112 protein-coding genes (1 of these 112 running past the window's edge) are annotated in these 111,161 nt (G+C 72.9%); 85 read left to right on the top strand and 27 right to left on the bottom strand.

Annotation, left to right across the window (positions count from 1 at the left end; genetic code table 11):
• On the top strand, window positions 1-591 hold the 3' portion of the coding sequence (locus tag QQX09_RS07935; RefSeq protein ID WP_301133194.1) for an energy-coupling factor ABC transporter permease. Its footprint begins 135 nt before the window's first position; the window shows 591 of its 726 coding nt (coding positions 136-726); its start codon lies off the left edge, out of view; it ends in the stop codon at window positions 589-591.
• 533 nt (window positions 592-1,124) lie between these two features.
• Here QQX09_RS07935 and QQX09_RS07930 read toward each other — a convergent pair.
• From QQX09_RS07930 to QQX09_RS07895, 8 genes are all read right to left on the bottom strand, one after another.
• Window positions 1,125-1,691 (bottom strand): hypothetical protein, encoded by a 567-nt coding sequence (locus QQX09_RS07930; RefSeq protein WP_301133192.1) that lies wholly within the window; start codon window positions 1,689-1,691, stop codon window positions 1,125-1,127.
• Window positions 1,692-1,791: 100 nt separating this feature from the next.
• Window positions 1,792-1,989 (bottom strand): hypothetical protein, encoded by a 198-nt coding sequence (locus QQX09_RS07925; protein WP_301133190.1) that lies wholly within the window; start codon window positions 1,987-1,989, stop codon window positions 1,792-1,794.
• On the bottom strand, window positions 1,986-2,480 hold the full coding sequence (locus tag QQX09_RS07920; protein WP_301133188.1) for a hypothetical protein: 495 nt from the start codon (window positions 2,478-2,480) through the stop codon (window positions 1,986-1,988). Before QQX09_RS07920 ends, QQX09_RS07925 begins: the two co-directional genes overlap by 4 nt.
• Before the next feature lie 39 nt (window positions 2,481-2,519).
• Window positions 2,520-5,510 (bottom strand): AAA family ATPase, encoded by a 2,991-nt coding sequence (locus QQX09_RS07915; protein WP_301133184.1) that lies wholly within the window; start codon window positions 5,508-5,510, stop codon window positions 2,520-2,522.
• Window positions 5,507-6,694 carry an exonuclease SbcCD subunit D gene (locus tag QQX09_RS07910; RefSeq protein WP_301133182.1) on the bottom strand — a complete coding sequence of 396 codons (1,188 nt, stop codon included), beginning with the start codon at window positions 6,692-6,694 and terminating at the stop codon, window positions 5,507-5,509. The genes QQX09_RS07915 and QQX09_RS07910 overlap by 4 nt, the downstream gene beginning before the upstream one ends.
• Window positions 6,695-6,848: 154 nt before the next feature.
• Window positions 6,849-7,157 carry a hypothetical protein gene (locus QQX09_RS07905; RefSeq protein WP_301133180.1) on the bottom strand — a complete coding sequence of 103 codons (309 nt, stop codon included), beginning with the start codon at window positions 7,155-7,157 and terminating at the stop codon, window positions 6,849-6,851.
• Window positions 7,158-7,235: 78 nt separating this feature from the next.
• The gene (locus tag QQX09_RS07900; RefSeq protein WP_301133177.1) at window positions 7,236-8,078 is read right to left on the bottom strand and encodes an alpha/beta fold hydrolase; all 843 of its coding nucleotides are present in this window, start codon (window positions 8,076-8,078) and stop codon (window positions 7,236-7,238) included.
• Window positions 8,075-8,551: a CoA-binding protein gene (locus QQX09_RS07895; RefSeq protein ID WP_301133175.1), complete on the bottom strand. Its 477-nt coding sequence runs from the start codon at window positions 8,549-8,551 to the stop codon at window positions 8,075-8,077. The genes QQX09_RS07900 and QQX09_RS07895 overlap by 4 nt, the downstream gene beginning before the upstream one ends.
• Window positions 8,552-8,715: 164 nt before the next feature.
• On the opposite strand from QQX09_RS07895, the gene QQX09_RS07890 reads away from it, so the two are divergent.
• The 4 genes from QQX09_RS07890 (at window position 8,716) to QQX09_RS07875 (ending at window position 12,982) form a co-directional block, all read left to right on the top strand.
• Window positions 8,716-8,934 carry a hypothetical protein gene (locus QQX09_RS07890; RefSeq protein ID WP_301133170.1) on the top strand — a complete coding sequence of 73 codons (219 nt, stop codon included), beginning with the start codon at window positions 8,716-8,718 and terminating at the stop codon, window positions 8,932-8,934.
• A 140-nt stretch (window positions 8,935-9,074) separates the two neighbouring features.
• Window positions 9,075-10,835: a glycerol-3-phosphate dehydrogenase/oxidase gene (locus QQX09_RS07885; RefSeq protein WP_301133168.1), complete on the top strand. Its 1,761-nt coding sequence runs from the start codon at window positions 9,075-9,077 to the stop codon at window positions 10,833-10,835.
• A gap of 47 nt (window positions 10,836-10,882) precedes the next feature.
• Window positions 10,883-12,397 (top strand): glycerol kinase GlpK, encoded by a 1,515-nt coding sequence (gene glpK / locus QQX09_RS07880; protein ID WP_301133166.1) that lies wholly within the window; start codon window positions 10,883-10,885, stop codon window positions 12,395-12,397.
• Between the two features lie 54 nt (window positions 12,398-12,451).
• Window positions 12,452-12,982 (top strand): hypothetical protein, encoded by a 531-nt coding sequence (locus QQX09_RS07875; RefSeq protein WP_301133164.1) that lies wholly within the window; start codon window positions 12,452-12,454, stop codon window positions 12,980-12,982.
• A 33-nt stretch (window positions 12,983-13,015) separates the two neighbouring features.
• On the opposite strand, the gene QQX09_RS07870 is transcribed toward QQX09_RS07875, so the two are convergent.
• The gene (locus QQX09_RS07870; RefSeq protein WP_301133162.1) at window positions 13,016-13,600 is read right to left on the bottom strand and encodes an LbetaH domain-containing protein; all 585 of its coding nucleotides are present in this window, start codon (window positions 13,598-13,600) and stop codon (window positions 13,016-13,018) included.
• 349 nt (window positions 13,601-13,949) lie between these two features.
• Here QQX09_RS07870 and QQX09_RS07865 point away from each other — a divergent pair, with 349 nt between their 5' ends.
• The 4 genes from QQX09_RS07865 to QQX09_RS07850 all read left to right on the top strand — a co-directional run bounded on the left by QQX09_RS07865 (window position 13,950) and on the right by QQX09_RS07850 (window position 16,122).
• Window positions 13,950-14,243: a hypothetical protein gene (locus QQX09_RS07865; protein WP_301133159.1), complete on the top strand. Its 294-nt coding sequence runs from the start codon at window positions 13,950-13,952 to the stop codon at window positions 14,241-14,243.
• Window positions 14,244-14,329: 86 nt separating this feature from the next.
• On the top strand, window positions 14,330-14,791 hold the full coding sequence (locus QQX09_RS07860) for a heme-degrading domain-containing protein (protein ID WP_301133157.1): 462 nt from the start codon (window positions 14,330-14,332) through the stop codon (window positions 14,789-14,791).
• 28 nt (window positions 14,792-14,819) lie between these two features.
• A complete protein-coding gene (locus tag QQX09_RS07855) occupies window positions 14,820-15,326 on the top strand; it encodes an aminoacyl-tRNA deacylase (protein WP_301133156.1) in 507 nt (168 codons plus the stop codon).
• Window positions 15,327-15,348: 22 nt separating this feature from the next.
• Window positions 15,349-16,122, top strand: a complete 774-nt coding sequence (locus QQX09_RS07850; protein ID WP_301133154.1) for a DUF6226 family protein — start codon at window positions 15,349-15,351, stop codon at window positions 16,120-16,122.
• Between the two features lie 25 nt (window positions 16,123-16,147).
• Here the strand turns inward: QQX09_RS07850 and QQX09_RS07845 are convergent, their stop codons facing one another.
• A complete protein-coding gene (locus tag QQX09_RS07845; protein WP_301133152.1) occupies window positions 16,148-16,741 on the bottom strand; it encodes a dienelactone hydrolase family protein in 594 nt (197 codons plus the stop codon).
• Between the two features lie 122 nt (window positions 16,742-16,863).
• Between QQX09_RS07845 and QQX09_RS07840 the strand changes: the two genes are divergently transcribed.
• Window positions 16,864-18,558: a cation:proton antiporter gene (locus tag QQX09_RS07840; RefSeq protein ID WP_301133151.1), complete on the top strand. Its 1,695-nt coding sequence runs from the start codon at window positions 16,864-16,866 to the stop codon at window positions 18,556-18,558.
• A 7-nt stretch (window positions 18,559-18,565) separates the two neighbouring features.
• Here the strand turns inward: QQX09_RS07840 and QQX09_RS07835 are convergent, their stop codons facing one another.
• The 4 genes from QQX09_RS07835 to QQX09_RS07820 all read right to left on the bottom strand — a co-directional run bounded on the left by QQX09_RS07835 (window position 18,566) and on the right by QQX09_RS07820 (window position 22,117).
• A complete protein-coding gene (locus tag QQX09_RS07835; RefSeq protein ID WP_301133149.1) occupies window positions 18,566-19,342 on the bottom strand; it encodes an anti-sigma factor in 777 nt (258 codons plus the stop codon).
• A complete protein-coding gene (locus tag QQX09_RS07830; RefSeq protein WP_301133148.1) occupies window positions 19,339-19,995 on the bottom strand; it encodes a sigma-70 family RNA polymerase sigma factor in 657 nt (218 codons plus the stop codon). Before QQX09_RS07830 ends, QQX09_RS07835 begins: the two co-directional genes overlap by 4 nt.
• A gap of 31 nt (window positions 19,996-20,026) precedes the next feature.
• A complete protein-coding gene (locus QQX09_RS07825) occupies window positions 20,027-20,302 on the bottom strand; it encodes a hypothetical protein (protein ID WP_301133146.1) in 276 nt (91 codons plus the stop codon).
• 120 nt (window positions 20,303-20,422) lie between these two features.
• Window positions 20,423-22,117 (bottom strand): cytochrome c biogenesis protein DipZ, encoded by a 1,695-nt coding sequence (locus QQX09_RS07820; protein WP_301133144.1) that lies wholly within the window; start codon window positions 22,115-22,117, stop codon window positions 20,423-20,425.
• A gap of 81 nt (window positions 22,118-22,198) precedes the next feature.
• On the opposite strand from QQX09_RS07820, the gene QQX09_RS07815 reads away from it, so the two are divergent.
• The 6 genes from QQX09_RS07815 (at window position 22,199) to QQX09_RS07790 (ending at window position 26,865) form a co-directional block, all read left to right on the top strand.
• The gene (locus QQX09_RS07815; RefSeq protein WP_301133141.1) at window positions 22,199-23,029 is read left to right on the top strand and encodes a patatin-like phospholipase family protein; all 831 of its coding nucleotides are present in this window, start codon (window positions 22,199-22,201) and stop codon (window positions 23,027-23,029) included.
• A gap of 89 nt (window positions 23,030-23,118) precedes the next feature.
• Window positions 23,119-24,162: a 1-acyl-sn-glycerol-3-phosphate acyltransferase gene (locus QQX09_RS07810; protein ID WP_301133139.1), complete on the top strand. Its 1,044-nt coding sequence runs from the start codon at window positions 23,119-23,121 to the stop codon at window positions 24,160-24,162.
• Window positions 24,163-24,171: 9 nt separating this feature from the next.
• Window positions 24,172-24,648 carry a methyltransferase family protein gene (locus QQX09_RS07805; RefSeq protein ID WP_301133137.1) on the top strand — a complete coding sequence of 159 codons (477 nt, stop codon included), beginning with the start codon at window positions 24,172-24,174 and terminating at the stop codon, window positions 24,646-24,648.
• Between the two features lie 200 nt (window positions 24,649-24,848).
• The gene (locus QQX09_RS07800; RefSeq protein ID WP_301133135.1) at window positions 24,849-25,487 is read left to right on the top strand and encodes a DUF6318 family protein; all 639 of its coding nucleotides are present in this window, start codon (window positions 24,849-24,851) and stop codon (window positions 25,485-25,487) included.
• Between the two features lie 236 nt (window positions 25,488-25,723).
• On the top strand, window positions 25,724-26,338 hold the full coding sequence (locus QQX09_RS07795) for a hypothetical protein (RefSeq protein WP_301133134.1): 615 nt from the start codon (window positions 25,724-25,726) through the stop codon (window positions 26,336-26,338).
• Between the two features lie 158 nt (window positions 26,339-26,496).
• Window positions 26,497-26,865 (top strand): DUF952 domain-containing protein, encoded by a 369-nt coding sequence (locus QQX09_RS07790; RefSeq protein ID WP_301133131.1) that lies wholly within the window; start codon window positions 26,497-26,499, stop codon window positions 26,863-26,865.
• A gap of 67 nt (window positions 26,866-26,932) precedes the next feature.
• On the opposite strand, the gene QQX09_RS07785 is transcribed toward QQX09_RS07790, so the two are convergent.
• From QQX09_RS07785 to QQX09_RS07760, 6 genes are all read right to left on the bottom strand, one after another.
• Complete coding sequence (locus tag QQX09_RS07785) at window positions 26,933-28,102, bottom strand: PQQ-dependent sugar dehydrogenase (protein ID WP_301133128.1); 1,170 nt, start codon at window positions 28,100-28,102, stop codon at window positions 26,933-26,935.
• Window positions 28,103-28,241: 139 nt separating this feature from the next.
• A complete protein-coding gene (locus tag QQX09_RS07780; RefSeq protein WP_301133126.1) occupies window positions 28,242-29,879 on the bottom strand; it encodes a DUF885 domain-containing protein in 1,638 nt (545 codons plus the stop codon).
• Window positions 29,880-29,916: 37 nt separating this feature from the next.
• Window positions 29,917-30,318 carry a VOC family protein gene (locus QQX09_RS07775; protein ID WP_301133123.1) on the bottom strand — a complete coding sequence of 134 codons (402 nt, stop codon included), beginning with the start codon at window positions 30,316-30,318 and terminating at the stop codon, window positions 29,917-29,919.
• A 22-nt stretch (window positions 30,319-30,340) separates the two neighbouring features.
• On the bottom strand, window positions 30,341-30,715 hold the full coding sequence (locus QQX09_RS07770) for a VOC family protein (protein WP_301133121.1): 375 nt from the start codon (window positions 30,713-30,715) through the stop codon (window positions 30,341-30,343).
• A gap of 104 nt (window positions 30,716-30,819) precedes the next feature.
• Window positions 30,820-32,403, bottom strand: a complete 1,584-nt coding sequence (locus QQX09_RS07765; RefSeq protein ID WP_301133119.1) for an MFS transporter — start codon at window positions 32,401-32,403, stop codon at window positions 30,820-30,822.
• A 216-nt stretch (window positions 32,404-32,619) separates the two neighbouring features.
• Complete coding sequence (locus QQX09_RS07760) at window positions 32,620-32,955, bottom strand: YciI family protein (protein WP_301133117.1); 336 nt, start codon at window positions 32,953-32,955, stop codon at window positions 32,620-32,622.
• 177 nt (window positions 32,956-33,132) lie between these two features.
• Between QQX09_RS07760 and QQX09_RS07755 the strand changes: the two genes are divergently transcribed.
• The 8 genes from QQX09_RS07755 to QQX09_RS07720 all read left to right on the top strand — a co-directional run bounded on the left by QQX09_RS07755 (window position 33,133) and on the right by QQX09_RS07720 (window position 43,194).
• On the top strand, window positions 33,133-33,921 hold the full coding sequence (locus QQX09_RS07755) for a hypothetical protein (protein WP_301133116.1): 789 nt from the start codon (window positions 33,133-33,135) through the stop codon (window positions 33,919-33,921).
• A 92-nt stretch (window positions 33,922-34,013) separates the two neighbouring features.
• Complete coding sequence (locus tag QQX09_RS07750) at window positions 34,014-35,519, top strand: FAD-dependent monooxygenase (RefSeq protein WP_301133114.1); 1,506 nt, start codon at window positions 34,014-34,016, stop codon at window positions 35,517-35,519.
• An 88-nt stretch (window positions 35,520-35,607) separates the two neighbouring features.
• Window positions 35,608-36,441 carry a hypothetical protein gene (locus QQX09_RS07745; protein WP_301133113.1) on the top strand — a complete coding sequence of 278 codons (834 nt, stop codon included), beginning with the start codon at window positions 35,608-35,610 and terminating at the stop codon, window positions 36,439-36,441.
• A gap of 114 nt (window positions 36,442-36,555) precedes the next feature.
• A complete protein-coding gene (locus tag QQX09_RS07740; RefSeq protein ID WP_301133111.1) occupies window positions 36,556-37,371 on the top strand; it encodes a hypothetical protein in 816 nt (271 codons plus the stop codon).
• A 61-nt stretch (window positions 37,372-37,432) separates the two neighbouring features.
• Window positions 37,433-37,978 (top strand): sigma-70 family RNA polymerase sigma factor, encoded by a 546-nt coding sequence (locus QQX09_RS07735; protein WP_062526519.1) that lies wholly within the window; start codon window positions 37,433-37,435, stop codon window positions 37,976-37,978.
• The gene (locus QQX09_RS07730) at window positions 37,975-38,757 is read left to right on the top strand and encodes a hypothetical protein (protein WP_301133106.1); all 783 of its coding nucleotides are present in this window, start codon (window positions 37,975-37,977) and stop codon (window positions 38,755-38,757) included. Before QQX09_RS07735 ends, QQX09_RS07730 begins: the two co-directional genes overlap by 4 nt.
• 239 nt (window positions 38,758-38,996) lie before the next feature.
• On the top strand, window positions 38,997-42,233 hold the full coding sequence (gene ileS, locus QQX09_RS07725) for an isoleucine--tRNA ligase (RefSeq protein ID WP_301133104.1): 3,237 nt from the start codon (window positions 38,997-38,999) through the stop codon (window positions 42,231-42,233).
• A 136-nt stretch (window positions 42,234-42,369) separates the two neighbouring features.
• Window positions 42,370-43,194: a sulfurtransferase gene (locus QQX09_RS07720; protein WP_436969055.1), complete on the top strand. Its 825-nt coding sequence runs from the start codon at window positions 42,370-42,372 to the stop codon at window positions 43,192-43,194.
• Between the two features lie 149 nt (window positions 43,195-43,343).
• Here the strand turns inward: QQX09_RS07720 and QQX09_RS07715 are convergent, their stop codons facing one another.
• Window positions 43,344-44,234: an aminotransferase class IV gene (locus QQX09_RS07715; protein WP_301133102.1), complete on the bottom strand. Its 891-nt coding sequence runs from the start codon at window positions 44,232-44,234 to the stop codon at window positions 43,344-43,346.
• Between the two features lie 68 nt (window positions 44,235-44,302).
• Between QQX09_RS07715 and cysM the strand changes: the two genes are divergently transcribed.
• Complete coding sequence (gene cysM / locus QQX09_RS07710) at window positions 44,303-45,220, top strand: cysteine synthase CysM (RefSeq protein WP_301133100.1); 918 nt, start codon at window positions 44,303-44,305, stop codon at window positions 45,218-45,220.
• Between the two features lie 3 nt (window positions 45,221-45,223).
• Here cysM and QQX09_RS07705 read toward each other — a convergent pair whose 3' ends face one another.
• A complete protein-coding gene (locus QQX09_RS07705) occupies window positions 45,224-45,889 on the bottom strand; it encodes a DUF2510 domain-containing protein (protein ID WP_301133098.1) in 666 nt (221 codons plus the stop codon).
• A 436-nt stretch (window positions 45,890-46,325) separates the two neighbouring features.
• Here QQX09_RS07705 and QQX09_RS07700 point away from each other — a divergent pair, with 436 nt between their 5' ends.
• From QQX09_RS07700 to QQX09_RS07685, 4 genes are all read left to right on the top strand, one after another.
• Window positions 46,326-47,789, top strand: a complete 1,464-nt coding sequence (locus QQX09_RS07700) for a bifunctional folylpolyglutamate synthase/dihydrofolate synthase (protein WP_301133096.1) — start codon at window positions 46,326-46,328, stop codon at window positions 47,787-47,789.
• A gap of 67 nt (window positions 47,790-47,856) precedes the next feature.
• Window positions 47,857-49,254, top strand: a complete 1,398-nt coding sequence (locus QQX09_RS07695; RefSeq protein WP_301133094.1) for a bifunctional folylpolyglutamate synthase/dihydrofolate synthase — start codon at window positions 47,857-47,859, stop codon at window positions 49,252-49,254.
• The gene (locus QQX09_RS07690) at window positions 49,251-49,697 is read left to right on the top strand and encodes a DUF4233 domain-containing protein (protein ID WP_301133092.1); all 447 of its coding nucleotides are present in this window, start codon (window positions 49,251-49,253) and stop codon (window positions 49,695-49,697) included. Before QQX09_RS07695 ends, QQX09_RS07690 begins: the two co-directional genes overlap by 4 nt.
• A complete protein-coding gene (locus QQX09_RS07685) occupies window positions 49,694-50,143 on the top strand; it encodes a hypothetical protein (protein ID WP_301133090.1) in 450 nt (149 codons plus the stop codon). Before QQX09_RS07690 ends, QQX09_RS07685 begins: the two co-directional genes overlap by 4 nt.
• Window positions 50,144-50,170: 27 nt before the next feature.
• On the opposite strand, the gene QQX09_RS07680 is transcribed toward QQX09_RS07685, so the two are convergent.
• Window positions 50,171-50,680 (bottom strand): adenine phosphoribosyltransferase, encoded by a 510-nt coding sequence (locus tag QQX09_RS07680; RefSeq protein ID WP_301133088.1) that lies wholly within the window; start codon window positions 50,678-50,680, stop codon window positions 50,171-50,173.
• Between the two features lie 108 nt (window positions 50,681-50,788).
• Here QQX09_RS07680 and ndk point away from each other — a divergent pair, with 108 nt between their 5' ends.
• The 17 genes from ndk to QQX09_RS07595 all read left to right on the top strand — a co-directional run bounded on the left by ndk (window position 50,789) and on the right by QQX09_RS07595 (window position 69,081).
• Window positions 50,789-51,208: a nucleoside-diphosphate kinase gene (gene ndk / locus QQX09_RS07675; RefSeq protein ID WP_301133087.1), complete on the top strand. Its 420-nt coding sequence runs from the start codon at window positions 50,789-50,791 to the stop codon at window positions 51,206-51,208.
• 120 nt (window positions 51,209-51,328) lie between these two features.
• A complete protein-coding gene (gene smc / locus QQX09_RS07670; RefSeq protein WP_301133085.1) occupies window positions 51,329-54,907 on the top strand; it encodes a chromosome segregation protein SMC in 3,579 nt (1,192 codons plus the stop codon).
• A 161-nt stretch (window positions 54,908-55,068) separates the two neighbouring features.
• The gene (locus tag QQX09_RS07665; protein WP_301133083.1) at window positions 55,069-55,344 is read left to right on the top strand and encodes a hypothetical protein; all 276 of its coding nucleotides are present in this window, start codon (window positions 55,069-55,071) and stop codon (window positions 55,342-55,344) included.
• Between the two features lie 53 nt (window positions 55,345-55,397).
• Complete coding sequence (ftsY, locus tag QQX09_RS07660) at window positions 55,398-56,531, top strand: signal recognition particle-docking protein FtsY (protein ID WP_301133081.1); 1,134 nt, start codon at window positions 55,398-55,400, stop codon at window positions 56,529-56,531.
• Window positions 56,532-56,764: 233 nt separating this feature from the next.
• Window positions 56,765-58,036, top strand: a complete 1,272-nt coding sequence (locus QQX09_RS07655; protein WP_301133079.1) for an ammonium transporter — start codon at window positions 56,765-56,767, stop codon at window positions 58,034-58,036.
• Window positions 58,037-58,039: 3 nt separating this feature from the next.
• Window positions 58,040-58,378: a P-II family nitrogen regulator gene (locus QQX09_RS07650; RefSeq protein WP_042215355.1), complete on the top strand. Its 339-nt coding sequence runs from the start codon at window positions 58,040-58,042 to the stop codon at window positions 58,376-58,378.
• Window positions 58,379-58,446: 68 nt separating this feature from the next.
• Window positions 58,447-60,177 carry a [protein-PII] uridylyltransferase family protein gene (locus QQX09_RS07645; protein WP_301133075.1) on the top strand — a complete coding sequence of 577 codons (1,731 nt, stop codon included), beginning with the start codon at window positions 58,447-58,449 and terminating at the stop codon, window positions 60,175-60,177.
• Between the two features lie 29 nt (window positions 60,178-60,206).
• Window positions 60,207-61,817 carry a signal recognition particle protein gene (gene ffh, locus QQX09_RS07640; RefSeq protein ID WP_301133073.1) on the top strand — a complete coding sequence of 537 codons (1,611 nt, stop codon included), beginning with the start codon at window positions 60,207-60,209 and terminating at the stop codon, window positions 61,815-61,817.
• Window position 61,818: 1 nt separating this feature from the next.
• Window positions 61,819-62,892, top strand: coding sequence for an amidohydrolase family protein (locus QQX09_RS07635; protein WP_301133071.1), 1,074 nt, complete (start codon window positions 61,819-61,821; stop codon window positions 62,890-62,892).
• A gap of 70 nt (window positions 62,893-62,962) precedes the next feature.
• A complete protein-coding gene (locus QQX09_RS07630; protein ID WP_301133069.1) occupies window positions 62,963-63,541 on the top strand; it encodes an FMN-binding protein in 579 nt (192 codons plus the stop codon).
• A complete protein-coding gene (locus QQX09_RS07625) occupies window positions 63,538-64,953 on the top strand; it encodes a ferredoxin reductase family protein (protein WP_301133067.1) in 1,416 nt (471 codons plus the stop codon). Before QQX09_RS07630 ends, QQX09_RS07625 begins: the two co-directional genes overlap by 4 nt.
• Before the next feature lie 88 nt (window positions 64,954-65,041).
• Window positions 65,042-66,385 carry a ferredoxin reductase family protein gene (locus QQX09_RS07620; protein ID WP_301133065.1) on the top strand — a complete coding sequence of 448 codons (1,344 nt, stop codon included), beginning with the start codon at window positions 65,042-65,044 and terminating at the stop codon, window positions 66,383-66,385.
• Window positions 66,386-66,395: 10 nt separating this feature from the next.
• Window positions 66,396-66,815 (top strand): FMN-binding protein, encoded by a 420-nt coding sequence (locus QQX09_RS07615; protein ID WP_301133061.1) that lies wholly within the window; start codon window positions 66,396-66,398, stop codon window positions 66,813-66,815.
• Window positions 66,812-67,453: an FMN-binding protein gene (locus QQX09_RS07610; protein ID WP_301133058.1), complete on the top strand. Its 642-nt coding sequence runs from the start codon at window positions 66,812-66,814 to the stop codon at window positions 67,451-67,453. The genes QQX09_RS07615 and QQX09_RS07610 overlap by 4 nt, the downstream gene beginning before the upstream one ends.
• Window positions 67,450-68,226: an FAD:protein FMN transferase gene (locus QQX09_RS07605; protein ID WP_301133056.1), complete on the top strand. Its 777-nt coding sequence runs from the start codon at window positions 67,450-67,452 to the stop codon at window positions 68,224-68,226. The genes QQX09_RS07610 and QQX09_RS07605 overlap by 4 nt, the downstream gene beginning before the upstream one ends.
• A gap of 163 nt (window positions 68,227-68,389) precedes the next feature.
• Complete coding sequence (gene rpsP / locus QQX09_RS07600; RefSeq protein ID WP_301133054.1) at window positions 68,390-68,848, top strand: 30S ribosomal protein S16; 459 nt, start codon at window positions 68,390-68,392, stop codon at window positions 68,846-68,848.
• A 2-nt stretch (window positions 68,849-68,850) separates the two neighbouring features.
• Window positions 68,851-69,081: a KH domain-containing protein gene (locus QQX09_RS07595; RefSeq protein WP_062287270.1), complete on the top strand. Its 231-nt coding sequence runs from the start codon at window positions 68,851-68,853 to the stop codon at window positions 69,079-69,081.
• 91 nt (window positions 69,082-69,172) lie between these two features.
• Here the strand turns inward: QQX09_RS07595 and QQX09_RS07590 are convergent, their stop codons facing one another.
• Together QQX09_RS07590 and QQX09_RS07585 are read right to left on the bottom strand one after the other, a co-directional pair.
• A complete protein-coding gene (locus tag QQX09_RS07590) occupies window positions 69,173-69,583 on the bottom strand; it encodes a hypothetical protein (RefSeq protein WP_301133050.1) in 411 nt (136 codons plus the stop codon).
• A 38-nt stretch (window positions 69,584-69,621) separates the two neighbouring features.
• Window positions 69,622-70,029, bottom strand: a complete 408-nt coding sequence (locus QQX09_RS07585) for a hypothetical protein (protein WP_301133048.1) — start codon at window positions 70,027-70,029, stop codon at window positions 69,622-69,624.
• 75 nt (window positions 70,030-70,104) lie between these two features.
• On the opposite strand from QQX09_RS07585, the gene rimM reads away from it, so the two are divergent.
• The 16 genes from rimM to QQX09_RS07505 all read left to right on the top strand — a co-directional run bounded on the left by rimM (window position 70,105) and on the right by QQX09_RS07505 (window position 83,722).
• Window positions 70,105-70,638: a ribosome maturation factor RimM gene (gene rimM, locus QQX09_RS07580; protein WP_301133046.1), complete on the top strand. Its 534-nt coding sequence runs from the start codon at window positions 70,105-70,107 to the stop codon at window positions 70,636-70,638.
• Window positions 70,639-70,640: 2 nt separating this feature from the next.
• Window positions 70,641-71,351 (top strand): tRNA (guanosine(37)-N1)-methyltransferase TrmD, encoded by a 711-nt coding sequence (gene trmD, locus QQX09_RS07575; protein WP_301133473.1) that lies wholly within the window; start codon window positions 70,641-70,643, stop codon window positions 71,349-71,351.
• A gap of 182 nt (window positions 71,352-71,533) precedes the next feature.
• The gene (gene rplS, locus QQX09_RS07570; protein WP_301133044.1) at window positions 71,534-71,881 is read left to right on the top strand and encodes a 50S ribosomal protein L19; all 348 of its coding nucleotides are present in this window, start codon (window positions 71,534-71,536) and stop codon (window positions 71,879-71,881) included.
• 68 nt (window positions 71,882-71,949) lie between these two features.
• Window positions 71,950-72,591 carry a signal peptidase I gene (lepB, locus tag QQX09_RS07565; protein WP_301133041.1) on the top strand — a complete coding sequence of 214 codons (642 nt, stop codon included), beginning with the start codon at window positions 71,950-71,952 and terminating at the stop codon, window positions 72,589-72,591.
• A 1-nt stretch (window position 72,592) separates the two neighbouring features.
• Window positions 72,593-73,246: a ribonuclease HII gene (rnhB, locus tag QQX09_RS07560; protein ID WP_301133039.1), complete on the top strand. Its 654-nt coding sequence runs from the start codon at window positions 72,593-72,595 to the stop codon at window positions 73,244-73,246.
• 49 nt (window positions 73,247-73,295) lie between these two features.
• A complete protein-coding gene (locus tag QQX09_RS07555; RefSeq protein WP_062297270.1) occupies window positions 73,296-73,619 on the top strand; it encodes a DUF2469 domain-containing protein in 324 nt (107 codons plus the stop codon).
• 279 nt (window positions 73,620-73,898) lie between these two features.
• Entirely contained in the window at window positions 73,899-74,522 is a 624-nt protein-coding gene (locus QQX09_RS07550) for a TetR/AcrR family transcriptional regulator (protein WP_301133034.1), read from the top strand.
• A gap of 38 nt (window positions 74,523-74,560) precedes the next feature.
• Window positions 74,561-76,201: an MDR family MFS transporter gene (locus QQX09_RS07545; RefSeq protein ID WP_301133032.1), complete on the top strand. Its 1,641-nt coding sequence runs from the start codon at window positions 74,561-74,563 to the stop codon at window positions 76,199-76,201.
• 179 nt (window positions 76,202-76,380) lie between these two features.
• Window positions 76,381-76,929, top strand: a complete 549-nt coding sequence (locus QQX09_RS07540) for an RNA polymerase sigma factor (protein ID WP_301133030.1) — start codon at window positions 76,381-76,383, stop codon at window positions 76,927-76,929.
• A complete protein-coding gene (locus QQX09_RS07535; protein WP_301133028.1) occupies window positions 76,926-77,732 on the top strand; it encodes a hypothetical protein in 807 nt (268 codons plus the stop codon). Before QQX09_RS07540 ends, QQX09_RS07535 begins: the two co-directional genes overlap by 4 nt.
• Window positions 77,733-77,816: 84 nt before the next feature.
• A complete protein-coding gene (locus QQX09_RS07530) occupies window positions 77,817-78,632 on the top strand; it encodes a hypothetical protein (RefSeq protein WP_301133025.1) in 816 nt (271 codons plus the stop codon).
• Between the two features lie 204 nt (window positions 78,633-78,836).
• The gene (locus QQX09_RS07525; protein ID WP_301133022.1) at window positions 78,837-79,193 is read left to right on the top strand and encodes a YraN family protein; all 357 of its coding nucleotides are present in this window, start codon (window positions 78,837-78,839) and stop codon (window positions 79,191-79,193) included.
• A gap of 20 nt (window positions 79,194-79,213) precedes the next feature.
• Window positions 79,214-80,698, top strand: a complete 1,485-nt coding sequence (locus QQX09_RS07520; RefSeq protein ID WP_301133019.1) for a YifB family Mg chelatase-like AAA ATPase — start codon at window positions 79,214-79,216, stop codon at window positions 80,696-80,698.
• A complete protein-coding gene (gene dprA / locus QQX09_RS07515; RefSeq protein ID WP_301133017.1) occupies window positions 80,695-81,849 on the top strand; it encodes a DNA-processing protein DprA in 1,155 nt (384 codons plus the stop codon). The genes QQX09_RS07520 and dprA overlap by 4 nt, the downstream gene beginning before the upstream one ends.
• A gap of 105 nt (window positions 81,850-81,954) precedes the next feature.
• Entirely contained in the window at window positions 81,955-82,884 is a 930-nt protein-coding gene (locus tag QQX09_RS07510) for a tyrosine-type recombinase/integrase (RefSeq protein ID WP_301133015.1), read from the top strand.
• A 13-nt stretch (window positions 82,885-82,897) separates the two neighbouring features.
• Window positions 82,898-83,722: a FliA/WhiG family RNA polymerase sigma factor gene (locus QQX09_RS07505; RefSeq protein WP_301133012.1), complete on the top strand. Its 825-nt coding sequence runs from the start codon at window positions 82,898-82,900 to the stop codon at window positions 83,720-83,722.
• Here QQX09_RS07505 and QQX09_RS07500 read toward each other — a convergent pair.
• On the bottom strand, window positions 83,715-84,269 hold the full coding sequence (locus QQX09_RS07500; RefSeq protein ID WP_301133010.1) for a murein hydrolase activator EnvC family protein: 555 nt from the start codon (window positions 84,267-84,269) through the stop codon (window positions 83,715-83,717). The two genes, QQX09_RS07505 and QQX09_RS07500, sit on opposite strands and share 8 nt — an antisense overlap.
• A gap of 333 nt (window positions 84,270-84,602) precedes the next feature.
• Here QQX09_RS07500 and rpsB point away from each other — a divergent pair, with 333 nt between their 5' ends.
• The 14 genes from rpsB to QQX09_RS07430 all read left to right on the top strand — a co-directional run bounded on the left by rpsB (window position 84,603) and on the right by QQX09_RS07430 (window position 101,130).
• The gene (rpsB, locus tag QQX09_RS07495; protein WP_301133007.1) at window positions 84,603-85,460 is read left to right on the top strand and encodes a 30S ribosomal protein S2; all 858 of its coding nucleotides are present in this window, start codon (window positions 84,603-84,605) and stop codon (window positions 85,458-85,460) included.
• A gap of 37 nt (window positions 85,461-85,497) precedes the next feature.
• Complete coding sequence (tsf, locus tag QQX09_RS07490) at window positions 85,498-86,337, top strand: translation elongation factor Ts (protein WP_301133005.1); 840 nt, start codon at window positions 85,498-85,500, stop codon at window positions 86,335-86,337.
• A 70-nt stretch (window positions 86,338-86,407) separates the two neighbouring features.
• The gene (gene pyrH, locus QQX09_RS07485; protein WP_301133002.1) at window positions 86,408-87,154 is read left to right on the top strand and encodes a UMP kinase; all 747 of its coding nucleotides are present in this window, start codon (window positions 86,408-86,410) and stop codon (window positions 87,152-87,154) included.
• Window positions 87,155-87,186: 32 nt separating this feature from the next.
• The gene (gene frr / locus QQX09_RS07480; protein WP_436969060.1) at window positions 87,187-87,735 is read left to right on the top strand and encodes a ribosome recycling factor; all 549 of its coding nucleotides are present in this window, start codon (window positions 87,187-87,189) and stop codon (window positions 87,733-87,735) included.
• Window positions 87,736-87,766: 31 nt separating this feature from the next.
• A complete protein-coding gene (locus tag QQX09_RS07475; RefSeq protein WP_301132996.1) occupies window positions 87,767-88,927 on the top strand; it encodes a phosphatidate cytidylyltransferase in 1,161 nt (386 codons plus the stop codon).
• Window positions 88,924-90,036 carry a dual-specificity RNA methyltransferase RlmN gene (rlmN, locus tag QQX09_RS07470; protein WP_301132994.1) on the top strand — a complete coding sequence of 371 codons (1,113 nt, stop codon included), beginning with the start codon at window positions 88,924-88,926 and terminating at the stop codon, window positions 90,034-90,036. Before QQX09_RS07475 ends, rlmN begins: the two co-directional genes overlap by 4 nt.
• Window positions 90,036-90,599, top strand: coding sequence for a DivIVA domain-containing protein (locus QQX09_RS07465; RefSeq protein ID WP_301132992.1), 564 nt, complete (start codon window positions 90,036-90,038; stop codon window positions 90,597-90,599). The genes rlmN and QQX09_RS07465 overlap by 1 nt, the downstream gene beginning before the upstream one ends.
• Window positions 90,596-91,750 (top strand): 1-deoxy-D-xylulose-5-phosphate reductoisomerase, encoded by a 1,155-nt coding sequence (gene dxr, locus QQX09_RS07460; protein WP_301132990.1) that lies wholly within the window; start codon window positions 90,596-90,598, stop codon window positions 91,748-91,750. Before QQX09_RS07465 ends, dxr begins: the two co-directional genes overlap by 4 nt.
• A 5-nt stretch (window positions 91,751-91,755) precedes the next feature.
• Entirely contained in the window at window positions 91,756-93,069 is a 1,314-nt protein-coding gene (locus QQX09_RS07455) for a M50 family metallopeptidase (RefSeq protein WP_301132988.1), read from the top strand.
• 58 nt (window positions 93,070-93,127) lie between these two features.
• Complete coding sequence (gene ispG, locus QQX09_RS07450; RefSeq protein WP_301133471.1) at window positions 93,128-94,261, top strand: flavodoxin-dependent (E)-4-hydroxy-3-methylbut-2-enyl-diphosphate synthase; 1,134 nt, start codon at window positions 93,128-93,130, stop codon at window positions 94,259-94,261.
• Window positions 94,258-95,178, top strand: coding sequence for a GNAT family N-acetyltransferase (locus QQX09_RS07445; RefSeq protein WP_301132986.1), 921 nt, complete (start codon window positions 94,258-94,260; stop codon window positions 95,176-95,178). Before ispG ends, QQX09_RS07445 begins: the two co-directional genes overlap by 4 nt.
• A gap of 171 nt (window positions 95,179-95,349) precedes the next feature.
• Window positions 95,350-97,719, top strand: a complete 2,370-nt coding sequence (locus tag QQX09_RS07440) for an S-layer homology domain-containing protein (RefSeq protein ID WP_301132984.1) — start codon at window positions 95,350-95,352, stop codon at window positions 97,717-97,719.
• A 184-nt stretch (window positions 97,720-97,903) separates the two neighbouring features.
• Window positions 97,904-99,274 carry an S-layer homology domain-containing protein gene (locus tag QQX09_RS07435; protein ID WP_301132982.1) on the top strand — a complete coding sequence of 457 codons (1,371 nt, stop codon included), beginning with the start codon at window positions 97,904-97,906 and terminating at the stop codon, window positions 99,272-99,274.
• 62 nt (window positions 99,275-99,336) lie between these two features.
• Window positions 99,337-101,130 carry a proline--tRNA ligase gene (locus tag QQX09_RS07430; RefSeq protein WP_301133469.1) on the top strand — a complete coding sequence of 598 codons (1,794 nt, stop codon included), beginning with the start codon at window positions 99,337-99,339 and terminating at the stop codon, window positions 101,128-101,130.
• Between the two features lie 141 nt (window positions 101,131-101,271).
• Here the strand turns inward: QQX09_RS07430 and QQX09_RS07425 are convergent, their stop codons facing one another.
• The gene (locus tag QQX09_RS07425; RefSeq protein ID WP_301132980.1) at window positions 101,272-102,216 is read right to left on the bottom strand and encodes a hypothetical protein; all 945 of its coding nucleotides are present in this window, start codon (window positions 102,214-102,216) and stop codon (window positions 101,272-101,274) included.
• Window positions 102,217-102,310: 94 nt separating this feature from the next.
• Here QQX09_RS07425 and rimP point away from each other — a divergent pair, with 94 nt between their 5' ends.
• From rimP to QQX09_RS07380, 9 genes are all read left to right on the top strand, one after another.
• A complete protein-coding gene (gene rimP / locus QQX09_RS07420) occupies window positions 102,311-102,778 on the top strand; it encodes a ribosome maturation factor RimP (RefSeq protein ID WP_301132978.1) in 468 nt (155 codons plus the stop codon).
• A 3-nt stretch (window positions 102,779-102,781) separates the two neighbouring features.
• A complete protein-coding gene (gene nusA / locus QQX09_RS07415; protein WP_301132976.1) occupies window positions 102,782-103,789 on the top strand; it encodes a transcription termination factor NusA in 1,008 nt (335 codons plus the stop codon).
• A 141-nt stretch (window positions 103,790-103,930) separates the two neighbouring features.
• Window positions 103,931-104,092, top strand: a complete 162-nt coding sequence (locus QQX09_RS07410; RefSeq protein WP_301132974.1) for a DUF448 domain-containing protein — start codon at window positions 103,931-103,933, stop codon at window positions 104,090-104,092.
• Window positions 104,093-104,220: 128 nt separating this feature from the next.
• Window positions 104,221-106,944, top strand: coding sequence for a translation initiation factor IF-2 (infB, locus tag QQX09_RS07405; RefSeq protein ID WP_301132972.1), 2,724 nt, complete (start codon window positions 104,221-104,223; stop codon window positions 106,942-106,944).
• A complete protein-coding gene (gene rbfA, locus QQX09_RS07400) occupies window positions 106,944-107,381 on the top strand; it encodes a 30S ribosome-binding factor RbfA (protein WP_301132970.1) in 438 nt (145 codons plus the stop codon). Before infB ends, rbfA begins: the two co-directional genes overlap by 1 nt.
• Before the next feature lie 3 nt (window positions 107,382-107,384).
• Entirely contained in the window at window positions 107,385-108,329 is a 945-nt protein-coding gene (truB, locus tag QQX09_RS07395) for a tRNA pseudouridine(55) synthase TruB (protein WP_301132968.1), read from the top strand.
• 15 nt (window positions 108,330-108,344) lie between these two features.
• Window positions 108,345-109,319: a bifunctional riboflavin kinase/FAD synthetase gene (locus QQX09_RS07390; RefSeq protein WP_301132966.1), complete on the top strand. Its 975-nt coding sequence runs from the start codon at window positions 108,345-108,347 to the stop codon at window positions 109,317-109,319.
• Window positions 109,320-109,412: 93 nt separating this feature from the next.
• A complete protein-coding gene (locus QQX09_RS07385) occupies window positions 109,413-110,162 on the top strand; it encodes an amino acid ABC transporter ATP-binding protein (protein WP_301132963.1) in 750 nt (249 codons plus the stop codon).
• Between the two features lie 62 nt (window positions 110,163-110,224).
• Window positions 110,225-111,121: a glutamate ABC transporter substrate-binding protein gene (locus tag QQX09_RS07380; RefSeq protein ID WP_436969059.1), complete on the top strand. Its 897-nt coding sequence runs from the start codon at window positions 110,225-110,227 to the stop codon at window positions 111,119-111,121.
• Window positions 111,122-111,161 lie beyond the last annotated feature (40 nt).

Genomic DNA, 111,161 nt, shown 5'->3' with positions numbered 1-111,161 from the left:
GGCGCGGTGCTCGTCGCGCACCTGCTCGACGTGCCGCTCGGCATGGGCGGCACGCTGACCGCCCACGTCATCGGCGGCACGCTGCTCGCCGTCGCGCTCGGTCCATGGCTGGGGCTGCTCACGATGACCGGGGTGCTCGGCTTCGAGGCGCTGGTGCTCGGCGACGGGGGCGTGGGTGCCCTCGGGGCGAACGTGCTCGTCATGGGCGTCGCGGGGGTGCTGGTCGGATGGGCGGTCTACCGGGGCGTGCTGCGGGCGGTCGCGCGCTGGCGCGGCGAGCTCCCGGGGGACCGCTGGGTCGTGCTGGCGTCGGGCGTGGCCGCATGGGTGAGCGTCGTCGCATCGTCCCTGGTGCTGTGGGGCGTCTACGCGGCGGGGGCGCCGTCGCAGTTGGCGGCGCGCGCCTGGAGCGTATCGATCCCGCACCACCTCGCATGGGCGGTGCTCGAGGCGGCGGCCACGGCGGCGGTGGTCGCGGTGGGGCTGGCGTTGGCGGGGCATCGCGCCCGGGCGCTCGCGCACGCCGACACCATGGGCGCCGGCCACCGCCAGGTGCGCGTCATCGACGGCGACCTCGAGGCGCTGGGGTAGGGCAGGGGGTCGGGTCCGGGGTCCGGGGTCCGGGGTCCGGGGTCCGTGGGCCGGTCCCGTGCGCGGCCTGGCGTGGCCCCGCGTGTCGTCGCGTCCGCTTCCGCCCTCGGCGTGTCCCACGGGGAGACGCGCTCGCATCCCACTGTTTCAGGAATTCCTAGAACAGCGGTATGCGAGCGCGTCCTTCTCGGCCGACACGCCGCGGCGCACGCCACCCCGGACGGGCCATTTCAGCAATTCCTAGAACACTGCGGAGCAAGTAGCGCGCGCCGCGCCGCCACGCCCGCACCGCGCCGCCACGCCCGCACCGGTCCGCCACGCCCGCACCGGTCCGCCGCTTGTGCGTCGCCCCGCCGCTTCCGCACAGTCCCGCGACGCGCATCGTCCCTGCTCCGCCTCCATTGCCCGGGCCCTGCGGGGATGAGATAATGGAGGTAGCGAAGGGCAGTAGCTCCGAGCAGTGAACCCGGCAGCCTCCCGGATGGTTGGTCAGCCGGGTTTCGCGCTGTCCGGGGGCGTGCGCGCCGCGATGATCACGCGGCGTGCCTCCGGCCGCGGTTCTGCGGCTCCCTCACCACCTCGTGGTGGACGACGAGCGGCGCGATCGCGTCCCGGTACGCCCCGCCCTTGGACCACAGCCAGGCGGCGAAGTCGGCGATCCACAGCAGCGGCTCGGCGGGTCCGGCCTCGTGGCGGTACCTCATGCGGTGGATCTCGCCGGTGTGCATGAGCATGGCGATGGTCTGCCGGTCGCGGTACTCGACCGGCGCGTCCTGCTCGAGGACCCAGTGCGTCACCTCGTGGTCGGAGGCCCAGCGGGCGAGGGCGTCGACGCAGGCCTCGCGCGCGACGTACTCGGGGTGGGTCTTGGCGTGCTCGACGATCACGATGTCGACGCTGTCGCGGAGCCGCACGAGCCTGCGCAGCGCACGCTTGCGCGCCTCGGGCTTCTCCTTCGAGGTGTGCCAGCGCCGCGCGGTGCCCACGCGCCAGTCCATGACCTCACGGCGCAGCCGGTGCAGGTCGTCGGCGTCGACCACGGCGCCCGCGAAGCGGAAGCCGTCGACCTTCGACTCGTCGCTGAAGAGATGCCTGTCCATGCGCCGTCACCATCAACCCCTCACCTCGAGTCTGGCAGGCGCGGCGTGTGCGGCGCGCGGTGAGCTCGGGGGCGCGCGGCTCGCGTCAGCGCGTTCTCGGCTAGTAGCGCAGGAGCCGGCGAGGCCTGCGAAGCCTTCGGGGCGTGAACCGGATGCCGTCGCCGAGGTCGGTCTCGGCAAGCTTCTGGAGCCGAGGGTCCGGAGTCTCGCCGAGGTTGGTGAGCGCCTGGACGCGGATCCGCGCGAGCTCCACCTGCTCGCGCTCCAGCGGGCTGACGCGGATCTCAGACGTGCTCACGAATCGGCCCCTCCCCATCGACGCAGCGAGGTCCTGCGCCATCTGGATCCATTGTGCGGGTCAGAGTCCGACGCGTGCACCATCTCCGCAGCGGTGAAGGCCTCCAGGAACTGCGACTCGCGCGAGCCCTCGCCGCCCGCCAACGGGTCGGACGCGAGCGCCAGCAGCACGCCGCGAGCGACGCGTCGCTCATTCGGGTCAAGCGCGAGCTGACGCTCAGCCGCCCACTGCGCGCGCCTCCACCACTCGGCTCTCGCGTCTGCATAGGCGCGTTGGCGCAGCGTGGTGAGCCCCACGACGCCTGCAGCGACCGCTGCGAGCGCCGTCGCAATCGGACCGAGGTCGCCGACGTAGCCGATGATCCGCGCCCAATCGAGATCGACATCGCCGGCGTCGAGCGTCACCAAGGTGGCAGCGGCGCCCAGCATCGAGCCCAACGCGATCAGCGCGAGAGCTCCCAGAAGCGGGATGCGCACGTTCTGCTCGCTCATGCGCGGGCATCCGACACGACGCTTGGTTCGCGTTGCACCTCAGTCCACCTCGCCGACCTTCACCTCGACCCGGCTCGAGCCGTCCGCCGCCTTGGTGACCTCGAGGCGGGCCGGGATCGCGTCGTGCATCGCCTCGACGTGCGAGATCAGCCCCACCGTGCGGCCCGAGTCGCGCAGGTCGTTGAGCGTCGACATCGCCACCTCGAGGGTGTCGCCGTCGAGCGAGCCAAAGCCCTCGTCGATGAACAGCGTCGACAGCTCGATGCCGCCCGCCTCCGCCGTCACGGTCTCCGCGAGCCCGAGCGCGAGCGCGAGCGACGCAAGGAACGTCTCGCCGCCCGACAGCGAGCGCGTCGAACGCGCCTGGCCCGTGTGCGCGTCCGCGATCCTCAGCGCGAGGCCGGTCTCCTTGCCGCGGTACTGCGCCGAGTCGTCGTGCTCGAGCTGGTACTGGCCGCTCGACATGGTCCGCAGCCTCACGTTGGCGGCCGCCATGATCCGCTCGAGCTTGGACGCCAGCACGAACGACTCGAGCCGCAGCCGCCTCTCGTTCGGCGCCTTGCCCTCGAGGGCGTCCGCGAGGGTGGCGACCACGTCGCGTTCCGCGCGGGCGCTCGCGGTCGACTCGCCGAGCTCCCGGTACTCCGTCGCCAGCGCGTCCAAGTCCCGCGCGCGTCCGGCCGCAGCCGTGGCGGCCTCGATCGCGGCGTCGCGCGCACCCGCGGCTTCGGTGGCGGCCGCCGCCAGCGCCTCGAGATCCGCGGCCTCTTCCGGCAGCTCCCGGTCGGACAGCTCCGCGACCACCGCGTGCGCCGCCGCGAGGTCGCTCCGGTAGGACTCCGCCTCGGCCTCCAGGCGCGTCAACGCGGCGGGCTCGAGGCCTGCCCCGCGGGCCTCCTCGATGCCGGCTAGCCCAGACGATGCGAGCGCCTCGTCGAGCGCTGCCGTCGCCTTCGCGTGGGCCGCGGCGGCGTCGTCGGCTGTTCCGGTCGCGGCGATCAGCCTCGCGAGGAGGGAGCGCGCCGAGGCGAGGGCGTCGGCGTACGCGGCCACGGTGGCGTAGCCGTCGGGACGATGCGCGGCGAGGTCCCGCGCGGATGCGAGCTCGGTCGCGGCGCGGGTGACGGCCTCCTGGGCCGTCGCGACGGTGCGGGTCTGCTCCTCCCGGCGGGTGACGAGCGCCGCCTCGCGGGTGGCGAGCGTCTCGAGCTCTCGGGTGAGGCGGTCGCGCTCGGAGGCGGCGGCCAGGGCGGCGGCGTGCTCGGTCCGGGCCGTCTCGAGGGTCGCGGCCGCCGCCTCGGCATCGCCCTCGCCGGCCTTCTCGCGTGCCGCGGCGAGCGCGCGGTCGGCCTCGGCGCGGGCGTCGCGCGCGCCCGCGAGCGCGCGATCCGCCGCCTGCAGGGCCTCGTAGGCGGCGTCGACGGCCTCGTTGGTGACGTGGTCGTCGGACGGCCGCGCGGGGGAGGGATGGTCGGTCGCGCCGCACACGGGGCACGGCGCGCCGTCCTCGAGCTCGGACGCGAGGTGCGCGGCCTGCGAGCGGAGCCGGCGCTGGACGAGAGCGGCGTGGGCGGTCGCGGCGGCCGCGTGGGTCTCGGCGGCGCCCGCCTCGGAGGCGTGTGCCCGGTCGAGGGTGGTGGACAGGCGGTCGACGAGCCCGTGGGCCTCCACGGTCGTCCGCGCGCGCTCGACCGCGCCCGCGAGGTCCTCGACCCGAGCCGCCTGCGTGCCGGCGGCCTCGAGCGCTTCGCGCAGCTCCTGCTCGCGCTCGGGAAGCGCGTCGAGCGCGGCGCGCGTCGCCTCGACCGCATCGGCGGCGGCCGCGGCGGCCTCGGTCTTCCGCGCATGCGTGGCCTCGAGCGACGGGATCGACCGCTCGGCGGCTAGCGCTCCGGACAGCGCGCCGATCTCGCCCGCGAGCTCCGACTCCCGCTCCCGCAGGCCCGCCTCGCCCGCGTCGGTGAGATCGCCGGCGGGCCACGCGAGCCCGGCCGCAGGGTCCGCGGCCGCGACCTCGCGCGCCCGCTCCAGCGCGTCGGACGCCTCGGCGGAGGCGCGCTCGGCGCGCTCGGCCTCACGCATCGGCCCCAGCACGGGCACGGCCCGCCGCGCGGATGCGACGCGCGCCTCGCGCGCCGCCTGCTCGTCCGCGCGGGCCTCGAGGTCCGCGACGGTGACGCGTGCCCGGGAGAGCCGGTCGCGGGCACGCTCGACCTCGCGCGCCTCGTTCAGCGCGGCGGCGGTCGCCTCGGCGGCCGTGGTCGCATCCCCACGGGCCGCGGTCGCGGCATCGACGGCCCGGGCGGTCGACGCGGCGGCGTCCTGCCAGAACGGGTCCCGCTCGGCGACTGTCGGCGCGTCCACGCCCACGAGAACGGCGGCACGCTCGACGAGCCCCGCGAGCTGACCGTCCGCGGCGTCGACGGCGGCCTGCCGCGTCTTCGCGATCTCGCGGATGTGCTGCTCGAGATCCTCGAAGCGGCGCGTGCCGAACAGCGAGCGCAGCACGGTGCGCCGCTCCGACGTGTCGGCCTTGAGGAACTCCGCGAACCGGCCCTGCGCCAACAGGATCACCTGGAGGAACTGCTCGCCCGTGAGCGGCACCGTCGCGGAGACGTGCTCGCCCACCTCGCGCGGCATCGCGGCGAGGATCTCCCACTCGGCGCCGCGGCGGACGTACAGCTTCGCCTCGGCTCCCTTGGTGGTGGTGCCGGTGCCGCGCTTCTTGGCGCGCTCGTAGGCGGGGGAGCGCCACACCCGGTACTGCCGCGCGCCGACCTCGTAGTCGACGGCCACCGAGGTCGGGTCGTCCTCGCCGCAGAAGTGGCTGCGCAGGACGGGCTCGGCCTTCTCGTAGCGCGGCACCTTGTCGTACAGCGCGAAGCAGATCGCATCGAGGATGGTCGACTTGCCGGCGCCGGTCCTGCCGGTGATCGCGAACAGGCCCTCGGTCTCGAAGGCGGTGAGATCGATCTCCTGGCGGTCCAGGTAGGGGCCGAATCCCTCGAGCTCGAGGCGCAGGATCCTCATCGGGTCGCCTCCCTCGCCTCGAGCGAGCCCAGGGCCTCCGCGATCAGGCCCCTCTCCGCCTCGGACAGCGCGGCGCCGTTGCGCACGTACCCGAGGAACTCGTCGACCACCTCGAGGTCGCTGCGGCCCTCGACGCGCTCGGCGTAGGTGGCCTCGCCGTGGTCGTGGCGGGTGGCGGGACGATGCGTGAGGGTCACCGCGTGCGGGAAGCGCGTCTGAAGTGCGCGCATGGCGTCGCGGGGCAGCTGGTCGTCGGTGAGGACCACGTCGACCCACGCGTCCTCGGCCTCCGTGTGCGCGCCGGGCGCGAGCAGCTCCTCGAGCGTGCCGGTGAGGCGCACCGCCGAGCGGGGCGTGGGCAGCTCCAGCCACTCGACGACCGGCTCGGAGCCGGGCGCGCCGAGGTCGACGATCCACGCCCCCTTGGTCCCCGAGATCTCGCCGAAGCTGAACCGCAGCGGTGCGCCGGAGTAGCGGACGCGTGGCGCGAGCGTCGCGTGCGAGTGGATGTGGCCGAGTGCGACGTAGTCGGGCCCGTCGAACGTGCCGATCCCGACGATGTTGAGGCCGCCGCGCGAGATGTCGCGCTCCTCCGCGCGTCCCGACTCCTCCGTCGTGTCCGAGACCCCCGACGCGAAGCAGTGCGAGGCGACCACGTACCGCGCCGGACCGTCGGCGCCGCCCCGAGCCGCCGCATCGTCCCTGATCAGTCCCATGGCGAAGGCGAGGGCCTCCTGGTGGGTGGAGCCCTCGAAGCCGGGGAATGCGGCGCGCAGGAACTCGGGGTGGACGTACGGGATGCCGTAGAGGAGCACGTCGCCGTGCGCGTCGCGCAGCGCGACGGGGCTGGCGAGGTCCTGCAGACGCGTGCGGAGGTGGACGCCGCCGAACGCGGCGAAGTCGGCCATGTGGCCCAGGCGCGCGGGGCCGTCGTGGTTGCCGGAGGTGAGCAGCACCTCGGCTCCGGCCTCGCGGATGTCGCGCAGGGCACGGTTGAGCAGGGTGAAGGCGTCGGCCTTGGGGGTGGAGCTGTCGAAGACGTCGCCGGCGACGATCACGGCGTCGATGCCGCGCGCGCGCACCGCGTCCGCGATCGCGTCGAGCACGGTGGCGAGGTGCTCGTCGGTGGAGTGGCCGTGGAACGCGCGGCCGATGTGCCAGTCGGACGTGTGGAGCAGGCGCATGCCGCGAGGGTAGCGCCGACGTCCGACAGCCGGTCGCGCACCTGTTTCAGGGATTCCTTGAACAAGGGGGAGGGAATACTTCGTCCGGCGCGACACGCCTCGTCCGGCGCGACACGCCGCGGACCGGCGTCGCCCGGCAGCGGGACGATGCGCCTCAGGCGGCGGCGTGCTCCGAGCCGGCGTCGTCGGGCAGGGTCGCGGCGCCGGGGCCCGCGGCGGTCGGCCCGGACGCGTTCAGCAGCAGCGCGCGGAGCGTCCGGAACAGCACCATCAGCGGGATGGTCGACAGCGCGCCGAGCGCGGCCCCGACGAGGGCCGCCTTCCAGCCGAACGCGCCCCACGCGTCCGTGAAGATGCTGCCGGCGATCGCGCCCGCCGCGAGGGTCCACCCGACGAACCAGATCCACATCCACGCGTCCTCGTCGCCGAGGTCCAGCTGGATATCGTCCTTCAGTGCCTGCATGAGTCCGACCCTAGTGACGGGGGCCGACAGGCGCCTGCCCCCACTTGTGGGGATAGCAGGGGCGTCGATCCGTCCGATTCACTCCGCGGCGTCCCGGATGAAACCCGCGACGGCGGCCTCGACCTCGGTGGGGTGGGTGAGCGCCATCGAGTGGTCGGCGTTGGGAAGCGACACGTGAGCGACGTCGGGGAACCACGCGCGGATCGCCTCGATCTCCTCCTCGAACCAGTGCGCGCTCGCGGTGCCGCTCACCAGCAGCACCGGCGCCGTCACCTTCGCCGCATCCGCCTCCGTGTAGTCCCATGCCAGCAGCGCGGGGATGTCGGCGGTGAAGAAGGTCTCCGCGTCGGCCTCGGCCTGGGCGACCGCGCCGGGGAGCATGCGCTCCACGTCGAGCCGCCAGTGCGGGTCCATGAGGCGCGACAGGAAGCGGTCCGCGGCACGCACCGCGCCGAGGTGCTCGTACTCCGTCACCAGGCGCGTGTTCGCGACGCGGAACGCGGAGGCCGAGGCCGACTGCACCGGCGGCGGCTCGATCGCGACCACGCGCGCGCAGCGCTCCGGATGGTCCGCGGCGGCCTGCAGCGCGACGGCCCCCGAGTAGGACACGCCCACGATGACGGCGCGCGGGATGTCGAGCTCGTCCATGAGGGCGACGAGGTCGCCCGCGTCGAGCCGCACGGACCCGGACCCCGCGACGGTGCCCGCGGTGCCGTAGCCGCGGCGGCGGTACGCCAGCACGGGGCGCCCGAGGTCCGCGGCGAGCAGCCGGGCCACGGGCAGCAGCTCGTCGGCGGTGAGCGCCGTGCCGATGAGGATGACCGGCGGCTTGTCGGAGCGCACTCCGGTCTCCCACAGGTCGAGCTTCGCCCCGCCGACGTCGATCGCGCGCCAGCGCCCCTGCTCGACGACGCTGCTCATACCTGGCGTGGGACGTTGCCGGTGAGCTTCATGAAGGAGCACATGAACTTGTGCCCGCCGTCGGCGGTGGGGCCGAACATGCACGGGCAGCCGCCGTCGATGACGGCCATGCCGTGCTCGCGACCCCACGCGGCCGCCGCATCGTCGACGCTTCCCTGGCCCGGGCCGCGGTGCATCCACACGTCCTTGATGCCGAGCGACTCGGCCTCCTTGACCGTGTCGAGCGCGCGGTCGGGCCGCGTGCCGATGATCACCGCCTCCACGCCGCCCGGCACCGCCGCGAGGCTGGGGTAGGCGGGCCCGCCCTCGACGGACTCGGCGTTCGGGTTGATGGCGAAGGCCTCGTACCCGCGTTCACGAAGCCGCTGGTAGACCACGTTCGAGCCGTGCGATCCGGGCGTGCGTGACACGCCCGTGACGGCAATCCGCTTGTGCGCGAGGAAGGCGTCGGCGGCGTCCTTGATGGCAGTCATGATCCGCTCCCTGTGAGCTCGGAGTGGGGACCCTGCCTTCCATGGTCACGCGCGGGACGATGCGCGGCAAACGGAGCGGTGCCCCCACAAGTGGTGGCTTGAGGCTCGCGGGGCCCGCGGGGGAGCCTCGATGGTGGACGAGCACGGGAGCGGGGGCGCGCGAGATGAACAAGAACCACAGATCGATGGCCGCGGTGAACGGGTTCGCGGTGCTCGCGATCGCCGTCGTCGGCTGGTTCGTGTGGCTGTTCCGCGACCTTCCCCACGCCGGCGCCGGCCTGCCGCAGTTCGTCATCGCGCTCGGCGTGATCCTGCCGCTGTGGGGCGCCTTCGCCGCGAAGGCCGCGCACGACCAGCGCAACCGCCGCACCAAGCGTCGCTGAGCTCCCCGCAGGAGTCGCAGATCTCCTCAGACCGTCGCTGAGCTCCCCGCAGCGCGATCGGGCGGGGAGGCCCGGGGCGGCGACGATCGGGGACGGGTCATCTATTGCGCACCTGGCTGACACCTGCGCACCATGGCGGCATGGCCCCGCGCCGCAGCCCCGGGGGCCGGGACACGCGCCCGGCCTGGGCCGACCTGCGCGACCGCCCGGTCACGGACGTGCTCATCATCGGCGCGGGCATCAACGGCGTCGCGGCCTTCCGCGACCTGGCGCTGCAGGGCGTCGACGTCACGCTGATCGACCGCGGCGACGTCGCCGCCGCCACCAGCGCCGCCAGCTCGCGCATGATCCACGGCGGCCTGCGCTACCTCGAGAACGGCGAGTTCCGGCTGGTGCGCGAGGCGGTCGCGGAGCGCAACGCGCTGCTCGCGAACGCCCCGCACCATGTCACCCCGCTGCCCACCACCGTCCCGATCCACACGATCTGGTCCGGCCTGGCCTCGGCGCCGCTGCGCTTCCTCGCGGGCCGCGGCCCCGCCCGGCGCGCGCCGCGCGGCTCGATGCTCATCAAGGCGGGCCTCACGCTCTACGACGAGTACTCGCACGCCGGCCGCGCCGAGGACGGCACCGGCGTGCCCCGCCACACCTTCGCGGGCCGCACGCGGTCGCTCGAGGAGCTGCCCGACCTCGACCCCACCATCCGCTGCACCGCGACCTACTACGACGCCGCCGTCCGCGCCCCCGAGCGGCTCGCGCTCGAGATGGCGCTCGACGCGCTCGCCGCCCATCCCGGCGCCCGGCTCGCCACCTACGTCGAGGCGACCGGCGCATCGTCCACCACGGTCGACGTGCGCGACGTCGTCACGGGCGAGACCGCGCGCATCAGCGCGCGCGTGGTGGTGAACGCGTCCGGGCCGTGGACCGACCTCACCAACGCGACGCTCGGCGAGGAGACCGCCTTCATGGGCGGCACCAAGGGCAGCCACATCGTGCTCGACAACCCCGCGCTGCACGCCGCGTGCCGAGGTCGGGAGATCTTCTTCGAGAACCACGACGGGCGCATCGTCCTCATCCACCCCCAGCACGGCCGGGTCATCCTCGGCACCACGGACCTGCCGGCGGACCCGCGCGAACCCGCCGTCTGCACCGACGAGGAGATCGCGTACTTCCTCGAGCTCGCCGCGCGGGTGTTCCCGGGCATCCCGGTGACGCGCGAGCAGATCGTGCACCGCTTCGCCGGGATCCGGCCGCTGCCGCGTGCCTCCGATGCCGATCCCGGCCGCATCCCGCGCGACTACCGCCTCGAGCGGTCCACCCTGCCGGGCGGGGACGTGCCGCTGGTGAGCGTCGTCGGCGGCAAGTGGACCACGCACCGGGCGCTGGGGGAGCGCATCGCCGACGAGGTGCTGGGGATCCTCGGCCGCGAGCGGCGCGTCTCGACCGCCGCCCTCCCGATCGGCGGCGGGCGCGACTACCCGCGCCCCGACGACCGTGGCGACTGGATCGCCGTCCACCTGCCCGGGGACGATGCGCGGGCCGGGGTGCTGCTCGACCGGTACGGCACACGCGCGGAGGAGGTCGCGGCCATCGAGCGCCGCGGGCGATCGCGGTGGGACGAGGGGCGCCACCTGCGCCACGCGCCGTCGTACACGCGCGCGGAGATCGCGTGGATCGCGCGCGCCGAGCACGTGGTGCGGCTCACCGACGTGGTGGAGCGGCGTACCCAGCTGACGTTCCGTGGCGAGGTCGCACCGGCGCTGCTCGAGGAGGTCGCGAAGATCGTGGGACGCGAGCTCGGATGGAGCCGGCGGCGCCGCGCCGACGAGATCGAGCGCATCCTCGCCGCGCGGGAGGCGGTGCGGGTCGGCCGGGCGCCGTCGACCTCGGTCGCGCCCTCGTAGGGACTGCTAGCAGGCAGGATGAGCATGCCGCGGGTAGCGTGAGGCGCATGTCCTTTGTGATGGCGATCGACCAGGGCACCACCTCGACGCGCGCGATCGTGTTCGACCACGGCGGCCGGATCGTGTCCCAGGCCCAGCTCGAGCACCGCCAGCACCTGCCGCGCGCCGGCTGGGTCGAGCACGACCCGCACGAGATCTGGGACAACACCCGGCTCGTGATCGGTCAGGCGCTCGCGAAGGCCGACATCACGCGCCTCGAGATCGAGGCGCTGGGCATCACCAACCAGCGCGAGACCGTGATGATCTGGGACCGCGCGACCGGCGAGCCCGTCTACCCGGCCATCGTGTGGCAGGACACCCGCACCCAGCCCATGGTCGACGCGCTCGCGGACGAGGGCGGCGTCGACCGCTTCCGCGAGGCCACCGGGCTGCCGCTCGCGACGTACTTCAGCGCCACCAAGATCGCGTGGATCCTCGACCACGTGCCCGGCGCGCGCGACGCGGCCGAGTCGGGCGAGCTCGCCTTCGGAACGCCGGACACGTGGCTCGTGTGGAACCTCACCGGGGGCGTCGACGGCGGCATCCACGTCACCGACGTCACCAACGCCTCCCGCACGCTGCTCATGGACCTCCGCACGCTCGACTGGTCCGACGACCTCCTCGCCGCCTTCGGCATCCCGCGCGCGCTCCTGCCGGAGATCCGCAGTTCCTCCGAGGTCTACGGGCACGTGGGCGGCCGCTCGCTGCTGCGCGAGGTGCCGATCGCGGGCATCCTCGGCGACCAGCAGGCCGCCACCTTCGGCCAGGCCGCCTTCCACGAGGGCGAGACCAAGGGCACCTACGGCACCGGCACGTTCCTCCTGGTCAACACCGGTCTCGAGGCGATCATGAGCGAGCACGGGCTCATCACCACGGTCGCCTACCGGCTCGGCGACGCGCCTCCGCACTACGCGCTCGAGGGGTCGATCGCGATCACGGGCGCGCTCGTCCAGTGGCTGCGCGACAACTTCGGCACCATCCGTGACGCGAGCGAGATCGAGCCGCTCGCGGCGAGCGTGCCCGACAACGGCGGCGCGTACTTCGTGCCCGCGTTCTCGGGCCTGTTCGCGCCGTACTGGCGGCCCGACGCGCGCGGCGCCGTCCTGGGCCTCACGCAGTACGTCACCAAGGCGCACCTCGCGCGGGCCGTGCTCGAGGCCACGGCGTACCAGACCCGCGACGTGGTCAAGGCGGGGGAGGCCGACGCCGGCGTCCCGCTGCACACCCTCAACGTCGACGGCGGCATGACCTCCAACGAGCTGCTCATGCAGTTCCTCGCGGACATCCTGGGTGCGGACGTCATCCGGCCCGAGGTGGTGGAGACCACCGCGCTGGGCGCGGCGTACGCCGCGGGGCTCGCGGTCGGGTTCTGGGGCGACCTCGACGAGCTGCGCGACAACTGGCGGGAGGACCGCCGCTGGCACCCGACCATGCCGCGCGCCGAGGCCGACCGGCTCTACCGCAACTGGCAGAAGGCGGTCGCACGCTCGCTCGACTGGGTCGACGAGGACGTCGACGGCTGACTGTCGGACCCCCTCCATAGCGTGGTACCCACACCGATCCGCTGGGGGGACACCATGAAGGGAACGCACCGTGACGCGGGCCGCAGGCTCGTCGTCGTCGATCTCGAGAACCTGCTGGGCTGCGCGCCGGAGCTCGCCTCCGACGCCTGCTGGGCGCTCGCGCTCACGCGCACGCTGGAGGCCGTCGACTTCCGGGCCGGCCGCGACCAGCTCGTCATCGGCGTCGGCCCGGACTGGGTCTTCACCGCGGCGGACCTCGCGCCCGGCGCCCGCGTGGTGACGCGGCCGGGGGAGTCCGGCGCGGACCTCGCGCTGTGCGCGTGCCTCGAGGACGTGGACCTCGTCGCGGCACGGTACGGCTCCGTCGTGATCGCCTCGGGCGACCACGAGTTCGTGCGGCCGATGCTGCGCCTCCTGGGCGCGGGCGTCCCCGCCGTGGTCGCGGCGCTGCCGCTGTCCGCGTCGACCGAGCTGACGTACTACGCCTCGGACACCGTGTGGCTGGAGCGACCGGCCCGCACGCTGGGCGAGGCCGCGCGCATCGGCACCGCCGCGGGCATGGGAACGGTCGCGCTCGCGGCCTGAGAAGGGCGGCGCGATGCCGCCGGGAGGGAGGGGTCAGCCGCGCTTGGGCTGCGGCTGGAAGCGCGCCCCGGCGTCCTGGCCCGGGTTGCCGGCGACGATGCGTCCCGCGGGGACGTCCTTCATCACGACGGCGCCGGGGGAGACCAGGCACGAGCGGCCGAGCGTCACGCCGCCGGTGACGATGCACCGCGAGGTCACCCACGCGCCCGGCTCGATCACGACCGGACGGGTGATGAGCGCCATGTTGCGCCGGTGCGCGTGGCTGCCCGTGGTGATGAAGGTCTCCTGGGAGATCACGACATCGTGACCTACGACGACGCGGTCCTGGTTGTGGAACCACACGCCCTCGCCGATCCAGCAGTCGTCGCCCACCTCGAGGTTCCAGGGGAACTTCACTCGGGTGCGCTGACGGAAGATCACGCCGTCGCCGATGGTCGCGCCGAACGCGCGCAGCGCCGCGATCCGGATCCGCGACGACGGCTGGACCGCGTTCGTGACCAGCAGCCACTCGACGAGCATCCATGCGGCGATCACCAGGGGTGATCGTCCCCACGCGGCCCGTTCGCCGGGTGCCTCGCGCAGCGGGATGACCGGCGTCTCGTCGTCCTTGTCGCTCACGTGCGGCCCCCTCCGCTCGGTGTGCGCCCCGCCGGCGCATCGTCCTCCCCGCATCATGCCGTGACCCGCGCCCGTCGCGAAACCGGGGCCGGCACGAGAGTTCACACGACGTTAACCGTTCTTGGCACAACGCTTGGGCCGTTGAGGACGTCTTTACCGCAGATTGGAATATTCGTAACCGCGTTCCGGTTGCGCGAAGTGACCATCCGCGGTGCTATGGATTCGGGGGTAAACCATGACAGTTCCACACATTTCGGTCGGATCGTGGGGTCCGCGTCGGAGCAGGGACTTCCGGGTCCACTGGCCGGCTCGCGGCACGCGATCGCAGTCCGTCGCCGCGCCTCGCGCGGTGGGGTCGACCGGCATCGCGTGGATCGACGTGGTCATCCAGCTGCTGCTCGGCGCGGCGCTCGTCTACGGCATCTACTGGGTCGTGACGTTCGGCGTCTTCCACAAGGGCATCGACGTCTTCACCGACTGGTACGTGGGCGACATCGTCCCTGCGTTCTCGGTGGGCACGGGCCCCGTCATGGGCGGCACGGAGTTCCGCGACGGCTTCTTCACGCCGCACCCCGAGGTGCCGTCCGGCCTCCAGTGGAACGCCCCGTCGCTGCTGTCCTACGAGCAGCGCTTCGCCCGCTGAGCCGCTCTCGCCGAGCCTCGCGCGCTGAGCCTCGCACGCCGCGCCCGCCGCGGCGCTAGCGTGGAGCCACGCGAGGAAGGACACGGATGTTCACCGGACTGACCCCCGAGCTCTGCGCCGAGGCGTGGGAGCTCGTCATCCCCGCCATCGAGAGGGCGGCCGCGAACGGCGTCATCCGCGGCGCGGTCGGCGACCTCGTCGTCATGGACCCGGCCCGTCCCGGCACCCTCCTGTGGGCCGGCAGCATCGGCGACACCGAGGCCAAGACCTACGGCTACGCGGTCGCCAAGGCGAAGGTCGCGGAGCGCACCGGGATGGACACCTCGCGGGTGCGCATGGACCAGCCTCACCTCTACGCCGCGGGCGACATCGTCTACCCGGGAGGGGTGGTGCGCCACGGCGTGGTCGCCGCGTTCTCGGGCGTCGAGGGCGAGGCCGACGAGATGATTGCCGAGTGGTTCATCGCCGCCGTGCGTGGCATCGCGCGCCTCGCGTTCGTGTCGGCCCAGGGGCCCGACGCGACCGGCACGCGGTACCTCGGGGAGTAGACGGCGCCCGCGCCGCGTTCACCACGCCATGAGCACCCCCGACACCCCCGCGACCCGCGCGCTCGCGGACACCGGCATCGAGCACGAGATCACCGTCCACGGACCCGTGCGCTCCCTCGAGGAGGCGGCCGAGGCGCGCGGCCTCGAGCCGCGCCAGATCCTCAAGACCCTCGTGGTGCGCCGCGCCGAGGGCGAGTACCTGATGGTCCTCGTGCCGGGCGACCGCGAGATCAGCTGGCCCAAGCTGCGCGCGCTCCTCGGCGTGAGCCGCCTGTCGATGCCGGACAAGGACGTCGCGCGCGACGTCACCGGCTACGAGCGCGGCACCATCACCCCGTTCGGCGCGGCCCCGGACCCGGCGACCGGCCGGCCCTGGCCCGTCATCGCCGACGCGCTCATCGTCTCGCGCGAGGGGCCCGTGTCGATCGGCGGCGGAGCCCCCGGCGTCGCCGCGACGGTCGACACCCAGCAGCTCGTCGAGGTGCTCGACGCGCGGATCGCCGACGTCACGGAGGTGCTCGCACCCCGAGGTTGACCGGACCGGTACTCTGGCGCACGTGTACGAGAGGCCCGAGCTGCCGGAGCTGGTCTTCACCGACCCCGACGGCAACGCGATCCCGTACGGCCACCGCTGGGGAGCCGACGGGCCGCCCAAGCGCACCTACTCGCTGACGCGCCACCCCGAGCGGTTCGCGCCGCTCGCGGACGTCGCCAACGCCCTCATCGAGCACCTCGAGCGCACCTACGACGTCGACGTGCGCTACACGGACGGCATGCCCGAGGACGCCCCGGACACGGTCCGCAGCGCCGAGCAGGGCCAGGTCCGCATCGCCCGCGCCGCGACCCTGCTGCCGCGCCACGACGGCTGCGCGCCGCTCGTCATCGCGGAGACCACCTTCCCGTCGATCGTGGTCGCCATGGGCGCCGCCGGCGAGGCCCGCGCCCCCGCGTGCGGCTGCGACGCGTGCGACGAGTCCCTCGAGGAGAGCGCCGAACTGCTCGAGCGCCTCGTCTTCTCCGTGGTCGAGGGACGCTTCCAGGAGCGCTACTCGTGGACCGACGGCATCGAGATCACCCTCGGCGACCTCGGCGGCGCGAGCTACAGCCGCGAGCCGCGCCACGTCGCCGACAAGGAGCGCGTCGACGCCCTCAAGCAGAGCCAGCGCGAGCGTCACGGCCGCCGCTGGATGCCGTGGCCGCCGCGCCGGGACGATGAGGACGGCACCTGGGTGCCCGACCCCGAGCCGCTGCGCCTGTGGACCCGCGAGGAGCGCGAGGCCGCCATCGAGGCCGCGCTCGACCGCATCCGCCGCCGCCTGCGCAGCGCCTGACGCGAGGCGGCCCGGCGGGTCGCCGCTACGCCGGCTGGCGGGAGCGCTGGTGCTCGTCGAGCTCCGCGAGCCACGCGCTCGCGCGCTCCTCGAAGCGGTCCGCGGCGTCCGCGTCGTACTCGAGCGTCGAGTGGTCCATGAACAGGTGCCCCTTGCCCGAGTAGCGGAAGATGCGCGCGTGGGGCGCGTGGTAGAGCAGCGCGTCGATCTCCTCGGGCACCACCCACTCGTCCGGCTCGGCCACGTGGATCTGCAGCGCCACCTCGTGACGCCACACCCCGCCGAGCGCGGCCGGAGGCAGCGCCCCCGCGACCAGCAGGCACGCGCGGAACCGGCGCCGGTCCTGCGCGAGCAGCTGCGCCTGCATGGCTCCCAGCGAGTAGCCGATCACCACGTCCGCCCCGCGGTGACGGCGGGCCGCGCTGTGCGCGGCCTCCTGCAGCGCATCGTGCCCGATGCCCTGCGCGAACGCGACGCCCTCGTCGGTGTCGGTGAAGGTGCGTCCCGCGTAGCAGTCGGGGCAGTGGACCGTGTGGCCGTCCGCGCGCAGGCGCTCGGCGAAGGCCAGGAGCCCTTCGGTGAGCCCCAGTGCGTGGTGGAAGAGGAGGATCTCGGCCATGCCTCAGTCTCTCGCCACGCGCCCTCGCGCGCGACCCGAGCCGGTCGCGCCGCTCGCATCCGGCGCGGCTGAGGTGGTTGGCTGGGGGCACGGGACTCGGCCCGGAGCCAGGGAGGTCGTGCGTGGACGAGGTGCTTCTCATCGGGGTGGTGGCGGTCATCGCGATCGTCGGCGTGCACTCCATCGCACCGCGGGTCGGGGTCGCGGCTCCGCTGCTGCTCGTGCTGCTCGGCGTGGGGGTGAGCTTCGTCCCGGGCATGCCCGAGATCGAGGTCGAGTCCGAGTTCATCCTGCTCGGCATCATCCCGCCGCTGCTGTACTCCGCCGCCGTCGCGCTGCCCGCGACCGAGTTCCGGCGCGACTTCCGCGCGATCTCGAGCCTGTCGATCGTGCTCGTGCTCGTGAGCGCGGGCCTCATGGGCCTGTTCTTCATGCAGGTGATCCCGGGGATCGGCTTCGCGCTGGGCGCGGCGCTGGGCGCGGTGGTGAGCCCCACGGATGCGGTCGCGGTCCAGATCATCCGCAAGATGGGGGTGAGCCCACGCATCGTCACGGTGCTCGAGGCCGAGTCGATGTTCAACGACGCCACCGCCCTCGTGACGCTGCGCACCGCCGTCGCGGCGGCGGGCGCCAGCATGACGTTCGGCGAGGCGACCTGGGACTTCGCCTCCGCCGTGGTGATCGCCGTCATCGTCGGGCTGGTGACGGGCGAGCTGAGCGTGCGGCTGCGGCGCCTCGTGCCGGGCGCGGCCAACAGCACCGCCATCTCCTTCGTGGCGCCGTTCGCCGCCGCCGTCCCGGCGGAGCTGCTGGGCGCCTCGGGCCTGGTCGCCGCGGTGGTGGCGGGCCTGGTCGCGGGGTATCGCGCGCCCAAGTACCTGCGCCCCGCGGACCGCATCTCCGAACGCACCAACTGGCGCACCGCCGAGCTGCTGCTCGAGGGCGTGGTGTTCCTGCTGCTCGGCCTCGAGCTCACCACGCTCGTCGCCGACGTCGAGGAGACCCACGGCTCGGTGTGGGGCGCGGTGGGCATCGGCGCCGCGGCGCTGGGCCTCGTGCTGCTCATCCGCATCGCCTACATCGCGCCCGTGGTGATGGCGGCCGCGCGGCGCGCGCGCCGGGTGAGGGCGAGGCACGAGCGCGTCGAGGGCCTCGGCCAGCGGGCCGAGTCGCATCCCGACCCCGCGCATCGGGAGGCAGCGGCGCGCCGCGTCGAGCAGCACTCGGCGTACGCCGACTACCTCGAGAACCGCCCGCTGGGGTGGCGCGAGGGAGGCGTGCTCGTGTGGGCCGGCATGCGCGGCGCGATCACCGTCGCGGCGGCCCAGTCGCTGCCCGCGGACACGCCGCTGCGGTCCACGCTGGTGCTCATCGCCTTCGTGGTGGCGGTCGGCTCGCTCATGATGCAGGGGTCGACTCTGCCGTGGATCACCCAGCGCCTCGGGATCGCGGGGGAGTCCGTGCACGACGAGCGCGAGCGCGAGGAACTGCGCGACCTCCTGTCCGGCGTCGCCGACACGGTCCTCGCGGACGATGCGCTGCGCGCCCGGGACGGCGGCGCGTTCGCGCCGGGGGTGGTCGAGGCGGTGCGTCGCGCGCTGAGCCATGCGCAGGCCGAGGACGAGGAGACGGTCGGCCACGGCGCGCAGTTCCTCGAGCTGCGGCTCGCGATCATCGAGGCGCAGCGCGAGCGCATCCTCGAGGTGCGCGGGCTCGGCACGTACGGCTCCGAGACCCTGGGCGACGCCATGCGGATCCTGGACGCGGAGCAGATCTCGCTGCAGCTGCGCGCCGAGCACCCCGACGGCGACGACTGAGCGGCCGCTACAGCTCGACGACGGCGACCTCGGTGGAGGTCGGCTCGGTCGAGCCGCCCATGGGCTCCTCGGTCACCGCGACCGCCGCGACGCCCTCCATGTCCATGTGCACCATCGTCATGAAGGTGCCGTCGGCATCGGGCATGAAGGTGGGACCGGCCTCCTTGGAGCCGTCGTCCATCACCAGCCAAAGCTGGTAGGCCATGCCGTCCTTGGGGTGCGGGCAGTCGTCGCCCATCGCCACCACGGTCGACATCCTCTCGCTGACGACGAGGTGCGCGGTACCGAGCCCGAGGTCCATCGACTTCGCATCCGGCGCGCTCGTCACCATCATGACGTCCTTCTCGAGCGCGAGCTGGTCGTCCCGGTCGGCCATGAGGGTCGAGCCCACGAGCCCGCCGACCGCCAGCACCGAGGCCACCGCCGCCGCGACCGCGAGCCGCGGCCATCCGCGACGCGTCCGGGCATGGCGGTCCTGGCGGGCCTCGCGGGCCGCCTCGAGCGGCACGGGACCCTCAGCGTCCCGCGCGACCGCCGCATCGTCCTCCGTCAGGGGCGGCAGCTGCGCCGTGCGGCCGATCTCCTCGAGCACGCTCGCGCGCAGGCCCGCCGGGGCGGCGGCGACGTCCGCCTCGCCCAGCATCGCCGCGGTCTCGCGCAGGCCCGCGAGCTCCGCGGTGCAGTCCTCGCACGCGGACAGGTGCGCCTCGAAGTCGGCGCGCTCGTCGGGCGTGACCGCGTCGACGGCGTACGCGCCGATGAGGGAGTGCACGTTCTCGTTCATCGCGCCACCTCCCAGTGGTCGCGCAGCCGGATCATCGCGTCACGGATGCGGGCCTTCGCGGTGCCCAGCGGGATCCCGAGCGACTCGGCCAGCTGCCGGTTCGTGTAGCCCTTGTAGTACGTGAGCTCGAGCGCCTCGCGCTGGAGCGGGGTGAGCGCCTCGAGGCCCTTGCGGACGCGTGCCGCGCGCCACTGCGCGTCCATCGCGTCGACCACGTCGTCGGGCCGGTCGAGCTGCTCGGCGGCCGCGACCGCATGGCGCGGGCCGTGGTTCATGAGGCGGTCGGCGTGGGCCTGCTCGGAGCGGACCCGGTCGACCGCGCGGCGGTGGGTGATGGTGAGCACCCACGCGCGCGCCGACCCGTGCTCGGGCCGGTAGCGGGCCGCCGCGCGCCACACCTCGACGAGCGCCTCCTGGGCGACGTCCTCGGCGAGCTGCGGATCCCGGACGATGCGGAGGGCCAGGCCGTGCACCGTGCCGGCCAGGGCGTCGTAGACCCGCTCGAACGCGGCCTGGTCGCCCCGGCCGGTACGCACGAGCAGGTCGGCCAGCGCATCGGCATCCGTGCGGGCGCCCGGGTGCGCGTCGGGGGTCGCGTCGGCGCGGTCCGCGGGCACCGCCCGCAGCCGCCGCTCGCTCCCGTTCGCGCTCAACTCGCCCTCCGCATCGTCCGGTCCGAAGGCGTCAGCCCTCGTCCTCCATCATCTCGTCGCTGTCCATGGTGGAGTCGTCGTGCGACTCGTCCATCATCTCGTCGTCGGACTCCATGGTGGAGTCGTCCTCCATCATCTCGTCGTCGGACATCATCGACTCGGATTCCATGGGGGTGGACTCCATGGTCTCCTCCATCATCGAGTCGTCCGAGCTCGTCGAGGCGGGCTCCGTGTCGCCGCAGGCGGCGAGCGTGGTGCCGGCCAGCAGGATGAGACCCGGAACGGCGAGCGTGCGCATTCGGTACATGATTCCTCCCTGTGCCGGGCTTCTCGGGGATGTCGTGCCCGACGGTCGTAGTTCGTGGCGGCCGATGCGGTGGATGGGTGCGGGCTCCTCGGCCGCCTCGGCCTCGGGCGCAACCCCGGCTCACCCGAAGGTGAACGCGTACGCCTCGACGCCGTCGCTGAAGTCGAGGTGGATGGTGTCCGTGGTGGGGTCGCCGGTGTAGAGGTCGTACAGGTCCGGCGTGCCGCTCACCTCCACCACCTCGCGGTAGGACGGATCGCCCTCGAGGCTCACGGTGACGGTGCCCTCGCCCGCGAGCACGAGGTGCACGTCGGCGGCGTAGAAGCGCATCGCGAGCGACGCCTCGGCGCCCGCGGTGATGTTCTCCTCGCCCACGGTCCACGTGCCCGACAGCGACACCTCGTCGGTGCCCGGTACCGGACCCGTGCCGAAGTCGTGCGCCTCGTCGCGCGGGTAGTCGCCGTTCGCCTTCGCGTACCCGCGCCCGTAGCCCAGGTACGTCTCGTGGCTGCGGCCCACCGTGTGGTTGCCCGGATCCGCCACGACCGTGTCCTGCGGGGGAGTGTCGAGGAGCTGCTGGATGAGCATCTCGGTCTCCTCGTACGCGCCCTCGCCGTAGTGGACCTGGCGGACCATGCCGTTCTGATCGATGAGGTAGTGCGCGGGCCAGAAGCGCTGGTCCCACTCGCGCCACGTCTCGAAGTCGTTGTCGATCGCGATCGGGTAGTGGATCCCGTACCGGTCCGCGGCGTCCGAGACGTTGTCGATCACCTTCTCGAAGGCGAACTCGGGGGAGTGCACGCCGATGATGGTGAGGCCGTCGTCGCGGTAGCGGTCGTCCCACGCGGTCAGGTACGGGAACGTGCGCTGGCAGTTGATGCACGAGTACGTCCAGAAGTCGATGAGCACCACCTGACCCTGGAGCTCGTCGAGGTCGAGCGCCTCGCCGCCGTCGGTGTTGAGCCACGCCTCGATGCCGGGCAGGTCGCGCGCCGGTCCGCAGTTGTGGAGCGTGCCGCCGTCGTCGGCGCACTGGTCGAAGGTCAGCTGGTCGCCGCTGAGCGAGGTGTCGACGTCCTCGCGGCCGGCGAGGGTGTCGAGCTCGTCGCGCACGGAGTCGTTGTCCTCGATCGAGTTCTGCACGCTCGCGAGCCAGCCGGGCACCGCGCGCTGGAGCGGTTCGGCCACGTTGGTCGCGATGACGAGCGCGGTCGCGAGCAGCACCGCGCCCGAGATCGAGCGGATGAGCTGGAGGCGCTCGCGGACCGCCTTGATGCGGCCGAAGATCGCCTGCCCCGCGAAGCCGAACACCAGCAGCGGGATCGCGATGCCCGCGCTGAAGGCGAGCGTCAGCGCGACGAGCCCCCAGCTCACGCCGTTGGTGGCGGCGAGCACGGTGATCGACGCGAGGATCGGCCCGGCGCACGGCACGAAGACCAGGCCCAGCGCGAGGCCCATGACGAAGCCGTTGCCGTTGCGGTCCATCTGGATGGGGCGGATGCGCTCGAACGGCCGCTGCAGCAGCTCGCCCACCTGGGGGATCATCAGTCCGATACCGACGATCGCCAGCACGATGATCCCGATCCACCGCAGCAGGTCGTCGGGCAGGCCCAGGCTCGCCAGCAGGATGCCGCCGATGAGGGTGAACACCGCGAAGCTCGTCACGAGGCCCGCGACCACGACGAGCGGGCGGCGCCGGCTGCTCGCCCCGTCCTGGATCGCGCTGGTGAGGATCGCGGGAAGCACGGGCAGGACGCAGGGGCTGATCGCGGTGATGATTCCGGAGACCAGTCCGACGATGATGAGCGTGATCATGACCCGGGTTCGGAGCGACGATGCGGCGGGATGGGGCGCGCTGCCACCGCACCGACGCTAGCAGCCGCCTACCCTGGCCACATGACCGTCGCATTCGTCCTGGGAGGCGGCGGCGTCCGTGGCGCCACCGAGGTCGGGATGCTGCGCGCGCTGCTCGAGGCGGACATCGTCCCGCAGCTCGTCGTGGGCACGTCGATCGGCGCGATCAACGGCGCGGCCGTCGCGCAGGACCCCCACCTCGACGTGGTGGAGAGGCTCGAGCACACGTGGGCGTCGTCGACCGCGGGGGACATCTACGGCGAGTCCTGGTACCGCCAGGCGCGCAGGCTCGCGAAGCACCGCACGCACCTCAACGACCCGGACGCGCTGCGCGGGCTCATCGAGGACGTCATCGGCCACGACACGCGCTTCGAGGATCTCGCGGTGCCGCTCGCGGTATGCGCCGCGTCGATCGAGCGGGCGTCGGAGCACTGGTTCGACTCGGGTCCGGTGGTCGACGCGGTCATGGCCTCGGCGTCCGTGCCGGCGGCGCTGCCGCCCACGCAGATCGACGGCGAGCACTTCGTCGACGGCGGCATCGTCAACTCCATCCCGGTGGGGGAGGCGGTCGCGCGGGGCGCCACCACGGTCTACGTGCTCCAGGTGGGCCGCATCGAGGAGCCGCTCCACCCGCCGCGCACGCCGTCCGACGTCGCACGCATCGCGTTCGAGATCTCCCGCCGTCACCGCTTCCAGCGGGAGCGCGCCTTGGTGCCCGAGCACGTCGAGCTCCACGTGCTGCCGTACGGCGGGCGGCAGCCGGGCGACGAGCGGCTCGGCGCGTACCGCCGGCTCGACCGGACCCACGCACGCATCGAGGCGGCGCGTGCCGCCTCGGCCGCGTACCTCGCCGGCGTGAGGGCGGGCGCGTGACCGCCGCATCGTCCCCTCCCACCGGCGGACCCCGGACCCCGCGACGAACGCGCTGGTGGCGCCTGCCGCCGCGCTGGGTCCGCCGTGCGGTGCTCGCACCGCTGATCGTCGCGGTCGCGTTCGTGTGGCTGCCGCTCGCGGCCTGGCTGCTCGTCGCGGTCGCCGCGGCGGTGAGCTTCGCCCTGCCCGGGCGGCTGCGGCTCACGCGCATCGTGTGGCTGGCGGGCTTCTACCTGCTGTGGGACGCGGCGTGCGTGGTCGCGCTCACCGGGCTGTGGGTGTGGCACGGCTTCGGCACGCAGATCCACTCGGAGGCGTCGCAAAGGAACCACCTGGCGCTCGCCAGGACGATGCTCAAGGTCCTGTTCGCGCAGGGACGGTGGACGCTGCGCCTCGAGATCGACCTCGAGGATGCGAACCTCGACGAGATCGCCCCGGGGAGCCCGCTCATCGTCGTGTGCCGCCATGCCGGCCCCGGCGACTCGTTCATCCTGGTGGACGCGCTGCTCAACCGGTTCGGCCGGGCGCCCGCGATCGTGCTCAAGGACACGCTCCAGTGGGATCCCGCGATCGACATCCTGCTGCACCGGATCCCATCGCGGTTCCTCACCCCGCGCCGGCATCGGGCGCTGGGTGCACCGGGCGGGACCGAGGCGATCGCCGCGCTCGCGCGCGAGCTGGGCGACGAGGGCGCGCTGCTGATCTTCCCCGAGGGGGCCAACGCGACGCCCAAGCGGCGCGAGCGGCGGATCGCGGCGCTGCGGGAGCAGGGGCACGACGGGCTCGCCGACCGTGCCGAGGGCATGCCGCACGTGATGCCGCCGCACCCGGGAGGTGTGCTCGCGGCGATGGAGGCACGGCCGGACGCGCGCGTGGTGGTGGTCGGGCACACGGGCCTCGAGCGGCTGTCGACCGTCGCGGACGTGTGGCGCGAGCTCCCGGTCGACAAGCGCATCGTCATCAAGGGCTGGACCGCGGACCCGGAGTCCGTACCCGACGGTCGCGAGGCGCGCGAGACGTGGCTGTACGAGTGGTGGGAGACGGTCGACCGGTGGATCGACGCCCACCAGCCGGGCACCTCCGGCGCGGCCGAGGCACGCGAGCCTCACATCGCGCGCAAGCAGGGCGGGTAGCCTGGCCCGATGTCGTCACCTGCGCGCACCCGTCTGCTCGGGCTCCTGCTCGTCGGGCTGCAGGGGGTGATCTTCCTGGCAGTCGGCGTGACAGCGCTGCTGGACGGGCCGGGAGTCGAGGGCTCGCTGTGGCTCGGGAGCACGCTCGTGCTGCTGGGGCTGCTGGGCATGTTCTGGTCGGGCAAGGACCTGGGCCGTGCGCTCACCCCCATGCCCACGCCCAACGGCGCGGGGCTCGCCGCCGGCGGGATCTATGGTTTCGTGCGGCACCCGATGTACGCGGCGATCATCGTCGTCGCGTTCGGGATGGCGGTCGGGTCGGGGAAGCTGTGGACGCTGGTGTCCGCGGTGGTGCTGCTCGTGTTCTTCGATATCAAGACGCGGGTCGAGGAGGGCTTCCTGGTGCGCGCGTACCCCGGGTACGAGGACTACGCGGCGCGCACGGGCAAGTTCCTGCCCGGCGTGGGGAAGCGGCGCGCGCGGTAGCTGCGTGGTCGGGCTTCTTGGCCGCGTTGGGGACGATGCGGGCGGTGCGGCCGTCGGGCGCGCGGGGCTTCTCCGGCGTGTCAGCGCGGGGCGACGTGCTCTGTTCGCACTGTTCAAGGGATTCCTGAAATAGCCCGCCTCCATCCCCAAGTCTCGACCGAGGCCTTCTGCCAGGGGGTTTCGTCCGTTACCTTCGTTTCATGCGGTTCATCCCAGGGGGGCGGGTGGCGCGCCGCGCGGCCGCGGCGACGATGCTCGCGGGCGTGTGCGTCGCTCTTGCGGCATGCACAGGGGAGACCGAGCCGATCGTCACGGTATCGCCGACCTCCGTCGCCGCGGTGACGCCCACGCAGACGCCGTCGAGCACGCCGAGCCCGTCCTCCACCGCGCTGAGCGACGACGAGCTGCTGTCGATGATGCCCGAGGGTGCGGAACGCTCCGACGTCTACGGGGCGATGATGACGGCGACGTTCTATGCGGGGCTTGCTGGCTCGATCTTCGCGACCACAGACACGGCGGCTTGGGTCGGCCTCGCCGCCCCAGAATGCGACTACTGCTCAAGTCAAGCCGCCAACGTAGATGCGCTGGTAGCGAGTGGTGATACCGCCGAGGGAGGTGAGATCACAATCGATCAATCGTCGATCCGGGCTGCACTGGAGGACGACGGGATTGCGTTCGTCAAGCTCACAGGGCACGTTGATCCGCTCGATCGGATTTCCTCGAGCGGCCAGCGCACCGAGGCACAATCTGCGCTTGAGACCACCTTCACCATGAAGCTCGTGTTCATTGACTCGCTCTGGCGGGTGAGTGGCGTCGTCACAGAGTCGGCACCTGCATGAAGTGGGGCGTCGTCGTCGGTGTAGTGCTCGTGTTCGTGCTCGTCACTGTGGTCGGACCCGCCGCGCGTGCGGAGGAGGGCCCGGAGGAAATCGGTGTCGAAGCGGGAGTCGACGATGACGACTTCGATGTTGAGGCGAAGCGGGATTGGCTCGATGAGGGAGGTGGAGGAGCCACCCAGGTCTCCTCGACGCCGCGGGAGTACCTGCGCTCGCCCGCGTGCGCGGGCGGCACCCCCATGACCGCCGAGACCGAGACCTGCTCGCCCCTCGCCGCCGGCATGATCCCCGACTGCCCGGGCGGCATGGCGCCCATCGCGCCGCTGTGGATGCGCGAGCAGCTCGTCGACGGCACCTGGAGCGCATGGTCGGTCGCCGCCTGGTACTCGTGCCCCTCGGAAGCCGACCTCTTCGCCCTCATCGAGCGCGAGTGGACCGAGCTGCGCCCCGACCCCTCCGAGGCCTCGCTCCAGCCCGCGACCGGGGTCGTCTACGCGACCGTCCCCACCATCGCCATCGCCGAGGACGGCCTCCGCCACCACTCGGCGGTGCTGCTCGGCGCCGACGTCGACATCCGCGCCACCCCCGCCACCTTCACGTGGTCCTGGGGCGACGGCGACGAGACCACCACCTCCGACCCCGGCGCGCCCTACCCGGACGCCACCGTCACGCACGCCTACGGCCGTGCGCTCGACTCGGCGACGGTCACGCTCACCACCACATGGTCGGGGGAGTACCGGGTCGCCGACGGCACGTGGGCCCCGTTCGACACCACCATCGCGACGACGTCGCCCGGCATCACGCTCGCGGTGCTCCACCCGCGGGCCGTGCTCGTCGACGGCCCGCTCAGCTGACGCCCGCGAGGCTGTTCAAGGGATTCCTGAAACAGCGGGAAGGGAACAGGCCGACCCCGCCGACACGCCCGAGCGCACGGACAGCCCCGACACGCGGGAACGTCACCGGCCCGACGCTCCACACGGCGCCGGAGCCCCGCCCGTGCCACGCTGGGACCATGCTCGAGATCCCGCACCTCTACCACCTCGCCACCGCCGCGGAGTGGGATCCGGCCGCGACGGAGCCGTACACGGTCTCGACGCTCGGCCGCAGCCTCGAGGACGAGGGCTTCATCCACCTCAGCCTCGCGCGCCAGGTCGCCGGGGTGGGCGCGGCCTTCTACGGCGGCCAGGACGTGGTGCTGCTGCGGGTCGACCCCGCGAAGGTGCGCTCGCGCGTCGAGTTCGAGGCGGTGCTGGGCTCCGACGACAAGTACCCGCACCTGTACGGGCCGATCCCGCGCGAGGCGATCGTCTCCGCGACGCCCGTGCCGCGCGGCGAGGACGGTGTGCTCGACTTCACGGGGCTGCTGCCGGAACCGATCTAGGCGGCCGCCGCACGGGGTCGCGCGGAGCCGGGTAGGCCCGGGGTGGGGCCGGAGGGGTTCGGGAGGCTCAGCCGACGGTGAGGTGGACGATGCGGTCGTCGCCCTTGCGGGCGGTGCCGCGACCGTCGGTGTTGGTGGTGGCGACGTAGAGGCTGCCGTCGGCGCCGACCGCGACGTCGCGGATGCGGCCGATGCCGTCGAGGATCACCTCGGGCTCGCCCGTGCCGTCCGCCGTGAGGGGGATGCGCCACAGGCGCTCGCCCTTGAGCGAGGCGACGTAGAGCGCCTCGTGCGTGGCCGCGAGGCCCGACGGCGACGCATCGTCCGGCGTCCAGGTCTCGACCGGCGCGGTGATGCCGTCGGCCGGCAGGCCGTCCGTGCCCTCCGTCGACGGCCAGCCGTAGTCGCTGCCGGCGGTGATGAGGTTGAGCTCGTCCCACGCGTCCTGGCCGAGCTCGGTCGCGTAGAGGCGGCCGTCGGCGACGAAGGCCAGGCCCTCGACGTTGCGGTGTCCCATCGACCACACGCGGTTGCCCCACGGGTTGCCGGGCGCGGCCCTGCCGTCCTTGGCGCCGCCCTTGGCGACCACGCGGAGGATCTTGCCCGCCATCGAGCCGGGGTCGGCCGCCTTCGCGCCCTGGCCGGCGTCGCCGGTCGCGATGTACAGGAAGCCGTCGGGGCCGAACGCCATGCGGCCGCCGTCGTGGTTCTTCGCCGCCGGGATGCCCTCGACGATCGCCGTGGGCTGGCTCAGCAGGTCGCCGTTGAGCTCCATGCGCAGCACCGCGTTGTCGTCGGCGCGCGTGATGTAGGCGTACAGGTAGGTGGTGTCGCCCGGGAGGACCGCGATGCCGAGCAGCCCGCCCTCGCCCGCGTTGTTCACCACGCGGCGGAGCGTGTCGGCGCCCGGGCCGTTGAGGCTCGTCGCGATGCCGGCGCGGACGCGCTTGATGAGGGCCGTGTCGCGCTCCGACACGAGCAGCGAGCCGTCGGCCATCGTCGCGATCGACCACGGCGCGTCGAGCCCGGTCGCGACGACCTCCTGCGAGGTCACCGACGCGTGCGCGTCCCCGCCGATCTCGGCCGGCGTCGTCGGGGAGACCTCGGTGGTCGGGGTGGTGCCGGAGACGATGCGCTCGGCGCTCGCGGTGGGCGCGCTGTCCGACGACGACGAGCACGCGGCGAGCGTCAGCGGAAGCGCGCAGGCGAGCGCGATGATGCGGGGGTGGAGCGACATGACCGCTCCAGGTTAGGCATGCCTCGTAACGTTGTAAAAGTTGACATGTTGCGAAGCATGTGCCTACCCCGGGGGGTAGTGGCGACGACGCGAACGGTCGTCCTGGGAGCGCGCACGGCGGCGGGCGGCGCGCCCTCCATCATCCCAGGACGATGCGGCGCAGCGTGGTGAGCGGGACGGCGCCGTAGCCGAGCACGTCCGCGTGGAAGTCGCGGATGTCGAAGCCGGGTCGCCGCTGCGCCTCGTCGCGGATCGCGAGGATCTCGAGCCGGCCCACCATGTAGGCGAGGGCCTGGCCCGGCAGCCCGATGTAGCGGTCGACCTCCTGCTCGATGTGGTGGCGGTCGAGGGGGGAGTGGGCGAGGCAGTACTCGATCGCCTGCTCGCGGCTCCAGCCGAGCGCGTGGATGCCGGTGTCGACCACGAGGCGGCACGCGCGCAGCGAGTCGGCGCTCAGCATGCCCACGCGCGACAGCTCCGACGAGTACAGGCCCATCTCGTCGGCGAGCCGCTCGGTGTAGAGGCCCCAGCCCTCGGCGTACGCGGTGCTGAAGAGCTCGCGCTGGACGATGTGGAGGTCCTCGTTCTCGGCGTGCAGCGCGAACTGGAGGTGGTGGCCGGGGATGGCCTCGTGGAACGCGATCGCCTCGAGCTCGTAGGTGGCCCACGCGTGCGGGTCGGAGGTCTTGAAGTAGAAGTCGCCCTCCTTGCCCGTCGACGGCACGGGCGCGGAGTAGTAGGCCATCGCGCCGAAGTCGGTCGCGTGCCCGAGGCAGCGTGCGCGGGGCATGACGGAGAACCACGCGGGCGAGGCCTCCTCGGCGCGCGCGAGGGCGGCCTCGGCGTCCCGCACGATCGCGTCGGCGGACGTGTAGCGCAGCGCCTCGTCGTCGCGCAGCCGGGCGTAGATCTCGGCGATGTCGTCGGTGCCGAGCAGGGGGCCGGCCATCTCGCGGTACTCGTCCTCGAGGCGCGCGACCTGCGCGACGCCCAGCGCGTGGACCTCCTCCGGGGTGAGGTCCAGCTGGAGGTGCGACCACATCCGGTCGCGGTACACCGCGGCGCCGCCGGGCAGGTGGACCAGGCCGGGACGGTCGTCGGGCGTGCCGCGGTCGGCGAGGCGGCGCAGGCGGTCGGCGAAGCGGGCCACGCCCTCGTGCACCGCGGACGCGACCACGCGGTCGCGGTCGCGGACCCACTCGGCCCGCGCCGCATCGTCCACCTCGGTGGGGGCGGCCTGGGCGAGCATGCGGTCGTCGCCGGCGTGCGCGGCGCGAAGGTAGGACTCGGCGGAGCGTGCCGTGTCGAGCAGGTGACGTTCGAGGGCGACCCGGCCCGCGTCCGCGGCGTCCTCGGCCACGTCGAGCAGGTCGTCGAGGAACCGCGGCAGGCGCCGGAGCTTCGTGAGGTAGGCCTCGCCGTGCGCGGCCGTGCGCAGCGGGAAGGCGTCGATGAACGACAGGATGTTCTCCCACGCGCCCATCGTCGGGTTGAGGTGGAGCAGCTCGGGCTCCCACGCGAGGTGCAGCGCGGCCGAGCGCGCGTGCGAGCTGATGGTGTCCCGCAGCGCGCGTGCCTGGAGGTCGTCGCCGGGGTCGATCGCCTCGGCGGCGCGCGCGTAGCCCATGAGCCGCTCGTGCGCGGCGGCGCGCCCCTCCACGGACACGTCGTTCCACTCCGCGAGGTGCTCGAGCCGCCCGTCCCACATGAGGTCGAGCGGGCTGAGCCCGAGCGCGTAGGCGTAGTAGTCGTCGGCGAGCGCGGTCAGGTCGGTCATGGCTCGACCGTACCGGCGCCGCGGTCCCGCCGAGTGCTCAGGCCTCCTCCGTCATCGTCTCGCCGATGAGGATCCAGTTGCCGGCCGGGTCCTTGAACCACGCGGTCGCGGGCATGCGGCCCTCGATGTCGCGGGCGATGCCGGTCTCGTCGGTCCACTCCAGGACCTCGAACGTCACACCCTTGCCGCGGAGCGCGGCCACCTCGCCGTCGAAGTCGTCGACCTCGAAGTTGAGCACCGTGTGCGTCGCGGGCTGGTGGTCCTCCTTGTGATAGATGAAGAGCCGGCCGCCGCCGGGCAGCGGGATCCAGAGCATCTCGCCCATGCCCTCGTCGCCCCAGCGCTTGACGTCGAGCCCCAGGGTGTCGCCATAGAACTCCTGCGCCTTGTCGATGTCGTTCGTCGAGAAGCTCGCGAACGCCTTGCTATCGCTCAACATGTCGATGCCCGTCCGCGGCCGCTCAGGCGAAGTTCTCGCCGACGGCGACCCAGTTGCCGGCAGGGTCCTGGAACCACGCGGTCTTGGGCATGTTGTCCTCGCGCGCGATGCCGTCGTCGTCCGTGTACGGCAGGTCCGCGAACACCACGCCGCGGCTCTTGAGGTCGGCCACCTCGGCCTCCACGTCGGCGCCCGTGAGGATGAGGACGGTGTGGGCCGCGGGGACGTGGTCCTCCTTGAGGTAGATGAAGGCGGTGGTGCCGTTCGCGAACTGCAACGCGAGCGCACCTTCCTGCTCCATCAGGATCGGGACCCCGAGGGTCCCGGCGTAGAACTCCTTGGCCTTGGCCACGTCGTCGGTCGAGAAGCACGCCGTGGCGGTGCTGTCCTTGAGCATGATCCACTCCTGCGCGCCTTCCGGGGACGCGCGGCGTCGGGCGCGCGGAGCGGCGCCGCTCGCCTCCAGTGTGCGCCCGATGGGCGCGCGCCGCAGGCCGGGCGTCAGCTTAGCTCGGCCCAGTCGCGCACGTGCGACCTGAGGGCCGAGCCTGCGCGTCGCGCGCCGCGGTCGGCGGCCCGGGCGGCACCCTGTCCGGCGGTGCCGATCGCCTCTCCGACGGCGGCCCCGGTGCGGCGCTGCCACTCCTGGCGGCGCGCCCGCATCGCGTCGCGCGCCTCCAGCGCGAGGCGCACGTGACGGGGCACGCGCAGCCGCCGCAGCATCGTCCGGTCGACGCCGGCGGTCACGCCCGCGGCCAGCAGCGTCAGGGCGAGCGACACCACGGGCAGGTCGCGGAGCCCGTGCTGCTCGACCAGGAGGCCGCCCACGAGCGGACCCACGGCGGCGCCCGAGTTCATCGCGACCGTGTAGGTCGACGCGCCCACCTCGGAGCGCCACGGGCTGTGACGCATCGCCCAGTTGAGCAGCGCGGCGAGCAGCACCGCCCAGCCGGCGGCCTGAGCCACCTGGCCCGCGACCGCCGCCCAGCCGAGGCCGGTGGCGAGAAGCGTCCACGCGACGGACAGGACCACGAGCCCGAAGGCGACCGTGGGGACGGCGTGCGTCGCGAGGTACGGGGTGACAGCGAGCGTGGTGCCGACGGCCACCGTGCCGCCGAGCGCGAACAGGATGGGGACGGTCCTCGTGCCCACCTCGGCGACGTCCGTGTAGAACGGCACGATGTAGGTCCAGGTGGTCGTCATCGCGACGCTCGCCGCGAAGGTCACGACGAGGACCCGGACGAAGGCCCTCATGGACGGCAGGTCACCGGTCGCGTGGTGCTCGACGGGGGAGTCGGTGGGGTCCGAGGCGCCCCGACGCGCGGGCGCGGACCCGGGCAGCAGCAGCGCGAGGGCGACGGCGAGGAGCACGCCGAGCGCGGCGAAGGCCCAGTAGGGGGCCTGCCAGCCGAGCGAGCCTCCCGCGACCGTGATGAGCGGCGTGCCGACGACACCCGCGGCGGCCGCGCCCACCATGATCCGGGTGACGGAGCGGGCTCTCAGGTGCGGTGCGAAGAGGCTCGCCGCGGTGGGGGCGACGATCGCCCAGAACAGCGCGTGCGCGGCCGCGGACACGATGCGCCCCGCGGCCAGCTGCGGCAGGGCTGCGGCGCTCGCGGCGAGGACCAGGCCGACCGTCCACACGCCGAACGTGGCGGACAGCGCGACGCGCTTGCTGAGGCGTCGGGTCACCACGGTCAGCGGGATCGCGGCGAGCACCACGGTGAGGGCGAACGCGGTGGCGAGCAGCCCGACCTGGGACACCGGCGCGCCCAGGCCGCGCGCGATGTTCGCGCTGAGCGCGACGATCGACGCCTCGTTGGCGCCGGTCGCGAACGCCCCGAGCGCCAGCGCGGACAGGGCGAGGCCCGCGCGCCGGGGCGAGAGGGTGAGCGCGGCGGTGCTGCGGTAGCCCGCCTCGGGCTCGTCGACCACGATGGCCTCGCCGCCGCCCACCACGGGGATGGTGAGGGTGGTCGGCTCGGCCTCGAGGTGGAGGTCGTGGGTGGTCGTGGCCGGCTCCTCGCGGTCGAGGAGCGGACCCAGGGGGTCGAGTTCGAGGGTGCGGGTGAGGGGGTCGTTCACGGCGGGGCTCCCGTGTCGGTCGCGTGCAGGGTCAGACGCCGCGTCCGAGGGGAGGGGCGGCGTGCGAGGGCGACGCCGCCCGGCGGGATCCGCGTCCCGCCGCATCGTTCAACCGCGGGGGAGGCCGAATCCTTCCTGTGCCATGACAGCACGAAGGCGGGCCGGGTGGACGCACCCTGGCCCGCCTGTGCGGAAGCTGTGCGGGTCCTCCCAGGCTCAGGCGCCGGGGAGCGGCTCCGCCTCGTGCACCTCGATCGAGCATCCACCAGGCATGTTGAGGTGCGGATGCGACTGCGCGAGCTCGACCGCGGCCTCCATGCTGTCGGCCATGAGGATCGAGTAGCCCGCGACCTCCTTGGTCGATCCGGTCAGGCCGTCGGGCTCGACGTGGACGCCTCCCGAGAGCGGCGTGCCGAGGTCGATGAGGTTCTCGCCGACGCTGTTCGCCCACCCGTACCAGGCGTCCATCATCTCCTGGACCTGCTCGGGCTCGGGCGGCGCCGCATCGGCCGGCATCGGCGGCGCGTGGTAGATGAAGACGTACTTGGGCATGTCCCCTCCCTATGCCGGCCGCGTCGCCGGCTGTCCCACCAGTCTGCGCCGGGACGATGCGCGGCGCGCGGTGAGCGGCGAACCGCCCGCCGCCGTCGCACCCAACCGCGTGCGCGGCCCCGCTGTTCTGGGTTCGGGAGCGCGCGCCGCACCGGTGGCGTCGCGGAGGGGAGAGCCATGACCGAGGAGCTCGGGGACGTGCTCGATGAGGTCGCGGGGGACGAGGAGCGCGCGTTCGCCGCCGCGCACCGCGGCGACGAGACGGGCCTGTACGTCCGCGCGATCGTGCCTCGCCGCCGGGCGCGCTGGACCGTGCCGGCGCTCGCGGGCGTCGCCGCGGTCGGTGCGCTCGGCCTCGCGTTCGCGCTCGGGCCCGCGCGCGACGAGGCCGCGCCCGTCGGTGCCTCGGCCGAAGCGGCGGCCACGGTGGCGGCTGATCCCGACGCGGTGCCCGGCGAGGCCGGCTGGAGCGTCGGGGGGCTCGTCGTCGATCCCACGGCGAGCGCGGGTTCGCTGGCGGCGGCCGTCGGCGACGTGAGCGGCACGTCCAGCGCCTGCCCGGCCCTCGAGACCTTCGGAAGCCTCGAGGGCGGCTCGGACTGGTCGACCGGGGTGCACGTCGGCGCGTTCGTGCAGGACGACGGCGCCGCCAACGACCTGCACGTGCGCAGGTTCGAGAACGTCGAGGTCGCCTCGCGGTACCTCGGCGAGCTCAAGCGCATCGCCGACACCTGCGCGGCCGCCGTCGCGGAGTGGGGGACCACGGCCACCGTCCTGCGCCACCTGATCGAGGGCCTCGACGGCGAGGCGGTGGCCGTCGCCATGCAGGTGCGCGGCACGCGCGACGCGTGGCGCCTGTGGGTGCACGTCGACGGCACCGAGGCCGTCGCCGTGGTCGCGGACCCGGGAGCCCCCGACCTCGGCGCCGCGATCATCCGCGCCTGGATCCACGGGGCGCGCCGGTAGCGCCGTCGCGCCCGCCCGGTCCGTCTGGCTGAATAGACGCATCGTCCCGTGCGTTCCCGGCGGGGGCAGCGAGGACGGGAGGTGCGCGCGACGTGACGACCCTCGATGCCGACGTGGTCGTGGTGGGCGCCGGTCCCGTCGGGATGGCGACCGCGCTCGGCCTGGCCCACCACGGCGTCGCGAGCGTGCTCGTCGAGCGGCGTCCGGAGCCGACCCCCGAGTCGAAGGCCTTCGGCGTGTGGGGGAGGACGCTCGAGGCGCTCGACGCGTGGGGGCTCGCGGAGGGGCTCGTCGCGGCCGGCGACCCGCGGGACACGATCGCGCCGGTCGCGGTCGAGACCGGTCGCCCGATCTTCGCCGTCGACCTCGGCTCGCTCGCCGCCGCGAGCGCGATGCCCGGCTTCCTGGTGCTCCCGCAGTCCGCCACCGAGGCTGTCCTGCGTGAGGCCGTCGAGGCGTCGCCCCTGGTCCGGATGGTCCGCGGCGAGGTCACGGGCGTGCGGCAGGACGATGCGGCGGTCGCCGTGGCGGTCGCATCGCTCGACGGCGACTGGACGACGCTGCGCGCGGCCTACGCGGTGGGGGCCGACGGCGCGCGGTCGGTGGTGCGCGAGTCGCAGGGTGTGGGCACGCGGGGCCGCAGCCTCGCCGTCGGCCTGCTCGTGTGCGACGTCGAGGTCGACGGCGACGACGCCCTGCCGCCGGTGGTGCTCGCCGGGGAGCGGCCCGGCCTGCTGGCCGGGCTGCGGTTCGGGCGGCGCCGCTGGCGCGTGCTCGCCTCGCTCGAGGGGCGCGGGCCGGTCACGGGCGACGTGCGCGACGAGCTCGTGCGGGCGCTGTTCGGGGACCGTGCCGTACGGATCACGTGGCAGAGCGAGACGACGCCGTACCAGCATCGGGTGCCGAGCTTCCGGCTGGGGCGGCGCATCGTCCTCGCGGGCGACAGCGCCCACCTGGTCTCGCCCGCGGGCGGGCAGGGCATGAACCAGGGCATCCAGGACGCCGAGAGCCTCGCGTGGTCGCTCGCGGCGGCGCTGCGAGCCGACGCGGCGGGCGACCGCGCGGGCGCCGACGCGATGCTGGACGGCTACGCGCGGGAGAGGGAGCGCATCGCCGACGTGGTCGCCCGCCGCGCCCGGGTCAACTCGGCGCTCGAGTTCCGCACGCCCCCATGGCTGCGCCCGCCGGCCTTCCTCGCGATGCGTGTCGCGACCCGTGCGCCGTGGTTCACGCGCATGCTCGCGCGGCGGCTGTCGATGCGCGACCTGGCGAACCGGTCGCGCGACTCGGCCCGGCTGGCCGGCGGGCAGCGCAGCGGTCCCGTGGGCAGGCGCGTGCCCGACGTGACGCTGCCGGACGGGCGGCGCCTGTCCGGGGCGCTGGCGGGCCGGGCCAGTCTCGTGGCGGTGGGCTGCGAGCCGCCCGCCGCACCGCCCGGACTGACAGTGGTGCGTGTCGAGGCGCTCCCGCTCGGCGCGCGCCTGTACCGCGGCGACGTCGCCGTGGTGAGGCCCGACCGCGTGGTCGGCGCGGTGCTGCGGCGGCCGAGCGCCGAGGACCTGAGCGCCGCGGTCGCGCGGGCGCTCGGGCGGGAGTGATGGGTCTCCCGACTCGCGCACAACCATGCGGTGTGGTGGCCTGTTGAGGTGGTGAGGCGGCCGCGGGGCCGTCGGGGGAGAGGCCATCATGAGCCGATCAGCTCGAGCGGCCCGCCGGGCCCGGCTCGCCGTCCTGGGAGCCGTCGCGTGCGCGGCTCCGACGCTCGCGGCGTGCGAGGTGTCGTCCGCGGGGGAGGCCGAGCCGTCGGCCTCGGTCGCCGCCATGCGGACCGCCGCCGCCGATGCCGGTGCGTCGACAGATGAGGACGTCGCGCGCAGGCTCGAGGCGTTCGGTGCGGCTGTCGACATCGACGGGCTGGAGCTGGCGAGCGAGACCGACTCGCCGGTGGCCACCGCCTCCGAGCACTTCGACGAGACCTGGGTCGTGGAGCCTGCCTCCTGCACCGAGCTGCACGACGCCATAGGCCTGGGCACCGGTGACGATCATGGCGACGCCGCCGACGACCTGGTGGACGCGGTCGGCTTCTTCGTCGAGGGAGGCGTCATGCCGTCCGAGGCGGTCCATCACGTCTACGTCCAGACGCGCGTGTTCGGCGATGAGGAGGCCGCTGCGTCGCTCTACCCGAGCCTGCTCGAGGCGGACTGCTCCGCGTACACCTGGACATCGACGTGGGACGACGGCTCCTTGAGTGCCGAGCACAGCCTCGACGAGGTGGCCGAGGTCGAGCTCGAGGGGCTCGACCAGCCTTCCGTCCGGGTCGACTTCGCGGCCGGGTCGTGGGTGCTGTACGACGAGGGCGGCGAGGCCGTCGACGAGGGGTCGCGGGACGAAGGCTTGAGCATGTACGTGCATGTCGAGGGGCCCTACGCGATCGAGGTCGAGGTGATCGGCGAGGACGATCCGGAGGCGCTCGCGGCCCGGCTCATCGGCCAGTTCGTCGATCACATGAACGCGGGCTGAGCGCATGAGCACCGGACGGCAGGCGGCGGTCGCCGGCGGCGGCACAACCGATCCGCGCCGTCGCCTGTTCAGAGGGGGAGAGGCCCGCGCAGGGGCCTCGGGGGAGGTCGGGGCATGAGCACCGCAGAACGCATCATGTGGTGGGGCGCCGTGGGCGTGGCCGCCGGGGCTCTCGCCGCGTGCGACGCGACCGAGCCCGGCGACGCCGCGGCGGCCACGCCGTCAGCCTCCGTCGCGACGGTGACGACGGGTCCGGCGGACGACGCGGAGCTCAGCGCGCTGCTGGGCTCGTTCGAGCCGGAGATCGCGGGCTTCGACGTCCCGTCGCAGTTCGCCGGCAGAGGCGACGTCTACGCGGTGGAGGACTGGTACGCCGAGGAGTCCGGGGTGATCGAACCCGCCGCGTGCGCTCCCTTCGACGACGCGACGCGGCTGGCGACCGACCAGGACCTCGGCGCCGCCGGACGCGACCTCCGCTATGCGGTCGGATGGTACTTCCCGGACGGTGAGATGCCCGAGGAGCCTCCGTTCGAGCCGAGCATCGAGGTCCAGGTGCGCGTGTTCGGCGACGAGGTCCTCGCCGCCGCCGTCCCCGCCGCCGTGCTCGGCGCCCACTGCGAAGGGTTCACCTCGACCGCCACCTGGGACGAGGGCACGAACGTCCTCGAGCACGAGGTCGCGACGGTCGACGAGGTCACGCTCCCGGGCCTGGACGAGCCGACCGTGCGCATCGTCTGGGCCAAGGGTGTCGCCACCGACTACGACCTCGACGGCGAGGTGGTGGGCACGGACTGGCGGGACGGCTGGACCCAGTACGTGCACGTCGACGGCGTCGACGCCATCACGGTCGAGCTGCCCGGCGTCGACGACGAGGAGGCGGTCGCCGCGCAGGTCATCGCCGACTTCCTCGACCACATGGCCGCCGGGTGACGGCGACGGGGGCGAGAGGGATGATGGACGGACGGTGCGGGCAGCGGGAGGGCGGCTCACCATGAGGGCATGGCAGGGCGTGCTGGAGACCCTCATCCGCGAGCGCCGGAGCAGCCTCGTGGGTTACGCCTACCTGCTCGCGGGCGACCGTCCCACCGCCGAGGACCTCGTGCACGACGCGATCATCCGGACCTTCTCGCGGGCCCGCCGACTCGACGACGTCAACCGCGCGGAGGCCTACGTGCGACGGACCATCCTCACGCAGCTGCTCAACCGGCGCAGCTCGCAGGCCGTCGCGCGTTCGAAGCAGCACCTGCTGATCGAGCGCGACGGCCCGCCCGCCGACGAGCATGCGGGGGAGCACGATGCGGTGGTGCTCGCGCTGCGCGAGCTGCCCGCCCGGCAGCGCGCGTGCGTGGTCCTGCGCCACGTCGAGCAGCTCACCACCGCCGAGACCGCCGCCCGCATGGGCATCTCCGAGGGGGCCGTGAAGCGCTACCTGCACGACGCGATCGCCCACCTGCGGGAGACGCTCGGCGACCTGGGCTTCGCCGAGGAGCCTCGCGAGAGCATCGCCGTGGCGGCGCCGAGAAGGGGTGAACGATGACCGACGACCTCAGGGGCATGCTCCTCGACTCGCTCGACAAGGAGTCGCGCCGCTTCGCGGCCGAGCACCGGGGCGAGGAGAGCGCGCTGTACGAGCACGCGATCCGGCCGCGGCGCGCGTGGCGCCGCGCCGCCGAGGCGACAGGAGCGCTCGCCGTCGCCGGCGCCGTGGCGGTCGGCGCCGTCCTGGTCACCGGCCCCCGCGGCAGCATCGAGCCCGCCCCGCCCGCCGCGACCCCCACGGACGCGCTGCTCGCGCGCGACTGGATGGTGCTCGGCGCGGACGTGGACCCCGACGGCACCGCGGCGGCCCTCGCCGACGTGTGGGGCGCCGGGATCGTCGACGTGCCCGCGTGCGCCGAGCTCGACACCTACGCACGGCTCGCCGGACGAGCCGACCTGGGCGGTGAGCCGGTGCCGCTCGGCACCGTGGTGTCGTCCTCGGGACCCGCGGACGACCCCGTCAACGGGGTGTACGCCCGCTCGTTCGCCACCGCGGAGGACGCCGCAGCGTACCTCGACACGGTCGACTCGTCCGCGACCCTGTGCGCGCAGGCGGCCGCCGACGACGGCCTCGACGTCACGGTGGCGGACGTGGGCATCGCGGCCACCGCCGGGACCGGGGTGCGGATCGACGTCGCCGATCCGGGCGCGGAGGGCGCGTGGCGCCTGTGGGTGCACGTCCAGGGGTCGGAGGCCGTCGCCGTGGTCACCGAGCCTCACGCCGACGACCTCGCAGCCCAGGCCATCCGGGCGTGGTTCACCGCCGCTGCCGGGTGACCGTCCCGGGAGCCTCCCGGTACACTTCTACGCAGCAGCGTCGACCCGGCCATCACCGGCGAGCTTGCGGAAGAACGGGCCTCGGCCCCAGTAGAACCGCACGGGCAGCCCGTCACAGCGACAACGAGCGGCCCTCCACCCCGGTGGGAGGCAAGCGGGGTGGTACCGCGCATCGTCCCTCGGGACGGGGCGTCCTCGCAGTCGAGAAGAACGCCAGGACCACCACCGCAGAGGACCGCATGACCGCCGCGCGCTACCCCCTCCACCGCAGCTCCGACCAGGACGCGCATGTCGAGGTGCCCCCGTCGCCGCACTTCCCGTCGATCGAGACGGACGTGCTCGCCTACTGGGAGGCGGACAAGACCTTCCAGGCGTCCATCGACAACCGTCCCGCGCGCACCGAGGCCGGCAACAACGAGTTCGTCTTCTACGACGGCCCGCCCTTCGCGAACGGCCTGCCGCACTACGGCCACCTCCTCACCGGCTATGCCAAGGACGTGGTGCCCCGCTTCGAGACGATGCGCGGCAAGCGCGTCGAGCGCCGCTTCGGCTGGGACACGCACGGCCTGCCCGCCGAGCTGGAGGCCGAGCGCATCCTGGGCATCACCGACAAGTCCCAGATCGAGGAGATGGGCATCGCGGCGTTCAACGACGCGTGCCAGCAGTCGGTGCTGAAGTACACCAAGGAGTGGGAGCAGTACGTCACCCGCCAGGCCCGCTGGGTGGACTTCGAGAACGACTACAAGACCCTCGACGTGACCTTCATGGAGTCCGTCATCTGGGCCTTCAAGGAGCTCTACGACAAGGGCCTCGCCTACGAGGGCTACCGCGTGCTGCCGTACTGCTGGCGCGACGAGACCCCGCTGTCCAACCACGAGCTGCGCATGGACGACGACGTCTACGCGATGCGCCAGGACCCCGCCCTCACCGTGCTGTTCCCGCTGCTCGACGACGCGGGCCACGCCACCGGCGAGTCCCTCATCGTGTGGACCACCACGCCCTGGACGCTGCCCTCGAACCTCGCGGCCGCGGTCGGCCCGGACATCGAGTACGTCGTCGTCGAGCCCGGCTCGGAGAGCGCCTTCGCCGGCTCGCGCATCGTCCTCGCGAAGGCCCGCGTCGGCGCCTACGCCCGCGAGCTCGGCGCGCTCGCCCCCGAGGGCGAGGTGCCCGCGCCCGAGCACGCGCGCATCGTCGGCACCGTGCTGGGCCGCGACCTCGCCGGCCGCCGCTACAAGGCCCCCTTCGCCACCTACGCGGACCGCGACAACGTCCACCAGGTCCTCCCCGCCGACTACGTGTCGACCGAGGACGGCACCGGAATCGTCCACCTGGCCCCGGCCTTCGGTGAGGACGACATGCTCGTGTGCCAGGAGGCCGGCATCGAGCCGGTCATGCCCATCGACTCCAAGGGCCGCTTCACGTCCGAGTACCCGCAGTACGAGGGCCAGCAGGTCTTCGACGCGAACCCGCAGGTGATCACGGACCTCAAGGAGGCGGGCATCGTCCTGCGCCACGAGACCTACGACCACAGCTACCCGCACTGCTGGCGCTGCCGGAACCCGCTGATCTACCGCGCGGTGGGCTCGTGGTTCGTGCGCGTGACCGAGTTCCGCGACCGCATGGTCGAGCTTAACGAGGACATCACCTGGGTCCCCGAGCACATCAAGCACGGCCAGTTCGGCAAGTGGCTCGAGGGCGCCCGCGACTGGTCGATCTCGCGCAACCGCTACTTCGGCACGCCCATCCCCGTGTGGGTCTCGGACGACCCGGCGTTCCCGCGCACGGATGTGTACGGCTCGCTCGAGGAGCTCGAGCGCGACTTCGGCCGCCTCCCGCTGGACGACAAGGGCGAGCCCAACCTGCATCGTCCCTTCATCGACGACCTCACCCGCCCCAACCCCGACGACCCGTCGGGCAAGGCGACGATGCGCCGCATCAGCGACGTGTTCGACGTGTGGTTCGACTCCGGCTCGATGCCGTTCGCCCAGGTCCACTACCCGTTCGACAACCGCGAGTGGTTCGACACGCACAACCCGTCGGACTTCATCGTCGAGTACATCGGCCAGACCCGTGGCTGGTTCTACGTCATGCACGTCCTCGCGACGGCGCTGTTCGACCGGCCGGCCTTCAAGACCTGCGTGAGCCACGGCATCGTGCTCGGCTCGGACGGCCGCAAGATGTCGAAGTCGCTGCGCAACTACCCGGACGTCAACGAGGTGTTCCACCGCGACGGCTCCGACGCGATGCGCTGGTTCCTCATGTCCTCGCCCATCCTGCGCGGCGGCAACCTCATCGTCACCGAGGAGGGCATCCGCGAGGGCGTCCGCCAGGTGCTGCTGCCGCTGTGGTCGACGTACTACTTCTTCACGCTGTACGCCGGCGCCGCCCGCGGTGGGGAAGGGGTGCTGGGATCGCAGGTGGACGATGCGCGGGTCGCGTCGCTGCCGGTGATGGACCGGTACGTGCTGGCCAAGACCGCGGACCTCGTGTCCGAGGTGACCGCGCAGATGGAGGCCTTCGACGTGCCCGGGGCGTCCGAGTCGCTGCGCCAGTTCATGGACCTGCTGACCAACTGGTACGTCCGCACGCAGCGCGACCGGTTCTGGGACGAGGACCAGGACGCGTTCGACACGCTCTACACGGTGCTCGTCACCCTGACCCGCCTGGCCGCCCCGCTGCTGCCGCTCGCCACCGAGGAGATCTACCGCGGCCTCACCAACGAGCGCTCGGTGCACCTCACCGACTACCCGGTCGCGCCCGCGGCCTGGGCGGACGACTCGCTCGGCGCCGTGATGGACCAGGTCCGCGAGGTCGTGTCCTCCGCGCACGCGCTGCGCAAGAAGGAGCAGATCCGCGTGCGCCAGCCGCTCACCTCGCTCGAGGTCGCCGTCGCGTCGCCGGAGGCGCTGCAGGACTACGCGGCGCTCATCGCGTCGGAGCTCAACGTCAAGGCGGTCTCGCTGGTGACGGTCGAGGAGTTCACCGCCGCGAACCCCGTCGAGCGCCGCCTCACCGTCAACGCCCGCGCGGCCGGCCCGCGCATCGGCAAGGACGTGCAGGCTGCGATCAAGGGCTCCAAGACGGGCGACTGGTCAGATGCGTCCGGTCAGGTCGTGTCCGGCGGCATCGCGCTGGTCGAGGGCGAGTACGAGCTCGCGACCGTGATCGGCGGCGGCGAGGGCGGCGACACCGCCGCGGCCGTGCTGCCCGGCGGCGGCTTCGTGCTGCTCCACACCGCGATCACGCCGGAGCTCGAGGCCGAGGGCTTCGCGCGCGACCTCATCCGGGCGATCCAGGACGAGCGCAAGAACGCCGGGCTCAACGTCTCGGACCGCATCGTGCTGTCGCTCACCGTGCCCGCGGAGCGCGTGGCCGCCGTCGCGGCGCACCAGGAGCTCATCGCGGGCGAGGTGCTCGCGGTCGAGGTGAAGGTGGCCGAGGGCGCGCAGGCGGTCGAGGTCTCCAAGGCATGACTCCCGTTCGCCGCGTGGACCTCTCCACGCACGTGATGCGCTCCTCCACCTCGATGCGGGCGTGTCGTCGGAGTGTCGGGCGCGCATCGTGCCGCAGGAGGCTGTGCGACCCAGGCCTGCGTGGAGAGGTCGACGCGTGACCGTGCTCATCTCGCCCGCCGAGCTCGCCTTGGCCCTCGCATCGTCCACGCCGCCGCGCCTGCTCGACGTGCGGTGGGCGCTCACGAAGCCCAACGGCGCCGATGAGCACGCGGAAGGCCACCTTCCCGGTGCCGCGTACGTCGACCTCGACACCGAGCTCGCGGACATCGGCGAGCCGACCCGCGGCCGGCATCCGCTGCCCTCGCGGGACGCGCTCGAGGCCTCCGCCCGGGCGTGGGGTCTCAACGACGGCGACGCGGTCGTGGTCTACGACGCCGGCCACGGCTTCGGCGCCGCCCGCGCGTGGTGGCTGCTGCGCCACGCCGGGGTGGACGTGCGGATCCTCGACGGCGGCTACGCCGCGTGGGTCCTCGCCGGCCTGCCGGTCGAGACCGGTGCCGTCGCGCCCGAGCCCGGCTCGATCGGCCTGGGCTGGGACGGCATGCCCGTCATCGAGGCGGACGATGCGGCGGCCTGGCCCGCGCGTGGCCTCCTTCTCGACGCGCGGGCGGGGGAGAGGTTCCGCGGCGAGATCGAGCCGATGGACCCCGTCGCGGGCCACATCCCGGGAGCCGTCAACGCGCCTACCAGCGAGAACGTCGGCGCCGGGGGCACCTTCCTCGCGGCCGCGGAGCTCGAGGCGCGCTTCGCGCAGCTGGGTGTGGACGGCAGGTCCGAGGTGGCCGTGTACTGCGGCTCCGGCGTTACGGCGGCGCACCAGATCGCGGCGCTCGAGATCGCCGGGTTCACGGCCGCGCTGTACCCCGGCTCGTGGTCCGCGTGGGCGCACCAGGGCCGTCCCGTCGAGACCGGGGAGTAGCCACCCGGGGACCTCTCCACACGACACGCCCGCGACACGCCCCATCCCGACCATGTGCCCGCTCACATCGGGCGGTTCGTGTGGAGGAGTGCCTCACCCGCGTGGAGGGGTCAACGGGGTCAACGGGGTCAACGGGGTCAACGGGGGAGTCAGCCGGCGGCCAGCAGGTCGGCGTTGACGCCGTCCGTGAGGCCGCGGTCGACCACGAGCATGCGCCCGTCGAGCTCGCGGATCGGGCGCAGCAGCTGCACCGAGTCGGTGAGCCACACGTGGTCGGCCGCCTCGAGCTCGGCGACGGTCAGGTCGCGGTACGAGCACGCGAAGCCGCGGGCCGTGAAGGACTCGAAGGCCGCGCGCTGCGCGGTGCCGTGGAGCAGACCGCCCTCGGCCGCGGGCGTCACGATCTCGTCGCCGAGCCGGACGAGCACGGTCGCGCGGGGGGCCTCGAGCACGTACCCGTCGGTGGAGGTGAGGATCGCGTCGTCGAGCCCCAGCGCCTTGACGTGACGCTCGGCGGCCATGTTGACCGCGTAGGACAGCGTCTTCGCGCCCACGAGCAGCCACGGGGCCTTCGCCCCGATGGCGTGCGGGTAGCCGCGCGTGAGCGTGACGACCGCGACGCCCTCGGTGCGCTGCCGGGTGACGTCGGGGAATACGTCCGCGTAGACGTAGCCGGTGGGGCGTCCCGCCTGCGGGCCGTGCTCCGGTCCGCGCGTGTAGACCACCTTCGCCAGCGCGGTCGGGGGAGTCGCCGGCAGCGACTCGAGCAGCGACCGCACGGCGAGCGCGATGGCGTCGCGCATCGCGCCGAGGTCCGGCGCCGGCAGGTCGAGCATCGACGCCGACTGTGCGAGGCGCTCGAGGTGCGGCTCGAGATCGTGCATCCGACCGTCGTGCACGCCGACCGTCTCGAACACCCCGTCGCCGCGGGTGAGGCCCGCGTCGGTGGCGGTCGCGATGGGGGCGTCGGGGTCGACGAGCTCGGCGCGGCATCCGGGCATTCCTGCGACCGGAGCGGCGCAGACGACAAGCGTGGGCATGGGCACCTCCTCGGCCACCGTAGCGCGGGTGCGGGACGAAAGCGCAAGGTCACGGGCATGATGGGCGCATGGTGACCCCGTACGCGCCGCCGACCATCGCCGACCTCGTCGGACGCACGCCCGTCGTCCGCCTCCAGCGCCTGCCCGTCGACGGCGGCGGCATGGTGCTCGCCAAGCTCGAGGGGGACAACCCCGCCGGCTCGGTCAAGGACCGGCCCGCCTTCTCCATGATCGCCGCCGCCGAGCAGGACGGCCGCATCGCCCCTGGTGCGACGCTGGTCGAGGCGACCAGCGGCAACACCGGGATCGCGCTCGCCGCCGCGGCCGCCGTCAAGGGCTACCGGATGATCCTGGTGATGCCGGCGGGCTCCTCGCGCGAGCGGTCGCTGTCGATGACCGCCTACGGCGCCGAGGTGGTCGAGACCGACAAGGAGGGCGGCATGGAGCTCGCCCGCGACACCGCCGAGCAGATCTCGCGCGACACTGGCGCGGTGCGCCTCGACCAGTTCGCCAACCCCGCCAACCCCCGCGCGCACGAGCTCGCGACCGGCCCCGAGATCTGGGAGCAGACCCAGGGCACGGTCACCCACGTGGTGTCCTCGATGGGCACCACCGGCACCGTGACGGGGCTGTCCCGCGGGCTCCACGCGATCGCCCCGCGCGTGCGGGTCATCGGCATCCAGCCCGCGCCCGGCGCCGCCATCCCGGGGATCCGCGCGTGGCCGCCGGAGTACCTGCCCCGCGTGTTCGACCCCACGCACATCGCCGAGGTCCGGACCGTCACGCAGGAGCGCGCGGTCGAGACCACCCGCGCGCTCGCGCGCCGCGAGGGCCTGCTCGTGGGCATGAGCTCGGGAGGCGCCGCCGCGATCGCCCTCGAGATCGCCGCCGAGGAACCCGGCTCGACCGTGGTGTTCATCGCGTGCGACCGCGGGGACCGCTACCTCTCGACCCCGCTGTTCGACACGGCGGGGGAGCAGGCCTGACCGTCAGCGGACGACGTCCGCGCAGCCGCCCGAGCGGTCGACGCGCCCGTCCTCGTCCGCGACGTCCAGCGGCGACCAGTGCGCCACCTTGCCGTTGGCGGGGGTGGTGACCCAGACGCAGAAGGAGTCGGCGCCGCCTGCGACGAAGTCGCCGAGCTCGACGCCCTCCGCGACCTCGATGCGCGCGTACTCCGTGCCGTCGGCGAGCACCACGTAGTCGCCGTCCACCTGCGTGACGTCGACGGTCGCGTCCGGCCGGTCCGCGAAGGCCGTCACCACGGTGACGCCCAGCTCCTCGAGATCGCGCCGCGCGCGCTTGGCCAGGGTCCTGCCGCTCGGCGCGGCGGGCTCCGCCGCGGTCTGCGCGGTCGTGGTCTCGACCACGACGCGGTCGGTCGCATCGTCCGCGGCCATGGCCTCCCGCTGGGCGAGCGCGGCGATGGCGACGAGCGCGACGCCCAGCAGGGCGGTCGAGGCGATGATGCCGAGGACGGCGGCCAGCCCGAGCCGGTGCTTCGGGGCGCGCTCGGGCTCCGGCTCGTCCTCCACGGGCCGCGCGTGCGCGGTCCAGGCGGCGCCGTCCCAATAGCGCAGCACACCCGCATCCAGCGGGTCCACGTACCAACCCGCGACCGGCAGGCCGTGGGCAGGCTCCATCGACTCGGTCACGCAATCCCCCTCAGCATGTGCGACAACCGTCGGGACAAGATAATGCACCCGACGATGCGTGTCACGGGGAAACCTCACACGGTCCCGAATCTGCGTGTTGCCTGCTAGGTATGGGGATGTGCGATTGGTCCGGATCGTCGGGCCGACGGCCGGGGACGATGCGGTGCGCCGTGCGCGCTCTCAGGTGGAGGGCCGCGGCGCGTGAGGGGCGCCCCGGGCGCTCCCAGACGGCCTCCCGGCGGACGCCGCCGCGCCCGTCCCGCGACCCTTCCGACGCGCCGCGCGGCGTGTCGCGCCCGGGCGTGTCGCGCATCGTCCCGAAACACGGCCGAAATAGGGGTGATATGCCTGGTAGAGAGGCATGTCGATGGCTTCCGCGAGAAGGGCCTCGAAAGGTGTCACGAGCACCTCGGAACGTGCCGCACAATTGACCCTCGTGACAACGGATGTCTTCCCCGAACTGAGCCTCTCCGAGGCCGAGCGCGAGATCGACGCGCACATCTTCGCCCGCACCCCCGAGGCCGACCACGAGGCCAAGCTCCTGCGCGTCACGCAGGCGCTGTCGCTGCTCGGCGATCCGCATCGCTCGCTCGACATCATCCATGTCACCGGCACCAACGGGAAGACCTCGACCAGCCGCATGATCGAATCCCTGCTGCGCGCCCACGGCCTCAGCACGGGCCTGTTCACCTCGCCGCACCTCACCACGCTGCGCGAGCGCATCATGATCGACGGCGCGCCGCTGCCGCAGGACGCCCTCGTGCGCCTGTGGCAGCAGATCTCGCCCGCGATCCACGCGGTCGATCAGGCGTCGCTCCAGCGCGGCGGCCCGCGCATGAGCTTCTTCGAGGTGCTCACCGTCCTGGGCTTCGTCGCCTACGCGGACGCGGGCGTCGACGCGCTCGTCCTCGAGGTCGGCATCGGCGGACTCCGCGACGCCACCAACGTCGCGGACGGCCGCATCGCGGTGCTCACCCCGATGGCGCTCGACCACGACAAGTACTTCACCGGCGGCCTGCCCGGCGTCGCGCACGAGAAGTCCGGCGTCATCAAGCCCGGCGCGACCGTCGTGAGCGCGCTCCAGCGCGACGAGGCCGCCCAGATCATCGTCGCCGCGGCCGCCCAGCGCCAGGCCTCGGTGTTCTGGGAGGGCGCGCACATGTCGGTGTCCGACCGGCGCATCGTCCCCGGCGGCCAGGTGGTGACGATGCACACCGCGTCGCGCAACTATGTCGACGTGTTCGTGCCGCTGCACGGCGAGTTCCAGGCGCAGAACGCCCTCATCGCGCTGTCCGCGTGCGAGGCGTTCATCGGCGCCGGCGTGCCTCGCGCGCTCAGCCTCCCCGCGGTGGCCCGCGGCTTCGCCGGCGCGACCTCGCCCGGCCGCATGGAGGTCGTGTCCGCCGAGCCGACCGTCATCGTCGACGCCGCGCACAACCCTCACGGCATCGCCGCGCTCGCCGACACGCTCCGTGAGACCTTCGACTTCGACCGTCTGGTCGGCGTGGTCGCGGTGCTCGCGGACAAGGACTCCGAGGGCATCCTCACCGGCCTCGCGGGGCTCATCGACGAGGTGGTCATCACGCAGACCACGTCGCGTCGCGCCTCCGACGCGGAGGTGCTCGCCGAGCGCGCCCGCACCATCTTCGGGGCCGACCGCGTGCGCGTCGCGCCGTCCGTCCCCGACGCCGTGCAGATGGCGACCACGCTCGCCCCGGAGGCCGAGGGCGAGGGCGGCGTGCTCATCGCCGGCTCGATCACCCTCGTCGCCGAGGCGCGCCGCCACCTGCAGGCGACCCACATGCCCGCCACGGTCGACGCCGAGACCGTGGTCGCGGCGGCGGACGCCGCCGACGTCCCCGTCGAGGACACGGGCGACACGGGCGCGGTCCCGGCCTAGCGATCGGGCCGCCGCATCGTGCGGACGATGCGGCGGCGGGCCGGGCGCGGCGTGACACACTTGAGCCATGACCGACCTTGACCTCGGCGGCCTGAGCCTCGAGGAGGCCGAGCGCGAGATCTACGCGCACATCGTCTCCCGCAACCCCGAGCACGACTTCGAACCCACGATCGACCGCGTCCGCGACGCGTGCGACCTCCTCGGCAGCCCTCAGCAGGCGTACAAGGTGGTCCACCTCACCGGCACCAACGGCAAGACCTCGACCGCGCGCATGACCGAGTCGCTCGTGCGCGAGCACGGGCTGCGCACCGGGCTGTTCACGTCGCCTCACCTCACGACCGTGCGCGAGCGGATCCAGATCGACGGCGAGCCCATCGAGCGCGAGGACTTCGTGCGCCTGTGGCTCGACGTCGCGCCGATCATCCACATGGTCGACGCACGCTCGGTCGAGGCCGGCGGGCCACGCATGAGCTTCTTCGAGGTCCTCACGGTCCTCGCCCTCGCGGCCTTCGCGGACGCGCCGGTCGACGTCGCGGTCGTCGAGGTCGGCATGGGCGGCGTGTGGGACGCCACCAACGTGGTCGACGGCGAGGTGTCCGTCATCACGCCCATCGGCCTCGACCACCAGCAGTGGCTGGGCGACTCGCTCGTCGATATCGCGGCGGAGAAGTCGGGGATCATCAAGGACGGCGCCGCGACCGTCATCGCCGAGCAGTCCGACTCCGTGGTGCCCGTCCTCGAGTCCGCGATCGCCGAGCGCGGCGCGCGCGCCTACTGGGAGGGCGAGGCCCTCGAGGTGAGGGAGCGTCAGCCCGGCGTCGGCGGCCAGCTCGTCACGCTGCGCACGCCCGCCGCCACGTACGCCGACATCTTCGTGCCGCTCTACGGCGCCCACCAGGCTCACAACGCGCTGCTCGCCCTCGCCGCGGTCGAGCTGCTGCTCGCCGCGGGAGGCGAGCCCGCGGCCCTGTCGGGGGAGGCCGTCGAGGCCGGCTTCGCGCAGGTGAGCTCGCCCGGCCGCCTCGAGGCGGTCCGGACGTCGCCGCTCATCCTCGTCGACGCCGCGCACAACCCGCACGGCATCGACGCCATGGTGGACGCGCTCGACGAGTCCTTCGCGTTCGAGACGCTCGTGGGCGTCGTAGGCGTGCTCGCCGACAAGGACGCCGAGGGCATCCTCGCGGCGCTCGAGCCCGCGCTCGCGCACGTCGTCGTCACCGCCTCGCCGTCGCCGCGGGCCATCCCCGTCGAGGAGCTCGAGCGGATCGCCATCGCCGTGTTCGGCGAGGACCGGGTCACCTCGACCGACAGCGTGCCCGACGCGATCGACGCGGCCGTGCAGCGCGCCGAGCGCGACAACGACCTCGGTGCGGGCGTGCTGGTGGTCGGGTCGATCACCCTGGTGGCGGAGACCCGCATCCTCACCGGTGCCGACCGCCGCAAGGGCCAGGGGCAGGCCCGATGAGCGCACGTCCCCAGCGTCCCGCGACGCTGACCTTCTGCCAGGCCGTCCTCGCGCTCCAGTCGCTCGCCGCGTTCTTCGCGGTGCTCGCGCTGTGGGGCCTCTCCCGCGCCGGCGAGACCGACATCCCCGCCGGGCTGCTGTGGGGCGGCGGGCTCGGGCTCGTGGTCCTGCTCGGCTACGCGGTGGGGCAGCAGCGCAAGCGGTGGGGCCGCTGGCTCGGCTGGGCGCTGCAGGTGCCGATGCTGCTCGGCGGGTTCATCGACTCGACGATCGCGGTCATCGGGGCCACGTTCCTGGTGACCTGGATCATCGGGCTGCGCCTGGGCGCGCGCATCGACCGCGAGCGTGCCCAGCGGGCCGCCGCGGAGGACGCCGAGGCGCCCGCGGGCGACGTCGCCGACGGTGCCGCCGACCCGGCCACCGCGGAGGGCGACCAGGCGTGAGCAGGTTCCTCTGGCGCATGGGCGGCGCCCTCGCGCTCGGGGTGCTCGGCCTGACGCTGGTGTTCTGGCAGCTCGAGCACGCATCGCTCTACGCGTTCGCGGGGCTCGGGCGGCCGTCCGCCGCGGTCTACGCGCTGCTGTTCGCGGGGCTCATGCTCGTCAACGTGTCCGTGTTCTACATGCTCACGCGCTGGTCGCGCTTCCTGCGCGAGCACCCGGAGACGCGCCAGCTGCCGCCGTGGTTCCTGGTCGCGATCATCGTGCTGTCCGGCGCCGCGCTCGTCACCGGCATCGCGGTGCACGCCGGCTACCTGCGCTCGCTGGACCCGCTGCCCATGGACATCAGCCAGGGCTTCGTGGCGTTCGAGGTGTCCTTCGCGAGCCTCGTCCTCGTGCCGCTCGTGCTGCTCGCGGTGCGCTGGTCCACCGGCTACCGCAACGGCTGAGCGGCCCGCGACCCGCGCATCGTCCCGTCAGACGGTGACGACCGAGGTGATCTCGTAGCCCTCCAGCGCCTCCCGGCCGGGCAGCTCGCCGATCTCGATGAGGAAGCTGAAGCGCACCGACGCCGCGCCGCCTCGCTCGAGCATCTCGGCGACCGCGCGGGCAGTGCCGCCGGTGGCGAGGACGTCGTCGATGACGAGCACGTGCCTGCCCTCGACCGAGCCCGCGCTGACGGCGAGGTCGCGCGCGCCGTACTCGATCTCCGCGGAGGACTCGAGGAGGTCGACGCCGGGCATCTTGCCCTTCTTGCGGACCATCGCCATGCCGACGTCGAGCGTCTGCGCGACCACCGGCGCGAAGATGAAGCCGCGCGCGTCCACGCCCGCGACCACGTCGACGGGCGCGCCGCTCGGCGGCATGAGCTGGATGCACGCCTCGCGGAAGCGCTCGGGGCTCGCGAGGATCGGGGCGATGTCGTAGAAGAGGATGCCCTCGATGGGGAAGTCGGGATACGTGTCGAAGTCGTCGATCGTGATCACGGGTCCATCCTGACACGGGCGGGCCCGGGACCCTCGCCCCCGCCCCCGGCCCCGCCCCCGCCCCCGCCGGTGGACACCGCCCGCGGCACCCCCGCTAGGCTCCCCACCATGACGGAACGCACCCTCATCCTGGTCAAGCCCGACGGCGTCAAGCGCGGCCTCACGGGCGAGGTCCTCCGCCGCGTCGAGGCGAAGGGCTACACGCTCGCCGCCGTGGAGCTGCGCCAGGCCACCCCGGAGCTGCTCGCCGAGCACTACGAGGAGCACGTGGGCAAGCCCTTCTACGACCCGCTGGTCGAGTTCATGCTGTCCGGACCCGTCCTCGCGGTCGTGGCCGAGGGCGAGCGCGTCATCGAGGGCTTCCGCACCATCGCCGGCACCACGGACCCCACCACCGCGACCCCGGGCTCCATCCGCGGCGACCTCGCCCGCCAGTGGGACCTGCCGGTGATCCACAACATCGTGCACGGCTCGGACTCGCCCGAGTCAGCCGAGCGCGAGATCGGCATCTGGTTCCCCGGCCTCTAGGACGGCCGGGAGCGCCCACCGAGCCCCGGAGGCAGGCCTCCCACCAGGCAGAACGGCGGTCTGGGCGGGGGCGCTCGCGCCTCACCTGAGCACGCGCGCGCGTCCCCTACACTCGCACCCATGCATCTCAAGACGCTGACGCTGCGAGGCTTCAAGTCCTTCGCGTCGGCGACGACCCTCGAGTTCGAGCCGGGCGTCACGTGCGTCGTCGGCCCGAACGGGTCGGGCAAGTCCAACGTGGTCGACGCGCTCGCGTGGGTCATGGGCGAGCAGGGCGCCAAGACGCTGCGCGGCGGCCAAATGGCGGACGTGATCTTCGCCGGCACGTCGGGCCGCGCGCCGCTGGGCCGCGCCGAGGTGTCGCTCACCATCGACAACACCGACGGCGCGCTGCCGATCGACTACACCGAGGTGACGATCAGCCGCACGCTGTTCCGCAGCGGCGGCTCGGAGTACGCGATCAACGGCTCGGCGTGCCGCCTGCTCGACGTCCAGGAGCTGCTCTCGGACAGCGGCCTGGGCCGCGAGATGCACGTCATCGTGGGCCAGGGCCAGCTCGACGCGGTGCTGCGCGCGACCCCCGAGGACCGCCGCCACTTCATCGAGGAGGCCGCCGGCATCCTCAAGCACCGCCGCCGCAAGGACAAGGCGCTGCGCAAGCTCGACTCGATGCAGGCCAACCTCACCCGCGTCCAGGACCTCACCGGGGAGATCCGCCGCCAGCTGGGCCCGCTCGGCAAGCAGGCCGAGGTCGCGCGTCAGGCGCAGCGCATCCAGGTCGACGTCCGCGACGCCCGCTCGCGTCTGCTCGCCGACGACATCGCCACGCTCACCGAGTCGATGTCCAAGGACAAGGCCGACGAGACCGCGCTGCTCGAGCGCCGCGACACCGTCGAGAAGGCCCTCGCGGACGCCCGTGCGCTGCTCGCCGACCTCGAGCGCCAGAGCGCCGAGGCGGCCCCCGCGCTCACCCGCGCGAACGACACGTTCTACCGCCTCAGCGCCATCCGCGAGCGGCTGCGCAACCTCCACACGCTCGCCGAGGAGCGCGTCCGCATGCTCGGCAGCACGCAGAGCGAGGCGCCGCCCACGGACCTGGTGGACCTCGACGAGCAGGTGGAGCGCGCCAAGGCGGCCCGCGCCGAGCTCGAGTCCGAGGTCGAGGCCGCGGCGCGCGACCTCGAGGCCGCGATCGAGGCCCGCAAGGACGCCGAGGAGACGGCCTTCCAGTCCGACCGCCACCACGCCAACCTGCTGCGCTCCGTCGCGGACCGCCGCGAGGGCGTCGCCCGCCTCGCCGGCCAGGTCGCGGCCAAGCGCTCGCGCGTCGAGTCGACGGAGGCGGAGATCGGCCGCCTGCAGGAGCAGCTCGCGTCCGCCGAGAAGCGCGCCCACGACGCCAACGCCGAGTTCCAGCACGTCGAGACTTCCGTCGCCACCGTCGATGCAGGGGAGGAGGACCTCGACGTCCAGCACGAGTCCGCGACCGAGGCGTGGGAGCGTGCGAAGTCGGCGGTGTCCGAGCTCAAGGACGCCCTCCACGCCTCGATGCGCGAGCGCGACTCGTGGGCCGCACGCGGCGAGGCCCTCGAGCTGTCGCTCGTGCGCAAGGACGGTGCGGGCGCGCTGCTCGCGAGCGGCCTGCGCGCGATCACCGGCACCGTGGCCTCGCTCATCGAGGTGGGGGACGATGCGGAGGACGCCCTCGCGGCCGCGCTCGGCCCCCTCGCGGACGCCCTCGCGGTCGACTCCGTCGAGGACGCCGTCGACGCGATCCGCTGGCTGCGCGACGAGGACGCCGGCCGAGCCCGCTTCCTCGTGGCCGACGCGGCCGCGACCGCCGACAACCCCGCGGTCGACCTGCCCGCCGGCGCCCGATGGGCGACCGACCTCGTCGACGGGCCCGCCGCCCTCCTCGCGACCGTCCGCTCGCTCGTCGCCGGCGTCGCCGTGGTCGACGACCTCGCCGCCGCGCGCGCCCTCGTCGCCGCGCATCGCGACGTCACCGCCGTGACCCGCCGGGGCGACGTCCTCGGCGGGCGGACGGCCTCGGGCGGGGCCGGCGATGCACCCAGCGTCATCCACGTCCAGGCCGCGTTCGACGATGCGCGCGAGAAGCACGATGCCGCCGCCGCCCGCGTGGAGGGCACAGAGGAGCGGCTGCGTGCCGCGGAGGAGGTCGAGGCGGAGGCCCGCGGCCACCACGAGCGCACCCTCGCGCGCCTCAACGAGGCCGACGCGCGCATGGCGTCGGTCGCCGAGAAGCTGCACCAGCTGGGCGCGCAGGCGCGCGCCGCGAAGGCCGAGGCCGAGCGCTTCACCGACCAGCTCGACCAGGCGCACGGCCGCATGAAGGCGGACGAGGACGAGCTCGCGAGCCTCACCGAGCGCCTCGCCGCAGCCCAGGCCGAGCCCGAGCAGTTCGAGGCCGACACCCGTGCGGCGCAGGAGCGCCGCGACGAGGACGAGGTGAGCGCCCGCGCCGCCCGCGCCAAGGAGACCGAGGCGCGGCTCGCGCTGCGCACGTCCGAGGAGCGCGCCCGCGCCCTCGCGTCCCGCGCCGAGAGCCTCGAGCGCGCTGCTGTCGCCGAGCGCGAGGCGCGCGTCCGTGCCGAGGCCGCCGCCGCCCGCCGCGAGCGGCAGGCGCAGGCCGCGCGCGAGGTCATCGCCGGCAGCCAGGACGCCATCGCGCTCATCGACGTCTCCGTCCAGCACGCCGACGACAAGCGCGCCGCCGTCGAGGCCGAGCGTGCCGAGCGCACCGGCAGGCTCGCGGAGGTGCGCCGCAGCGTCGACGAGCTGTCGACCGAGCACGCGCGCCTCACCGACGACGCCCACCGCGACGAGGTGGCCCGCGCCGAGCAGAACGTGCGCCTCGAGCAGCTTCGCCAGCGCGCCGTCGACGAGCTCGGCATGGACCCCGACCGCCTGGTCGAGGAGTTCGGCCCGCACCTCGGCGTCCCGGTGTGGAACCCCGACGCGGCCGCGGACGCCGACGCGGGCGACGACGCAGCCGAGCCCGAGACCACGCCCTACGTGCGCGAGCAGCAGGAGAAGCGCCTGCGCCAGGCCGAGCGCGCGATGAACCAGCTGGGCCGCGTCAACCCGCTCGCGCTCGAGGAGTTCGCCGCGCTCGAGGAGCGCCACAAGTTCCTCACGGACCAGCTCGCGGACATCAAGCGCTCGCGCGAGGACCTGCTCACGATCGTCAAGGAGATCGACGAGCGCGTCGAGGTGATCTTCGCCGAGGCCTTCGCGGACACCGCCGCGCAGTTCGACCGCGTCTTCCCGCGGCTGTTCCCGGGCGGCGAGGGCAAGCTCGTGCTCACGGACCCCGCGCACATGCTCACCACCGGCATCGAGGTCGAGGCGCGCCCCGCCGGCAAGAAGGTCAAGCGCCTGTCGCTGCTGTCCGGCGGCGAGCGCTCCCTCACCGCGGTCGCGCTCCTCGTGTCGATCTTCAAGGCCCGCCCCAGCCCGTTCTACGTCATGGACGAGGTCGAGGCCGCCCTCGACGACGTTAACCTGGGGCGCCTGCTCGAGATCTTCCGCGAGCTGCAGGAGGACTCCCAGCTCATCGTCATCACGCACCAGAAGCGCACCATGGAGATCGCGGACGCGCTCTACGGCGTGACGATGCGCGGCGACGGCGTCACCACCGTCATCAGCCAGCGCCTGCGCGACGACGACGCCGCCTGACGGCCCTGGCAGACCGCCCATCGGCGGTCGCCCGGGAACACCAGCACGCCCGGCACGTTGAGAAGGCGGGGCCGTGCGCCCCTTTTTGTCAGCACTTGTCCGGTGCGCGTCGCCGGGCGAGGAGGCCGCGAGCCGACGGCCCGCGGCGTGGGGAGCGATGCATGTTCAGCTACATGGTGCAGACGCTGGTGGTCGGCGGGCTCATCGCCGCCATCGTGTTCGTGGCCGCCTTCGCGAGCGAAGGACGCGGCCGCCGCGTCGTGCGGATCCTGCTGGGCGCCGAGGAGCGCCGCCCGGTCCGCGAGCACCTGTTCGACGAGATCGAGCGCCCCGACGCTACGCTCGACGTCGTCGGCGAGCTCGGCCGCGAGACCTCGTCGCTCCCGATCGTGACCGCGCGTCCCGCGGCCCACCAGCCGGCCCGCCACCGCGCCTGATCCCTGGCGCCGGACCGGCGACGCCTCGCCGGTCGACCTGACAGACTGTGCCCGTGGACATCTCATGGATCCCTGGTGACAGCGACCTCCTGGTGACCATCGTCGCCGGGCTCGTGGTGATCGGCGGCGTGGCCGCCGCCCTCGTCGGCAAGGGCAGGCAGGCGCCTCCCCGCGAGGCGCCCCCGCGGCGGGACGATGCGGCGGCCACCGCCGCGCCGACCGTCGAGGAGGCCCCGGAGGAGGCCGTCGAGACCGCCGAGGCCGTCGAGACCCCCGAGGCCGTCGACCATCGCTTCGGCCGCCTGCGCCGCCGCGTCGGCACCACCTTCGGGCAGTCGCTGCTCGCGATCTTCCGCCGCGGCGCGCTGTCCCAGGACGACTGGGACGAGCTCGAGGAGACCCTCCTCATGGCGGACGTGGGCGCGGCCACCACCGACGAGCTCCTCGCGGACCTCAAGGCCCGCCTCAAGGCGGAGCCCGACGGCGACCCGCGCGCGCTGCTGCGCGCCGCGCTGCTCGACGTCGTGGACCCGTCGCTCGACCGCTCCCTCGCGCTCGGCGCACCCGGCGACGGCGAGCTCCACAGCGCGGTCGTGGTCGGCGTCAACGGCGTGGGCAAGACCACCACGGTCGGCAAGCTCGCGCGCGTCCTCGTCGCCGAGGACCGCACCGTGGTGCTCGGCGCCGCCGACACGTTCCGCGCCGCGGCTGCCGACCAGCTCGAGACCTGGGGCGCGCGCGTGGGCGTGCCCGTCGTGCGTGCCCACGTCGACGGCGCGGACCCCGCCTCCGTCGCGTACGAGGCCGCGGACCGCGCCCGCACCGACGAGGCCGAGGTGCTGCTCGTCGACACCGCCGGCCGCCTGCAGAACAAGCAGGGCCTCATGGACGAGCTCGGCAAGATCGTCCGCGTCGTGTCGAAGGTGAGCCCGCCCCAGGAGGTGCTGCTCGTCCTCGACGCCACGACCGGCCAGAACGGCCTCACCCAGGCGCGAGTCTTCGGCCAGGTCGCCCCGCTCACCGGCGTCGTCCTCACCAAGCTCGACGGCACCGCGAAGGGCGGCATCGTCCTCGCCGTGCAGCGCGAGCTCGGCGTGCCCGTGAAGTTCGTCGGGCTCGGCGAGGGCGCGGACGATCTCGCGCCGTTCGACCCCGCGGGCTTCGTCGACTCGCTGCTGGGGGAGTAGCCGCCGGGCGCCGCCCGCGCATCGTCCGGCTCCCGCGTCCACGACGCGCCGACGGCGGGCGACCTGCCTGGCACCCGGCTTGTCCGTTTGCGACACGCACCTTTTACCTGCGCACCCTCGATGTAACCGTTCGGAAACATGGGGGTCGTCCAGGTTTAACAGGAGTGCGGAAGTCTCTTCGATGACTAGCCGAAGGGCTAGCGAAAAGGAGAGACAAACCAATGGAAGACGCAATGGCATACGCCGACGGAGTGGGGGCCCTCGGCTGGCTCCTCGTGTCGGCTTCGCTGGTGCTGCTGATGACGCCTGCCCTGGCGTTCTTCTACGGCGGCATGTCGCGCAGCAAGTCCGTCCTGAACATGATGATGATGAGCTTCGGCAGCCTCGGCGTCGGCATGCTCGCGTGGGTCCTGTTCGGCTACTCGATCTCGGCCGGCCCCACCGTCAACAACCTCTTCGGTGAGCCGTTCTCGAACTTCGGCATGATCGACGTGGTCAACAACTACGCCGACGACCCGACCACGCTCATCTCGGCCGGCTTCGGCGCCACGTTCGCCATCATCACCGTCGCGCTGATCTCCGGTTCGGTCGCGGACCGCATGAAGTTCTCGGCGTGGCTGACCTTCGCCTTCATCTGGGTCGTCCTCGTGTACGCGCCCGTCTCGCACTGGGTCTGGGGCACCGGCACCAACGGTGAGGGCTTCGACGCGCTGCTCGGTGGCGGCGGCCCGCTCTTCGCGGACCTGCCCGGCCCGTACGACTTCGCCGGCGGTACCGTCGTCCACATCAACGCCGGTGTGGCCGGTCTGGTCCTCGCTCTCCTGCTCGGCATCCGCAAGGGCTTCGGCAAGGAGCCCTTCAAGCCCCACAACCTGCCGTTCGTCATGCTCGGCGCGGCCCTCCTGTGGTTCGGCTGGTTCGGCTTCAACGCCGGTTCGGCGTTCGCCGCCGACGGCTACGCGGCCCTCGCGTGGGTCAACACCACCACCGCGACCGCTGTCGCGATGCTCGGCTGGCTCCTCACGGAGAAGATCCGCGACGGCAAGGCCACCTCGCTCGGCGCCGCCTCCGGTGTGGTCGCCGGTCTGGTCGCCATCACCCCGTCGTGCGCGTCGGTCGACACCTGGGGCGCCATCGTCATCGGCTTCTTCGCCGGTGTCCTCTCGGCCCTCGCGGTCGGCCTCAAGTACAAGTTCGGCTACGACGACTCGCTCGACGTCGTGGGCGTCCACCTCGTCTCGGGCCTCTGGGGCACCCTGGCCATCGGCCTCGTCGCCTCGGGCACCATCAACGGTGACGCCGGTCTGTTCTACGGTGGTGGCGTGACCCTGCTCGGCGTCCAGGCTGCTGCCGCGGCGATCACGATCGTCTACTCGGCCATCATGACGCTGCTCATCGGTCTGGCCATCAAGTACACGATCGGTCTTCGCGTGAGCGAGGATGTCGAGGTGCAGGGCATCGACCTCGCCGAGCACGGCGAGACCGCTTACGAGGAGGCTGTGTAAACCATGAAGCTCGTGACCGCAATCATCCAGCCCCACCGCGTCGACGAGGTCCGTGCGGCCCTCGAGGCCGCGGGCGTCAAGGGCGTCACCGTCTCCGAGGCCGCCGGCTACGGCCGTCAGAAGGGTCACACCGAGGTCTACCGCGGTGCGGAGTACACCGTCGACCTGGTGCCGAAGACCCGCCTCGAGGTCCTCGTGGACGACGCCGATGCCGCGACCGTGACCGAGGCGATCGTCTCGGCCGCGCAGACCGGCAAGATCGGTGACGGCAAGGTCTGGGTCGTCCCCGTCGACGACGTGGCCCGTGTGCGCACCGGCGAGCACGGCGCGGACGCCCTCTAAGCAGGGAGACCGCCAGACATATGGAGAGCCGTGAAGGCTCCCGCGCTGAGGTCCCGCACCCCCGTGGGGTGCGGGACCTCAAGCGTCTGAGGAGAGAGCGCGCCGAGGAGCTGGCCGCCAGCGGCATGCCCGGCAGGCAGCGCCGCCAGGCGATGGCGGACTTCGTGTTCGCGCACCTCAAGGAGCATTGGGACGACCACGCGGACGGGCTGCGCGAGGGCATCGCCTTCGGTGCCGTCGGGTCGGTGGGCCGCGGCGACGCGGGACCCGCGTCCGACCTCGACCTCGTCATCCTCCACGACGGCTCCACGCTGAAGAAGGACGCCGTCGCGGAGCTCGCGCAGCGGCTCTGGTACCCGATCTGGGACGCGGGCCTCGAGCTCGACCACTCGATGCGCACCCTCACGGAGTGCCGCCAGGTCGCCTCGAAGGACCTCGCCGCCGCCGCGGGGCTGCTCGACCTCCACCTCATCGCGGGCGACGAGCAGCTGCTGCTGCAGGCCCGCACGCACATCTACCAGGACTGGCGCGCCGCCGCGCGCAAGCGCCTGCCCGATCTTCTCGCCGCCTCCCGCGCCCGCGCGGAGCGCCACGGCGAGCTCGCGTACCTCATCGAGCCGCACCTCAAGGAGGCCCGCGGCGGCCTGCGCGACTACGTGAGCCTCACCGCGCTGTCCGCGACGTGGCTCACCGACCGCCCGCACGGCGCCGTCGACGCCGCCGGAGAACTGCTGCTCGACGTGCGCGACGCCCTCCAGCTCGAGACCGGCCGCTCGGTCAACGTGCTCGGCCGCCACGTCGCCCCCGAGGTCGCCACGCGTCTCGGCTTCGACGACCCCGACGACCTGCTCGCCGCGATCGGCGAGGCGGGCCGCACGGTCGCGTTCGCGCTCGACACCACCGAGCGCGGCGCCCGCCGCGCCCTCGAGCGCTCGGGCGTCGGCTCGCGCGCCTTCCTCGCGCGCCGCCGCGCCTCCGCGCCCCGCCACGTCAAGGTGGCCGAGGGCCTCATCGACGTCGACGGCGAGCTCGCGCTCGCCCCCGGCCACGCCGCGGAGGACGATGCGCTGCTCCCGCTGCGCGCGGCCGCGACCGCCGCGACCACGGGGCTGACCTTCACGCCCACGCTGCTGGATTCGCTCCAGCGCTGCCCGGACCTGCCCGAGCCGTGGCCCACGGAGGCACGCCACCACCTGCGCGACCTGCTGCGCGGCAGCGCGCATCTCGTGGCCGTCTGGGAGGCCATGGACCTCCACGGCCTCGCGGTGCGCTGGATCCCCGAGTGGGAGGGCGTGCGCAACCGTCCGCAGCGCAGCCCGATCCACCTCTACACGGTGGACCGCCACATGCTGGAGTCCGTGACGATCGCGGCGAAGCACCGCCGCGGCGCGCATCGTTCGGACCTGCTCCACCTGGCGGCGCTGCTGCACGACATCGGCAAGCGCGCGGACGCCACCGACCACTCGGTGGACGGCGCGGCGCTCATCCCGGGCATCGCGGCCCGCATGGGCCTGTCCGAGGGCACCACGCACGACCTCGAGCTGCTGGTCCGCCAGCACCTCACGCTGTCGGTGCTCGCCACCACCAAGGACCCCGAGGACCCCGCGACCGTCGCCGCGCTGCTCGAGGCCGTCGAGCATCGTGCCGACCTGCTCGAGATCCTCCGCGCCCTCACCGAGGCCGACTCGAAGGCCGCCGGGCCCAAGGTGTGGACCGCGTGGCGCGCCCAGCTGGTCGACACGCTGACGGACCGCGCCCGCCAGGCCCTCGGCTCCGGGGGAGCGCCCCCGGCCCGGTAGTCTGGTGGGCACGCTGTGAAGGGATATCCGTGTTCGCCAACCTCTCCGATCGCCTGACAGAGACGTTCCGCAACCTGCGGGGCAAGGGCCGCCTCTCCGAGGCGGACATCGACGGCACCATCCGCGAGATCCGTCGCGCTCTCCTCGACGCCGACGTCGCCGTCCCCGTCGTCCGGACCTTCACCTCGAACATCCGCGAGCGCGCGCTGGGCGCCGAGGTCTCGGGCGCGCTCAACCCGGGCCAGCAGGTCGTCAAGATCGTCAACGAGGAGCTCATCGGCATCCTCGGCGGCGAGACCCGCGCGATGCGCTTCTCCAAGACCGGCCCGACGGTCATCATGCTCGCCGGCCTCCAGGGCGCCGGAAAGACCACCCTGGCAGGCAAGCTCGCGCACCACCTCAAGCAGCAGGGCCACACGCCGCTGCTCGTCGCGGCCGACCTCCAGCGTCCCAACGCCGTCACCCAGCTCAAGGTCGTCGGCGAGCGCGCCGGCGTGCCGGTGTTCGCCCCCGAGGCGGGCGTCACGCGCGAGGACGAGCGCCCCCGCGGCAACCCCGTCAAGGTCGCGAAGAAGGGCCTCAAGGAGGCCGAGCAGCGCCAGCACAGCGTCGTCATCATCGACACCGCGGGCCGCCTGGGCATCGACCAGGAGCTGATGCGGCAGGCCGCGGACATCCGCAAGGCCACCGAGCCCGACGAGGTCCTGTTCGTCATCGACGCGATGATCGGTCAGGACGCCGTCGCCACCGCGACCGCCTTCCAGGAGGGCGTCGACTTCACCGGCGTGGTCCTCACCAAGCTCGACGGCGACGCGCGCGGCGGTGCCGCGCTCTCGGTCGCCGAGGTCACCGGCCGCCCCATCATGTTCGCGTCGACCGGCGAGAAGCTCGACGACTTCGAGGTCTTCCACCCCGACCGCATGGCGTCGCGGATCCTCGACATGGGCGACATCCTCACCCTCATCGAGCAGGCCGAGCGCACGTTCGACCAGGCCGAGGCCGAGCGGATGGCCGAGAAGGTCACCAAGGGTGAGGACTTCACCCTCGCGGACTTCCTCAGCCAGATGCAGCAGCTCAAGAACATGGGCTCGATGAAGAAGATGCTCACCATGCTTCCCGGCATGGGGCAGGTCCGCGACCAGATCGAGAACTTCGACGAGCGCGAGCTGGTGCGCACCGAGGCGATCATCCAGTCGATGACCCCGCTCGAGCGCGACAACCCCAAGGTCCTCAACGGCTCGCGCCGCGCGCGCATCGCCAAGGGCTCGGGCATGCAGGTGTCCGACGTCAACTCGCTCATCAAGCGCTTCGAGCAGGCGCAGCAGATGATGCGTGCGATGTCGCGCGGCGGCGGCATGCCGGGGATGCCCGGGATGCCGGGCGCAGGCGGCGCCCCGGGAGCGTTCGGCGGTCTCCCCGGCGGCAAGAAGTCGAAGGGCAAGCAGGCCCCGCAGCGCAAGGTCAAGGGCAAGTCCGGCAACCCCGCGAAGAGGGCCCAGCAGGAGGCCGATGCGCGGACCAGGGCGGCGTCCGCGCCGGCGGCGTCGCAGGGCTCGGCCTTCGGGATCGGGCAGCAGGCGCCGCAGGACGTCGACAGGGACGCGCTCAACGCGGACCTCTCGAAGTACCTGGGCCGCTGACATGGCGCTCCACCTCACCGGGCCCGTGATCGTCGGGGACGACGACGTTCGCGACGAGGCCTGGGTGGTGGAGGGACGCATCACGTACACCGCGCCGGAGGTCGCCGCGCGGCACGAGGTCGACGGCGTCGTGCTGCCGGGGCTCGTGGACGTGCACTGTCACGTGGGCCTCGACAGCGGGGGAGCGGTCGACCCGGACCTCGCGCTCAAGCAGGCGCTCGTCGACCGCGACGCCGGCACGCTGCTCATCCGCGACGCCGGGTCGCCCACGGACACGCGCTTCCTTGACGACCTCGCGACGGCGCCGCGGCTCATCCGCGCGGGCCGCTTCATCGCGCGCCCGATGCGCTACCTGCGCCACTACGCCCGCGAGATCGACGTCGCGGACCTGCCGACCGCCATGGCCGAGGAGGCGCGCAAGGGCGACGGCTGGGTGAAGATCATCGCCGACTGGATCGACCGCGAGGTCGGCGACCTCACCCCGCTGTGGCCCGCCGACGTGCTCGCCGAGGGCGTCGCCGCGGCCCACGAGGCCGGCGCACGCGTCACCGCGCACACGTTCGCGACCGAGACCATGGACGGGCTGCTCGACGCCGGCATCGACTGCATCGAGCACGGCACCGGCATGACCGCGGACCACATGGACGAGGCGGCGCGGCGCGGCATCCCCGTGGTGCCGACGCTGCTCCAGGTCGCCAACTTCGAGCGGTACGCCGCGCAGGGCGAGGCCCGCTTCCCCGCGTACTCGGCCCGCATGCGGCCCATGCACGAGCGCCGCTTCGCCCATGCGCTCGCGCTCCACGAGGCCGGCGTGCCGCTGCTCGTCGGCACCGACGCGGGCGGCACCATCGGCCACGGCGCGCTTCCCGCGGAGGCCGCGCTCATGGCCGCCGCGGGCATCCCCGCCGCGGAGGTGGTCGCGATGGCCTCCTGGCGCGCGCGCGAGTTCCTGGGCGCCCCGGGCCTCGAGGAGGGCGCTCCGGCGGACCTCGTGGTGTACTCCGAGGACCCCCGCGAGAGCATCGCCGCGCTGTGCACGCCGCGCCACGTGGTGCTGCGCGGCGCGCTCGTCTGAGGCGCCGCTCCCAGCGAACTCCCAGCGGCACCGGGGGCAGGTCCCAGGCGGCGTGGCTGTGATGGGAGCCATGAAGCGTTCATCGGGCATCCTCGTCACCGGCATCTCCGCCACGCTCCTGTCGACCGGCGCCGTCATGGGCTCCGGCTTCCTGTGGCCGGACGATGCGTCGAGCCAGACCGTCGCGGAGGCGCAGCAGGGCGCCACGGCGGACACGTCGACCGGGACCGCGGACGCGGGCTCGACGTCCGACTCGTCGACCGCGACGGACTCGGGCACCACGGACTCCGGTTCGTCGGACACCGGCAGCACCGACACCAGCACCGCCGACCCGAGCGCCACGACCGACACCGCCACCGGCGACTCGGGCACCGCCGTGTACGACGGTGAGGCGGTCACCAGCCGCTACGGCGTCTTCCAGGCGGAGATCACCGTCGAGGACGGGCAGGTCACCGCGATCGACTGGCTCCAGTCCGGCGAGGCCGACCATCACTCGCAGGAGATCAACGACTACGCGATGCCGGTCCTCGAGGAGGCGATCCTCGAGGCGCAGGACGTCAACGTCGGCTACGTGTCCGGCGCGAGCTACACCTCCGAGGCGGTCGAGGACGCCGTCTACAGCGCGATGCAGGCCGCGGGGCTCGCATGACCGCCGTCGCTCCCCGTCCCGCCCGCCGGCCCCAGCCCTTCCGCCCGGCCGCGGACCCGCGCCTCCGTGAGCGCCGCGAGCACGCCGTCGCGCGCAGCCGCCGCCGCGACACCCTCGAGGCGTCCGCGTGGCTCGCCGGCGTGGGCGGGGTGTCGTTCATGCTCGCCTCTGGCACCGTCGACGTCACCTCCGTCGCCGGCCTGCTCACCACGCTCGGCCGGATCGCCGGCATCGCCGCGTCCACGATGATCATGGCCCAGCTCGTCCTCATCGCCCGGATCCCGCTCGTCGAGCGCGTGATCGGCCACGACCGCGCCGCCAGGATCCATTCCCAGCTGGGGCGCATCGGCTTCCTCGTCATCATCGCCCACATCGTGCTGCTGATCGCGGGCTACGCGATGCCCACGCAGACCGGCCTCCTGGCTCAGACCTGGGACTTCGTCGTGGGCTGGGGCGGACCCATGTTCATGGCCAGCGTCGGCTTCGTCGTGCTGTGCGCCGTCGTCGTCACCTCGTACGCGATCGTCCGCAGGCGCTGGCGGTACGAGAGCTGGCACGCGGTCCACGTGTTCAGCTACCTCGCGGTGGGGCTGTCGATCCCGCACCAGCTCACCGACGGCGAGAGCTTCATGAGCATGGGCCTCGCCTGGTGGTACTGGGTGGTGCTCTGGACCGTCGCGGTGGGCGGGCTCCTCGCGTACCGCGTCGTCCGCCCCCTCGCACGGTTCGCGCGCCACCGCGTCCGGGTCGCCGCGGTCGGCACGCTGCCGGACGGCTCCACCGTCGTCGCGATGCACGGGCGCCACCTGCGCCGCATGAACGCCCAGGGCGGCCAGTTCCTCCTCTTCCGCTTCCTCCAGGCCGGCATGTGGGGCCAGGCCCACCCGTACTCGCTGTCGCGCACCGTCCGCGACGGCTGGATGCGGATCACCGTGAAGCCGCTCGGCGACGGGTCCTCCGCCCTCCGCGACCTCAGGCCGGGCACGCGCGTCATGGTCGAGGGACCGCTCGGCACCTTCCACGACGGGTCCCGCTCGGGCGACCACCTGGTCCTCGCGGGGGCCGGGGTGGGCATCACGCCGATCCTCGCGCTGCTCGAGGACGCGGACATCGGCCCCGCCGGCTGCACCGTCATCGTCCGCGCGCACTCCGAGGCGGAGATCCCGCACCTCGACGAGTTCCGCGAGCTCGCCGCGGCCCGCGGCGCGGCCCTCCACGTCCTCACCGGCGGCCGCGGCGACGGCTGGGCCCCCGCCGCGCTCCCCGCCAGGCTGGCGGGGCTCGTGCCCACGATCGCCGGCGCCGACGTGTACGCGTGCGGCCCGCAGCCCTGGGTCGAGGCCGTGATGGACGATGCGGCGCGCGCCGGGGTGCCGGCCGAGCGCCGGCACGCGGAGGAGTTCGCCTGGTAGCAAGTACGATGCATGTGCGCGGGCCGGAACACCACGCCGCCCGCGCGCGTTGGCCCGACAAGCCCGTCCCCGAGCCCCCGGAGGCCCCGTGAGCACCCTCGAGGCGTACGCGAGACGCACCGCCCGCCGCGGCTGGTGGCGCGACGGCCTCGAGGCCTCGATCTACCTGGTGGCCGCCGTCGGGGTCGCGCTCTTCATCGCCTCGGGCGGGCTGCTCGTCACCTCGCCCGTGGACCACCTCTACGGGCTCGGCCGCGTCGCGGGCATCGTCGCCGCGGTGCTCGTGCTCGCGCAGATCACGCTGATCTCGCGCGCCCCCTACGTCGAGCGCGCGCTCGGCCACGACCGCGCCGCCGCGATCCACACGCGGGTGGGCAAGGTCGCGTTCATCCTCATGCTCGTCCACGTGGGGCTCGTCGTGGCGATGAACGCGAGCTACGACGGCCGCTCGTTCCTCGCCGAGGCCGTCGCGCTGTGGGACCTCGGGTGGTTCATGGTGGCCGCCCAGGTGGGGCTCGGCCTCTTCACCGTCGTGGTCGCCACGTCGCTCGTCGCGGTCCGCTCGCGGTGGCGCTACGAGCGGTGGCACGTCGTCCACCTGCTCGTCTACCTCGCGATCCTCGCGGTGGTGCCCCACCAGTTCCTCGAGGGGTCGACGTTCCGCGACGGGGGAGCGGCGTGGTGGTTCTGGCTGGTGCTCTACACGCTGGCCGTCGGCTCGTTCCTGGCCTTCCGCATCGTTCGCCCGCTCGTCCTGCTCGCGCGCCACGACCTGCGCGTCGCGGCGGTCGAGACGCACGCCGACGGCTCGACCAGCGTCGTGATGAGCGGCCGCGACCTCGACCGGCTCGGCGCGCGTCCCGGGCAGTTCCTGCTGTGGCGCTTCCTCGACCGCGAGCGGTGGACCCAGGCCCACCCGTGGTCGCTGTCGCGCGCGCCGCGCCCCGACTCGCTACGCATCACCGTCAAGCCGTCCGGCGACGCCTCGGCCGCGCTGCGCGGACTGAAGCCCGGCACGCGGGTGCTCGCGGAGGGCCCGCTGGGGATCTTCACCGACGTCGAGCGCACCGCGCCCGGCTCGGTGCTCGTCGCCTCCGGCATCGGCGTCACCCCCATCCGCGCGCTGCTCGAGGAGGCGCATGAGCCGTGCACGGTGGTGCTGCGCGTGCGCTCGCGCGACGAGGCGCCCCTCATCGACGAGGTCGAGGCGCTCGCCGCCGAGCGCGGCGCCGAGGTCGTCGTCGTCGCCGGCCCGCGCGGCAGCGGCTGGGGCACGACCGCCGGCGAGAGCCTGGGCGCGCTGGTGCCCGACGTCGCCTCGCGCGACGTGTACGTGTGCGGCCCCGTCCCGTGGGCCGATGCGGTCGAGCTCGACGCGCGCGCGGCCGGCGTGCCCGCGGCGAGCGTGCATCGCGAGAGGTTCGGATGGTGAGGGAGACCCGATGAGGACGATGACCAGGACCGTGGGCGCGCTGGCGTTCGCCGGGGCCGCGACCACGCTGCTCGCCGGCTGCGGCGGCGACGCCGAGGCGGAGCCCGCCGCCGCGACCACGGCGTACGACCCGCTGTACGCCGACGGCGTCTACGACGGTCCCGTCGAGACGAACCCGCGCGGCGACTACCAGGCGCAGGTCGCGATCGAGGGCGGCGTCATCACCGACGTGCAGGCGATCCAGGCGGGCACCCAGGACGCCGAGTCCGTCAGCATCAACGCCCGCGCGATCCCCGAGCTGCGCGAGAAGGTGCTCGAGGCGCAGAGCGCCGACATCGAGGAGGTGTCGGGCGCGTCGTACACGTCGCCCGCGTTCACCGACTCGGTCGCCGGCGCGCTGGAGGACGCCGCGGAGGCGTACTCGTCATGAGGGCGTCCCGAGCGGTGATGGTCGCCGGCGGGTGCGCCGCGATCGTCGGCGCGGGCTGGGCGGCCTCGCCCAAGGAGCTGCCGACGCTCGACCTGGTCGCGCCGTCGAGCCCCGAGGCCTCGCCGAGCGCGACCGCCACCGCCACCGCCGAGCCCGGCGGGTCCGCCGACCCGACGGAGGACCCGAGCCCGGCGCCCACGCCCTCGATCACGTGCGAGCCGGACGACAGCGGCGACGACGAGGACGACGACAAGGAGCGCGAGGACGACGACTGCGCGATCACGACGCCCGCGCCCGCCGCGACCACGCCGAGCCCCACGCCCACCGCGACGGCGACCGCGCAGGCCGACGAGGCGCCCGCATCGTCCACCCACGACGGCCCCGTCGTCAGCAACCTGCGCGGCGACTTCCAGGCGCGCATCACCGTGACCGGCGGCGAGGTCACCGACGTGCAGGCGATCGCGGCGGGCACGCGGGACTCGGAGTCCGTGCAGATCAACGCCCGCGCGATCCCCGTCCTGCGCGACGAGGTGCTCGCGGCGCAGACGTGGGACGTGGCCGCCGTGAGCGGCGCGTCGTACACGTCGCAGGGCTTCACCGAGTCGCTGCGCGGCGCGTTCGCGGAGGCAGGGCTGTGACCGACACGTTCCGCACGACCGTGCACGCGATGGCGATGCCGTTCGTGGTCGAGCTCGACGATGCGGACCCGGCCGAGATCGACGGCGCGCTCGCCCAGTTCCACGCGGGCCTGGTGTGGGCGGACGAGGTGTTCTCGCTGTGGAAGGAGGACTCCTACCTCAGCGGATACCTCCGCGGCGACCTCGTGCTCGAGGAGGCGCCGCACGAGCTGCGCGAGGTGCTCGAGGCGTGCGAGTGGTACCGGGAGGCCACCGGCGGCGGCTTCGACGCGCGCCGCAAGGACGGCGTGCTCGACCCCACGGGCCTCGTCAAGGGCTGGGCGGTGACGCGCGCGAGCCGCCACCTGCGCGCGGCCCGTGCCGCCGACTGGATGGTCGGCGCCTCGGGCGACGTGCTCGTGGCGGGGAACCGGCCGCGGCGCATCGGCATCGCCGACCCGCGCGTCACGGGCGACCCGACGGGCACCCCGGTGGTCGACGTGGTGGAGCTCGGCGGCGCGTTCACCGCGCTCGCGACCTCGGGAGGGGCGCAGGTGGTCGACCACATCTGGGACCCCGTCACGGGCGAGACCGCCCGCCACTACATGCAGGTGTCCGTCGCCGGCCGCGACCTCACCGAGTGCGACGCGTGGGCGACCGCGATCGCCGGCGGAGGGCCGCGCGTCGTCGCCGCCGCGCTCGAGCGCGACCTCGAGGTGCTGCTCATCACGGGTGGGCGCTTCGACGGCACGTACGATGCGCAGTCCTCGCCCGGATGGCCCAGCGTGAGGTGACCCGAGCGCACGGTTGGTCGCGCATCGTCCCATCTGGCACAATAGGGCGCTGGCGCGCACGGCCCTCTACCCGTGCACGCCGATTCGTCTTGCCAGGTCGAGGCTCCCGTGATTCCCCGGGGGCGGCGATCCGGCTCACACCGAATTCAGAAGGAGAACAGCCATGGCTGTCAAGATCCGCCTCAAGCGCTTCGGCAAGAAGCGCGCCCCGTTCTACCGCGTCGTCGTCATGGACTCGCGCACCAAGCGCGACGGCCGTGCCATCGAGGAGATCGGCAAGTACCACCCCACCGAGGAGCCCTCGGTCATCGAGATCGACTCGGAGCGCGCGCAGTACTGGCTCTCGGTGGGCGCGCAGCCCTCGGAGCAGGTCGCCGCGCTGCTCAAGCTGACCGGTGACTGGGCCACCTTCAAGGGTGAGAAGGGCGTGAGCACCGTCAAGGGTGCCTCGGCCAAGACCGACGCCGCCGACGCCATCAAGGCGCAGGCCGACGCCGCCGAGAAGGCGAAGGCCGACGCGGCCGCCGCCAAGGAGGCCGCCAAGGCCGAGGAGGCTGCCGCTGCCGCCGCCGACGCCGAGTCCGCCGACGAGGCCGCCGAGGCCCCCGCCGAGGAGAACTGACGATGGTCGTCGACGCTCTCGAGTTCCTGGTCCGCAGCATCGTCCGCAACCCGGACGACGTCCGTGTGACCGAGCGCTCCGGGCGTCGCGGCACCACCCTCAACGTGGTGGTGCACCCCGACGACCTCCCGCGGGTCATCGGTCGCCGCGGTCGTACCGCGACGGCGATCCGCACGGTCGTCGAGGCCATCGCGCGTGACGACGTCCGCGTCAACATCGTGGACGTCGCCTAGCCTCAGGCTCGACGCACGGCAGGCCCCCTTCCTCCGCTCGGAGGGAGGGGGCCTGCTGCGTGTCCGGGTGCCGGTGGGACGACGCGCGGGCTCAGACCCGCGTGCCGCGGAACCAGGCGGAGGCCCGCCTCGTCGACAGCAGCCCGATGACCGCGAGGGCGATGACGATCTCGATGGCGGCCTGCCAGGCGACCTCGCCGCCCACCTTGCCGAGGCCGTACGCCGCCCCGGCGATGCGCAGCACCATCACGATGATGACGAGCACGCGCGCGCCCTGCGAGCCCATCGCGAGCCCGGCGGCGACGGCGGCCGTGAACACGCCGACCACGAGCGTGGTGAGCCCGTACCAGAGCAGGTTGTCCGCGTTGATGCTCGTGCTGAGGTCGTCCGGGTTGTAGTACAGCCAGATCATCAGCGCGCCCACGACGAGGTCGAGCGCCGCGGCGATCCAGGTCAATGCCGAGACCAGCGTGACGGAAGCGGGACGACGTTCGCTGGCCATGGGACCCTCCTCGGTCGATGCGCGCGGCGCGCTCCCTCTCAGGATGCTCGGAAATAGGCGAACGCGCGAGGCGTGGACAGCGCCAGGACGATGAGCAGCGAGCCCGCGATCTGGCCGAGTGCCTGCCACTTCACCAGGTCGCCCAGGACGCTCCAGGCGTAGACCCCGCCCGCGATGCGCGCCGCCATGATGATCATCACCGCGATGCGGGACAGCTGCGAGCCCGCGGACACGCCGAGCGCGAAGGCGGACGTGAGGAGGCCGACCGCGAGCAGCACGAACGCGTACGCGCGCAGCTCGCTCGCCGTGAGCGCGATGTCGACGCCGCCCATGTTGAGGCTCAGCCACACGAGCGCCGCGCCCGTGACGAGGTCGCCGATGGCCGCGACCCACGTGAGGATCACGACGAAGGTGACGCCCGGCGGGCGTCCCGCGGCTTCTGCCATGGCCTCTCCCCAGGTGGATGACGGGACCACGCTAGCGCGCGCGGCGGCTCCCGCGCCGGAAAGTACCCTGGTGTCATGAGATTGACCGTCGCCCGCATCGGCCGCGCCCACGGGCTCAAGGGGGAGGTGTCGGTCGAGCTGCGCACCGACATCCCCGAGGACCGGCTGGTGCCCGGCGAGGTGTTCGACACCGAGCCCGCCTCCGCCGGCCCGCTCACCGTCGACCGCGTGCGCGTGCAGGCCGGCCGCTGGTACGTCCAGTTCGCAGAGATCCGCGACCGCGACGCCGCCGAGTCCGCGCGCGGCATCGAGCTCACCATCGACGGCGCCGAGTCCGACGAGGACGAGGCGTGGTTCGTCCACCAGCTCGTGGGCCTGGCCGCGGTGTCTCCCGACGGCGGGACGATCGGCGAGGTCGTCGACCTCGTGACGATGCCCGCGCAGGACCTGCTCGTGGTGAAGCAGCCGGGCGGCCACCGCGCGATGATCCCGTTCGTCGAGGAGTTCGTGCCCGAGGTCGACGTCGAGGGCGGCCGCGTGGTGCTCACGCCCCCGTACGGGCTGCTCGCCGGCGAGGAGCCCGAGGTGACCGGGGAGACGTCCGCATGAGGATGCGCATCGACGTCGTCACGATCTTCCCGGAGTTCTTCCGGGTGCTCGACGTGTCGCTGCTGGGCAAGGCGCGCCAGGCCGAGCTCGTCGAGACCCACGTCCACGACCTCCGCGACTACGCGGCCTTCAAGGCCGACGGCACCCCGGACGTGCACCGCACGGTGGACGATGCGCCGTTCGGCGGCGGCGCCGGCATGGTGATGAAGCCCGACGTGTGGGGCAAGGCGCTCGACGACGTGCTACGCCCCACGGGCGTCCTCGTCGTGCCCAGCCCCGCGGGCGTGCCGTTCACGCAGGCGCTCGCGCAGGACCTGTCGACCGCGCCGCAGCTCGTGTTCGCGTGCGGTCGCTACGAGGGCATCGACGCGCGCGTCGCCCAGCACTACGCCGACGCCGGCTACCGCGTGCTCGAGGTGAGCCTCGGCGACTACGTCCTCAACGGGGGAGAGGTCGCCGCCTACGCGATGATCGAGGCCGTCACGCGGCTCATCCCCGGCTTCATGGGCAACGCCCAGTCGATCGTCGAGGAGTCCCACTCCGACGGGCTGCTCGAGTACCCGTCGTACACGCGTCCGCAGTCGTGGCGCGGGCTCGACGTGCCGGAGGTGCTGCTCAGCGGCCACCACGCGCGCGTGGCCGAGTGGCGCCACGAGCAGCAGCTCGCCCGCACCCGCGAGCGTCGTCCCGACCTGCTCCCGCCGGAGGCGTGACGCGCCGGGACCGCCCAGCCCTCGCATCGTCCGGGCACGGTGTGGCAGAATAGTCCCTCGGTGCGCGCGGCGCCGTGACCTGCCACAGGGGGTCCGGCGGCATCCGTGACGCAGCTGAACACACCGATCGCCATCAGGCGGATACCGTGCGTGACCTGTGGCATGTGCGAGGAGAGAAAGTCATGCAGAAGCTTGACCATGTGGTTGCGGACCAGCTCCGCGACGACGTCCCGGCGTTCCGCGCCGGCGACACCGTGAAGGTCCACGTCAAGGTCATCGAGGGCAACCGCTCGCGTATCCAGGTCTTCCAGGGCGTCGTCATCGGCCGCCAGGGCCAGGGCGTCGGCGAGACCTTCACCGTCCGCAAGATCTCGTTCGGCGTGGGCGTCGAGCGCACCTTCCCGGTGCACGCCCCCACGATCGAGAAGATCGAGCTGGACCGCCGCGGCGACGTGCGCCGCGCGAAGCTGTACTACCTGCGCGGCCTTCGCGGCAAGGCTGCTCGCATCCGCGAGAAGCGCGAGAACTAGTCATCGCGACCAGTGCTGACGTGCCGGCGGACGGGAGACCGTCCGCCGGCCGTCGTGCATGGGGCTGGGTGAAGGAGCTCGTCCTCGTCATCGTGAGCGCGCTGCTGCTCTCGCTGGTCATCAAGACCTTCTTCTTCCAGTCGTTCTACATCCCCTCGCCCTCGATGGAGCCCACGCTCGTCGAGGGCGACCGCATCCTCGTCACCAAGTGGCGCCCGGACCCGCTGCCGCTGCGGCGCGGCGACGTCGTGGTGTTCAAGGACCCCGCGAACTGGCTCGGCCACGCGGGTGAGGAGGACAGCGGGCTCACGCTCGTCGTCAAGGACGTCCTCACGTGGACGGGCCTGCTGCCGGAGGACGCGGGCGAGCACCTCGTCAAGCGCGTGATCGGGCTGCCCGGCGACATCGTCGAGTGCACCGACCCGGACGGCCAGGTCACCGTCAACGGCGACGCGCTCGACGAGGACTACATCGCCGAGGGCTCCCGCCCGTGCGGCACCACCTTCCGCGTCGAGGTCCCCGCGGGCTACCTGTGGGTCATGGGCGACAACCGCGACGACTCCGCGGACTCCCGCGCCCACATGGGCGACCCCGGCGGCGGCACCGTCCCCGTCGACAACGTCGTGGGCACCACGTTCGCCGTCGTGTGGCCGTTCGACCGCTTCGGCGGCGTCGGCAACCCGTTCGACGACCAGGCCGCCCAGGAGTGACGTGACGGTCTCGCTCCTCCACGAGGCCGCCCTGTGGGACGCCGGCTTCGACGCCGTCGCCGGCATCGACGAGGCGGGCCGCGGCGCGCTCGCCGGTACCGTGAGCGTCGGCGTCTCCGTCGTCACCCGCTGCGACTCCTGGCCCGACGGCCTCACCGACTCCAAGCTGCTGAGCGCGGCCCGCCGCGAGGCGATGCTCGAGCCGCTCGCATCCTTCGGCGTCGCCCGGGCCGTGGGCCACGCCTCGTCCGCCGAGATCGACGAGGTCGGCATCGTCGCCGCCCTCCGCCTCGCCGCGCGTCGCGCGCTCGACGCGATCCCCGTGGCGGTCGACGCCGTCCTGCTCGACGGCACCCACGACTGGCTCACGCCGCCGCCCGCGGACCTCTTCTCCGACCATGCGGACGAGTGGGAGGCGCCTCCGGTCACGATGATCGTCAAGGGCGACCGCGCGTGCGCCTCGATCGCCGCCGCCTCCGTGCTGGCCAAGGTGGAGCGCGACGCGCTGATGGCGGCCGCCCACGAGGATCACCCCGAGTACGGCTGGGACTCCAACAAGGGCTACGGCGCCGCCTCGCATCTGGAGGCGCTGCGCACCCACGGCCCGTCGCCCCTGCACCGGGTCTCCTGGAAGCTGCCGTTCCGCGCCTCGTGACCCGGCGCGGCATTCGCCAAGCCGGGGGGTTTGCGGGCATCCTTGACGGGTGAGCCACGAAGACCTCGAGAACTACGAGACCGAAGCCGAGCTCGCGCTCTACCGCGAGTACCGCGACGTGGTGGGACTGTTCCAGTACGTCGTGGAGACCGAGCGTCGGTTCTACCTGTGCAACAAGGTGGACCTCCAGGTCAAGGCGTCCGGCGGTGACATCTACTTCGAGGTGACCATGGCCGACGCCTGGGTCTGGGACGTCTACCGCAGCGCGCGCCTCGTGAAGAACGTGCGCGTCGTGACGTTCAAGGACGTCAACATCGAGGAGCTCGCGCGCGACGACGACCTCCCCGACATCCGTCAGATCCGCGGCCGCTGAGCCGCACCCGTCCACGAGGCCCCCGGTGACAGCCGGGGGCCTCGTGCGTTCCGGGGCCGTGTCCGCGGCCCGCTGCACCGCCGGCGTCCCCCCCCCCCAGCAGCCGGCGTACCTCGCGCATCGTCCTCACCAGGACCAGGGACGATGCGCGCGAGCCTGGTCTCATGCGCCGGTTCGGGAGGGGGAGGGAGGGGTGCCCGTGCGTCACCCGCAGGCCTGCCTGCAGTCCGCGCAAATCTGCACTTGACGCAAAAGTGCAGAGACTGCAAGAATGTGAGCATGCCCACCGCCGCCCCCGTCCTCGGACTCCGTGAGCGCAACCGCCTCCGCCGCACCCGCCGCGTCGAGCGCGCCGCGCTCACGCTCGCCCTCGAGCTCGGCGTCGACAACGTGACGGTGGACATGATCTGCGAGGCGAGCGACATCTCGCCCCGGACCTACTTCAACTACTTCGGCACCAAGGAGGGGGCGCTCATCGGCCCCGAGCCGTCGGTGCCCGACGAGGCCTTCGTCGACGAGTTCGTGCAGGCGCGCGGCCCGCTCGTCGAGGACCTCATGCTGCTCATCGCCCGCGGCTTCTTCGCCACGGAGCCCGACCGCGACGTGTTCACCATGCGCCGCGAGCTGTACGCCAAGGAGCCCTCGCTTCAGGCCGTGCAGGTGGCGCGGATGGCCGGCAAGCGCCAGGCCACCGCCGAGCTCGTGCGCCGCCGCCTCGCGTCGCAGCACCCCGACATGCCCGAGACCGAGGCGCGCGACGAGGCCCAGCTCGTCATGAGCGTCGCCTTCGGCGCCTTCCCCGTCATCAGCCGGCTGTGGATCGAGCGGTCCGGCGAGGAGGCGGAGGTCGAGACCTACATCCACGCGGCGATCGCGCGCATCCGGCGCATCGTCTCACCTTGACGCGCGACCCGCGTCCGTCCCCGTTCGAAAGAGAGACCATGACCACCACCACACCGGCGCGCGCTGCCGAGGCGCCCGCCACCGACCGCAGGGGCATCCTGCTGGTCTTCGTGGGGCTCATGACGGCCATGCTGCTGTCGGCCCTCGACCAGACCATCTTCTCCACCGCGCTGCCGACCATCGTCGGCGAGCTCGACGGCGTCGACCACATGCTGTGGGTCACCACCGCCTACATCCTCGCGGCGACGATCATGATGCCGGTCTACGGCAAGCTGGGCGACCTCATCGGCCGCAAGTCGCTGTTCATGATCGCGATCGGCCTGTTCATGGTCGGCTCCGTCGTGGGTGCGCTGTCGGGCGGCATGACCGAGCTCATCGTCGGCCGCGCGATCCAGGGCCTGGGCGGCGGCGGGCTGATGATCCTGTCGCAGGCCGTCATCGCGGACATCGTCCCGGCGCGCGAGCGCGGCAAGTACATGGGCCTCATGGGCGGCGTGTTCGCGCTCGCCTCGGTCGTCGGCCCGCTGCTCGGCGGCTGGTTCACCGAGTCGATCGGCTGGCAGTGGTGCATGTGGATCAACGTGCCGCTGGGCCTGATCGCCATGGCGTCGGTCGCGATCTTCCTCCACCCCGCGCCGCGCGACCGCGCCAAGCCGCGCCTCGACGTGGCCGGCATGGCCCTCATCGCGGTCGCGTCCGCCTCGCTCGTCCTGTTCACCTCGTGGGGCGGCGGCCAGTACGCGTGGAGCTCGCCGGTCATCCTCGGTCTCGTCGCCCTCACCGTGGTCGCGGGCGTCGCCTTCGTCCTGGTCGAGCGTCGCGCCGCCGAGCCGATCATGCCGCTCGAGATGTTCAAGCACCGCAACTTCAACCTCACCACCGCGGCCGGCCTGCTCATGGGCATCGCGATGTTCGGCACCCTGGCCTACATGCCCACCTACCTGCAGATGGTGGCCCAGGTCGACGCGACCACCGCGGGCCTGCTGATGATCCCGATGATGGGCGCGATGCTGCCCACGTCGATCATCGTGGGCCGCACGGTCTCGCGCACCGGCCGCTACAAGGTCTACCCGATCGTCGGCGCGGTCATCATCGCGGTCGCGATGTTCCTGCTGTCGACCATGAGCGCCACGCAGCCCCTCTGGGTCACCTGCACGTACCTCGCGATCTTCGGCATGGGCCTCGGCCTCCAGATGCAGGTGCTCGTGCTGATCGTGCAGAACACGTTCCCGCTGTCGATGGTCGGCACGGCCACCGCCGCGAACAACTACTTCCGCCAGATCGGCGCCTCGCTCGGCGCCGCGGTCGTGGGCTCGATCTTCACCAACAACCTCATCGCGCTGCTGACCGAGCGCGTGCCGGGCGGCGTGTCCTCCCTGGGCGACGCCAACTCGCTCACGCCCGAGTCCGTCACGGAGCTCCCGCAGCAGGCGCAGGACATCATCGTGGGCTCGTACAACGACGCGCTCACGCCGGTGTTCCTCTACATCGTGCCGCTCGCGCTGCTGGCGCTCGTGCTGCTGATGTTCGTCACGGAGGTGCCGCTGCGCACCACCCTCGAGCGTGACGCGGTCCCCGAGGCGCTCGATGTCGAGGGTGTCCCCGTCGAGGAGGGCGACGCGCAGGCGGACGCCGGCGCCGACCGCGACGCCGATCGCCGCGAGCCCGCGGTCGTCTAGCGCGAGGTTCGTCCCGGAAGGGCGGGGAGGAGCGATCCTCCCCGCCCTTCGTCGTACCCGGGGACGATGCGGCGCGCGCCTCGCGCACCCGCCGCCGTGCAACCTTCGCGCCCCGCCTGGTGTGATGGGGACGGAAGGGGCAGGAGGCCGGGGCGGGGTCCCGGGGACGGGGGAGACGCGTGACTGCATGGGAGGGCGTGCTCGAGCGGCTGGTGGTCGAGAGGCGCAGCACGCTCGTGGGCTACGCCTTCGTGCTGTGCGCCGACCGCGCGGCTGCCGAGGACCTCGTGCACGACGCGATCATCCGCACCTTCTCCCGCGCGACCGGCCTCAAGGACGTCGCGCACGCCGAGGGCTACGTCAAGCGGACCATCCGCACGCAGTACCTCAACGGTCGGCGTCACGACGCCGTGCTCCGGCGCAAACGCCACCTGCTCGTCGCCGCGCCCGCGGCCGCCGCCGACGTCGGCGTGGTCGAGCAGGCGGATCTCAGGGCGGCGCTCGCGGAGCTGCGCCCGCAGGAGCGCGCCTGCGTGCTGCTCCGCTTCTACGACGGGCTCGCGCTCGCCGAGATCGCGGCGGAGCTGCAGATCGGCGTCGGCACCGTCAAGCGCTACCTGTTCAACGCCACCCGTCGCCTGCGAGGGATCCTCGAGGTCGATGACGCCGACCTGGAGGTCGAGACCATGAGCGCGCGAGTGACGTCGCCGGAACGGAGGACGCGATGAGGCCCGATGTGAGCGAGGGCATCCACGCGCTCGTCGAGTTCGAGGCGCAGACCTTCGACGCCGGTCACGCCTCGCCGGACCTGCGCCTGTACCGCCGGGCGATCGCGCCACGCCGCGCCGCGCGCCTCGCCGCCCGCACCGCGGCGGCGGTCACGGCGGTCGCGGGCGTCGTCGTCGTGGGCCTGCTCGTGGCCGACGATCCCGGTCCCGATCGGATGGTGGCGACCACCGTCGAGGCGCTGCGGGGCTTCGCGCCGGAGGCGCCGCCCCTGACCTTCGCGCCCGATGGGGCCGCGGTCGAGGCGGGCCGGTCCGATGCGGAGCCGGCGGGCCAGCGGGTGGGGTGCGCCTCGCTGGACGAGTACGCGGCGCTCACGCGACCGGCCGATGTCTGGTCCGGATCCCGTGACCCCGTGATCGCGGTGGGCTCGCTGACCGAGCCGGGTGCCGTCACGGGCGCCATCGTCACGGTGCGAGGCTTCGGCGCGGCGGACGAGGCGGGCGGATTCGTGGACGGCTTCGCCTCGCTCGCCACGGCGTGCGGCTCGGGGGTGCGGTCCGATGCGGGGCTGTTCGGGACCGCCTCGGAGGCGTCCGCGGTGAGGGTGGCCGCCGTTCCCGTCTCGGGATCGGAGGCACCCGCGGCGCACGCGACGGTCGCGCTGGCAGCGGGCGGCACCTACGAGGTCTACCTTGTCGCGGCGTCCGATGCCGCCGTCAGCGTGGTGGTGCCGCCAGGCGCACCCGACGTCGGACCCGAGGTGCTCGAGCAATTCGTGTCGTACGTGCGCGACCTCGGCTGAGGTCTCATGCAACCCGTACGGCGCCTCGGGTGTGTCGATCGTGGGACCGCCGCACCGGTGGCGGCTCGGGGGAGGGAAGGCATCATGATGATCTCGGCACGTGGGAGCGCGATGCTCGTGGCGATCGCGGCGACCGTCCTCGCCGGTTGCTCGGCATCACCGGACGACGATGCGGCACCGTCGTCCGAGGCTTGGCAGGCCGCGGACGACGGGTCGATCGACGGAGACGCGGACCTGGCGAGCTTCGAGCTCGATGTCGACGGGTACTGGCTCGAACCGCCGAACGGGGAGGGGACGAGCGCGCTGGAGATGTCGGTCGGGAGCCTGGCGCTCGGCAACGTCGAGGACGACTTCGACCCGACGGACTGCTTCCCGCTGTACCTCGCATCCACGCTCTCGACCGAGGACGACGCGGACGCCTTCGCCGACGACATCCGGATCGAGCACGGGTGGGTGCTCCCGGAAGGCCTCGACATCGAAGGGGTCTGGGAGGATCCCGAGAGCAGCGCGGCCGAGCTCATCACGCGCGGGTTCGGGACGTCGGAGCTGCCGGTGCAGATGGTGCAGGGTGCGCTCGATGCGGCCGGAGCCTGCGACGCGTACGTGGAGACGCACGACACGGGGGACGGCGGGCAGATCGTGACCCGGTGGTCGGGGACCTCGGCGACGGTCCTGCCGACGGAGCAGCTGGCGGGCGAGGCGGTGCGGATCGACCGCACCCTCGACAGCCAGGTGCTGCCCGGGCTCGGCGAGGACGAGCTGGACGAGCCCCTGACCACCTACCTCTACGCGTACGGTCCGTACCTCTTCTGCCTGCAGATGTCCGGACCGGCCGACGACGGCCTGGCGGCATCGGTCTTCGTCGGGCTCGAGGAGCACGTGTCGGACGTGCCGGCGTAGGGAGCGCCTCCGCCTCGCCGGTCGGGGCGGCGCGGACGCGGGGTCGGGGTGGAGCGAACCGCCCCGGCCCCGCGTGCTCATCGGCGTGGGCTCCGCCTCCCACCGATGCGCACGGCACGCGCTGCCGTGCACGTCATCCACCGATCCCGACCCCTCGTGACGGCGGGCGTGCGCATCGTCCACCGTGGACGCGGAGGTGGGGCGATGGCGGTCAAGGACGAGGTGGGCCGGTACGGCGAGGAGCTCGCGGCGCGCCGGCTGGTCGAGGACGGGTGGGAGCTGCTCGCGCGCAACTGGCGCTGCGGGCTCGGGGAGGTCGACATCGTCGCGCGCGACGGTGCCGAGGTCGTCTTCGTCGAGGTGAAGACGCGCCGCTCCGACGCGTTCGGCGGGGCGCTCGCGGCCGTCACGGCGGCGAAGGTGCGCCGGCTGCGCCGGCTCGCGGGGGAGTGGCTCGCCGCTCAGCCGGTCGTGTGGGCCGGTGCCCGCATCGACGTGGTCGCGGTGACGTTGCCTCGCTCGGGCCCGGCGGTGCTCGAGCACCTGCGGGGCATCGGGTGATCGGGCGGTGCCGCTCGGTCGTGCTGACGGGTCTCGCAGGCCACGTCATCGACGTCGAGGCGCATGTGGCGCGCGGGCTCCCGGCCTTCACCATCGTCGGGCTGCCCGACGCATCCCTCGCCGAGGCGAAGGACCGGGTGCGTGCCGCGGTGGCCTCGTCGGGGGTCGAGTGGCCGCGGCACCGGATCACCGTCAACCTGTCACCCGCGTCGCTGCCGAAGTCCGGCCCCGCCACGGACCTCGCGATCGCCGTCGCGGTGCTCGCGGCGGCGCGGACCGTCGACGCGGAGCGGGCGCGGGACCTCGTGCTCGTGGGCGAGCTGGGGCTCGACGGCCGGGTCCGTCCCGTCCGCGGCGTCCTTCCCGCCGTCGCCGCGGCCGTCGAGGCCGGCGCGGTGCACGTCGTGGTGCCCGCGGGCAACGCGGCCGAGGCGGCGCTCGTGGCCGGCGCGCGCGTCGACGGCGCCGCCGCTCTCGCGACGGTGCTGCGCGCCCTCGGAGCCGACGCGCATCCCGAGTCCGTCGAAGCCGTGCGTGCGCCGGTCGTGGCGCGCGCCCGTACCGAGCCGCCCGACCTCGCCGACGTCCGCGGCCAGGAGACGGCCAGGGCCGCGCTCGAGGTGGCCGCGGCGGGCGGACACCACCTGCTCATGCTCGGTCCGCCGGGCGCGGGCAAGACGATGCTCGCCGAGCGGCTGCCCGGGATCCTCCCCGATCTCGACGATGCGGAGGCCGTTCGCGTCACCGCGGTGCACTCGCTCGCGGGGACGTTCGACGCGTCGCACGGGCTGCTGCGGCGGCCGCCCTTCGAGGCGCCGCACCACACCGCGTCGTCGGCCGCGATCGTCGGCGGCGGCGCGGGGCTCGCGCGGCCGGGGGCGGTCTCCCTCGCGCACGCGGGCGTGCTCTTCCTCGACGAGGCACCCGAGTTCCCCACGCGTGTGCTCGACACCCTGCGCCAGCCGCTCGAGCGCGGCGAGATCGTGCTCCATCGCGCGCACGGCGCGACGCGCTACCCCGCCCGCTTCCAGCTGGTGCTCGCCGCGAACCCGTGCCCGTGCGGCCGCTTCGTCGGCACCGGGGAGGGGTGCTCGTGCGCACCGATCGCGCGTCGCCGGTACCTCTCACGGCTGTCGGGGCCGCTGCTCGACCGCATCGACATCCAGGTGCCGGTCGCCGCCGCCGCGCGCGCGGACGGGCCGGGCGAGCCCAGCGCCGTGGTCGCGGCCCGTGTCGCCGCCGCGCGCGGTGCGGCGGCCGAGAGGCTGGCCCCGCACGGCTGGCGCGTGTGCGCCGAGGTGCCGGGGACGTGGCTGCGCGAGGCGACGTCGCGCGCCGCGTGCGTCGGGCTGTGGCGCGCCGTCGAGCGCGGCGCGCTCACGGCCCGGGGCTTCGATCGCGCGCTTCGGCTGGCATGGACGCTTGCCGACCTCGAAGGCGTGGCATCGCCCGGAGCCGATCACGTCGCCGAGGCGCTCGCGCTGCGCCAGGGGGTCGCGGCATGACCGCCGGAGAGGACGCCCGGCTCGTGTGGAGCGCGATCGCGGAGCCGGCCGACGAGGAGGCGGGATGGCTCGTGGGCCGTCTGGGGCACGAGGCGGCCCTCGCGTGGGTGCGCGAGGCGGCGCGCGACCCGGTGGGTGCGACGGTCGCGCTCGCGGCCGAGCCGGCGCGCGTCGACCGCGTCCTCGCGTCGCTCGGCCGGTGGACGCCGCGGCTCGACGCGGCGCGCCCGGACGAGCTGCGTGAGCGGGCCGCGCGCGTCGGCGCGCGGATCATCGTGCCCGGCGAGCCAGGCTGGCCCCGGGAGCTCGACGACCTCGGCGAGGGAGCCCCGCACGCGTTGTGGGTCCGCGGCGACGTCGACCTCGCCGCGCGCTGGCCGCGGTCGGTCGCGGTCGTCGGGTCCCGCGCCGCCACCGCGTACGGCGAGCACGTCGCCGCCGAGATCGCAGCGGTCGCCGCCGACGCGGGCCTCGCGGTGGTGAGCGGCGGCGCCTACGGGATCGACGCAGCCGCGCATCGCGGGGCGCTCACCGCGGGCGGCGTCACCGTCGCCGTCCTCGCGGGAGGCGTCGACCGCCTCTATCCCGCGGGCAACGCCGCCCTCCTCGCCCGGGTGATCGCCACCGGGGCGGTCGTGAGCGAGCAGCCTCTCGGCTTCGCGCCGCAGCGGCAGCGCTTCCTCAGCCGCAACCGCCTCATCGCCTCGGCCGGCGCCACCGTCGTGGTCGAGGCCGCCCATCGTTCGGGCGCGCTCAGCACCGCCCGCCACGCGGGTGCGCTGCACCGGACCGTCGCCGCGGTACCGGGTCCCCTCACCTCCGCCGCCTCGGTCGGATGCCACCGCCTCGTGCGGGACCACGAGGCCGAGCTGCTGGCGGCTCCCGCGGACGTGCTCGAGCTCGCGCTGCCGGTGGGGGAGGCGCCGGACCCGGACGGCCCGCCGGGCGACGGTGAGGGTTTCCGGAGCCGCGCGGAGCGCCAGGCCTTCGGCGCGATCCCGCGCCGTGGCGCGCCCCTGGGCGTCATCGCGATCGCCGCCGGGCTGACCGAGAAGGAGGCGCAGGAGGCGCTCGGAGCGCTCGCCGGGCGCGGGCTCGCGCGGGCTGTGTCAGGGGTCTGGACCAGGGCCGATGCCGCCCAAGGTGCCTGATAAATCGGACAATCCACAACAAAAGATGCGTGAATGGTGGGGATGATGTTACAAATGTGACTCAAGGTATTGATTTGACAGGTGAGACGGTGCCATGGTGGCGCCATGACCAGCACGGATGCCGCAGCCAGCGAGCTGCTCGCAGCCTTCGAGGGGCACCTGCGCCATGAGCGCGGCCTCTCGGGCAACACCGTGCGCGCCTACCTCGGCGATCTGGTCAACCTCGGCGCCCACCTCGGGGCCGAGCGGGGGGAGTCCCTCGACGCCGTCCTCGCCGCCGTCGCGTTGGCCGACCTCCGCGCGTGGCTGGCCGCCATGGACGGCGACGGCCTCAGCCGCACCACCCTTGCCCGCCGCGGCGCCGCCGCGCGGGCCTTCTTCGCGTGGGCGTCCGACACCGGGCGCATCGTCCCGAACCCGGCGCTGCGGCTCGCCTCCGCCCGCCCGGCCACGACCCTGCCGACCGTGCTGAGCACGTCCGAGGTGGAGACCCTGCTCGACGTCGCCCGCACCCGCGCCGACGACGGGGACCCCATCCACCTGCGCGACTGGGCCGCTGTCGAGCTGCTCTACGCGACCGGCATGCGCGTGGGAGAGCTCGCCGGGGTCGACCTGCGCCACCTCGACCTCGACGAGCGCCTCGTGCGCGTGGTCGGCAAGGGCGACAAGGAGCGCGTGGTGCCGTTCGGCGTGCCGGCCGCCGCCGCGACCACGGCGTGGCTCGAGCGGGGCCGCCCCGCCCTCGTGAGCGAGGGCACCGGGTCCGCGCTGCTGCTCGGACGCCGCGGCCAGCGTGTCGACCAGCGTCAGGTCCGCGAGGCGGTCCACGAGCTGTGCCGGCTCGCCGACGTCGACGAGGTCGCCCCGCACGCGCTGCGGCACACCGCGGCCACCCACCTGCTCACCGGCGGCTCCGACCTGCGGAGCGTCCAGGAGGTCCTCGGTCACGCGAGCCTCGCCACCACCCAGCGCTACACCCACGTGTCCGCCGAGCGGCTCCGCGCCGCCTACCACCTCGCTCATCCGCGCGCCTAGAGGGAGACGCCCCATGTCCGAGCTCAACAGCCTGCTCTCCGAGATCGAGCCGGTGGCCCCGACCTCCGTCGCCGGCGCCTCGCCCGCCGTCACCGCGTGGTGGGAGCTGCTCGCCGCCGGCGGACCCGACCGCGCCGCCGCCCGCGACGCGCTCATCACGCACTACGCCCCGCTCGTCACGCAGGTCGCGACCCGCGTGATCGCGAAGCTGCCCGACACCGTCGAGCTCGCCGACCTCGTCTCCTACGGGATGTTCGGCCTCATCGACGCGGTCGAGCGCTTCGAGCCCGCGCGCGGCTTCAAGTTCGAGACGTACGCCGCCACCCGCATCCGCGGAGCGATCATCGACGAGCTCCGCGCCGCCGACTGGGTGCCGCGCTCCGTGCGGTCCAAGGCCCGCACGCTCGAGCACGCGACCCGCCAGCTCGAGCAGGAGACCCTCGGCCAGGTCTCCGACGAGGACGTCGCCGCGCATCTCGGCTGGGCCACCGCCGAGGTCCGCACCGTCCGTGCGCAGGTCGCGCTGTCGCACGTGGCCGCGCTCGACGGCATGCCCGCCGAGCCGGACACCCAGCCGATCCCCACGCTCGGCTCGCCCGCCATGGCGCAGGCCTCGACGCGTCTCGAGCAGCGCGAGACCTCCGCGCTGCTCGCGGCCGCCGTCCAGGGCGTGCGCGACCGCGAGCAGGAGGTGCTCCGCCTCTACTACTACGAGAACCTCACGCTCGCACAGATCGGTGAGATCCTCGGCGTCACCGAGTCCCGCGTCTCGCAGATCCACTCCGCCGCCGTGAAGAAGCTCCGCGAGTCGCTGGTCCGCACCGGCGCCTTCAGCTGAGCCCCCACGCGGCGCCGGTCCCGCCGAGCGGGAGCAGCACCACCGGCCCGAAGCCCTCGAGCATGTCGAGCGGGTCCACGTAGGCCCCGTCGACACGCACGCCCCAGTGCACGCACGTCGCGGGTGCGCAGTGACCCGGCTCGCCGCCCACCTCCCCGACAGGCTCGCCGCGCGCGACGCGCGTGCCGACAGGCGGCGCGTGCGCGACCGGCTCGAGCGAGGACACCACCCCGCCGCCGTGGTCGATCGACACCACGCCGCGGTCGACGACGCGGCCCGCATAGGACACCACGCCCGCGGCGGGCGACGCGACGGTGCCGCCCGGCGCGGCGAGCAGGTCGATGCCGCGGTGCCCGGCCGCCCACGGCGAGGGCGGAGCGACGAACAACGTCCGCGCATGCACCGGCGCGACCGGGGACGCGAGCGGGGGCGACGGGCCCGCGACAGCGGCGGCCGGGGGAGCGGCCCCAGCCGGCGAGGCCGCCGCGGCGCCGGCGAGGACACCGGCGACGGCGAGCGCGGTGAGGACCGTCGGGTACCGTCTCATGAGGCGACGATGCGCGCGTCGAGGGCGGCGCGCGAGGCCCGTCGCCGCACCGGTGGAGCCCTCGGCAGGGACGCGGTGACGGGGACATCGCCCCGATTCGCCGCGGAGGCCGCCGCTCCGGTACGATTGACCCCGCATCCGGCATGCCCGGATGACGTCGCGCGTCATTCGCCTCCTGCGGGAGGCGCCGGAAGGGCGAGGTCCGAGCAATCGGTGCCCGACCGCGTTGGCGCCAGGGATGCGAGCCGCCCGGCCCGCATCGTCAACCGAAACGGCACCCCAGGCGGTGCCAAGAGAACAAGCACGCGCCGCGCGCGCGCGAAAGGAAGTGCCATGGCCGTCGTGACCATGCGCCAGCTGCTCGACTCGGGTGTCCACTTCGGTCACCAGACCAGCCGCTGGAACCCCAAGATGAAGCGCTTCATCTTCACCGAGCGCAACGGCATCTACATCATCGACCTCCAGCAGTCGCTGTCGAAGATCGACGCCGCCTACGAGTTCGTGCGCGACACCGTCCAGCACGGTGGCACCGTCCTCTTCGTCGGCACCAAGCGCCAGGCGCAGGAGCAGATCGCCGAGCAGGCCAAGCGCGTGGGCATGCCCTTCGTCAACGAGCGCTGGCTGGGCGGCATGCTCACCAACTTCCAGACGGTGAGCAAGCGCGTCGCGCGCCTCAAGGAGCTCGAGGAGATCGACTTCGACGACGTCGCCGGTTCGGGCCGCACCAAGAAGGAGCTGCTCAACCTCCGTCGCGAGAAGGAGAAGCTCGACAAGACCCTCGGCGGCATCCGTGACATGGGCAAGGTCCCGTCGATCGTGTGGATCGTCGACACCAACAAGGAGCACCTCGCGGTCGACGAGGCGAAGAAGCTCGGCGTCCCCGTCGTCGGCATCCTCGACTCGAACTGCGACCCCGACCAGGTCTCGTACGGCATCCCGGGCAACGACGACGCGATCCGCTCCGTCGGCCTGCTCACCCGCGTGATCGCGGACGCGGTCGCCGAGGGCCTGCGCCTGCGTGCGGGCGGCGGCAACGCCGGTGCCGGCGCCGAGGCTGACGCCGAGCCGCTCGCCGAGTGGGAGCAGGAGCTGCTCGACGGCGCGAAGGCCGAGGAGCCCGCCAAGGCTGAGGCCGAGGCCGAGGCTGCCCCCGCCGCTGAGGCCACCGAGGCCCCGGCCGAGGGCAAGTAACCCCCACTCGTCAGCCACTAGTCAAAGGACTCATCACATGGCTAACTACACCGTTGCCGACATCCAGGCGCTCCGCGAGCGCACCGGCGCCGGCATGCTCGACGTCAAGAAGGCGCTCGACGAGGCGGACGGCGACCTCGACAAGGCTGTGGACATCCTCCGCGTCAAGGGCCTCAAGGGCGTGACGAAGCGTGAGGGCCGCTCGGCCTCCGAGGGCCTCGTCCTCGCGTCCATCCAGGACGTCGACGGCGGCCAGGTCGGCACGCTGCTCGAGCTCAACTCCGAGACCGACTTCGTCGCGAAGAACGAGAAGTTCATCGCGCTCGCGGAGAAGGTCCTGGGCGCCGTGGTCGCCGCGGGTGCCGCGGACCTCGATGCCGCGCTCGCCGCGGACCTCGACGGCAAGCCCGTCAAGGACGTCGTGGACGAGAACGCCGGCGTGCTCGGCGAGAAGATCGTGCTGCGTCGCGTGGCGCGTGTCGAGGCCCCGGTCGTGACCGAGTACCTCCACCGCACCAACAAGGACCTCCCGGCCCAGGTCGGCGTCCTCGTGGGCTCGGACGCGAAGGCCGGCGAGGTCGCGCGCGACGTCGCCATGCACATCGCCGCCTACTCGCCCAAGTACCTCGCGCGTGAGGACGTCCCCGCGGACATCGTCGCGAACGAGGAGCGCGTGGCCGAGGAGACCGCGAAGGGTGAGGGCAAGCCGGAGGCCGCTCTGCCGAAGATCGTGCAGGGCCGCATGAACGGCTTCTTCAAGGAGAACGTGCTCGTCGAGCAGGCGTTCGCCAAGGACCCCAAGACGACCGTCGGCAAGGTCGTCGAGAACGCGGGCGGCGCGGTCGTTTCCTTCGCCCGCTTCCGTGTGGGAGCCTAAGGCTTAGCCGGCAGCACCCCACAAACACATAGCAAACGAGCAAGGCGCGGCGCGCCGTCAGGAGGTTCCCGTGACCGAGACCAGCGATCTGATTTCGGGCACGGAGCCCCAGACGGCGCGCCGCGTTCTTCTCAAGCTCTCCGGCGAGATGTTCGGCGGAGGCAAGCTCGGCCTCGACCCGGACGTGGTCAGCCGGGTCGCCCGGGAGATCGCGGATGCGGTCCGCCAGGGCGTGCAGGTCGCCGTCGTCGTCGGCGGCGGCAACTTCTTCCGCGGTGCGGAGCTGTCGGAGCGCGGCATGGAGCGCGCCCGCGCCGACTACATGGGCATGCTCGGCACGGTGATGAACGCGCTCGCCCTCCAGGACTTCCTCGAGCAGGCCGGGGTCGCGACCCGCGTGCAGACCGCCATCACCATGGGCCAGGTCGCCGAGTCGTACATCCCGCTGCGCGCCATCCGCCACATGGAGAAGGGCCGCGTCGTCATCTTCGGCGCCGGCGCCGGCATGCCGTACTTCTCGACGGACACCGTGTCGCTGCAGCGCGCGCTCGAGACCCGCTGCTCCGAGGTGCTCATGGGCAAGAACGGCGTCGACGCGGTCTACAGCGCGGACCCGCGCAAGGACCCGGACGCGGAGCGGCTCGAGCACGTCACCTACGCCGAGGCGCTCCAGCGCCGCCTCGCGGTGATGGACGCCGCGGCGTTCTCGCTCGCCATGGACAACCGCATGCCGATGCAGGTGTTCGGGCTCGACACGCCTGGAAATGTGACTCGTGCCCTGCTCGGTGAGAGAATCGGAACCCTGGTGACGGCCTGACGCCGCACCGTTAGGAGACAAGCGTGACTGAGATGATCCTCCTCGAGGCCGAGGAGAACATGGACAACGCGATCGAGGTCGCGAAGAACAACTTCGCGTCGATCCGCACGGGCCAGGCGAGCAGCGCGATGTTCGCGAACATCGCCGTCGACTACTACGGCGCCCCCACGCCGCTGCAGCAGCTCGCGTCGATCAACGTGACCGAGGCCCGCACCGTGGTCATCTCGCCTTACGACGCGGGCGCCAAGAAGGAGATCGAGACCGCGCTGCGGAACTCGGACCTCGGCGTCAACCCGTCGGACGACGGCCAGGTCCTGCGCATCGTCCTGCCGCAGCTGACCGAGGAGCGCCGCCGCGAGTACGTCAAGCTCGCCAAGACCAAGGCCGAGGAGTCGCGCGTCACCGTGCGCAACATGCGCCGCAAGGCCAAGGACCAGATCGACGCGTCCGTCAAGGACGGCGAGGTCGGCGAGGACGAGGGTCAGCGCGCGGAGAAGGAGCTCGACGCGCTCACCAAGAAGCACGTCGACGCCATCGACGCCCTCCTCGCGCACAAGGAGAGCGAGCTGCTCGAGGTCTGATGCCCGACGCGACCGCGCGACAGGGCGTCTCATGAGGTGGGGGCGCCGCCAGGAGGCGGACCCCGACACCTCCGAGCACGAGGCCGCGCCCGCGCGACCCCCGTTCGCGCCGGTCAACCCCGAGAGCGCGGCACCGTCGGCGCCCGAGGGCGCCTGGCCGCCCGGCCTGCCCACCGGCGAGATCGCGCTGCCCGGTCCGGCCGATGCGGCGGTCGAGCCGCCGCCCGAGGTCGCGCCTGCGCCGCACGCCGCCGAGCAGGTGGCGGAGGCCGTCGCACGGGCCGAGTCCGTCGCGGTCCCGCACACCGCGGGCGAGGACGATGCGGTGGACCCCGTGGACGTGGCCGTGCCCCTCGAGGGGACGGTGCCCGCGCCGGCGTCGCGTGCGGGCCGCAACCTGGGCCTCGCGACCGTCGTGGGCGTCGTGCTCGCAGTCGGCGCGCTCGTCGCCGCGTGGTGGCATCCGCTCGCCTTCGCCGTCGCCATCTACGGCTTCTGCATCGCCGCCGTGATCGAGTGGCGCAACGCGCTCGCCCGGCACGGCATGCACGTGTCGCTCGCACCCGTCCTCATGGCGACGGTCGGCATGGGTGTCGCGACCTGGTTCGGCGGGGGAGAGGGCCTCGTGGTCGCGCTGCTCGTCGCGGCGGCCGGCGTCGCCGCCTGGCGGATCGTCGACGACCGCGTCGAGAACACGCTGTCGGACTCGCTCGTCGGCATCCTCACCCTCACATGGATCCCGTTCCTGGGCTCGTTCATGCTGCTCCTCGAGCTCGCGGACGAGGGCTGGAAGCGGATCCTCATCCTCATCGCGGCGGTGGTCCTCAACGACACCTTCGCGCTCTTCACCGGCATGCTCTTCGGGCGCCGCAAGCTCGCCCCGCGCGTGAGCCCCAAGAAGACGTGGGAGGGCGCGATCGGCGGCGCGGTGTTCGGCATCGCGGGCGCCTCGGTGTTCGCGACCGTCCTGCTCGACGGCCGGTGGTGGGTCGGCGCCGCGGTGGGTGCCGCCGCGGTGGTCGCGGCGGTGCTCGGCGACCTCGCCGAGTCCGTCCTCAAGCGCGACCTGTCCGTCAAGGACATGTCCAGCGCCATCCCGGGTCACGGCGGCGTGCTCGACCGCCTCGACTCGATGCTCCCGGCGGCCGCGGTCGCCTACATCGTCTTCGCTCTGCTCCTGGGGACCTCATGACCACGCTTCCGACCCTGCCCATGCTCCAGCCCCGCCGAGGCAAGCCGCCGCGGCACTTCACGGACCTCGACCCCGCGGAGCGCGCCGACGCGGTCAAGCAGCTGGGCCAACCCGCCTTCCGGGCGAAGCAGCTGGCGACGCACTACTACGACCACCTCACGGTCGACGCGGGCGACATGACGGACCTGCCCGCGGCCGCCCGCGAGTCCCTCGTGGGCGAGCTGTTCCCGCCGCTGCTCACCAAGGTGACGCAGCTGACGGCGGACGACGGCGCGACCGTGAAGACGCTGTGGAACCTCATCGACCACGCCAAGGTCGAGTCCGTGCTGATGAAGTACCCCGACCGCGCCACCCTGTGCGTCACCAGCCAGGCCGGCTGCGGCATGGCGTGCCCGTTCTGCGCGACCGGCCAGATGGGCCTCACGCGCAACCTGTCGGCGGGCGAGATCATCGAGCAGGTGCGCCTCGCGGCGCGCCAGGCGCGCGACGGCGAACTGGGCGGCGACCCGGTGCGCCTGTCCAACGTGGTGTTCATGGGCATGGGCGAGCCGCTCGCGAACTACGCCGCGGTCATCACCGCGGTGCGTGCGCTCACCAGCCCGCCGCCCGAGGGCTTCGGCCTGTCCGCGCGCCACGTCACCGTCTCCACCGTGGGCCTCGTGACCGGCATCGACCGTCTCGCGTCCGAGGGCATCCCCGTGACCCTCGCGCTCAGCCTCCACGCGCCCGACGACGAGCTCCGCGACGAGCTGGTGCCGATCAACGCGCGCTGGAAGGTCGACGAGGCGCTCGACGCCGCGCGCCGCTACTTCGACGCGACCGGCCGCCGCGTGAGCATCGAGTACGCGCTGATCCGCGACATGAACGACCACGCGCACCGCGCGGAGCTGCTCGCGAAGAAGCTGAACGCGCGCGGCGACGGGTGGGTGCACGTCAACCCGATCCCGCTCAACCCGACCCCCGGGTCCAAGTGGACGGCCTCGGACCCGAAGGTCGAGCAGGAGTTCGTACGCATCCTCCGGATGCACGGAATTCCCACCACCATCAGGGATACTCGTGGCAGCGACATCGACGGCGCGTGCGGCCAGCTGGCCATCAAGGAGAGGTGATGACGACCCTGTTCCCCAAGGTGGGCTCGCTCAAGCTCGGGTACCACCCGACCCAGGTCGAGGAGTTCTTCGACAAGGCCCGTGCGGCATACGAGCGGTCCGCCGAGCCCGACACGGAGCTCGCGCCGCTGGACGTGCGCCGCACCGCCTTCGACCTCAAGCACGGCGGCTACGACACCGCCGCCGTGGACTCCGCGCTCGACCGCCTCGAGGCCGCCTTCGTGGGCCGCCAGCGCGAGGCCTACGTCCGCTCCAACGGCCAGGACGCATGGATGCAGGAGCTCGCGCAGCGCGCGCAGACGCTCTACCCACGCCTGCGACGCCCCGCCGGGGAGCGCTTCGCGCATCCGTCCGCCGTGTCCTCCGGCTACCGCGCGAGCGACGTGGACGACCTGCTCACGCGCGTCACCGCCTTCTTCGACCGCGGCGCGCCGCTGTCCGCCGACGAGGTGCGCGGCGCGACCTTCCGCACCGCCCACGGCTCGCGCGCGTACGACGAGGCGACCGTCGACGCGTTCCTCGCGCGCATGGTCGACATCCTGCTCGGCGTCACCGAGGGATGACCCGCACCGTCTCCCTGCTGGGGTCGACCGGCTCGATCGGCACCCAGGCGCTCGACGTCGTCTCGCGCCACCCCGGCCGCCTCGAGGTAGTCGCGCTCGCCGCCGGCGGCGCCGACCCCGACGCGATCGTCGCCCAGGCCCGCGCGCATCGTCCCCGCTACGTGGCCGTCGCGCGCGAGGAGGTCGTGCCCGCCCTCGCCGAGGCCCTCCCCGGCGTCGAGGTGAGGGGCGGGGCCGATGCGGTGGTCGAGGCCGCCCGTGTCGGCGCCGACGTCGTGCTCAACGGCATGACGGGCTCGGTGGGCCTGCGACCCACCCTTGCGGCCCTCGAGTCCGGCTCGACGCTCGCGCTCGCCAACAAGGAGTCGCTGGTCGCGGGCGGTGCGCTCGTGCACGCCGCGATGCAGCGCGAGGACCAGATCGTGCCCGTCGACTCGGAGCACTCGGCGCTCGCGCAGTGCCTGCGCTCGGGCAGCCGCGGCGAGGTCCGCCGCCTGGTGGTGACGGCGTCCGGCGGCGCCTTCCGGGGACGCAGCCGCGCGTCGCTCGAGGCCGTCACGCCCGCCGACGCTCTCGCCCACCCCAACTGGGACATGGGCCCGGTGGTCACCATCAACTCGGCGTCCATGGTGAACAAGGCGCTCGAGGTGGCGGAGGCGCACCTGCTCTTCGGCATCCCGATGGACCGCATCGACGTCGTGGTGCACCCGCAGTCGATCGTGCACTCGATGGTCGAGTTCGTGGACGGCGCCACCATCGCGCAGGCCTCTCCGCCGGACATGCGGCTGCCCATCGCGCTGGGGCTCAGCTGGCCCGAGCGGCTGCCCGACGTCGCACCGCGCCTCGACTGGACGCACGCGCAGGCGTGGACCTTCGAGCCGCTCGACGAGGACGCGTTCCCCGCGATCCGCCTCATGCGCGCCGCCGTCGCCGCATCGTCCCTGCACCCGGCCGTGTTCAACGCCGCCAACGAGGAGTGCGTGCAGGCCTTCGTCGACGGCGCGCTGCCGTTCCTCGGGATCGTGGACACCGTCCGGCGCGTTGTCGAGGAGTACAGCGCCCCCGCGGAGCTCACCTTGGAGGAGGTCGACCGCGCGGAGGCGTGGGCGCGCGCCCAGGCGCGGCAGGCGATCGCGGAAGTGAGAGGGTAGGACACATGGCAGAGGTCATCGGGTGGGTCGTCCTGCTCGTGGGGCTGCTCGTCTCGATCGCGCTCCACGAGCTCGGTCACATGGTCCCCGCCAAGCGCTTCGGCGTGCGGGTGAGCGAGTACTTCGTGGGCTTCGGTCCCACGCTGTGGTCGCGCCGCGGCAAGGAGACCGAGTACGGCGTCAAGGCGATCCCGCTGGGCGGCTACGTCAAGCTCGTCGGCATGATCCCGCCGGCCGAGGCGGTCAAGCCCGTCAAGGGCACCGGACGCGTCGCGCAGCTCATCGCCGACACCCGCGAGGCCTCCGTCGAGGAGATCCAGCCGGGCGAGGACGCCCGCGCCTTCTACCACCTCACCTGGTGGCGCAAGGCGATCGTCATGTTCGGCGGTCCCTTCGTCAACCTCGTCATCGCCGTCCTGCTCTTCACCGGCATCCTCTTCCTCGTCGGCACCCCCGGCCACCCGACCCTCACGGTGTCGCAGGTGACGGCGTGCGTGCCCGCCGCGGGCGCCGTCGACTGCGCCGAGGGCGACCCCGCGTCCCCGGCCTCGCAGGCCGGCCTCGAGGCCGGCGACACCGTCACCGCGGTCGACGGCACACCGGTGTCCGACTGGGAGACCTTCACCGACTACGTCGCGGACCGCCCGGGCGAGGAGGTCGTCCTCACGGTCCAGCGCGACGGCGGCACCGTCGACGTCCCCCTCACGCCCGCGCTGCGCGAGCGTGCGGTCTACGACGACTCCGGCGCCGTGGTCACCGACGCCGACGGCGCGGTGGTGACGGAGGAGGTCGGCTACATGGGCATCGCGCCCACGACCGAGACCCAGCGCCAGGGGATCGGCGCCGGCGTCGAGTACACCGGCTACGTCCTCGGCGCGACGGCCGACGTGATCTGGCACCTGCCCGAGAACGTCTACCACGTCGCCCGCGCGTCCGTGGGGCTCGAGGAGCGCACCACGGACTCCGTCATGGGCCTCGTGGGCGTCGGCCGCGTCGCCGGCGAGATCTCCAGCGCGGAGGTCCAGGGCTACTCGATCGGCGACAAGGTCGTCGACATGCTCATGCTGCTGGGCAGCCTCAACCTCGCGCTGTTCGCCTTCAACATGATCCCCCTCGTCCCGCTCGACGGCGGGCACATCGTCTCCGCCTTCTGGCAGGGCATCAAGAACGGCTGGGCGCGCGTGCGCGGCCTGCCGAGGCCGGCGCCCGTCGACGTGGCCCGCATGATGCCCCTCGCCTACGGCGTCTTCGCCCTGCTTCTCGCCATGGGCGTCATCCTCATCTACGCGGACATCGTCGCGCCCGTCAGCGTGGTGTGACGGCGGAACCGCATCGGCCTTAGGAGATACTGACAACGTGACAGCCATCGGACTCGGCATGCCCGCGATGCCCGCACCCGTGATCGCACCGCGGCGCAAGACCCGCAAGATCAAGGTGGGCGACGTGTACGTGGGCGGCGACGCCCCCGTCAGCGTGCAGTCGATGACCACCACCAAGACCCACGACATCAACGCGACCCTGCAGCAGATCGCCGAGCTCACGGCGGCCGGCTGCGACATCGTGCGCGTGGCCTGCCCCACGCAGGACGATGCGGACGCGCTGCCCGCGATCGCGAAGAAGTCGAACATCCCCGTGATCGCGGACATCCACTTCCAGCCGAAGTACGTGTTCGCGGCGATCGAGGCCGGCTGCGCCGCAGTGCGCGTCAACCCGGGCAACATCAAGCGCTTCGACGACCAGGTCAAGGAGATCGCGCAGGCCGCGAAGGACCACGGCACGTCGATCCGCATCGGCGTCAACGCGGGCTCGCTCGACAAGCGCCTGCTGGAGAAGTACGGCAAGCCCACGCCCGAGGCGCTCGTCGAGTCCGCGGTCTGGGAGGCGAACCTCTTCGAGGAGCACGACTTCCACGACTTCAAGATCTCGGTCAAGCACAACGACCCGGTCGTCATGGTGCGCGCCTACGAGATGCTCTCCGAGCGCGGCGACTGGCCGCTCCACCTCGGCGTCACCGAGGCCGGCCCCGCCTTCCAGGGCACCATCAAGTCCGCGACCGCCTTCGGCGCGCTGCTGAGCCAGGGCATCGGCGACACCATCCGCGTGTCCCTGTCCGCGCCGCCGGTCGAGGAGGTCAAGGTCGGCATCCAGATCCTGCAGGCGCTCAACCTGCGCCCGCGCAAGCTCGAGATCGTCTCGTGCCCGTCGTGCGGCCGCGCGCAGGTCGACGTCTACGAGCTGGCGGAGAAGGTCACCGCCGGGCTCGAGGGCATGGAGGTGCCGCTGCGCGTCGCCGTCATGGGCTGCGTCGTCAACGGCCCGGGCGAGGCCCGCGAGGCCGACCTCGGCGTCGCGTCGGGCAACGGCAAGGGTCAGATCTTCGTCAAGGGCGAGGTCATCAAGACCGTCCCGGAGAAGGACATCGTCGAGACGCTGATCGAGGAGGCGATGAAGATCGCCGAGACGATGGAGCCCGTCGAGGGCGCCGCTCCCGAGGTGATCGCGGCGTCATGACGGACTCGTTGCTCAGGCGCGCCCAGCACACGCTGGCGCCCCTGCAGCGGCGTGACCTCGAGACCGCCATCTCGCTCGCGCGCCGCGACCCGGTCGCGCACGTGGTGCCGCTCATGCACCTCGAGACGGCCCGGGCCTCGGGCATCATGACGGGCTCGCTGTGGGGCGTGCGGCGCCGCTCCGGCCTCCACTCCAGCCTCGTCGGCCTCGTGTGGAACGGGGCGAACCTCTCGCCGGTGCTCCCGGAGGGCGACTGCGAGGACGAGGACTCGTTGCGCGCCGAGGTCGCCGCGGCCGCGATCGCGCGCCTCACGAGGCCCGCGGCGCTCGTGGGCCCCGCCGGCGTCACGCTCGACCTGTGGGGGCGCGTCGAGCCCTGGTGGGGGCCCGCACGCGAGGTGCGGGCGCGCCAGGTGTCGATGGCGATCGACCACGACCCCCGACGCGTCGCCGGCATCGACGCGTCCGGCCTCGACCTCGAGGCCGTGCGCCGCGCGACGCTCGACGACTACGACCTGCTGCTGCCCGCGTGCGTCCACATGTTCATCGGCGAGGTCGGCTACGACCCGATGCGGCACGGCCGCGCGGGCTACGAGGAGCGCCTCCGCTACCTCGTGCGCGCCGGGCGGTCCTACATCCAGATGGGCACCGTCGACGGCAGGCGGCAGGTGGTGTTCAAGGCCGAGGTGGGGGCGCTCGGCGGGGGAGTGGCGCAGCTCCAGGGCGTGTGGGTGCATCCCGACCTGCGCGGACGCGGGCTCGCGCGCGCCGGGCTGGGCGCCGTGATCGACGCGGCGCGCGCGCAGCTCGCCCCGACGGTCAGCCTCTACGTCAACGACTTCAACCCGGTGGCGATCCGCGCGTACGACGCGGTGGGCTTCCGCGAGGTGGGGACGTTCGCGACCGTCATGATGTGACGACCGCCTCCGCGCCATCGGTGTGGCGTTCGTCACGGCAACGACGTTATCGGCGTCTTTCGACGATCGCTGTCGGTGGGCCTTCTTAGACTCTTCTCGCTACTCGCGCGCAGCGACGCACACGGGAACCACCCACAGGTGCGTGCGCGCGCACGGATCTGAGGGGATCACATGGGGAACACCCATTCCTGGCGCGCCTCGCGCGCCGTCGCGGGCACCCTGCTCGCGGCGCTGGGCGCCAGCGTCCTGACCGCCACCGCGGCAGGCGCGACGTCCGACGACACCTACCCGGGCTCCGAGGTCTACGGCTTCGAGTCGGCGGCGAGCATCGACGCCGAGGGCACCGACGGGCTCACGGGCGTCTCGGTCGCGAAGACCGGCGCCGACGGCCTCGACGCCGCGTCCGGCTGCTACTACGCCGTCGCGTCGCAGAACCTGGACGACGCGGGCTACGAGTACCAGATGACCCGTTTCGGTGGGTACTCGAACACGTTCCCGGAGGGTGGCTGGTTCACCAGCGCCGACTTCTACCTCGACACCGAGGTGGAGACCGGTGGCACGCTGAACCAGTTCGACTGGTCGGTGGCGTCGAACAACACCGCGGGCGACCACCGTCGCGACTTCATCCTGCACGCGCAGTCCGCGGGTGAGGGCTCGTGGACGCTGGGTGCGTCGAACAACGCGGGCTTCGCGGCCGTGGATGTCGCGCCGCTGTCGGGCGACACGCTGACGATCGACGAGTCGGGCTGGTACACGGTCTCGCACACGTTCTCGGACGTGGACGGCGTGCTGTCGGTCGACATCTCCGTCGCCGACGCCGAGGGCACCGTCCTCAAGACGTGGACGAAGTCGAACGTGAAGGACGTCATCGGCGACACCGTGGGCGGCAACCGCTACGGCTGGATCGTGACCAACGGCTTCGATGCGCTGCCGGTCGACAACGTGCTCATCAACGCCGAGCGTCCCACCGGCGGCTGTGAGCCCGTCGTCGCCGAGTCCTTCGACGCGACCTGCTCCGCCGACGGCGGCTTCGCGTACACCGTGACCCCGCTGTGGACCGAGGGCGACCGCACGTTCCAGGTCAAGAACCTGGGCGACGGCACCGGCGGCACCGCCGAGACCTTCTACTACGAGGACGGCACCACCGGCGCGCCCGGCGAGATCGTGCCGTTCGCGACCGTCGCCGCCGGCGAGACCGCGACGCTCGAGCTCGACAACCTCGAGCCCGGCGACTACCGCGTCGTCTCCGACGGCAGCACCAAGATCAAGAAGCAGTACAAGTTCGACTTCACCGTCGCCGCGGCCGAGGCCTGCACCGTGCCGGGCTCGGACGTCTACGGCTTCGAGACCGAGGCGAGCGTCGAGAGCTTCGGCAACGTCACCCCCGTGAAGACCGGCACCGCCGGCATCCCGGCCGCCGCCGGCTGCTACTACGCGGTCGCGGGCCAGAACGTCGACGGTGACGACTACGCGTACCAGTTCACCCGTTTCGGTGGGTACTCGAACACGTTCCCGGAGGGTGGCTGGTTCACCAGCGCCGACTTCTACCTCGACACCGAGGTGGAGACCGGTGGCACGCTGAACCAGTTCGACTGGTCGGTGGCGTCGAACAACACCGCGGGCGACCACCGTCGCGACTTCATCCTGCACGCGCAGTCCGCGGGTGAGGGCTCGTGGACGCTGGGTGCGTCGAACAACGCGGGCTTCGCGGCCGTGGATGTCGCGCCGCTGTCGGGCGACACGCTGACGATCGACGAGTCGGGCTGGTACACGGTCTCGCACACGTTCTCGGACGTCGACGGCGTGCTGTCGGTCGACATCTCCGTCGCCGACGCCGAGGGCACCGTCCTCAAGACGTGGACGAAGTCGAACGCGAAGGACGTCATCGGCGACACCGTGGGCGGCAACCGCTACGGCTGGATCGTGACCAACGGCTTCGACGCGCTGCCGGTCGACAACGTGCTCATCAACGCCGAGCGTCCCACCGACACGTGCGTCCCGACCGTCTACTTCAGCGACGTGCCCGAGGGTGCGAAGGGCTTCGCCGCGATCACCTGGCTGCACGAGCAGGGCATCGCCGCGGGCTACTCCGACGGCACCTTCCGTCCCACCGCGTCCGTGACCCGTCGCAGCGTGGCGAAGATGCTCTACCGCTTCGCCGGCCGCCCGGACTTCGAGCTCCCGACGGAGTCGCCCTTCACGGACATCGAGCCCGGTGACAACGGCTACCGCGCCATGGTGTGGCTGAACGAGCAGGAGATCGCCACCGGCTACGGCGACGGCTCGTTCCGTCCGAAGGTGACCGTGTCGCGCCGCAGCATGGCGAAGCTCCTCTACCGCTTCGCGGGCCGACCCGCGGTCGAGATGCCCGACACGACGCCCTTCACGGACGTCGCGGCCGGCGACAACGGCTACCGCGCCATGGTGTTCATGGTGAACGAGGGCATCGCCTCCGGCTACACCGACGGCTCGTTCCGTCCGAGGCAGGACATGATCCGCCGCCAGATGGCGGGCTTCCTCTACCGGTTCTCGAGCCTGTAGCGGACAGCACCTCTCACACGACCGCCGTCGGCCCTCGGGCCGGCGGCGGTCGCGTCGTCTGCGGCCGCATCGTCCCGGCCGGCATCGTCGCTGCTCCGACGCGGATGGCGCTGCTACGGTGGCACGCGATGCCGTTTGGTGACGCAGGCTCGCGGAGCCGGACAGACGGCGCTGGGGGGACCGCATGCTCGCACCGACGTCCGCGCTCGCAAGGTTCGGGGCGGCGCTCGCCGTCGCGCTGATGATGGCGGTCGGGGCGCCGTCCGCGGCCGACGCCGCGGCCACCCGGACCATCGCAGGCCAGGTCTCGGGCGGCGACGTCGACTCCGGCTGGGCGAAGCTCTACACGTGGAAGGGCGACCTGGTGGATCGGGTCGACATCGAGGACGGCGTCTACCGCTTCGAGGGCGTGAAGGCGGGCGGCTACAAGGTGCTCGTCGGCGGGATCCCCGGACGTTCGCGGCAGTGGGCGGAGTACTGGGAGACGACGATCGCCCCCGTGGGGGTCACCGCGTTCCCGGGGCGCATCGGGATCTCGTCCTCGTCCCCGAGCACGGTCTGGGCGAGACCTGTCGAGCTCGACACGTCGACGCCGTTGATGGTGCGGGTGCGCGGCAAGGAGTCGTGGACGAGCGATGTGCTGTGCGTCGCGGCCTACCGCTATCCGCTCAGCGAGAGCACCCAGGAGGCGATCGCGGCGAACAGCCGGAACGCGGCGCGCGCGGAGGCGTGGGAGCGGCCGGTATCGATCGACTGCACGCGGCCTGGTCGTCTCGCGATCCTCGACGAGGTGGCGGCCGGGGAGCAGTACATCCTTCGGATCGTGCCGAGGAACCTGCGCACCGTCGAACTTTGGCAGTCCTACTCCGGGGACGACTTCTGGTACGGGAACTACGACGAGCTTCTCCGTTGGACCCACCCGGCCGCGGTCGGCGACGTCCTCGTCCTCGGCGAGCGCACCGTCCCGCCGACGCTCGTCACCGTGAAGCCGCGGGTGCGCGGGCAGCGGATCGACGCCGCGCACTTCACGGATGTGGACGGCGAGGACGGGGCCTTCGGAGCCATCTCGTGGGTCGGGTCGCACGGCATCGCCAAGGGCTACTCGGACGGCCGGTACGGGCCCACCGACGTGCTCACCCGTCGCCAGATGGCGATGTTCCTGTACCGCTACGCGGGCTCGCCCCGGGTCGACCTGCCCGGGAGGTCGCCGTTCACGGACATCGGCCCGGGCGACACGGGCTACAAGGCGGTCGTGTGGCTCCACCAGGAGGGGATCGCGACCGGATACGACGACGGCACGTTCCGCGACACCGCACCCCTGTCCCGCCGGCAGATGGCGTGGTTCCTGTTCCGCTACTCGGGAGATCGCGGCTACGACGCCCCGAAGCGGTCCCCGTTCACGGACATCGGTCCCGGAGACCCGGGCTACCGGGCCATCGCCTGGGTCCACGAGCACGGCGTCGCGACGGGCTACGGCGACGGCACCTACCGTGACACGGACGCGCTCACGCGTCAGCAGATGGCCTTCTTCCTCACGCGGTACTCGAGGCTCTGACGCCGTCGCGCCCCCCGCATCGTCCGCCTCCCGCGACCGATACCCTTGACCCCATGCTCCGCATGTCCACGCTCTTCCTGCGCACCCTGCGCGAGGACCCCGCCGACGCCGAGGTCGCGTCGCACAAGCTGCTCGTCCGCGCCGGCTACATCCGCCGCGCCGCCCCCGGCATCTACACCTGGCTGCCGCTGGGCCTCAAGGTGCTCGCGAAGGTCGAGGCGATCGTCCGCGAGGAGATGGACGCCGCCGGCGGCCAGGAGGTGCACTTCCCGGCGCTGCTGCCGCGCGAGCCGTACGAGGCGACCAACCGGTGGACCGAGTACGGCCCCAACCTCTTCCGCCTCCACGACCGCAAGGGCGGCGACTACCTCCTCGCGCCCACGCACGAGGAGATGTTCACGCTGCTGGTCAAGGACCTGTACAGCAGCTACAAGGACCTGCCGCTGACGATCTACCAGATCCAGACGAAGTACCGCGACGAGGCGCGCCCCCGCGCGGGCCTGCTGCGCGGCCGCGAGTTCATCATGAAGGACTCGTACAGCTTCGACCTCACGGACGAGGGCCTCGACGCGTCCTACGCGGCGCAGCGCGCGGCCTACATCCGCATCTTCGACCGCCTGGGCCTCGAGTACGTGATCGTGCAGGCGCAGTCCGGCGCGATGGGCGGCTCGAGGTCGGAGGAGTTCCTCTCGCCCACCGAGGTCGGCGAGGACACCTTCGTGCGCTCGCCCGGCGGCTACGCCGCCAACGTCGAGGCGGTCACCACCCCGGCGCCCGGCGCGCTGCCCTTCGACGACGCGCCCGCCGCGCACGTCGAGGACACCCCCGACACCCCGACCATCGACACGCTGGTCGCCTCGGCCAACGCGCACCACCCCCGCGAGGACCGTCCGTGGACCGCCGCGGACACCCTCAAGAACGTGGTGATCGCCGCGACCAACCCCGAGGGGGAGCGCGGGCTGCTCGTCATCGGTGTGCCCGGCGACCGCGAGGTCGACATGACCCGCCTCGAGGCGGCGCTCGCCCCGGCGACGGTCGAGGCCGCGAACGAGGACGACCTCAAGAGCCACCCCGAGCTGGTCAAGGGCTACATCGGGCCCGGCGTGCTCGGCCCGCAGGCCCGCCCGGCGGACGTCGCCTTCCTCTCCGAGGACGACGCGACCATCCCGTACATGCTGGACCCGCGCATCGTGCCCGGCACCCGCTGGATCACCGGCGCGAACGAGCACGGCAAGCACGTCTTCGACCTCGTCATGGGCCGCGACTTCGTGGGCGACGGCACCATCGAGGCCGCCGACGTGCGGGACGGCGACGAGGCGCCCGACGGCTCGGGTCCGCTCGAGCTCGCGCGTGGCGTCGAGATCGGTCACATCTTCCAGCTGGGCCGCAAGTACGCCGAGGCGCTCGACCTGCGCGTGCTCGACGAGAACGGCAAGCAGCAGGTGGTCACCATGGGCTCGTACGGCATCGGCGTCACCCGCGCCGTCGCGCTGCTCGCGGAGAACAACCACGACGAGCTGGGCCTGTCCTGGCCCATCCAGGTGGCGCCCTACCAGGTGCACGTCGTCGCGACCGGCAAGGACGCGGCGGTCTTCGAGGCGGCCGGCGGCCTGGCCGCGGAGCTCGAGGCCGCGGGCGTCGAGGTCTGCTACGACGACCGCTTCAAGGTCTCGCCCGGTGTGAAGTTCAAGGACGCCGAGCTCATCGGCGCGCCGTTCATCCTCGTGGTGGGCCGCGGCCTCGCCGAGGGCAACGTCGAGCTCAAGGTCCGCGCGGCGGGCACGAGCGAGGCGCTGCCCGTGGACGATGCGGCGGGCGCCGTGGTCGCCCGCGTCAGGGAGGCGCTGGCCGGCTGATCCTGCCGGACGCCCCTCCACGCGCCCGGTGCACCCCTCCACACGTCACGCGGCGTAGGGAGGGGGATCCTCGGCGTGTCGTCCGCGACACGCCGGTGTCCGTGTGGGTCGCGGTCGCCCGTGTGTGGAGGGGTCCTCGGGTCAGGAGACGTCGAGGCCCGGCAGCGCCGGCAGCGACCCCAGGTCGAAGCCGGGGAGCGCCGCGGCGCGCATCCACGCGTCGTACGCGGAGTTGAGGATCCACGGCACGTCGGCGGGCTCGGCGCCGTCGATCAGCGCGGCGTAGGACTCCGCGAGCCCGGTCTCGACGGCCCGCTCGGTCGCCGCTCGCGCCCTCCGGTTCTCGGTGCCCGCGGGAGGTACGTCGTAGAGCGAGGTTCGCAGGTCCTCCACGCCGGGCAGCGCCAGCAGCTCCGCGACGCGCTCCTCGTGCAGGCGCGACCGCTTCAGCGCGCGCGTGCGCTCGTTGCCGCTCGCACGCGCGGCGGCGACCTCGTACGCGAACGAGGCGCGGTCGTGCGCGACGGCGAGCGCGGCGAGCGTGTCCCCGTCGACCGCGGTGCCCTCGTCGGGAGCCCACGGGCCCGTCGCATCGTCCCCGATGCCGGGCATGGCGCGCTCGACGGGCGCGGTCCCGGTGACGCCGGGTGCGTCGACGGCGAGCGCGTGGGACAGCGCGATCGAGCGCAGCATGGCGGACAGGCCCGGGTCGTCCTCGGCGGCGGCGTCCGCGGCGGCGAGCGCCTCGTCGATCGCGTCCTGGACCGCCTCGTCGAGCGACGGCGCGGCGGAGACGCCCGCGTCCGGCGTGGGGGACGCCGACGGGTACTCCACGTACACGCCTCCGAGCGCGGCGAGCCGCTCCGGAGCGAGGCCCGCCTCGATCACGCCGAGGTCGGTCGAGTCGGCGGCGTCGATCACGGCCTGCTCGCGCAGCGCCGCCTCGTCGCGCAGGACGACGGTGGGCGTGGGGGTCCGCGAGGGGATCGGAGGCGTCTCGACCCGCCACGTGCATGCGGTGAGGAGCACGGTCGCGACGCCCGCCACCGCCGCCGTCCGGATCACGCGGGAGGGGAGGGGCGCCATGGGCGCCATCATGACACGCCCCCGGGAGGGTCCTAGAATGTCCCTCGACCGAATTTCAGCAACGGAACGCGCGCCGCGCGTGGGAGGCGATGCCATGGACATCACGAGCCGCATCATCGAGCTCGCCGCGCCGGAGGCCGAGGCCGCGGGACTGGTCCTCGAGGGGGTGGACGTCGCGGCCGCGGGCAAGCGCTCGCGCGTGCTCGTCACCGTCGACCTGCCGGAGACCGAGGTCGGCAGCGCCGACCTCGACGCCGTCGCCGAGGCCTCCCGCCGCATCGGCGCCGTGCTCGACGAGGCGAACGTGCCCTCCACGCCGTACGTCCTCGAGGTCTCGACCCCCGGAACCGACCGCGTCCTCACGGAGCGCCGCCACTTCCTGCGCGCACGGACGCGGATGCTCGCGCTGCGCCTCACGGACGGCACGCTCGAGGGACGCCTCACGGACGTCGACGGGGACGAGCTCGTGCTCGACGTCGACGGCGAGGAGCGGCGCGTGCCGCTCGGCGAGGTCACGGACGGTCGCATCGTCGTGGAGCTCAAGAGGCTGGGAGAGAAGTAGGACATGGACATCGACATGCAGGCCCTGCGGGGCCTCGAGCGCGAGAAGGACATCCGTCTGGACGTGCTGGTCGACGCGATCGAGCAGGCGCTCGTCTCCGCGTATCACAAGACGCCGGGCGCGTATCGTCACGCCCGCGCGCACCTCGACCGCGTCACCGGCAAGGTGACGATCCTCGCCCGCGAGGAGGGCGAGGAGGGGCAGGACCTCGCCGAGCTGCCCGAGTTCGACCACACCCCGGCCGACTTCGGCCGCATCGCCACGTCGACCGCGCGCCAGGTCATCTTCCAGCGCCTGCGCCAGGCGGGGGACGATGCGGTGCTGGGCGAGTACGCGGGCCGCGAGGGCCACCTCGTGTCCGGCGTCATCCAGCAGTCCTCGGACCCCAAGAACGTCCACGTCGACCTGGGCGACGTCGAGGCGGTGCTGCCGCCCCACGAGCAGGTCCCCACCGAGGTCTACGTCCACGGCGAGCGCCTCAAGGGCTTCGTGCTCGACATCTCGCGCGGCGCCAAGGGCCCGTCGATCACGCTGTCGCGCACCCACCCCGGGCTCGTGCGCAAGCTCTTCGAGCTCGAGGTGCCCGAGATCGCCGACGGCACCGTCGAGATCATGAGCCTCGCCCGCGAGGCCGGCCACCGCACCAAGATCGCGGTCCGCGCGACCGTCCCCGGCGTCAACGCCAAGGGCGCGTGCATCGGCCCCATGGGCTCGCGCGTGCGCGCCGTCATGAGCGAGCTGCGCGGCGAGAAGATCGACATCATCGACTGGGACGACGACCCGGCGACCTTCGTGGGCAACGCGCTCTCGCCGTCGCGCGTCGTGTCGGTCGAGGTCGTCGACGAGGAGGCGCGCGCCGCGCGCGTCGTCGTGCCGGACTTCCACCTGTCGCTCGCCATCGGCAAGGAGGGGCAGAACGCCCGCCTCGCCGCCCGCCTCACGGGGTGGCGCATCGACATCCGCTCGGACGAGCAGCCCGACGTGCCCGGGCGAGCCGGATCCGGGCGCTGACGGGGATCCGCTAGACTAGTGGAGCCGAGAGACCCGTCTCGTGACGTCGGCGCCCCCGCCCCCGTTCCTCAGGAACCCGTGCGGACGTGCGTCGGATGCAGGGGTCGGGGATCTCGGTCGGTCCTTGTGCGGGTGGCGTGCGTGGACGGCCGCGCGGTCGTCGACGAGCGTCGCAGCCTGCCGGGCCGGGGAGCCTGGCTGCACCCCGACCCGGACTGCCTCGCACAGGCGCTGAGACGGAGGGCCCTGACCCGCGCGCTGCGCGTGGCGGAGCTGGATGTCACCGGCCTCGAGGTCGGCTAGCGAGGACCGTGCCCACCATCGAATCAGACGGGATGAAAGCCCATGGCCCAGCGATGAGCAGCTCACGATGAGCACCCAGCCGTAACGATGGCTCGACCCTGTCTTGGGCGAGCCGAGACAGGAGAGAAGTGGCAAAGCCCCGCGTCCATGAGATCGCGAAGGAGCTCGGAGTCTCGAGCAAGGACCTGATCGGCAAGCTCAACGAGCTTGGCGAGTACGTCAAGGGTCCGTCCTCCACCCTGGAGGCCCCCGTGGTGCGGAAGGCCCGTGAGGCCTTCCCCGCGGCCAAGACCGCGTCCGCGGCCCCGGCGCCGGCGAAGCCCGCCGCCGCCAAGCCCGCGGTGAAGCCCGGCGCCCCCAAGCCCGGCCCCAAGCCTGCGTCCGCTCCCGCCGAGCCGGTCGCCGAGAAGCCCGCGGCGCCCGCGCCCGCGGCGTCGAAGCCCGGCCCGCGCCCCGGCCCCAAGCCTGCCCAGGCCGCCGAGAAGCCCGCGGAGCAGGCCGCCCCCGCGGCCGAGAAGCCCGCGGCCAAGGCCGCGCCGAAGCCCGGCGCGCCGAAGCCCAACGTGCCGCTGCCCAGCGACATGCCGCGCCCGCGTCCGCGCCCGGCCGGCAACAACCCGTTCAGCGACCGTTCGGCGGGCCCGCGCCCCCGTCCGCGTCCCGGCGGCAACAACCCGTTCCAGGCCAACCGGCCCGGCCCCCGCCCCGGTGGCGGCGGTGCCGGCGGCGGCGGTGGTCGTCCCGGCGCGCCCGGCGGCGCCCGTCCCGGTGCCCCGTCCGGCACCCCGGGTCGCGGCTTCGGCCCGCGTCCCGTCGGCGGCCAGGGCGGCCCCGGCGGCGCCGGCGGTCCGGGTCGTCCCGGCGGCTTCGGCGGCCCCGGCGGCCGTCCGGCCCCCGGCGGCCGCGGCCGCGGCGGCGGCACCGCTGGTGCGTTCGGCCGTGCGGGCGGCAAGCCCGTCCGCGGTCGGAAGTCGAAGCGCGCGAAGCGGGCCGAGTACGAGCAGCAGCAGGCCCCGGCGATCGGTGGCGTGCAGATCCCTCGCGGTGACGGCTCGACCCTGATCCGCCTGCGTCGCGGCGCGACGCTGACCGACTTCGCCGAGAAGATCGACGTCAACCCCGCGTCGCTCGTCACCGTCCTGTTCCACCTGGGCGAGATGGCGACCGCGACGCAGTCGCTCGACGAGGGCACCTTCGAGGCCCTCGGCAGCGAGCTGGGCTACGTGATCCAGATCGTGTCCCCCGAGGAGGAGGACCGCGAGCTGCTCGAGGACTTCAACATCGACATCGAGGCCGAGCTTGCGGCCGAGACCGATGAGGAGCTCGAGGCCCGCGCCCCGATCGTCACCGTCATGGGTCACGTCGACCACGGAAAGACCCGCCTGCTGGACTCGATCCGTAAGGCGGACGTCATCTCCGGCGAGGCCGGCGGCATCACCCAGCACATCGGCGCCTACCAGGTCCACACGACCCACGAGGGCAACGACCGCGCCATCACGTTCATCGACACCCCGGGTCACGAGGCGTTCACCGCCATGCGTGCCCGTGGTGCGAAGGTCACCGACATCGCGATCCTCGTGGTCGCGGCGGACGACGGCGTGATGCCGCAGACCATCGAGGCGCTCAACCACGCCCAGGCGGCCAACGTGCCGATCGTGGTCGCGGTGAACAAGGTGGACAAGGAGGGCGCGAACCCGGCGAAGATCCGTCAGCAGCTCACCGAGTACAACCTGGTGGCCGAGGAGTACGGCGGCGACACGATGTTCGTCGACGTCTCCGCGCTCAAGGGTCAGGGCATCGACAGCCTCCTCGAGGCCGTCCTGCTCACCGCCGACGCGGGCCTCGACCTCCGCGCGAACCCGAACAAGGACGCGCGCGGCGTGGCCGTCGAGGCGCACCTCGACAAGGGCCGCGGCGCCGTCGCGACCGTCCTGGTCAACTCGGGCACGCTGAAGGTCGGCGACGCGATCGTCGCGGGCACGGCCTACGGCCGCGTCCGTGCGATGTTCGACGAGCACGACAACCAGGTCTCCGAGGCCACGCCGGCACGTCCGGTCATGGTCATCGGCCTGACCTCGGTGCCCCGCGCCGGCGACACCTTCCTGGTGGCCGACGACGACCGCACCGCGCGTCAGATCGCCGAGAAGCGTGAGGCCGCCGAGCGCGCCGCCCAGCTGGCGAAGCGTCGCAAGCGCATCTCCCTCGAGGACTTCAACAAGGCCCTCGAGGAAGGCAAGGTCGACACCCTCAACCTCATCATCAAGGGTGATGTGTCCGGTGCCGTCGAGGCGCTCGAGGACGCGCTGCTCCAGATCGATGTGGGCGACGAGGTCGACCTGCGCATCATCCACCGCGGTGTCGGTGCGGTGACGCAGAACGACGTCAACCTCGCGACGGTCGACAACGCGATCATCATCGGCTTCAACGTGCGTCCGGCCGAGCGCGTCCAGGAGCTCGCGGACCGCGAGGGCGTCGACATGCGCTTCTACTCGGTCATCTACCGCGCGCTCGAGGACGTCGAGGCCTCGCTCAAGGGCATGCTCAAGCCCGAGTTCGAGGAGAAGCAGGTCGGTGGCGCGGAGATCATGGAGATCTTCCGCTCCTCCAAGTTCGGCAACATCGCCGGTTCGCTCGTGCGTACCGGTGTCATCCGCCGCAACGCGAAGGCCAAGGTCGTGCGCAACGGTGTCGTCATCGGCGAGCCGACGATCGAGACGCTGCGCCGCTTCAAGGACGACGCCACCGAGGTGCGCGACGGCTACGAGTGCGGTATCGGCCTCGGCAAGTTCAACGACATCCAGGTCGGCGACATCATCGAGACCTTTGAGATGGTCGAGATCCCGAGGTCCTGATGGCTGACAAGGCGAGGGCTCTGAAGCTCGCGGGCACGATCAAGAAGATCGTCGCCCGCGCGCTCCAGACCGAGATCAAGGATCCCCGGCTGGGCTTCGTCACGGTGACCGATGTGCGTGTCACCGGCGACCTCCAGCAGGCGTCCGTGTTCTACACCGTGCTGGGCGGGGATGCCGAGCGTGAGGACGCCGCGAAGGCGCTGCAGAAGGCCAAGGGCCGCCTGCGCTCCCTCGTGGGCTCCCAGCTCGGCATCCGCCTCACGCCGTCGCTCGAGTTCCACCTCGACGCCGTGCCGGAGACGGCCGCGTCGCTCGACCGTGCCCTCCACGAGGCGCACGTGCGGGACGAGGAGCTCAAGCGGCTGCGGGAGAACGCGCAGTACGCGGGCGAGGCGGACCCGTACCGCCGACCCGAGGACGACGAGGACCAGGACTAGCCCATGGGACGCCGCGGCGGCCCCGAGCCGGCGCCCGGCATCGTCGTGGTCGACAAGCCTCAGGGCTGGACCTCCCACGATGTGGTCGCGCGTGTCCGGCGTCTGGCCCGCACCTCCAAGGTGGGCCACGCCGGCACGCTCGACCCCATGGCGACGGGCGTGCTCGTCGTCGGCATCGGCCGTGCGACCAAGCTGCTCACGTACATCGTCGGGCACGACAAGGCGTACGACGCCACCATCCGGCTCGGGCAGTCGACCGTGACGGACGACGCGGAGGGAGAGGTCACCGCGACCGTGGACGCATCCACGGTCACGGACGAGGCCATCCGCTCCGCCGTCGTCCGTCTCACGGGCGACATCCTCCAGCGGCCGAGCGCCGTCAGCGCCATCAAGGTCGACGGCAAGCGTGCGTACGCGCGCGTCCGCGGGGGAGAGGACGTCGAGCTGCCCGAGCGGCCCGTCACGGTGTCCCGCTTCGACGTGGTCGGCGTGCGAAGGGACGATGCGGTCGTGGACCTCGACGTCCGCGTCGAGGTGTCCTCGGGCACCTACGTGCGGGCGCTCGCCCGCGACCTCGGCGCCGCGCTCGGCGTCGGCGGCCACCTCACCGCCCTGCGCCGCACGCGTGTGGGCGGCATCGGCCTCGACCTCGCGCGCACGCTCGAGGGCCTGGGCGCCGTCGTCGACTCCGGCGAGGACCTGCCCCGCGTGGGCCTCGCGGAGGCCGCCGCCGCGACGCTGCCGGTGCTCGAGGTGACCGACGAGGACGCCACGGCGCTGGGCTTCGGCCAGTGGATCGACGCGAGGCCCGACGGCCCGACCGTCGCGATCGCGCCCGGTCCGCGTGCGGTCGCGATCGTCGAGCCCAAGGCGGGCCGCGCCAAGCCCGTCGTCGTCTTCGAGCCCTCCACCGCATCGTCCCCCGCGGCGGGCAGCGCCGGGGCGTAGGGCACAATGTCCGGCATGCACGTGTGGCGCTCGCTTGCCGAGATCCCGGACCTCGGCCCCGCCGTGGTGACCCTCGGCAACTTCGACGGCGTCCACCGCGGCCACCAGGCGGTCCTCGGCCGCATGGTCGCGGACGCCCGCGCGCGCGGCCACGTCGCGCTCGCCATGACGTTCGACCCGCACCCCAAGGCGGTGCACGACCCCGCGCACCAGCCCGAGCTCATCACCGGCGTCGACGACCGTCTCGAGCGCCTCGCCGCGATCGGCCTCGACGGCGTCCTCGTCGTGCGGTACACGCTCGACTTCGCCCGCCAGACCCCCGAGGAGTTCGTCGCGGACTACCTCGTGCGCGGGATGCGCGCCTCGTGCGTGGTCGTCGGCCGCGACACCCGCTTCGGGCGCGGCAACGCCGGCGACGTGGAGACGATGCGCGCGCTGGGCGAGGAGCTCGGCTTCGCCGTCGACATCATCGACGACGCGTGCGCCGTCTCGGAGTCGGGCCGCCGCTGGTCCTCGACCTGGGTGCGCGAGCTGCTCGACGCGGGCGACCTGCCGGGGGCCACCGAGGTGCTCGGCCGCGAGCACCGTGTGCGAGGCACCGTCATCCACGGCGACAAGCTGGGCCGCGAGATCGGCTTCCCCACCGCGAACCTCGACCACACCGCCGGCATGATCCCGCGCCACGGCGTGTACGCCGGCTGGCTCACCGTCCTCGACGCGCGCGGCAACGCGCGGGCCGCCGCGGTCGCGGGCGAGCGGCTGCCGGCCGCGATCAGCCTCGGCATGAACTACACCGTGGGCGGCACGGACCTGCGCATCGAGGCGTACGTCATCGGCCGCGACGACCTCAACCTGTACGACGCCGAGGTGGCGCTCGACCTCGTCGAGTGGCGCCGTCCCATGCTCGACTTCGGCTCGCTGGACGCGCTCGTCACCGCGCTCGGCGAGGACGTCGACTGGTGCCGCGAGGTGCTCGCCGTCCGCGCATGATGTCCCGCAGGGCGTTGTTACCAGGCGATTAAGTCTCGGTCACGATCCGGTCTCCGCCGCGCGGTGGCCGGTTCGCGGGTCTATGGTCGAAAGATGTCAGACGCTTCCGACGCGCTCGTGGTGCTCGACAAGGTCAACAAGCACTTCGGCGAGCTGCACGTGCTCAACGACATCGACCTCACCGTCGCACGCGGCGAGGTGATCGTCGTCATCGGCCCGTCCGGGTCCGGCAAGTCGACGCTGTGCCGGGCGATCAACCGCCTCGAGACCATCGACGACGGCACCATCACCATCGACGGGCAGCCGCTGCCGCAGGAGGGCAAGGCGCTCGCGCACCTGCGCGCCGACGTCGGCATGGTGTTCCAGGCCTTCAACCTGTTCGCCCACAAGACGATCCTCGAGAACGTCACCCTCGGACCCATCAAGGTGAAGAAGGAGCCGCGCAAGCAGGCCGAGCAGGAGGCCATGGCGCTGCTCGAGCGCGTCGGCGTGGCCAACCAGGCGCACAAGTACCCCGCGCAGCTCTCGGGCGGCCAGCAGCAGCGTGTCGCGATCGCGCGCTCGCTCGCGATGAAGCCGAAGGTGATGCTCTTCGACGAGCCCACCAGCGCGCTCGACCCCGAGATGATCAACGAGGTGCTCGATGTCATGGTGGCGCTCGCCCGCGAGGGCATGACGATGATCGTCGTCACCCACGAGATGGGCTTCGCGCGCAAGGCCGCGAACCGCGTGGTCTTCATGGCGGACGGCCTGATCCAGGAGGAGGCCGAGCCGGAGGAGTTCTTCACGAACCCGCAGTCCGAGCGGGCGAAGGACTTCCTGTCGAAGATCCTCACGCACTAGGGGTTCCCGCAGTTCCACGAGACAACGCCCTGGCAGGGGCGGGGGAGAGGAGAAGGACCATGATGATCCGGAGGAAGGCGGCGGTGGCCGCCCTGGGAGTCGCGGCGGCGGCGCTGCTGGCGGCGTGCTCGTCAGACAGCGGCTCGGAGAGCGACGAGTCGGGCTCGATGGGGGCCGACGACGCGATGTCGGCCGGCGACTTCGCCGAGGGCAGCACGATGGCGGCCCTCGCCGATGCCGGTGCCATCACCATCGGCACCAAGTTCGACCAGCCGCTGTTCGGGCTGCTCGCACCGAGCGGCGACCCCGAGGGCTTCGACGTCGAGATCGGCAAGATCATCGCGTCCGAGCTCGGCATCGACGAGGACGGCATCGAGTGGGTCGAGACCGTGTCGGCGAACCGCGAGCCGTTCATCGAGGACGGCACGGTCGACATCGTCGTGGCGACCTACACGATCAACGACGAGCGCAAGGAGCTCGTGAGCTTCGCCGGGCCGTACTACAACGCCGGCCAGGCGCTCATGGTGTCGGTCGACAACGAGGACATCATGAGCCCCGACGACCTCGCGGGCAAGAACGTCTGCTCCGTGGAGGGGTCGACGCCGGCCGCGAACATCGCGGACAACTACCCCGACGCGGAGCTGTCGCTCTTCGCGGCGTACACCGACTGCCTCGAGCCGCTGCGCAACGGCCAGGTCGACGTCGTCACCACCGACAACGTCATCCTCGCCGGCTACGTGGCCGAGTACCCGGACGACTTCAAGGTGGTGGGCGAGCCCTTCACCGAGGAGCCCTACGGCATCGGCCTCGCGCACGACGACGACGAGTTCCGCGACTGGATCAACGACGTGCTCGAGGAGATCTTCGAGGACGGCCGCTGGCTGGAGGCCTGGAACGCGACCGCGGGCACCGTGCTCCCGGAGCCGGACGTCCCGACCGTCGACCGCTACGAGAACTAGCGCCCACGCCGTGGGGGCCCCCCCCCCCGGGGGCGGCCCG

Origin of the sequence: Demequina litoralis (genome assembly GCF_030418455.1) — a bacterium.
Taxonomy (GTDB): Bacteria; Actinomycetota; Actinomycetes; order Actinomycetales; family Demequinaceae; genus Demequina; species Demequina litoralis.
Note: the sequence above shows the minus strand (reverse complement) of the source record. Positions and strands in the feature narration are given on the sequence as shown.

What these genes read in the sequence shown, in the direction of transcription:
- QQX09_RS07475 (WP_301132996.1), top strand. Translation starts at nt 87,767, where the DNA reads ATGAGGTGGGGGCGCCGCCAGGAGGCGGACCCCGACACCTCCGAGCAC.
- QQX09_RS07900 (WP_301133177.1), bottom strand. Translation starts at nt 8,078, where the DNA reads ATGAGCAGCGTCGTCGAGCAGGGGCGCTGGCGCGCGATCGACGTCGGC.
- QQX09_RS07890 (WP_301133170.1), top strand. Translation starts at nt 8,716, where the DNA reads ATGAACAAGAACCACAGATCGATGGCCGCGGTGAACGGGTTCGCGGTG.
- QQX09_RS07625 (WP_301133067.1), top strand. Translation starts at nt 63,538, where the DNA reads ATGACCGCCGTCGCTCCCCGTCCCGCCCGCCGGCCCCAGCCCTTCCGC.
- dprA (WP_301133017.1), top strand. Translation starts at nt 80,695, where the DNA reads ATGACCGCCGGAGAGGACGCCCGGCTCGTGTGGAGCGCGATCGCGGAG.
- ileS (WP_301133104.1), top strand. Translation starts at nt 38,997, where the DNA reads ATGACCGCCGCGCGCTACCCCCTCCACCGCAGCTCCGACCAGGACGCG.
- frr (WP_436969060.1), top strand. Translation starts at nt 87,187, where the DNA reads ATGATCCTCCTCGAGGCCGAGGAGAACATGGACAACGCGATCGAGGTC.
- nusA (WP_301132976.1), top strand. Translation starts at nt 102,782, where the DNA reads ATGGACATCGACATGCAGGCCCTGCGGGGCCTCGAGCGCGAGAAGGAC.
- QQX09_RS07780 (WP_301133126.1), bottom strand. Translation starts at nt 29,879, where the DNA reads ATGACCGACCTGACCGCGCTCGCCGACGACTACTACGCCTACGCGCTC.
- ndk (WP_301133087.1), top strand. Translation starts at nt 50,789, where the DNA reads ATGACGGAACGCACCCTCATCCTGGTCAAGCCCGACGGCGTCAAGCGC.
- QQX09_RS07740 (WP_301133111.1), top strand. Translation starts at nt 36,556, where the DNA reads ATGAGCACCGCAGAACGCATCATGTGGTGGGGCGCCGTGGGCGTGGCC.
- QQX09_RS07425 (WP_301132980.1), bottom strand. Translation starts at nt 102,216, where the DNA reads ATGGCGCCCCTCCCCTCCCGCGTGATCCGGACGGCGGCGGTGGCGGGC.
- QQX09_RS07435 (WP_301132982.1), top strand. Translation starts at nt 97,904, where the DNA reads ATGCTCGCACCGACGTCCGCGCTCGCAAGGTTCGGGGCGGCGCTCGCC.
- QQX09_RS07385 (WP_301132963.1), top strand. Translation starts at nt 109,413, where the DNA reads ATGTCAGACGCTTCCGACGCGCTCGTGGTGCTCGACAAGGTCAACAAG.
- QQX09_RS07465 (WP_301132992.1), top strand. Translation starts at nt 90,036, where the DNA reads ATGACGACCCTGTTCCCCAAGGTGGGCTCGCTCAAGCTCGGGTACCAC.
- QQX09_RS07815 (WP_301133141.1), top strand. Translation starts at nt 22,199, where the DNA reads ATGACCGTCGCATTCGTCCTGGGAGGCGGCGGCGTCCGTGGCGCCACC.
- QQX09_RS07905 (WP_301133180.1), bottom strand. Translation starts at nt 7,157, where the DNA reads ATGCAGGCACTGAAGGACGATATCCAGCTGGACCTCGGCGACGAGGAC.
- smc (WP_301133085.1), top strand. Translation starts at nt 51,329, where the DNA reads ATGCATCTCAAGACGCTGACGCTGCGAGGCTTCAAGTCCTTCGCGTCG.
- QQX09_RS07760 (WP_301133117.1), bottom strand. Translation starts at nt 32,955, where the DNA reads ATGCCCAAGTACGTCTTCATCTACCACGCGCCGCCGATGCCGGCCGAT.
- QQX09_RS07630 (WP_301133069.1), top strand. Translation starts at nt 62,963, where the DNA reads ATGAAGCGTTCATCGGGCATCCTCGTCACCGGCATCTCCGCCACGCTC.
- QQX09_RS07445 (WP_301132986.1), top strand. Translation starts at nt 94,258, where the DNA reads ATGACGGACTCGTTGCTCAGGCGCGCCCAGCACACGCTGGCGCCCCTG.
- QQX09_RS07595 (WP_062287270.1), top strand. Translation starts at nt 68,851, where the DNA reads ATGGTCGTCGACGCTCTCGAGTTCCTGGTCCGCAGCATCGTCCGCAAC.
- QQX09_RS07530 (WP_301133025.1), top strand. Translation starts at nt 77,817, where the DNA reads ATGATGATCTCGGCACGTGGGAGCGCGATGCTCGTGGCGATCGCGGCG.
- QQX09_RS07775 (WP_301133123.1), bottom strand. Translation starts at nt 30,318, where the DNA reads ATGTTGAGCGATAGCAAGGCGTTCGCGAGCTTCTCGACGAACGACATC.
- QQX09_RS07745 (WP_301133113.1), top strand. Translation starts at nt 35,608, where the DNA reads ATGAGCCGATCAGCTCGAGCGGCCCGCCGGGCCCGGCTCGCCGTCCTG.
- truB (WP_301132968.1), top strand. Translation starts at nt 107,385, where the DNA reads ATGGGACGCCGCGGCGGCCCCGAGCCGGCGCCCGGCATCGTCGTGGTC.
- glpK (WP_301133166.1), top strand. Translation starts at nt 10,883, where the DNA reads ATGTCCTTTGTGATGGCGATCGACCAGGGCACCACCTCGACGCGCGCG.
- QQX09_RS07770 (WP_301133121.1), bottom strand. Translation starts at nt 30,715, where the DNA reads ATGCTCAAGGACAGCACCGCCACGGCGTGCTTCTCGACCGACGACGTG.
- QQX09_RS07790 (WP_301133131.1), top strand. Translation starts at nt 26,497, where the DNA reads ATGCTCGAGATCCCGCACCTCTACCACCTCGCCACCGCCGCGGAGTGG.
- QQX09_RS07785 (WP_301133128.1), bottom strand. Translation starts at nt 28,102, where the DNA reads ATGTCGCTCCACCCCCGCATCATCGCGCTCGCCTGCGCGCTTCCGCTG.
- QQX09_RS07835 (WP_301133149.1), bottom strand. Translation starts at nt 19,342, where the DNA reads ATGAACGAGAACGTGCACTCCCTCATCGGCGCGTACGCCGTCGACGCG.
- QQX09_RS07430 (WP_301133469.1), top strand. Translation starts at nt 99,337, where the DNA reads ATGTCCACGCTCTTCCTGCGCACCCTGCGCGAGGACCCCGCCGACGCC.
- tsf (WP_301133005.1), top strand. Translation starts at nt 85,498, where the DNA reads ATGGCTAACTACACCGTTGCCGACATCCAGGCGCTCCGCGAGCGCACC.
- QQX09_RS07795 (WP_301133134.1), top strand. Translation starts at nt 25,724, where the DNA reads ATGACCGCCGAGACCGAGACCTGCTCGCCCCTCGCCGCCGGCATGATC.
- QQX09_RS07455 (WP_301132988.1), top strand. Translation starts at nt 91,756, where the DNA reads ATGGCAGAGGTCATCGGGTGGGTCGTCCTGCTCGTGGGGCTGCTCGTC.
- QQX09_RS07895 (WP_301133175.1), bottom strand. Translation starts at nt 8,551, where the DNA reads ATGACTGCCATCAAGGACGCCGCCGACGCCTTCCTCGCGCACAAGCGG.
- rpsP (WP_301133054.1), top strand. Translation starts at nt 68,390, where the DNA reads ATGGCTGTCAAGATCCGCCTCAAGCGCTTCGGCAAGAAGCGCGCCCCG.
- rpsB (WP_301133007.1), top strand. Translation starts at nt 84,603, where the DNA reads ATGGCCGTCGTGACCATGCGCCAGCTGCTCGACTCGGGTGTCCACTTC.
- QQX09_RS07510 (WP_301133015.1), top strand. Translation starts at nt 81,955, where the DNA reads ATGACCAGCACGGATGCCGCAGCCAGCGAGCTGCTCGCAGCCTTCGAG.
- QQX09_RS07910 (WP_301133182.1), bottom strand. Translation starts at nt 6,694, where the DNA reads ATGCGCCTGCTCCACACGTCCGACTGGCACATCGGCCGCGCGTTCCAC.
- QQX09_RS07820 (WP_301133144.1), bottom strand. Translation starts at nt 22,117, where the DNA reads ATGATCACGCTCATCATCGTCGGACTGGTCTCCGGAATCATCACCGCG.
- QQX09_RS07695 (WP_301133094.1), top strand. Translation starts at nt 47,857, where the DNA reads ATGACCGACCTTGACCTCGGCGGCCTGAGCCTCGAGGAGGCCGAGCGC.
- QQX09_RS07440 (WP_301132984.1), top strand. Translation starts at nt 95,350, where the DNA reads ATGGGGAACACCCATTCCTGGCGCGCCTCGCGCGCCGTCGCGGGCACC.
- QQX09_RS07550 (WP_301133034.1), top strand. Translation starts at nt 73,899, where the DNA reads ATGCCCACCGCCGCCCCCGTCCTCGGACTCCGTGAGCGCAACCGCCTC.
- QQX09_RS07920 (WP_301133188.1), bottom strand. Translation starts at nt 2,480, where the DNA reads ATGAGCGAGCAGAACGTGCGCATCCCGCTTCTGGGAGCTCTCGCGCTG.
- QQX09_RS07930 (WP_301133192.1), bottom strand. Translation starts at nt 1,691, where the DNA reads ATGGACAGGCATCTCTTCAGCGACGAGTCGAAGGTCGACGGCTTCCGC.
- QQX09_RS07690 (WP_301133092.1), top strand. Translation starts at nt 49,251, where the DNA reads ATGAGCGCACGTCCCCAGCGTCCCGCGACGCTGACCTTCTGCCAGGCC.
- QQX09_RS07655 (WP_301133079.1), top strand. Translation starts at nt 56,765, where the DNA reads ATGGCATACGCCGACGGAGTGGGGGCCCTCGGCTGGCTCCTCGTGTCG.
- QQX09_RS07650 (WP_042215355.1), top strand. Translation starts at nt 58,040, where the DNA reads ATGAAGCTCGTGACCGCAATCATCCAGCCCCACCGCGTCGACGAGGTC.
- QQX09_RS07730 (WP_301133106.1), top strand. Translation starts at nt 37,975, where the DNA reads ATGACCGACGACCTCAGGGGCATGCTCCTCGACTCGCTCGACAAGGAG.
- QQX09_RS07805 (WP_301133137.1), top strand. Translation starts at nt 24,172, where the DNA reads ATGTCGTCACCTGCGCGCACCCGTCTGCTCGGGCTCCTGCTCGTCGGG.
- rplS (WP_301133044.1), top strand. Translation starts at nt 71,534, where the DNA reads ATGCAGAAGCTTGACCATGTGGTTGCGGACCAGCTCCGCGACGACGTC.
- QQX09_RS07860 (WP_301133157.1), top strand. Translation starts at nt 14,330, where the DNA reads ATGTTCACCGGACTGACCCCCGAGCTCTGCGCCGAGGCGTGGGAGCTC.
- QQX09_RS07380 (WP_436969059.1), top strand. Translation starts at nt 110,225, where the DNA reads ATGATCCGGAGGAAGGCGGCGGTGGCCGCCCTGGGAGTCGCGGCGGCG.
- QQX09_RS07610 (WP_301133058.1), top strand. Translation starts at nt 66,812, where the DNA reads ATGAGGGCGTCCCGAGCGGTGATGGTCGCCGGCGGGTGCGCCGCGATC.
- rimM (WP_301133046.1), top strand. Translation starts at nt 70,105, where the DNA reads ATGAGATTGACCGTCGCCCGCATCGGCCGCGCCCACGGGCTCAAGGGG.
- QQX09_RS07715 (WP_301133102.1), bottom strand. Translation starts at nt 44,234, where the DNA reads ATGCCCACGCTTGTCGTCTGCGCCGCTCCGGTCGCAGGAATGCCCGGA.
- QQX09_RS07635 (WP_301133071.1), top strand. Translation starts at nt 61,819, where the DNA reads ATGGCGCTCCACCTCACCGGGCCCGTGATCGTCGGGGACGACGACGTT.
- rimP (WP_301132978.1), top strand. Translation starts at nt 102,311, where the DNA reads ATGGACATCACGAGCCGCATCATCGAGCTCGCCGCGCCGGAGGCCGAG.
- QQX09_RS07845 (WP_301133152.1), bottom strand. Translation starts at nt 16,741, where the DNA reads ATGGCCGAGATCCTCCTCTTCCACCACGCACTGGGGCTCACCGAAGGG.
- QQX09_RS07825 (WP_301133146.1), bottom strand. Translation starts at nt 20,302, where the DNA reads ATGTACCGAATGCGCACGCTCGCCGTTCCGGGTCTCATCCTGCTGGCC.
- dxr (WP_301132990.1), top strand. Translation starts at nt 90,596, where the DNA reads ATGACCCGCACCGTCTCCCTGCTGGGGTCGACCGGCTCGATCGGCACC.
- QQX09_RS07390 (WP_301132966.1), top strand. Translation starts at nt 108,345, where the DNA reads ATGCACGTGTGGCGCTCGCTTGCCGAGATCCCGGACCTCGGCCCCGCC.
- cysM (WP_301133100.1), top strand. Translation starts at nt 44,303, where the DNA reads ATGGTGACCCCGTACGCGCCGCCGACCATCGCCGACCTCGTCGGACGC.
- QQX09_RS07735 (WP_062526519.1), top strand. Translation starts at nt 37,433, where the DNA reads ATGAGGGCATGGCAGGGCGTGCTGGAGACCCTCATCCGCGAGCGCCGG.
- ispG (WP_301133471.1), top strand. Translation starts at nt 93,128, where the DNA reads ATGCCCGCGATGCCCGCACCCGTGATCGCACCGCGGCGCAAGACCCGC.
- QQX09_RS07505 (WP_301133012.1), top strand. Translation starts at nt 82,898, where the DNA reads ATGTCCGAGCTCAACAGCCTGCTCTCCGAGATCGAGCCGGTGGCCCCG.
- QQX09_RS07915 (WP_301133184.1), bottom strand. Translation starts at nt 5,510, where the DNA reads ATGAGGATCCTGCGCCTCGAGCTCGAGGGATTCGGCCCCTACCTGGAC.
- QQX09_RS07855 (WP_301133156.1), top strand. Translation starts at nt 14,820, where the DNA reads ATGAGCACCCCCGACACCCCCGCGACCCGCGCGCTCGCGGACACCGGC.
- QQX09_RS07615 (WP_301133061.1), top strand. Translation starts at nt 66,396, where the DNA reads ATGAGGACGATGACCAGGACCGTGGGCGCGCTGGCGTTCGCCGGGGCC.
- QQX09_RS07545 (WP_301133032.1), top strand. Translation starts at nt 74,561, where the DNA reads ATGACCACCACCACACCGGCGCGCGCTGCCGAGGCGCCCGCCACCGAC.
- trmD (WP_301133473.1), top strand. Translation starts at nt 70,641, where the DNA reads ATGCGCATCGACGTCGTCACGATCTTCCCGGAGTTCTTCCGGGTGCTC.
- rlmN (WP_301132994.1), top strand. Translation starts at nt 88,924, where the DNA reads ATGACCACGCTTCCGACCCTGCCCATGCTCCAGCCCCGCCGAGGCAAG.
- QQX09_RS07875 (WP_301133164.1), top strand. Translation starts at nt 12,452, where the DNA reads ATGAAGGGAACGCACCGTGACGCGGGCCGCAGGCTCGTCGTCGTCGAT.
- QQX09_RS07535 (WP_301133028.1), top strand. Translation starts at nt 76,926, where the DNA reads ATGAGGCCCGATGTGAGCGAGGGCATCCACGCGCTCGTCGAGTTCGAG.
- QQX09_RS07585 (WP_301133048.1), bottom strand. Translation starts at nt 70,029, where the DNA reads ATGGCAGAAGCCGCGGGACGCCCGCCGGGCGTCACCTTCGTCGTGATC.
- QQX09_RS07525 (WP_301133022.1), top strand. Translation starts at nt 78,837, where the DNA reads ATGGCGGTCAAGGACGAGGTGGGCCGGTACGGCGAGGAGCTCGCGGCG.
- QQX09_RS07755 (WP_301133116.1), top strand. Translation starts at nt 33,133, where the DNA reads ATGACCGAGGAGCTCGGGGACGTGCTCGATGAGGTCGCGGGGGACGAG.
- QQX09_RS07500 (WP_301133010.1), bottom strand. Translation starts at nt 84,269, where the DNA reads ATGAGACGGTACCCGACGGTCCTCACCGCGCTCGCCGTCGCCGGTGTC.
- rbfA (WP_301132970.1), top strand. Translation starts at nt 106,944, where the DNA reads ATGGCTGACAAGGCGAGGGCTCTGAAGCTCGCGGGCACGATCAAGAAG.
- QQX09_RS07665 (WP_301133083.1), top strand. Translation starts at nt 55,069, where the DNA reads ATGTTCAGCTACATGGTGCAGACGCTGGTGGTCGGCGGGCTCATCGCC.
- QQX09_RS07885 (WP_301133168.1), top strand. Translation starts at nt 9,075, where the DNA reads ATGGCCCCGCGCCGCAGCCCCGGGGGCCGGGACACGCGCCCGGCCTGG.
- QQX09_RS07800 (WP_301133135.1), top strand. Translation starts at nt 24,849, where the DNA reads ATGCGGTTCATCCCAGGGGGGCGGGTGGCGCGCCGCGCGGCCGCGGCG.
- QQX09_RS07590 (WP_301133050.1), bottom strand. Translation starts at nt 69,583, where the DNA reads ATGGCCAGCGAACGTCGTCCCGCTTCCGTCACGCTGGTCTCGGCATTG.